Consider the following 114641-nt stretch of genomic DNA (forward strand, 5'->3'; position numbering starts at 1 on the left):
CCAGGTGCAGGGCCCGGGCCAGCACCACCTTGTCCAGGGCGGTGTCGGCGGCGGCGAGGGTGGCGATCAGCTGCTCGAGCCGTCGCAGATGTTCGGGCGCTTCGGGAATCGCCGCGGTGACGGTGATCGGGGGCAGCGGCGCACCGGTGGTGCGCAGTGGGCCGGCCGCCGTCGTCACCGTGCTGGGCGCCCACAGGGCGGCCGGGGCCGCCGGATCGAACGGCAGCGCGCCGACGATATGGGTGACGATGCCCGAGCGCAGGGTGGCGGCCGCCTGCTCGGCATTGCGGAAGGACGCGAGGAGTCCGTCGGCCTGCACGGTGGCGTGCGGGCGGGACAGGACGAATGGCGCCGCCGAGGGGGCGAGGGCCGTGGTGTCCTCGTCGCGTGCCGGGCTGAAGATGTTGATGGCGTTGCCTTTCCGTGCGCGGCCGGCCCCCCGAGGCGAATGACAGCCTATCCCGGCTCATGGCCATTGTGGTAGAAGTTAGTGTAGCCTAAACAAACGTTGGACGGGCTGGGCGAGTGCTCCAGCCGCACATCCGAGGAGTCGCATGAACGAGGCTTTGACCGCGCTCGACCGGCAGCAGGTGCGCGCCGATATCGCCGCCGCACTCGACCTGCGACCGGAGGAACTGGCCGAGGACACCGATCTGCTCGACGCGGGCCTGGATTCGGTGCGGCTGATGTCGCTGGTGGAGAAATGGCGGGCCGCGGGCGCCGCCGACATCGATTTCGTGACGCTGGCGGCCGAGCCGGTACTCGGCCGGTGGCTGGATGTGGTCACCCCCGGGGCCGCGTGATGCCGCGCTGCGACGACATCGTCGATATCGCCGGAATCGGCTTCGGCCCGTCGAATCTCGCGCTGGCCATCGCGCTCGCCGAATTCAACGAGAATCGCGGCGCGGGAACCGAATTGACCGCGCGCTTCGTCGAACGCAAGGAGCGGTTCGGCTGGCATCCCGGCATGCTGCTGCCCGGGGCGACGATGCAGATCTCCTTCCTGAAGGATTTGGCAACGCAGCGAAATGTGCACAGCCGCTTCACGTTTCTGAGTTATCTGGCCGAGCGCGGTCGGCTCAACGACTTCATCAACTATCAGACCTTCTTTCCGACCCGGCTGGAATTCCACGACTACCTGGTGTGGGCGGCCGACACCGTCGCCGCCGAGGTCGATTTCGGCACCGCGGCCGAAAACATCACCGACGCGGGCGACTGCTTCGAGATCCGGCTGAGCGGACGGGCGGCCGGGGTGCTGCGCGCACGCAATATCGTCGTGGCCGGTGGGCTCTCGGCGCAGGTGCCCGACGGCGTGACCGTCGGTCCGCGGGTGTTCCACAACCATCACCTGCTGCCCGGGCTGACCGCCCTGCCCGAACTCACGCACCGGCGCTTCGTCGTGCTGGGCGCGGGCCAGAGCGCGGCCGAGGTGGTGCAGTACCTGCACAGCACCTATCCGGAGGCCGCCGTGCACGCGGTCTTCGCCAAGTACGGGTTCAGTCCCTCCGACGACAGCCCGTACGCCAACCGCATCTTCGATCCCGCCGCCGTGGACGACTTCCATTCCGCCACACCGGAGTTCCGGCGCCGGCTGATGAATTACCACCGGGGCACCAACTATTCGGCGGTGGACCTGCCGTTGATCGAGGAGCTCTACGCGCGCGAATACGCCGAGCGGGTCAGCGGCGCCCGGCGGTTGTTCATGCACGGTGCCTCCCGGGCCCGCGCGCTCGCCGAGACAGCCGCCGGGGTCGCGGTGACCGTCGAGCACGAGCCGACCGGGCTGACCGAGGAACTGCACTGCGACGCGGTGATCTGCGCGACCGGGTTCCGGCCGATGCCGCTGCGCACGCTGCTCGGCGAACTCGCGGACGCGGTCGTCACCGATGCCGAGGGCCCCCGGGTCGCCCGCGACTACCGGCTGGTCACCGGGCGGGCACTGCCCGGCGGGATCTATCTCCAGGGCGGCACCGAGCACACCCACGGCATCTCGTCCTCGCTGCTGTCGAATGTGGCGGTGCGGTCCGGGGAGATCGTGCGGTCGGTGGCCCGGGATCCGGCGGTGCGACCGGTCGCCGTGACAGGCGCATAGTTCGGACGCATCATGGCGGGGTGCGGGTTTGGTATGCCGCCTACGGCTCGAATATGCACCGGCGCCGGCTGCGCTGCTATCTGCGTGGCGGCCGGCCCGACGGTGGCGCGCTGACGCTGCCCGGCTGTCGCGACCGCGCCGATCCCGAGCGGTCGATCCCGCTGTTGCTGCCGGGTGTGCTGTACTTCGCCACCGAATCGCTCACCTGGACCGGCGGCCGGGCCTTCTACGACCCGCGGGTACCGGGGGAGATCGCGGTCGCGGCGCACTTGATCGAGGACAGCCAGTTCAGCGATATCCACGCACAGGAGATGTACCGGCCGCCCGGCGTCGATCTGGATCTGCGCGAGGCGCTGGACACCGGCCGGTGTGCTCTGGGATCCGGCAGGTACGAGACCGTGGTGTGCGTGGGGCGCTACGAGGGTTGTCCGGTGCTCACCTTCACCGCTCCCTGGCGCTGTCGTGACCTGCCCGGCAACCCGCCCGCCGCGGCGTACCTGCGGCATCTGGCCGCCGGACTGTCCGCGACGCACGGGTGGAGCCTGGAGACCATTGCCGGATACCTGGGCTCGCGCCCGGGCGCCGATCGGCGCTGGACGCCGGAGTCCGTCGCGGCGCTATTGGTCGCTCGTCCCATCCACGATCTCGGATGTGCCGAATAACTGTCGAATCCGATAACGCCACAGTTCGTCCGGGCGCGGATCCGCACAGTAAAGCCAACTAAAGAGATAAGGAAGGTACGCGATGATTCCCAACCTCATCGGCAGCATCGTCGGCGCGGTTCACGGCTTCCTGTACACGCTCCTCATTCCCTAGGCGCCGCGGCCCGGAACGGTGCTCGCGCCGTTCCGGGCCATCGGAACTGTCATTCCCATTCGGATCGGCGCATAGGCATTGCCACCCTCGCGCTCATCGAATTAGGTTTACCTAAGTTTGGTGACCGCTCGACGGTGGGAGACATGATGAGCTCGGAAGTGGATCTGAACGGCGTTCCGCTGACCATGCTGTGGACGCTGCACAATCGCGCGTCCGAATCCAAACGGGCCGACGCGATCCTGCGCGATCCCGACTGCGAACGGATCTACGACAGCATCGCCTTCGACTACCATCGCCATTTCGGCGCACCCGACGGTACCCATGCCGTGCGATCCAAGAGGTTCGACGACGTCATCCGGCCATGGCTCGCCGCGCACCCGGGCGGTACCGTCATCGAACTCGCCGCCGGGTTGGAAACCCAATTCCAGCGCTGCGACGATGGACTCGTGCACTGGTTGTGCGTCGACGTGCCGGAATCGATCGCCGTCCGTGCCCGGTTCCTGCCGGCTTCTCCGCGATGCCGCTATCTGCCGATCAGCGCGCTGGACCTGACCTGGCTCGACGAGGTCGACCCGGCCCGTGGCGTATTCGTCACCGCCCAGGGACTGTTCATGTACTTTCGGCCCGAGCAGGTTCAGCAGCTGTGTACCGCGATCATCGAGCGCATGCCCGGTGTGGAGCTGATGTTCGACACCATCCCGCCGTGGTTCTCCCGCAAAACGATGCGCGGATACCGAAAGACGCCCCATTACCAGGCACCCGGGATGCCCTGGGGCATCCGGGCCAGCGAGCTTCCCGAGCTGGTACGTGGATGGAGCCCACGCGTCAGCGAGGTCCGGATCACCGGATTCGCGCCGGCGCACGGGATTCTCGCGACCACCGCCCCGCTCTTCGCGGCGCTGCCGGTACTGCGCGATATCCCGCCCGCCATCGCGCATGTGCGCACCGCCCCGGATGCGCGGACCTAGCTGCCCGAGGGATTGTCGATCACGTAGCGCCACTGGCCGTCGGAACCGCGCCGCACCACATCGGTGGCGGTGCCGGACAGATCGACCGGAGTCCCATCGGCGGCGGTGCCGCGCATTGCCCAATCGACAAGCAGCAGGGCGACATTCACCACGGTGTAGCACTGGCGGATCCGGGCCGTCATGGGGATACCGAAACCCACCATGTGCGCGAGCGCGGCGGAGCGGCCGGCTTCGCCGACCGCGTGACCGGGCGTCGGCACCACCACCGCGTCGGGCTCGTACAGCAGGTCCAGGGCGGCCAGGTCGCCCGCGTTGAACAACTCCACCCACTCCGCGATGAGCTGGGTGATGGCCTCGGGAACGGGCGTGGTGGAACCGGGCAGGTCGTGATCGAGCGTCATGATTCAGTCATCGTAATTCGTTGCCGGACAGGATGATCGCCGGACGGTCAGGAAACCTGCGGCGGCGGCGCGAGCCGCCGCCGGCTCACACCTTGCGGATGACCGTGACGACCTTGCCGAGAATCCGGGCGTCGTTACCCGGAATCGGCTCGAACAGGGGATTGTGCGGCAGCAGCCACACATCGTTGCCGGTGCGCTTGAACGTTTTCACCGTGGCCTCGCCGTCGATCATGGCGGCCACGATCTCGCCGTTGTCGGCCACGTTCTGCTGGCGCACCACCACCCAGTCGCCGTCGCAGATGGCCGCGTCGATCATCGACTGGCCGACGACCTTCAGCAGGAACAGCGAACCGTCGCCGACCAATTCGCGCGGCAGCGGGAAGACATCCTCGACCGCCTGCTCGGCCAGGATCGGGCCACCGGCGGCGATCCGGCCCAGGACGGGCACGAAAGTCGGCGTGGGACGGCCGGAATCGGCGGTGTCGGCATCGTGGTCGGCGCCGTGCAGGCTCGTCACCGAGCGCACCGTGTCGTCGAGGCCGCGAACGTCCACGGCGCGTGGACGATTCGGGTCGCGGCGTAAATAGCCCTTACGCTCCAGGGCCCGTAACTGGTGGGCAACCGAGGACGTGGAGGTGAGCCCGACCGCGTCGCCGATCTCGCGGATGCTCGGTGGATAGCCGCGCTCGTTCACCGAGGTACGGATGACCTCTAGGACCTTGCGCTGACGCACGGTGAGATCCGCCCCGGTCAGGGGCTGGTCGGTGCCGACTCCGCTCTCGTGCTCCGTGTCGTCTGTGTGGCTCACCGGAACCCGCCTTCCTCTGTGTTGAATTTTGCGGCGCTCACGGCCCTCCATGGTCACGCAAGCTTCCGCCTCCGGGCCTGAGTTCACGCCGCGCTGTTGATGTCGCTCCTCGAATTTAGTCGGGTCGCGCCGATGTTTCAAACACCTGTTCGACCTGAGTCGTGTTATCTGCTGACTTTGTCGGTGGCGCGTGGTAGAAATCGAACACAAGTTCTTCGAACGCATGATCGAATAGCCGCTCTCCTCAGCACCCACCCGGAGGTCCGTCCGATGAGCACAGCGATCCGCGAAACCGTCACCAACCTGCATGAGATCGGCCTGGCGCCGGTCGATCCCGCCGTCTCCGGGCCGGCCGCCGCCCTCGTGCGCCGTCCCCGTCTGCGCACCCTCGAGGCTTCTCCGCGCCGGCTGCCCGAGCGTCGCCCGCGCGACAGCCGTCCGGCCGGGCCGGTGCCCACGCACCGTCGCCGGGTCCGGTCCGTGATCTCGCGTCCGCCGCGCGGCGGCCACCCCATGGACGTGCGGGTCGCCGAGGCGCAGGTCGGTTTCGCGGTACTTGCGGTGGCCGCTCTGCTGAGCGCGCTGGTGGTGACGTCGCTGATCCTGTTGGCGCAGTGGCGGGCCGGGAGTTTCGGAGTCCAGCCCGCCACCACGCCGGTGGTCGTGGAACAGATTCCGGTGCGCGAGCCGGGCGCCGTGCGCTAGCGGATCGGCTGTACCAGAAGGTCATCGGACCACGGTGGCCGGAAATCTCGATCGATAATCAGAACGCGTTGCTACGGTGCTGACCAATGTGTCTGAGGCAGTTACTGCCGCGATCGATCTCGGGGATTCCAGCGATGACGCACCACACCGCCCTACGCTCGATCCGGGTCCTGGCCCGGCTCGCCGTCCTGTTCACCTGTCTGCTGCTCGGGCTGGCGACGCTGCCCGCCGCCCAGGCCGACCCCGCCTATCTTCCCTATCTGGATCTCCCCGCGGTCAACAGTGACGGCGCGCGTGGCGGCGGGCTGCATCCCGAACTGCCACTGGAGGAATCGGTCCTGCGCGACGCACTCGATCAGGCCCGCGCCGACCGCGTCGCCCCGGGTCGCTACGGCACGCTGCTGCACCAGTACTGGCTCGTCGTCGCCACCCGCAACGCCCGAATCGACCTCGCCACTTGGGATCCCACCCGCGGTGTGCCCGCCAACGAGCACACCTTCAACCAGGTGTACGTCAACTATCTGCGCTTGACCACCGAGCATCCACGGCTGTGGTGGGCGGGCCTGGCCGGGATCGCGGGCGGCTCCTTCGCCTCCGGCTTCTTCGACCTGCGCGACGTGGGCGTCATCCTGGATGTGCCGGGCATCCACCGGCTCGGCGATGCCGTCGCCGATCTGCTGCGCGCCACCCCGCCGGAACTGGTCGAGGAACTGCCCGCCGACATCAAGCTGCTCGCGGCCGAGGCCCCACGGCTGAGCGCGGCCGACATCGGCTGGTACCAGACGCGGCTGATGATCATGCAGAAGCACATCTTCACCGACCTGGTCCCGATGCACGAGGCCTACATCGCCGCGGGCATGGCCGGGATCGACGAGATGCTGACCGCGGGGGTGATCGACGACAACATCCACACCGCCTGGCGATCCATCGACGGCGGCACCCGCGAGGGCTATGTCGACGCCCTGGTCCGGATGACCGACCGCGAACAGAACTACATCGTCGCCGACCAGTGGGACGCCACCGCCGCCGGTCGCGGTGTCATGGGACGGGTACTGACCTACCTCAGCACCGTCGCCGGCAAACCGGCCATCCCGGGTGTGCTCGCGCCCGGCAACTTCCGCCCGGCCGTGGTCAGCGCCGAGGTCGCCGGTCGGCGGTTGAGCCTGCGTACCCCGCTGCCCGCCTTCAACTGGGCCGACCGCGCTGATCGCTGGACCTACATCATGGGCGACCTGAACCCGCGTCACATCGACCTGGAATCCAATCCCGTGCTCGCCGCTTCGGTACTCGGCGAACCGTTCTGGAACAAGCTCGCGCGCGGCCGCGCCATCGCCCGCATCCCCGAGTTGATCTCCGATATGACTCAGCAGTGGGCCGTGGTGCAGTAGCCACCGAACGAAATCGGTGGTAGCCGCCGAGTATCCTCGAAGAACTATGGCATCGACGAAGGATCTCTCGGATGCATTGCCCGTACTGCCGGCACCCTGACTCGCGGGTGGTCGACTCGCGCGAGGCCGAGGAAGGCGCGGCCATCCGCCGTCGGCGCTCGTGCCCGAACTGTGGCCGACGGTTCACCACGGTGGAGACAGCGATCCTATCCGTGGTCAAACGCAGCGGCGTCACCGAACCGTTCAGCCGCGAGAAGGTGATTCGCGGCGTGCGGCGGGCCTGCCAAGGGCTCGAGGTCGACGACGACGCGCTGAACCTGCTGGCCCAGCAGGTCGAGGACGCGGTCCGGGCCAAAGGGTCGCCGGAGGTGCCCAGCCACGAGGTCGGTCTTGCGATCCTCGGCCCGCTGCGCGACCTCGACGAGGTCGCCTATCTACGCTTCGCGTCGGTGTACCGCTCCTTCACCTCCGCCGACGATTTCGAACGCGAGATCCACGACATGCGTGCCGCCCGGGCCGAAGCGGCGCGCGCCGACTGATTTCCGGAATACCGACCGCCGAGCGCGCCCGCGCTCGGCGGTGTGTGGTCGGCTCAGCGGCGGATGGCGGCGATCGCCTTCTCGATCCGCTTGACCGAGATCGGATACGGCGTGCCGAGCTTCTGCGCGAACAGGCTGACCCGGAGTTCCTCGATCATCCACCAGATCTCGGCGACGTCGGGGGCGTGCTTGCGCTGCTCGGGCAGGACGGCGAGCAGGCGGTCGTAGGCGGTCAGGGCGCGGTCGATCTCCGTCATGCCCTGACGATCGCGAGTGGCCGACCCGGGCAGCGCGGCCAGGCGGGCGGTGGCGGCCTGAAGGTAGCGGGGGAGTTCGCGCAGGCGCGCGCCGCCGAATTCGGAGACGAAGCCCTCGAAGACCAGTTCGTCGAGTTGCTGGCGAACATCCTCCGCGATATCGGTTTCCCGCGTCGCGGCGAGCGCCGACGTAACCTGGTGTGCGGCAGCGAGAACCGGCACGGCCAGCCGGACCAGACGCGCGACCGCGGTGGACAGCTGCGGGCGGATGGCGGCGACCAGCGCCTCGAAACGCTCGGGGTCGTTGACCGGCCCGCCCGCGGCGGCGATCAGTTCGTCGGCGGCGGCCGCGCGGCAATCCGCGACCAGGCCGTCCAGCGAACCATAGGGATTCTGGCTCAGCGCCAGCCGGTCCCGCGGCGGCAAACCCGCCGTAACGGTCCGGGGTGAGGTCGGAAGAGCATGCAGGACAAGGCTTCTGGTGCCGACCCGCATCGCGGCCGCCTGTTCGGCGGGTGAGCTGAGTACCCGCACCGCCACGCCGTCGCCCTCCGGGACCAGCGCCGGATATCCGGTGACGGTCTGCCCGGCCACCTCGCGGCGCACGGTCGATGCGACCGTACCCAGCGATTCCGAGGTCCACACGGTCGCCGCCGAACGCTCCGCGCCCGCCGTCGCCCGCGCGACGGAGGCGGAGACCTGTTCGGCCAGTTGCGCTTTCAGCCGGGTCAGGCTCTTGCCCTTGGCCAGTACCTTGCCGGAGCGATCGACCGCTGCGAAGGTCATGCGCAGGTGGTCCGGTAGCGCGGCCGGATCGAGATCGGCCGGTGCGATGGTGACCGACCCGAGCCGCGACAGCTCCCGCGCCAACCCGGTGCGCAGCGGTTCGGCGCGGGCGGTGAGCGCGGCCAGGGCGGCCGTGGCGAAATCGGGAGCCGGAACCACCAGGCGGCGCAGGGTTTTCGGGAGCGTCTTGATCAGCGCTGCGGCGAGTTCCTCGCGCATGCCCGGCACCAGCCAGTCGAAGCCGACCGGCCGCACGTGGGCGAGCTGCTCGACCGGGATGCGGACGGTGACACCGTCATCGTCCTGGCCGGGCTCGAACTGATAGGTGAGCGGGAAACTCAGCTCACCCTGGCGCCAGGCGTCGGGGAAGTCGGTGGGATCCAGCGCGGCCGCGCCGTCGTTGACCACCGTGGATTTCGAGAAGTCCAGCAGCGTCGGGTCTTTGCGCCCGGCAGTCTTCCACCAGCTGTCGAAATGGCGGACCGAGACGATATCGGCGGGGACCCGCTGATCGTAGAACTCGTAGAGCACCTCGTCGTCGACGAGGATGTCGCGGCGGCGGGCCCGATGCTCCAGATCGGCGACATCGTCGAGCAGTTCGCGATTGCGGTGGAAGAACTCGTGCTTGGTCTGCCACTCGCCCTGCACCAGCGCGTGGCGTAAGAAAAGCTCGCGCGACACTTCGGGGTCGATCCGGCCGTAGTCGACGGGCCGGCTGACGACCAGCGGGATCCCGTACAGCGTCACCCGCTCGTAGGCCCGCGCCGCGCCCCGCTTGGACGACCAGTGCGGTTCGGAGTAGGTGCGTTTGACCAGGTCTCCGGCCAGCTGCTCGGCCCATTCCGGCTCCACCCGCGCCGCCATGCGGCCCCATAGGCGCGAGGTCTCGACCAGTTCGGCGGCCATCACCCAGCGCGGCGGCTTCTTTGCCAGCGAGGAGCCCGGGAAGATCATGAACTTGGCGTTGCGCGCCCCGAGGAACTCGCGCGATTCGGCTTCGCGCACACCGATATGGGACAGCATGCCCGCCAGCAGCGACTGGTGGATCGCGGTGGAATCCCATGGCGTGCCGTCGACGGCACCGGCGGTGGGTGCGGCCGGGCCGCGCTGGGCGCGCCCGCCGCGGCCGCGTCCGCTCGAGCGACCGCGTCCGGCCGAATTTCCACCGCGCTCAGGGGTTTCCGTGGTGGCGGGCCGTCCCGCGGTGGCATCCTCGGCCGACCAGCCCAGCCCGCGCGTGATCGTGCGCAGCTGGCCGTGCAGATCCTGCCACTCCCGGATGCGCAGGTAGTGCAGGAACTCGTCGCGGCACATGCGCCGGAACTGGTTGGACGACAACGACTTGCGCTGCTCGGTCAGGTAGTCCCAGAGCCGCAGGAAGGCGAGGAAATCCGAGCCCTCCACCACGAACCGGGCGTGCTCGGTATCGGCGGCCTGCTGGTGCTCGGCCGGACGCTCACGCACATCCTGGATCGACAGCGCCGCCACGATGATCAACACCTCGGCCAGGCAGCCGTTGCCGTGCGCCTGTACGAGCATGCGCGCCATGCGCGGATCCACCGGCAGCTGTGCCATCTCGCGGCCGATCGCGGTGAGCGTCAGCGTGGTCTCGCCCGCATCCGAATCAGACGGTGAACCAGCCGATTTCGTGGTCGCCCGGCGTCCGAGCGCGCCCAGTTCCTCCAGCAGGGCGATACCGTCGCGGATCGCCCGCTTGTCCGGCGCCTCCACGAACGGGAAGTTCTCGATGTCGCCCAGGCCGAGCGCGGTCATCTGGAGGATGACTGCGGCCAGGTTGGTGCGCAGGATCTCCGGCTCGGTGAACGCGGGCCGCGCCTGGAAGTCCTGCTCCGAGTACAGCCGGATGGCGATACCGTCGGCGACCCGGCCGCAGCGACCGGACCGCTGCCGTGCCGAGGCCTGCGAGATCTCCTCGATCGGCAGCCGCTGCACCTTGGTGCGCATCGAATAGCGAGAGATGCGAGCGGTTCCCGGATCGACGACATACCTGATACCGGGCACCGTCAGCGAGGTCTCGGCCACATTGGTGGCCAGCACGACTCGTCTTCCGGTGTGCGGCTGGAAGACTCGATGCTGTTCGGCCGCCGACAGGCGCGCGTACAGCGGCACGATCTCGGTGCGGGCCAGCTTCAGATCGCGCAGCGCGTCCGCGGTATCCCGGATCTCGCGTTCACCGGAGAGGAAGACCAGCACGTCCCCGTCGCCCTCGGCGAACAGTTCCCGGACCGCGTCACCGATGGCATCGACCGGGTCGCGATCCACCACGCGGGTGTCCTCGTCATCGGCCGCGGTGGCGGCCGGAAGCTCGAGCGACAGTGGGCGATACCGGATCTCCACCGGGTAGGACCGCCCCGATACCTCGACAATCGGTGCGGGCGTGCCCTTCTCGTCGGCGAAGTGGCGCGCGAACAATTCCGGATCGATGGTCGCGGAGGTGATGATCAGCTTCAGGTCCGGGCGACGCGGCAGCAGCTGCTTCAGATACCCGAGCAGGAAGTCGATATTGAGGCTGCGTTCGTGCGCCTCGTCGATGATGATCGTGTCGTAGCGGCGCAGCAGCCGATCGCGCTGGATCTCGGCGAGCAGGATGCCGTCGGTCATCAGTTTGATCAGCGTGCGGTCGGAGGCATGATCGGTGAAGCGGACGGTATAGCCGACGACATCGCCGAGCTCGGTGTCCAGTTCCTCGGCGATCCGCTCGGCGACGGTGCGGGCGGCCAGCCGGCGCGGCTGGGTGTGTCCGATGGTGCCGCGCACGCCGCGGCCCAGCTCCAGGCAGATCTTCGGGATCTGCGTGGTCTTACCCGATCCGGTCTCGCCCGCCACGATGACCACCTGGTGCGCGGCGATGGCCGCGGCGATGTCGTCGCGGCGCTGGGTGACCGGCAACTGTTCGGGGTAGCGGATGGGCGGCACCGCCGCCCGGCGCGCCTGCACCCGTAGCTCGGCGGCGTCGATCTCGGCCGCCACACTCGCGAGTTCCTTGCCGCGGGCGCGATCGAGCTTGCGGCGCAGCCGGTATTCGTCACGGAGGGAGAGGTTCGCCAGTCGGGTGCGGAGCTCGCGTGCTGCGGGGTCGGCTGTCCTGGTCATGGCATCGTCAAGCGTAGCGAACCCCGCATACATCCCGGTCAGCGCCGTGCTCGGGACCGGTCGGCGGCGATTGCCGCACAGGTGCTGTGTGGTGGTTTCGGCTTCTCGCGCGGTGTCTGCTGTGCGATCATCGGAGCATGACCGCCAGCTCAGGCACGCCACTGTGGATTCGAGGTCTGCGAGTTGCCTTCGGTGTGCTCGGAGCCGTCGCCCTGCTCTGGCTCCCGCTGCGTGAGATCGGCAACGACGCCTTCTCGCTCGCGAACTACTTCAGCTACTTCACCATCGAGTCCAACATCCTCGCGGTGGCGGTGCTGCTGATCGGCGGTCTGCGCGATCCGGGTGGGCGGGCCTGGCAGCTGATTCGGGGCGCGGCCACCCTGTACATGGTGATCACCGGTCTGGTGTATGCGCTGCTGCTCGCCGATATCGACGTGATGCTCAACGACCGGTGGATCAATGTCGTCGAGCACCGGGTGATTCCGATCGTGCTGTTCGTGGACTGGCTGCTGGTCCCGGCGGCGCTGCGGGTCACCGTCGGCCTGATCGGCGCGTGGCTGATCTATCCCCTGCTCTACGGCGTCTACAGCCTGGTACGCGGGCCGATCGTGGACTGGTACCCCTATCCGTTCCTCGATCCGCGGGAGCAGGGCTACGGTCCGCTCGCGGTCGGACTGGTCGTGCTGCTGGCCGTCTTCGTCTTCCTTGCGGCTGCCGTGGCCGCGCTCAGCGTGGTGGCCGGGCATTGGCGCACCACCGCACGAGCCTGAGCAACCCCTGAGTGACTCGGGCGGGCGGCGGCCCGGCGCGGGTCGCCATGGGAGAATTCCCGGATGCACGCTGTGCTGGTGCCGCCCCGTCCCCGCAGCTTGCCACGCTGGCAGCGGGGGGCGCGGCTCGCCTTCGCCGGGCTGGGTCTGCTGGCGCTGATCGCCAACCCCCTCCAGCTGTCCGGCGCGCCCGGCTACACGCTGGGCAACCAGATCAGCTCGTTCACCGTCCAATCGAATCTGCTCGCGGTCGCCGTCCTGGCGATCGGCGGGCTGCGCGATCCGGCGGGCAGGCGCTGGCAGCTGTGGCGCGGCGCGGCAACGCTCTACCTGCTCGTCGCCGCGACCGTGTGCGCGGCGCTGCTGTCCCTGGACGCCGACCGCCCATGGAGTGCGGACGTACTGCACCGCGTGCTGCCGATCGTGCTGCTCGCCGACTGGGTGGCGGCGCCCTGCCCGCTGGGCGTCGGCGCGCACCTGCTGCGTACCTGGCTGGCGTACCCGGTGGCCTACACCGCGTATACGCTGGTGCGCGGGCCGATCGTGGACTGGTATCCGTACCCGTTCCTCGACCCGCGCGGGCAGGGATATGTCTCCATGACGATCGGCCTGGTGGTACTGGGTGTGGCCTTCGCGTTGCTCGCCGTCGCCGTCGTCGCCCTGGGCGAACTGGCCGGCCGGTGGTGCGGCACGGCCGAGTCCGACAAGAAGAGGTGGTTGGAATGACAGCGTTGTGGCACGGGTTCGCCGATATGGGCGCGGTCGAACGCGACGGCGCGTTCGTGGTGGCGCGCGGGGAGGGCGCCTACATCTACGACGAGGCGGGCAATCGCTATCTCGATGCCACCGCCGGACTGTGGTTCACCAATATCGGGCACGGACGCGGCGAGATCGCCGACGCCGTCGCCGACCAGCTGCGCACGATCGCGCACTACTCCAACTTCGGTGACTTCGCCGCGCCCGTGACCCAGCGGCTGGCCGAGAAGCTGGCCACCATCGCCCCGGTTCCGGGCAGCAAGATCTTCTTCACCTCCGGCGGCTCCGACTCGATCGACACGGCCGCCAAACTGGCCCGCCGCTACTGGCGGGAGCTGGGAAAGCCCGCCAAGAAGATCCTGGTCAGCCGCCAGAAGGCCTATCACGGCATGCATGTCGCGGGCACCGCGCTCGCGGGCATCCCGGTCAACGGCGAAGGGTACGGCGAGCTGATGGCCGACACCAGCGTGATCGCCTGGGACGACGCGAAGGCCCTGCTCGCCCTGATCGAGCAGATCGGCGCGGAGCAGATCGCCGCCTTCTTCTGCGAACCGATCATCGGCGCGGGCGGTGTCTACCTGCCGCCGGACGGTTACCTGGCCGAGGTCCGCCGGATCTGCCGCGACCACGACATCCTGTTCGTCGCCGACGAGGTCGTCACCGGGTTCGGCCGGATCGGCGGGTCCTGGTTCGCCTCTTCCCGATTCGACCTCCAGCCCGACCTGATGACCACCGCCAAGGGACTGACCTCCGGCTATCTGCCGATGGGCGCGGTGTTCGTCGCGCCGCGGATCGCGGAACCGTTCTTCGCCGGCGGTGTCTGGTGGCGGCACGGCTACACCTACGGCGGTCACGCCGCGGCCGCGGCCGCGGCCCTGGCCAACCTCGAGATCATCGAGCGCGAGCAGCTGCTGGACGAGTCGGCGCGGCTCGAGGCCACCCTGCACGCGAAACTCGCACCGCTGGCCGAACATCCGCGGGTCGCCGAGATCCGTAGCGGCCTGGGTGCGGTGGCCGCTGTGCAGCTCGCCGATCCCGCCGAGGGGCTGCCGCTGGTGAAAACGCTTCGCACGCACGGTATCTCGGGGCGTGCGGCCGGTCAGGGCGCGATGCAGATCTCGCCGTCGTTCGTCATGACCGATCTCCAGGTCGACGAACTGGTCGACGGATTCGGCAAAGCGCTCGGCTGAGCGGCGGCCGGATCAGAGCCGCAACGTGAGAAACACGCTGTGCGGGTCGCTGATGTAGCCGGCGAACGGCCCGCAGAAGTCGAAGCCGTGTCGCCGGTACAGACGCACCGCCGGGGCGAAGAACTCGGCGGTGCCGGTCTCCAGGCTGACCCGTTCGTAGCCGCGGGTCCGGGCCACGTCGAGCAGGTGGGTGAGCAGCGCGGCGGCGATTCCGCGCCCGGTGTATCCGGTGGCGGTACGCATGGATTTGATCTCCCCGTGCGTCGGATCGAGTTCCTTCAGGGCGACACAGCCGACCAGGCCCGCCCCGATGCGGCCGCTCCAGCAGGTGATCTCCGGCTTGCGGAGCTCGTCGAGGTCCAGGGCGTGCACGCTGTCCTCGGGGGAGTGGGCGTGCATCTCGGCGAGGTGTCCGGTGAGCAGGTCGGCGATTTCCGGGCCGTCGAGCGGGTCGACTGCGATGCGTAGCTCCATCGGTCCATCTTGGGGTCGGCCGGCGGTCGACGGATGGCCGGGGTACGCCCTACTCTGAGGGCAACTGCCCTCAGGTGGGTTCGAGTGGAGAAGAGGCCGGGTGATGAAGCTCGTCGACCCGATCGGTGTCGTGCGCCGGGTGGCGGACGAGGCGTACTACGCCGCGCTCGCGGTGCGCGCCGGGCTGATCACGCCGGAACGGCCCGACCGCCTGGCGCGAATGGGTGCGGCGGTGCTGCGCTGCGGGCTGCTGGGCGGACTGGCCACCGTCGCCGCGCAGCGATACCGCGACCGGACCGCGATCATCGACGAGCTGGGCAGCGTGAGCTTTCGTGAACTCGACGAGCGCACAACGGCTTTGGCGAATGCCTGGCGGGCCCGCGGCCTGCGCGACGGCGCCGGGGTCGCGATCCTGGCGCGCAACCATCGCGGCTTCCACTATGCGGTGTTCGCCGCCGCCAAGTGCGGCGCCCGGATCATCCTGCTCAACACCGACTTCGCGGGGCCGCAGCTACGCGAGGTCCTCGACCGCGAGGGCGCCGATCTGCTGGTCTACGACGACGAATACGCCGGCATCGTAGGCGATCTCGCGCCGCCGTGCGGCCGTTACCGCGCCTGGGCCGATCGGCCCGGCGTCGACACCCTGGACAATCTGATCGCGGGCGGCGCGCGCAGCGCCCCGCCCCGGGTGCGCGCGCAAGCCCGCGTCATCCTGCTGACCAGCGGCACCACCGGTACGCCGAAGGGCGCGCCGCGCAACGAGCCGAATTCCCTTGCGCCGCTGGGCGCGATCCTGGGCCGCGTCCCGTTCCGGGTGCGTGAGATCACCGAATGCCCGGCGCCGCTGTTCCATACGCTCGGCTTCGCGCATCTGATGTTGGCGGTCGGATTCGGCTCGACGCTGGTGATCCGGCGTCGCTTCGATCCGCAGGCGGTGATCGACAGCCTGCACGCCAACGGCGCGACGGCACTGGTGGCGGTTCCGGTCATGTTGCGGCGAATGGTCGATCTGCCCCCGGAATCTATTGCCGGGAAGGATCTTTCGCGCCTGCGCATCATCTTCGTCGCGGGCTCGCAGCTCGGCGCGGAGCTGTGTGTGCGGGTCACCGCGGCGTTCGGGCCGGTGGTCTACAACGTGTACGGATCGACCGAGGTCGCCTACGCGACCATCGCCACACCGGCAGATCTCGCGGCCGAACCCGGCTGTGTCGGCCCGCCCGCGCCGGGCACGACGGTGAAAATCTTGGACGACAACGGATTCGAGCTGCCGCCCGGGCGCACCGGACGGATCTTCGTCGGCAACACCTTCCAGTTCGAGGGCTACACCGGCGGCGGCGACAAGGAACGGGTCGGCTCGCTCATGTCCACCGGGGATGTCGGCCATTTCGACCGGGCCGGCCGGCTCTTCGTCGACGGCCGCGACGACGACATGATCGTCTCCGGCGGCGAGAACGTCTTCCCGGGCGAGATCGAGGAACTGCTCGCCGCGCACCCCGCGGTCGCGGAGGTGACCGCGTTCGGAGTCGAGGACGCCGAACACGGTCAACGGCTGCGCGCGGTGGTCGTACTGCGCGACGGCCACGCGCTCACCGCGGACGACGTGCGCGCGCACGTGAAGGGCAACCTGGCCCGGTTCAAGGTGCCGCGAGATGTGCTGTTCGTCGATGAACTACCCCGCAACCCGACCGGGAAGGTACTCAAACGCGTGCTGCGCGAACTGTGAAAGGTGCTGCGCTGGAAGCGCACTCCATTGTGCCGACCAGTGCGGTGGGACAGCGGGCGCGCCTCGTCGCGCGCTCGCCGGCACACCGTGCTCCCGCACCGTGCCGGGATCACACCATGCCCAGCATCCGGCGCATCGTGTGGCGCAGCTGCACCGGATCCGGGACCGCCGTGCGGAACCAGCCGTTGGGCGGTACCACCACCAGCCCCGCTCGCTGATGCTCCACGCAGTCGACGATGGCGTCGGCGACCGCCTCCGGATCGGGCGCGTATCCCGGGGCGATGGTGCTGACGATGACGCCCTCCTCGGCCAGGCCCCGGTGCAGGGCGGTGCCGAGCCCGATCACCGCGTGCTTGGTCGCCGAGTACACCGCCGCGCCCAGCGAGGCGGTGACCCCGATCGCGGAACCGACATTGACGATGTGCCCATGCCCCTGCTCGACGAATCGGATTCCCGCCAAACGAGATCCGGTGATCACCGCCCGCAGATTGCAGTCGATCTGCCGGTCGGACTCGGCCTGCGATTCGGTGAGGAAGGTGCCGCTCGGCCCGACGTCGGCGGCGTTGACCACCACATCCAGGCCGCCGAGCCGACGCTCGGTGTGCTCGAGGAACTCGGCGAACCGGCCACCGTCGGTGACATCGACCTGCAGCCCGACTACGTCGGCGCCGTGGATCCGGTTCAACTGGGACGTGATCGCGCGCACCTTGCCCGGGTCCGCGTCGCCGATCGAGACCTCGGCGCCCGCGGCCAGGAAGGCCAGCGCGGCCTCCTTGCCGATCCCGTAGGTCCCTCCGGTGATCGCGACTCGTGTTCCAGCAAGCGTCTTCTTCGGCATGGTGATTTCGCCTACCTCGGTCTGCTAGTCGATAGCTACAAAGGTAGGTCCGCGGGCGAGCTGTGGCCATGCGATATCAGGTCAGCTCCTTGCGCAAAGCGGTCACGATGGCGAGTCTGCGACGAAATCGCTTGGTGGTTACGGGTTTCAGTCCGGGTTGTGAAACACGCGCGACGCTTTCCGGCCATGCTTGCGAAGTTCGGCCATTCGAGGTTTTCCTGGCGGTCGCCGATCATCGAAAAGTTTGCTGGGGGATGGTCGGACTCTGGCGCTATGCGTCCGGACATCCCCGTCAGCGGACATTCAGGACACGGTCATGTCCTTGCGATGTCCGGCCAAAACCTTTCGCATGTCGGCCATCTCGGCGAAAGCATCGGGGTGATTCACCGTCCTTGACACGAATCCGATTGCGGCTTGCGAGGTTCGGCCAAAACCTTGCGGGAATCGGCCAGTGACGATAACTATGAACGGGTGACCTCCTGGGAGTGGCGACGGTCGGTGACGACCTCGGTGGTTCTGGTCGATGTCGCCGCGGCACGCGGCGTCGAACCGGCAGAGATATTGCGCGGCACCGGTATTCGCGCCGACGTGCTCGCCGACCCGGTCGGCGAGGTGACCGCGGCCCAGGAACTCGCGCTGGTGCGCAATCTGGTCACCCGATTCGACGACGCGCCCGGGCTCGGCGCCGATGCGGGAAACCGCAATCGCATCACCATGCACGGGGTGTACGGGCTGGCCGTCATGAGCAGTCCGACCATTCTGGCCGCCCTCGAGACGATGGTGCGGCACGTAGCGCTGGCCACCTCGTTCAGCCGGTGCTGGATGGAGCCGCACGGGCCCGAAGTGCTGCTGTGCGTCGATGATTCCGAACTTCCCGCCGACCTGCGGCCCTTCCTGTTCGAACGGGACCTGGCCGCCGCCGTGGCCAACTATGTGCTGATCATCGGCGCCAAACCCCCGCTGATCGGGGTCCGGGCGGCGGGCGGTATGGGCGACCGGATCGCGGCGGTACTCGAACACTTCGACATCCCGATCGCCGAGGGGGCCGAATACCACACGGTAGCGCTGGAGGCCACCGAGCTCGAGCAGCCGATGCCGATGGCCAGCCCGCACATCGCGGTCAAGTTCGACCGCGAATGCGGCGAGCTACTGGAACGGCGCGGTCTGCATCAGGGCGTGGCGGGCGCGGTGCGGGAAATGCTGATGCGTCAGATGACGGGCCGGGTCAGCCAGGAGGAGGTCGCCGCGGGCCTGAATCTGAGTTTGCGCACCATGCGGCGTCGCCTGGCCGAGGAGGGCACCTCGTATCGGCAGCTCTGCTCGGAGACCTACGGCAGTCTCGCCGAGGATCTGCTGTCCACCGGGCTCACCGTCGAGGACGTCGCTTTCCGCATGGGTTACTCGGGGGCCCCGAGCTTTTCGAACGCGTTCAAACAGTGGCGGGGTGTCTCGCCCGGGCGCTTCGCCCGGACCATCGCCCACGGGCAGCACGCACCGCGGTGACGCGGTTGGGCCACGGGGTGCGGAATTCGGCCAGGGCGGTCGGGATCCGCGCGGCCCTGCCGGATCTTCACGTGCGCTGATCGAGGCTCGCAGTGCCCGACCGGGGTGGAAACGGTTGGGCGGGGCCGGGTTACGGGGAAAGGGTGCCCGGAGCGGCGGCGGGGTGCGAGCATTGTGGACGGAACCTCGATCGTCGCGACGAGAGGTGGTGGGTGTGGCGCATTTCGTGCAGGAATATGTCGTCCTGCGGTGGCTGGTGGTCGGGGCGTTCCTGGTGGCGGCGGGGATAGTGATCGGGCGGTTGGCGACACCGGTGCGCGGCGGGCCGGCCGGGATCGCACCGGCGGGCCGGCCGGCGCTCGGTGCGGGCGCGGTGGCCCGCGGTGGGCTGCATGTGGTGCGGCCGGATCAGGTCGACGAGGAATCGCGACGGCAGGGCGCCGGGCCGAGCGCGGCGACGCAACAGGAATCCGATGCCGCGCACCTGCTGATGTGCTTGGTCATGCTGGCGATGCTGGTGTTCCCGGCGGAGGCGAACCCGGACGCGGTACGCGGGGTGCTGGTCGCCATGACCGTGGTGTTCGCCGCGCTGCTGGTGAGCCGAATCGTGGAGGGCCGCAGCGGGTCTCGGGAACAACCGGTGGCGCTCGGATATCACGTGCTGGCAGCGGCGGCCATGCTCTACGCGATGTCCGGCCATACCGCCGCCGGGCACGGCGGCCCCGCACCGCTGGTCGCGTACGCGCTGGCGGCGCTGTTCTGCGCCGACGCGTTGGCCGTGCTCGCCACCGGCGGGCGCCACCGGCTCGGTCATCCGGCCGGATCGGTGCTGTCCACGGCCCTGGTGCCGCATCTCGTGATGGACCTGGGCACCGCCTACATGCTGGTCGGGGCCGTCGCCGGGTGACATCCCGGTCGCGCTCAGAGGTCGAGCACGGACTCCGCGACGACGCGGCCACCGAGGCGGACCCAGCCGTCGGAGTCCCATTCGGTGAAGATCTGGGAGCCCTGGCCCTGGGTGATGGTCAGGCTCTTGCGCAGTCGGGCCGTGATCGCCACAGCGGCGGCGCCGGTGGCCTCGTCCTCGGCAATCCCCATGGCGGGGGCGAACATTCGGGAGCGGAGATTACCGCGGGCCTCATCGGTCCAGGCCCAGAAGTAGTGCTGACCGGCGGCGAACTCGTCGGGGCGCAGCGCGGCCAGTTCCTCGACGTCCTCGACCTGGTGGAACGCGAAATCGGGCGCCCATTCGGCGCGCGCGGTCACCCAGGTGAGCGCGTCGGCGTACTCGACCGCGACTTTCCCGGCGGGCACGTCCAGCAGCTGGACGGGCGTACCCTGCTGTCCGAACCACCACGCGGTGCCCACCGTCGGATGCCCGGCGAACGGCAGCTCCACCGCGGGCGTGTGGATCCGCACCAGCGCCATACCGTCGGCCACCTCCCCGAGGAACACGGTCTCGCTGAATCCGGCCTTCGCCGCGAGCGCCTGCCGATCGCCCTCCGCCACCGCCGCCGCCGAGACCACGCCCAGCTCGTTGCCGAACCGTCCCGTCGAATCGGTGAACACCCGTACGACCTCGACCCGTACGCCCATGGCCTCCGCTCCTCCCTGTGAACGTCTCGCTTCGGAGCCTACCGGCCGCCGCGGCGCCTGCTCCCGGATGCGAAGCTGTCGCGTGTCACACCTCTGCGCGTCGCGGCGGCCGGTCGGTGCGCTCGGGCCGGATCAGGGCAGGGTGGTCAGCCAGGTGAGGTCACGCACCAGTTCGGAGCCGGTGACGGGGGATCGGACCGGGGCACGCAGGGTGGTCGACTCGATGGTGCGGATCGGCGGATCGGCGGGGCAGGCGGCGTGCATGATCGGCGTCACGGTGAGGACGAAACTGCCATCGTGCGGGAGTGGTTTGGTGAAGTGGAAGTAGTTGCCGCCGTCCTCGGTTTCGGGGCGCAGCCAGCCGCGGCGGGGCAGCCCGAGGATACGGGCGCTCTCCACCGCGCGGCCCCCGAACGCGGTGACCGCCGCCTCGTCGGCATCGGGGAACACCGCGCGGGCCAGTTGCTCGAACGGCTGGAGCAGTTCGTAGTCGGCGAAGACGGACGCCCAGGGTTGGACAGCGGCACCGAGATCGATCGGGTGGGCGACGCCGATCGACGCGTCGGCGGGCAGGTGGAGACCGTCGTCCGCGAGGTCGGCGAAGGAGCCGTCCTCGGCGACGCGGAACGACCGCACCAGGGCGGTCCCCTCGTAGACGCCCCACACGATGCGGCGGGTGATCGTGCCGCGCAGCGGGTGCGCGACGAACAGGCTGGTGAGCTCGTCGAGGGCGAAGCGGCGACCGGCCACCATGGCGCGCTCCAACCGGACGATCTGGTCGGCGCCGAGCGCGGTCGCGTTCTTCTTCAGCTTGCGGAAGGTGGCCACCGCGGCGGGCGCGAGTTCCGGGTCGTCGGTGAGGCCCGGCTTCGGTAGCGCCGCGCGGCGCGTGCCGGTGGAATCGTGGATCGTCGGCCGCAGCTGTTCGTCGAAGCCCACCACGAACTGCCGGGGACCGAAATCGAGCTGGACGGTGCCGTCGGCGCGCAGCCCGAGATCGGGGACCAGCCGGTCGGCGAGCTGGTCGGCTGACAGCCCGAGCCGGTCGGCGATCGTCGACAAGCGGGCGCGCGCACCCTCCCGGACCCGTTTGGTCTTCACCTTCTCGCTCACCGTCTTCAGTGCGAGCAGCGCGGCGTCGGAACCGATCGCCACCAAGGCGTCCAGGGCGCTGACGGCCCGCTGATCGGCGGAATCGGCGCGAACCAGGTCCAGTAGCCGGTTGACGGTGTCCTCGTCACCCAGGCCGCCGACGGCCTCCCACACCCACGCGTCCCTGGTGTGCGCACCCGATCGACGCCACTGCTCGTACACCTCCCAGGCGGCCGCGGCCAGGGCAGCGGGGTCGCAGGCCGACTTCACCTGGGCCAGCGCGGGATACGGTGCGCCCGGTTGCGACAGCATCGTCATGGTGAACACGGTGCCGACCGCGGGCAGCGGCAGCGTGTGCGCGCCGTCGGCGACGGTGAGGGGTGGCAGCGCGGTCAGCGACAGCCACTCCGGCAGCTTCGGGATTCGGGTGGGCACGAGCGTCGCGGGATCGGCATCGAGTACCTCCTGGGTGACCGCATACGCGTCCGCGCCGTAAGTTCGTGCGGTAGCCAGGATTTCGTCCCGGAATCCCAGGTCGACCAGGATACGCAGCGCGCTGCCCGCGTCCGTGCGTTCGCGGCCGGTCGGACCGACGGCCGCCGGGATCAGCAGCGGCACGGCGAGTCCGTGGTGCAGGCGGAACCACTCGACGGCGGTGGCGCGCAAGGTTCTCCGGTCCAGCGCGCGAATCGCCAACCGCAGCATCAGCGGGCTGGCCAGGCGTACCAGATCGGGATCGAGTGTCTTGTAGCTGTACCACTCGCACAGTAGCTCGGCCGGTGGCTCGAGCCCGGTGACGACCCGGGGTTTCGCGCGTGGCCGCAGCCACGGCGGGGTGCGCAGGATCTCGGGAACCAGGATCTCGGGCGCCACGTCGGCACGGTCGATATCGGACAGCTCCTGGGACAGGATCTCGCTCAACTCCCGGGGCAGGACACATTTCGCCGCCGCGCGCCCCGCATCGGGATGACGGCGGATGTGCTCACGCACCTGCTCGGCGTCGGCGGCGCTCCCGAAGACCCACAGCGCCCGGCGCGGCGCGTGCGCGGCCACCTCGAGGATCGCGGGCTGAACATAAGGGCCGCCGCGCAATTCGAGCAGCGCCGTGAGCGCTTCGACGGTGTCGAGTTGCCGCAACATGGCCACCACCCGCCGGCGCGGCTTCGCCTCCGCGATCCGGCGATACAACCGCACCAGCACCTCCGGGCAGTCCAGCCCGAGCTGTACCCCGAGGCTGTGCGTGAGCTCCGGCCACCAGCTGATCATGCTGGGGCGCACCATCTCGATCAGGCTGCGCGCCTGCTCCGCCGTACGCACGCACGCCAGTAACCGAGTCACCGCCAGCTCGTTCGCGGCACCGCGCGCCGAGCCCGTCAACGCCGCGATATCCGCTGCCACCCAGTCCTGTTCGGTCGGCAACAGGAAGGTTGCCACGAGATCTCGCGACCCACCTCCACCTCGAATATCGGTGCACCCGGTGCCGTCGGCATCAGTATCGTCGTCGGGGCCGGGCGGAGCGAGCCGCGCGGCACGGTGGTCGGCCCCGTGCCTCACGTCGTTCGGCTCCAGCGCAAGCCCAGGGTGTTGCGAATCGGGGTAGCACCCCGGCCTGTCCTCGAGTCGGTTCGTGGTTGCGACCTGCTCGGTGTCCACCCTTGCGCCGGTGCGCATCGCGGCGAGCCGGGCCCGGGTCGCCGTGTAGTCGGCGGCCGGAGCGGCGGCGAGCAGGGCGCGCAGGCGGCGCAGGGCGGACTGGGCCAGGCGGCTGGAGCCGTAACTCGGTGCGCGCCAGACGCTGAGCGGGCCGACCCAGGAGGACCAGACCATGCCCGGGCGGCGCGGATCACCGATGGACAGGTCCGACATCGCGGTGAGAGTGGCCGCGGCGTACGAGAAGCCGTGCGTAGCCACCAGGTAGTCGGCCAGTTCGGAGCCGAAACCATAGGTGGTGGACCACAACAGGGTGAGGCCGATGACCGCCGCGTCCTGCGGGGACGCATCGGCCGGGGCGGACAGATAGGCGCGACCGCGAGCGGCCGTTTCGGCGTCGGTATTCGGATGCGCCAGGATCGCCTCGATCTGCGCGCGCGAATCCCGCAGGCGCGCGGCCATTGCCGCCACCGCGGCGGCATCCACCGTGGCTACGTGATCCACCCCCAGCCCGCGGAACGGCTCCGCCTTGGCCCACCAGCGGCGCGGCACCTCGGCGGCTTCGGACTCCAATTCGAATTCCTGCGGTGTCATCGATAATCCCTCCCCGGTTCGACTGTCCACACGTTAGCGGAGTTCACCGACACGGCTCGCTCACCCGCGCGGGGCACCCAGCCACGCGAGATCACGCAGGATCTCGGACCGGGTGACCTGGCCGAGATCGCGGAAGGTCACCTGAGCCGGCCCCAACAGGTGATTCCAGCGCAGTGTGTGCAGCGGCGGCGGTGTCGCGTACGGCTCGAATCCGGGGTCGACGCTGAGGCTGAACGACCGACCATCGCCCAGCGGTTTGTCGAAGTTGTCGATGGTGCCGCCGCTGCCCCGTTCCATCGGCCCCCAGCCACGGCCGGCCAAGCCGAACAGGCGGCCGATCGGGATCTCGAGGCCGATCGCCTGCTCCAGGCGAGACTCGTCGAGCAGCGCCTCATCGATCTCGTAGACATCCCGGCCGACTTGCGGAAATGGTTGCAGCAGTTCGTAATCGGCGAGCACCTCGGACCATGCGGCGGTCAGCTCCGGCCCCAGGCGCACCGGGTGCGCGATCGCGAGAACGGCGTCTTCGGCAATGGTGAGCACGTCGTCCTGCGCATCGGCGAAGGTATCGTCTTCCGCGATCCGGAACGAGACATCCACCTCCCTATCGCGTACGACGGCCCAGACCAGGCGGCGGGTGAGATGTCTGCGCAGCGGATGCTCGATGTAGTCCGCGCGCAGCTCGGCAGGGGAGTAGGTCCGCTCGGTGACCATCGCGCGCTCCAGGCGCCGAATCTGGTCCGCGGCAAACCGTTTGACGTCCTTGCGCAGCTGACGATAGGTGCCGGTGGCCGCTGCGGCTTTGTGCGCGTCGTCCCGCTTTCCCGCCCGCGGGAGCGCTTTCACCGGACTGCCGTCCTCGCGGGTCAGGACCGGTCGCAGCTGCTCGTCGAAGTCGACCAGGAATTGCCGGGGACCGAAATCGAGCAGCGCCGTACCGTCGGGCCGCAGCCCGAGATCGGGTACCAGCCGATCGGCGAGTTGGTCGGCGGTCAGACCCAATCCCTCGGCCACCTCGGTGATCCGGGCTCGCGCGGACTCGCGGACGCTGGTCTTCTCGGCCCGCTCGCTCAGATCCCGCAGCCCGAGCAGCGCGTTGGGCGTGCCGATCGCGACCAGGGTGTTCAACGCGCGATCACGGCCCTCGTTGGCGTACACGCGCTGGGCGAGCATGTCGATACAGGTGTCGCCGCCGCAGCACGCCACCAGCTCCCAGATCCAGTTGTCGCGAGCGGGTCCGCCCGCGTGCCGCCATTCCTCGTGGACGGCAAGCACGAAACGACCGAGACTCTCCGGTTCGCAGGCCGCGCGCACCAGCAGCAAACTCGCGTGCGGTGCGCCCGGATCCGAGAGCATCGCCAGCGTGAGCAGGTTCGTGACCGCCGGGTCCGGCAGTGCACCGCCGGCTCGCAGCCGGAGCGACGGCAGTGCCGAGAGCGACAGCCAGCGCGGGAAGGCCGGGATCCGCGCGGGGACCACCATCGCCGGATCGGCGCCGAGGAGTTCGGCCACGGCCGCTGTCACACCGTATTCTGCTGCGGCGGTGGTGATCTCGTCGGTATGGCCGAGTGCGGCCAGGGCGCGCAGCGCGGCGGTGTGCGTCCGCCGGATCTTGCGGTCGGAACCGAGCGCACCCGGGAGGAACGCGCGCGCGGCGTAGCCGGGATGACGACCCAGCCACTCCAGGGCGACTTTACGGCGGGTCACCAGCGACAGCCAGGCGGCGGCGAGCTCGGCCGCCTCGGGACTTTCGAACGGTGCGATCGAATTCGCGTGATCACCGGCGTCGGTGCGCATTCGATCGACGACCAGATCATGTGTGACGACCCCGTGTGCCGCCATCAGCGGGAACAGCGAATCGTCAGACCACATCCAGGTCACGCGGCATTCCCGCAGCACGGGTTCGACGACCTCGGTGGCGGCCGCGGCGAGAACGACCAGCTGGTAGCCGGAGATGGTCTGTTTCTCGGCGATCGTCTCCAAGACGAACTGGAGGGGGTGCGCGGTCGCCCGCCGCACGTCGAGCTGCTTACGCAGTACCTCCAGCCATCGCTCGCGCTCACCGGCACGCCACGAAATATCAACACCCGCGGGTGGTCTCAGCCCGGCAATCACAGTTTCCTTGCTGCGCGGCCGGTTCCAGGGCGGATCGAGCAGGATCGCCGGGATGTCGGCCTCGGCCGCGGGATCGGATCGGGTGGCGGCGAGGATCTCGGCGACGACGAGCCGCGCGGGCTCCGGCAGCGTCTCGGCGAGTTCGGCCGTCAGGTCCGGATGTCGCCGGACATGCGCCTCGAACTCGTCTCGATGCTGGAGCCGTTGCTCGCCGCTGCCGAGGATGCGCAGTGCGCGCCGCGGAAACCGGTCGGCCGCGGCGAGGAGCGCGGCCGTCGAGCCCTTGTTCCAGCAGTTGTTCAGTATCGTCTCGAAAGCCAGGTCGTCGGGGAGGTGCGCCAGGATTCGGGCGAGGAAATCATCCGTTATCCGATCGGCCCCGGCGAACCACACCCGCGTCAATCGGGTGAGCGCGGGCACTGCCTCGGGACCGAGGTGCGCGGCCAGGGAATACAGCAGTTCGCGGTTCTTGTTCAGCACGTCCCCGTTGTTGTGATCGAGCAGATCGAGGACCCGTGCGGCGTGGTCCGGCCGGGTGACCGAGGCGAGCAACCAGACCGCGCGACGCGAGCCCTTGGCGAGCGCGTCATCGGTGAGATCGGCGGCGACCCAATCTTGTTGGGTAGGAAGCAGGAACGAGGTGAGCAATCGGATCGGCAGACCGCCGCGCACGCGCAGCCGGGCCGCGGCGGCGACCGCCTCCGCGTAGTCGGCGTCGCCGGCCGAGGCCAGCAGCGCCCGGAGCCGGCGCATGAGCGGTGGATCGGGATAGGCACGCGGTGACGGTTTGACGTAGAAGTGCTCCGACTTGTCCCGCCAGTCGTCGCTGTGCCGGGCGTTGTCGGGCACGGCCGGATCGTTGTGCTGACAGACGATGCCGGTGAGCGCCGCCACCACGGTTACCGCGAAGCCGTAGCCGTGGGTGTGGACCAGGTAGTCGGCGAGATCCTGCGGCTCGCCGAGCACACCGGTATGTTCCCACTCGCGGGTTTCGGAGGGCACGCGGGGATAGGACCCGATGGCCAGGCAGACCGCCGCCCCGAGCGGATCGGTGCTCGCCGCGGGCGCGCCCAGATACTCGGCGCCACGCCCGGCCAGCGCGGCGTGCGACAGCGGATGCGGCAGCGCCGCGCCGAGCAGCATCGGCGAATCCGTCAGAACTGCCTGAACGGCTTGGGCCGCTTGTGGTTTCAGCTTCGCCGACGCGCCGGACCGGCCACGGAACGGCTCGACCTTCGACCGCCAGGTGGCGGGCACGGTCCAGGACTGATCGGATGCGGACAGCGTCTCGGCGGACATGGGGACAGGCTAGCCAGCCGGTCCGACAAGTGCCGACCCCGAAAACGACTCCGGCCCCGTCCCTTTCGGAACGGGGCCGGAGTCGCGAGCGCTTACACGGTGGCGGGTGCCAGCACCGCGGTGGACTCCACCGCCTGGCCGACGCCGGCCACGATCGCGGCCGCCCGCAGTGCCTCGAAGATCACCTCACGGGACACGCCCGCCTCACGCAGCGTCTTCTCGTGCGCCTCCAGGCAGTGCGCGCAACCGTTGATCGAGGACACCGCGAAGGACCACAGCTCGAAATCGGCCTTGTCGACGCCCGGGTTGCCGATGATGTTCATCCGCAGACCGGCGCGCAGATCGTCGTAGCGGCCCTCCAGAAACGCCTTGCCCCGGTAGAACACATTGTTCATGCCCATGATCGAGGCGGCGCCGAGTGCGGCGTTGTACGCCTCCGCCGACAGGTTGTCGGCGGCTTCCTCGGCGATTTCACGCAGGGTGCTCGCCGACCGGGTCGCGGCCGCCGACGCGAGCAGGGTGCCCCACAGCTGCTGCTCGTTCAGCACGGTGGTGCGGCTGAGCGAGGACAGGTTGAGCTTGAGGTCCTTGGCGTACTCGGGGAGGGAGTTCTTCAGGTTCTCAATGCTCATCGTGAAATTCGTTCCTTCGGTGCGTGGGAGACAGGGATCGGGGGTGGGCTCAGACGCCGGCGGACATGAGTTCGCCCGCGTCGATCGTCGGGTCGCCCTTCTTCCAGTTGCAGGCGCACAGCTCGTCGGACTGCAGGGCGTCCAGCACGCGCAACACCTCGTCGACATTGCGGCCGACCGAACCGGCGGTGACCGAGACGAACTGGATCTCGTTGTTCGGGTCGACGATGAAGGTGGCGCGGTCGGCGACACCGTCGTTGTTGAGCACGCCGCAGGCGGCGGCGAGCTCGCGCTTGAGGTCCGAGAGCATCGGGAAGGGCAGGGTTTTCAGGTCCTCGTGCTGTGCGCGCCACTGGAAGTGCACGAACTCGTTGTCCACCGAGGCGCCCAGAACCTGCGCGTCGCGGTCCTCGAACTCCTCGTTCAGTTTGCCGAACGCGGCGATCTCGGTGGGGCAGACGAAGGTGAAGTCCTTCGGCCAGAAGAAGACGATGCGCCACTTGCCGGCGTGGTCGTCGGAGGTGATGCGGGTGAAGTAGTCGTCAGGCTGCTGAGCGTCGACCTTCGACAGGTCACCGCCGATGACAGCGGTGAGGTTGTACGCCGGGAACTGGTCGCCGATGGTCAGCAGGGCCATGCTTGTCTCCTCGTCCTTGTGGGGTGGCTTCAGCGATCTTGCCTAGGGGCCTACGAAAGGTAAAGGTGATCAGTCGCACTAGACTGATAGGCGTGACTGATCAGACTTATCAGCCCACACTGTCACAGCTGCGTGCGTTCGTAGCAGTCGCGGAGTATCGCCATTTCGGTACCGCGGCCGCACGGCTCGGTGTGAGCCAACCCACGTTATCGCAGGCATTGGCCGCCCTCGAAAACGGACTGGGGCTGCAGCTGATCGAGCGCAGCACCCGGCGCGTGCTGGTGACCGCGGAGGGCACGCGCCTGCTGCCGCAGGCGATGGCAACCCTGGAGGCGGCGGACCGATTCGTCGCCTCCGCCACCGGCGACGGCCTCGGCGGAACCTTGCGGATGGGCATCATTCCGACCGTCGCGCCCTACGTCCTGCCCGCGCTGCTGCCCGAGTTGCGGCGACGGGTGCCCGGGCTGGCGCCACAGGTGATCGAGGATCAAACCGCCCGGCTGCTCGACGGTTTGCGCACCGGCGTCCTCGACATCGCCCTGCTGGCATTGCCCACCGAGGCGCCCGGTCTCACCGAAATTCCGCTCTACACCGAGGAATTCGTCTTGGTGACGCCGCGCGGTCACGAGCTGGCCGGGCAGACCGGCATCGCCGCCGCGACCCTGGACACCCTGCCGCTGCTGCTGCTCGACGAAGGCCACTGCCTGCGCGATCAGACCCTGGAGTTCTGCCGGTCCGCCGATGCTCAGCCGAGTTCGGTCGGGGATACCCGCGCCGCCTCGCTGACCACCGTGGTCCAGTGTGTCGCAGGCGGATTGGGCGTCACCCTGATTCCGGAGATGGCCGTCGCCGCCGAGACCGCCCGCGGCACCCTCGATACCGCTCGCTTCGCCGCGCCCGCGCCGGGGCGCACGCTGGGACTGGCCTTCCGCGCGTCGACCGCGCGTCGCGACGATTACGAACAGCTGGCCGAGATCGTTCGAGAACAGCGCCCGCGGTCGATGCCGTAGGTGGCCCCTGGTTTCGCCGTATTGACCGGGTGGTCACCGTCTGGGACGCTCGGGCCGTGCGGATTCATCATCTCAACTGCGGCACCATGGCCCAGGGTGTGGTCGACCACTGCCTGCTGATCGAAACCGATCGGGGGCTGGTGCTCGTCGATACCGGATACGGGCTCGGGTGCGTACGCGAACCCGGGCGCATGGTCGGGCCGGCCCGCTTCGCGTTCGGCGCCGCGTTGCGCGAGCGGGAGACCGCGATCCGGCAGATCGAAGCACTCGGCCACGACCCCGCCGACGTGCGCGACATCATCGTCACCCATCTGGACCTCGACCACGCCGGTGGGCTCGCCGACTTTCCCGGCGCGACCGTGCATGTGCACGGGCCGGAACTGCGGGCGGTGACCAATCCCGAGACGCTGGCGGAGCGGGTGCGTTACCGCGGGCAGCAGTGGGCCCACGAGCCGAAGTGGCTGGCCCACGAGATCGGCGGCGGCGCCGACTGGTTCGGTTTCCGGGCGGTGCGCGATCTGCCCGGACTGCCGTCGGAGATCCTGGTGGTGCCGCTGCCCGGGCACACTCGCGGACATGTCGGCGTCGCCGTCGACACCGGTGCCGGTTGGCTGCTGCACGCGGGCGACGCCTTCTATCTCGGCAGCGAGATCGACCCGGTGCGGCCGCACACGCCGCTGATCTGGCGGCTGTACGAGACCGGGGCGATCGTGCCCGGCGCGTATCACGACAATCGGCGGCGACTGGTCGAGCTCAATCGAGCACACGGTGACCAGATCACCATCTTCTGTTCGCATGACCCGGGCGCGTTCCGTCGATTGTCGGCCTGACCGGCACGGTTGAGTTTCAAGACGACCGGTCGTATATTGATGGCATGGCTCGACCCCGGCGCAGTGACGACACCCGGCAACTCCTCGTGGAAGAGGGTGCGGCCGGGTTTCTCGTGAACGGGTATCACGGCACCGGCATCAAACAGGTACTCGACGCGGTCGGTGTGCCGAAAGGGTCGTTCTACAACTACTTCGACAGCAAAGAGGCGTTCGGCCAGGCGGTGATCGAATGTCACTCGCAGTGCATTCAGCGAAACCTGGCCGCGGCCTTCGGATCCGACGCCGACCCGATCGCCGGACTGCGCGTGTTCTTCGAACGGTTGACCGCCGAGTTCGCCGAAAACGATTACACCGGTGGATGTTTGATCGTCAACCTCGGTGCCGAGCTCGAAGGCAGCACGGTGCTGCGGGAGTCGCTGTCCGCCGCGTTCCGCGCGTGGCGGGATCGGGTGGCCGAAGCCCTGCGCGCGGCCCAGGAACTCGGGACCATTCGCGCCGACATCCCGGCCACCGAACTCGCCGATCTGCTGATCGAAGCGTGGGAGGGGGCCGTGGTGCGGATGAAGATCGATCGCACGCTCGAGCCGCTGCACAAGTGTCTGGCCCGGTTGCTCGACGACTATTTCCGACCCTGAACACCGGGTTCGTCGAGCCGGGGCGGCGGGTAGCCGTTCCAAGACGACCGGTCGTATCGAATGATGAAGGAGAAGCACATGTCCACCAAGACAGTCATCGTCACCGGATCCTCCAGCGGCATCGGGCGCGACATCGCCCGCGCGTTCCTCACCCGCGGCGACACTGTGGTGCTGCACGGACGCGACGCGGACAAACTCGACGCGGTCGCCGCCGAACTCGGCGCACCCGAACGTCTCGCGCAGGTCGTCGGCGATATCGGCTCCACGGCAACGGGATCCGAACTGGTGCGGACCGCCGTCGAACGATTCGGGCGCGTCGACGTCCTGATCAACAATGCCGGAATCTTCGGCGCGAAGCCTTTCGTCGACGTGACCGAGGCCGACCTCGACACCTATCTCGACGGGAATCTGAAGGGCACCTTCCGTGTCACGCAGGCGGTCGTGCGCCAATTGCTGCGCCAAGGTGGCGGCGGCAGCATCGTCAACGTCGGCACTGTCCTGATCGACCACGCGCTCGCCGGCCTGCCAGCATCGGCCGCCCTGGTCAGCAAGGGCGGCGTACACGCCCTGACCACCAGCCTCGCCGCCGAACTCGCCGCCGACGGGATCCGGGTCAACGCCATAGCACCCGGCATCATCCGCACCCCGCTCTTCGGCGACGGTGACGAAACCAGCGCCGGGCGGCTGGCCCTGCTCAACCGAGTCGGCGAGGTCGCCGAAACCACCGCGGCCGCCCTGTATCTCGCCGACGCGACCTTCACGACCGGGCACATCCTGCCGATCGACGGTGGATTCATCACCGGGCGCGCGGCGTAATCGCCGATACCTCGCGGCCACCGGCGGTTTGGTTTCCGCGCGTGCGACCGGGGTTCGGGTGGTGACTTCGTCACTTGGCGTGTGGCGTTGTTGTCGGTTCTTCGCGGCCACCGGCGGTTTGGTTTCCGCGCGTGCGACTGGGGTTCGGGTGGTGACTTCGTCACTTGACGTGTGGCGTTGTTGTCGGTTCTTCGCGGCCGTGGGCGGTTTGGTTTCCGCGCGTGCAACCGAGGTTCGGGTGTCGAATTTGTACGTGGCCGCGACAACCGAGGTCTTCTAGCCGCTCGACGTCTGTCTCACTGTCTCGGCCGCGCCCGTCGGCGATGCCGTCGCGGCCGAACTATGCGGACTGTCCGGTTGATCAGAGTTGTTCGGTGGTCACGAGTAGTCGGATGTGCGTGTCGGCCCAGCGGGTGAGCGCATGGTGTGGCGGGGTGTCTGGGGTGAGATCGCGGAGGGCATCGACAGCCGTTGCGGCGGTATGGAATCCGGCGCGGCGGAGGGCGCCCGCGACCTCGGCTGTGCGGGATGGCCAGGTGGGTGGGAGGTGGCGGGTACCGCGGTGTAGCAGTTCCGCCGTGCACGACAGGGCTGCGGTGAGGGCGGAGGGGGGCGGATCTGCGTGCAGCGGCGCGCAATTCGGTGCCGACGACAATGTCGCCTCGGCGATAGCCGCGGTGATGCCGCGCCTGCCCGCGGCGACAGCGGTCGGGGGGATGGGGGGTGGATCTGCGTGCGGTGGAGCGGTATTCGGTGTCTGTGGCGATGTCGGGTCGGCGAAAGCCGGGACGATGACGCGCTCGCCCGCGACGACGGCGGTCGGGGTGATGGTGAGGTGGCCCGCGTGCCGGTGCAGCGGGCCGGCGACGAAGCGGACCGGGCCGAACACGCCCGAGAAGGCCTGGATGAGCGCATCGATGGCACCCGCGGTGGCCGTGGCGTGGGTGCAGGTGGCCAGCGCGGAGCCGGTCGGACCGTGCAGCCAGGTGCGCAGGCGCTGTTCGCCCGGGTCGTAGCGGGGTTCGTCGACGCGATCGATGATCAACGCGCGCACGGACGCACCGCGCACGCGGGGCTGGATCAGCGTCGGCGCCGAGGTGGCCAGACGGGCCGATTCGGCGGCGAAGTCGCCGAGCAACAGTTCCGGCGGCAGGTTGTCCCAGCTGCCCGCCGACGGCATGACCGTGCTGCGCGCGACCCGGTTGCTCGACAACCGCACGATCCGATTCGCCGACCGGACCGCGGTCTCGGTGACGACATTGCCCGCCGCGTAATCGGCCAGCCGGGCGGGGCCGCTGCGGCGCGCGCCGAGCGCGGCCGCGTCCGGGAGCTCCGCGCCGTCGCGGGCGGTGATCGTGCGGGCCAGAGTGAGCACCGTGCGCGCCTCGGCATGCGCGAGATACACCTCTACCCTGCGGGATTCGGCGTCGCCGTGCACCAGCGCGCCCAACCCGGTCATCCGCAGATGCCGCAGCGGCGTACTCGCCGACTCCTCGGTGCCCAGCACCGGAACCCAGTCGCGACGGCCGGCCCGCTGCCGCGCCACGAGCTCGGCGACCAATGCGGCGGTACGCCGCGGATCGTGCCGCGCACTGCGCTCGGAATAGGCGTCCAGCTGATCCAGCAGGTCCGCCAGCGCGTCGAACGACCAGCGCGCGCCTGCCCGATCCAGATCCCGTTGTGCCGCGGCGAAAATCGCGGGCAGCTGCGACCCCGCGTGCGCGACGCCGTCGGCGAGCAGATCCGCGAGCGGCCCCAGCACCGACCCCGCCGCCGCCACCGCCGCGGCCCCATCGGCCATCTCACCGACGGTCACCTCGACCGACTCGACCTCCGGACTCCGGGCATCCGCCACCTGAAAAGCCCACACCGCCAACACGATCGCATCCGCGCGCGCCCCGCTCGCCGCATCCGCCCGCGCGTACCCCAGATCCCCCGGCACCAGAAACCGCACCGTCACCGAAGCCAATTCCACCGACGGCACCGGATCCGCCGCCGTCGCCCGCCGCACCCGCGCCCGATACCCGCTCCGCCGCGCCCGCACCGCCACCCCGAAAGCCCGCACCCCCACCACCTTCCGCAACTCATCGTCGCCGAACTCACCGGGCGACCACACGGTGCGGCCCGGTACATCCGCGGGCGCGCTCGTCCCCGCGCCACCCGGCGTATAGAGCGCAGCAGTTTCACACGCCGCCCCCACCTGGGAGTCGGCCGCGTCGGAGTCGTACCCCCGCGTCCGGGGGATATCGACGGTGGCGGGCGGGAGAGTCGTCGTGGGGGTGGTGTCGATGATCGAGTGGGGATCCGTTGCGGGGATGGGTGATTCGGTGTGGGCGATCGTGTGGGCGCGGTAGGCGAGGACCGTCATGATCAGGTGGCGGCAGAGGGTGGTCGCGGAGCAGGAGCAGGTGGCGGCGTCGATCGGGGTGGCGGGTGGGAGAGCGGTGCGGATGTCGTCGAGGAAGACGGCGGTGACGGTGCCGTCGGGGGATTCGGTGAGTTGTGGTGGGGTGGCAGCGTTTTCCTTGACGGCGCGTTTGAGGATGCCGCGATTGGCGAGGGCGACGAGGGAATCGTCGGTGAGGGCGAGCAGGTCGGGGCGCACGGTCATCCGATCGTTTCGGCGAGGAAGGTGGCGAGTTCGCCGGGCGTCATCGCGCCGACGTGGACGCCGGCGTCGGCCAGGCGCTGGCCCATGACCCGATCGAAGGCGGGGTCGGCCTGTTCGTCCAGGGCAGCCAGGCCGAGGACGGTGACGCCCGCGCCGACCAGGTCGGTGGCGGTGCGGACCAGCCAGGCCGGATCGCCGCCCTCGTAGAAGTCGCTGATGACGGCTATGACGGTCCGGCGCGGCACCTGTACGAGCTGCGCGGCGTAGGCGAGGGCGCGCGCGATATCGGTGCCGCCGCCGAGCTGGACGCGCAGCAGCAACTCCACCGGATCGTCGATCTCGCAGGTGAGATCGACAACGGAGGTGTCGAAGGCGATCAGGTGGGTATCGATGCCGGGCAGGCCCCACAGGCAGGCGGCGGTCACCGCGGAATGGATCACCGAGGACAGCATGGAACCGGACTGGTCGACGAGCAGGATCACCTGCCAGCGATCCAGGTGACGGCGGGAGCGGGAACGGAAATGCGCGGTCTCGACATACAGCCTGCGTTCCTCGGGCCGATAGTGAGCCAGGTTGGCGCGCACCGTCTTCGGGAAATCGAAGTCGGCCGCGCGGGGAATCCGGCTCGGCCGTCGCGAACGCGCACCGTGGAAACTGGTGCGGATCTCGGTGGCGAGCTTGTCCATCAGCTCACGCACCACCTGCTCCACGATGCGCCGCGCCAGCCGCAGCACCTCGGGATTCATCAGGTGTTTGGTGCGCAGGACCGCGCCGAGCAGATGCGCGTTCGGCTCCAGCCGCTCCAGCACACCCGGGTCGGTGATCACCTCGTGTAACCCATAGCGCTGCACGGCATCTCGTTCCAGCCGTTCGATCGTCTGTTTCGGGAACAGCTGGTGGATCTCGTCGAGCCAATCCACGGCGGTGACCACCGACGGGTCACTGCCTGCCGAACGCCGCACATCTCGACGATCCAGGTCGGCATCGCGTGCGTACAACCAGTCCAGTGCCGCGTCCTGGCGCTGCGCGTCGGCGCCGAGCGCGCCGCCGTTCAACGCGGCCCCGGGATCACCGAGGACCAGTCGCCACCGCTGGAGGACCGGATCGATTCCGGGTTCAGTCATCGCCACTTCCGAGCAGACCGTGCGCCTCGAGCAGTTCGCTCACGCGCGATTCGACGGCCTGCGCGTGCGCCAGCGCCTCGGGATCGGCGCGGATCCGGATCAGCGCCGCGCCGGAACCGGTCAGGCCACGCAGCGCGAGCAACCGGGTTGCGATGGCAGCGCGCTCACGCGGCGGGAACCAGGCGAAAGCCTGGCGCAGCGCGGGCAGCGCGGCGAGAAAATCGTCGTGGTGCAAAGAGCCGAGCAGGGTATCCAGCACCGACAGCAGGCTCGAGCCACCGGCGGCATGATCGGTGTGCACCTGCTCACGGGCGAGCGCGAACAGCCCGGCCAGGAAATCGCCGAACACCGCCGGTGCTGCCGCCGACCGAATCGCGCGCGCCAGATCCGCGGTCTGCTCGGGCGCGAGGACCGAGACCAGGCCCAGCGCGGCGCCTCGCAGCGCCGGGGGACGGTCGGCGGCCGAGCACCGATGGAACACACCGACCACATCGGCGCGGGCCACGGTGAGAATTCGCTCCGCGTGCAATACCGCGTCGCGGACCGCGATCAGCGCGTGCAGCAGACCGGGGTCGGCGGGAGCGGGGCCACCACGGATCCCTTCGATCAGCCACAGCGCGCGCAGCACGGCGGCATCGAGCACCGCGGCCAGCGCGGGCGCGCCGCTGGCGCCGAACACGCGGTCGTGCCGCCACAATCCGAGCGTCACCGCGAGCAGCCGGCCGAGACCGTTTGTGTCACTGACTGTTTCGATGGTGTCGCGCAGTGTGCCGACGATCTGCTCGGCCAGCCCGCTCGACCCGCACAGGACCGCGTCGAACAATGCGTCGGCCAGTTGCCCGGGATCGGTGTCGCGTGCGACCCGATCACCGATCCGGGCGGCCGCGGCCTCGGCGCACGTCGCGCCGAAAGCGCCGGCCTCGATCAAGGCGGGCAAGCGGTTCGGGGAGTCGGTGATCTCCCAGCGTTCACCGAGAACGGGCGCGTCCCCCGCGGTAGGGCCCATCCACCGGGCGAATCCGGGGATTTCCAGGATGCGCAGCCGGTGCAGCACCCGGCTCGTATCCAGCCCGGCCGCGGTGGTCAGATCGAGGGTCGCGCGGCCGGGATCGGGGACCGCGCAGCGCGCCAATTCCCGTGCGGCATCGCCGACCAGCGGCGGGTGCGGGGTATCGGCGTGCAATCGGCCGACCGCGTCGCCGGACAGCGCGGCCACCATCTCGACCACCACCGGATCGGTGCCCGCCCGCAACCGGCCGGACCCCGTCCACGGCAGTGGCCGATCGAGCGCATCGCTGATCAGACCACCGGCCAGCCCGTCCAGCACATCGGTGCGCGTGGGTACGTCATGCCCGCGCAATCGGCTCAACCCGAGCGTGAGCGCCCGCGCCCCGATCAGATCCGCGGTCGACACCACCTGCCCCCGCATCCGCAATCGCGATACCACCGCTTCGGTGATCGCTTCGGCGGCACGCTCGGCTCCCTCCGCCCAGAGTCGCTGATAGTAAGCGGGCGAAGGCATTCCGGACTGATACCCCGCGAACGCGTCCAGCCTGCGAAAACTGAACGGCACGAGATAGCTGCCGCCAACCGCGCCATCGGGGAACGCGGGCACCTCCGGCCATCGGGTACCGATGTCGACTCGCCCGGGCGAGGTATCGGCTGAGCCGAGTGATGTGGCGGGGCGGCCGGGCGGGAAATCCGGTCGATGGTGTGCTGCGTTGTCCGCCGGTCGGGTTGCCGGGGTGGCGGACTCGGGACAATCGGCGCGAGGGCCCGGGAGACCGGAGGGCGCTCCGAAGTGCGCGACCGGAAAGCCCGTTGCGGTGCAGCGGGCGATCAGGGCGGGGCGGTGGAATCCACCGGTGACGACGAGGACAGGGTCGGTGGGGGTGTCGGTGGCGGCGGCGGTGATCCAGCTGGCCATGTATTCCTCGCGGATCAGGTCGCTGCGGGAGGCGAGGTCCGTGCCGCGCACGAGATCGAAGTAGGCGGCGAGTTCGGTCGCGAGATCGGTTGTGCCGGTTTCGAAGAGGTGGTCCCACAGGGTGTCGATATTGTCGACGGCGAAGTCCCGGCACAGGCGGTCGAGTACCTGCTCGTAGCGGCGTTCGGGGTCGGCGTAGCGGTTCTCCAGGTCGGCGAAGGCCGGATGCCAGGCCGGGAGATCGATGAAGCGGACCTCGGCCCCGGCGGCGCGGCCTTCGGTGAGTGCCACCCACTCGGGGGAGTGCTCGCACAGCGGGGCCCAGGAGACGTGGCGGGTGTCCTCGTCGCGGTAGCTGGTGAACACCGCGACCGGCAGCTCATGGCCGAGCAGTAGCTCGTCCAAGCGGTCGTTCATATCGGCGGGACCCTCGACCAGCACGTGCGCGGGCCGCAGGGTGCGGATGGTGTCGCGGACCAGGCGGGCGCACGCCGGGCTGTGATGCCGTACGCCGAGAAAGGTGACGGGCATGACCGATCAGCCGGGCAGGTCGAATCTGGCGTCGTGCAACGCTTTCCACACCGGACCGGACTTACGCGGCACCTGCTGCTCCAGATAGCGCCGCACGCGGGCGAGGTCGTCGGGGTTGTCCTTGGCCGCGGTACCGGCCAGGCAGGCGACGATATCCCCGGCGGCGCCGGGTTCCCCGCGCAGATACCAGCCGCGCAGACCCACCGCGTGCGCCACCGATACCGCCTCCGCGGTACTCATCACCGCCGACATCCGATCCAGCGAGTCGCCGGATTCGGTAGCACCGGAACGCAATTCGCGAAAAGTGGTGACCAGGACCTCCAGCACATCCCGGGCCGGCGCTTGCGGCACACCCGAACGCCGCAGCAGCGCGGTCGCCTCGGCTTCGACCAGCGCCAGTTCGGTCCGCAGATCCGGAATGGGGAACACGGTCTCGAAATTGAAGCGACGTTTGAGGGCGGCGCTCATCTCGTTCACGCCCCGATCACGGGTATTGGCGGTGGCGATCACATTGAAACCCTCGACGGCATAGACCATCTCGCCCAGTTCCGGCACCGCCAGCACCCGATCCGACAGCAGCGACAGGATCGAATCCTGCACCTCCAGCGGACATCGGGTGAGCTCCTCGAACCGTACGATCTTGCCCTCGCGCATCCCGCGCAGCATCGGCGCGGGCACCAGCGACCGCTGCGAGGGCCCCTCGGAGACCAGCAGCGCGTAGTTCCAGCCGTAGCGGATCTGATCCTCGGTGGTGGCGGCGCCACCCTGGATCGTCAAGGTCGAATCACCGGCGATCGCGGCCGAAAGCAGCTCCGACAGCAGCGATTTCGCGGTGCCCGGCGCACCTGTGAGCAGTAGGCCACGGGTGGTTGCCAAGCTGACCAGCGCGCGATCGATCAGCGACGCGTCACCGACGAACTTGCGCGTGATACCCAGCGCCGGATCACCGGCGATGAACGCCCTGGCCGCCGCCACCGACAACTGCCATCCGGGTGGGCGCGGAGCGGTATCGCGATCGCGCAGCAACGCCAGCTCCGCGGCCCAACGCTGTTCGGCGGGCGGTCGCTGCCGGGTTTCGATGGCGGTCATGGTGCGAACCTAGCGCCAGACACCGACACATCGCGACCGGAAAACCGCAAGGCCCGCACGGAACACCGTGCGGGCCTTGCGGATCTGCCTTATTTGCGCAGCGCGAACGGTTCGATCGACCCGCGCAGCAGCGCCCGCGCGTCCAGCGTCTGCGGCCGGTACGGCAGCGTCGCCAGCCGCTCGGTCATCTGCGCCACCGGATCCGCGATCGGCTTGGCCACACCGAACAGGAACGTCCATTCGTGCTCGTCGCTGGCGTAGGGCACCACCGTGTCGAACAGCGTGTGGAAACGATCCCAGGAGCGCTTCAGTGTCTCGTTGCGCCACATCGTCTGGCACCCGGCCTGCACGGCGAGCACGCCGCCCTCGGCCAGCAGCGACTTACATCGCTGCAAGAACTCGTCCTCGTAGAGGCGATTGTGCTGGGCGTCCTCGACCCGCTCGTCCGGCAGATCGATGACGATCATGTCGTAGCGGGTACCGGCCGCCGCCGCATCGGCCAGGAAGTCCCAGCCGTCGGCGTAGTGCAGCTTGATCGGGCCGTCGTGGGCGACGGCGGCGGCCAGTTCGGTCTCGCTGTAGCCGTAGGGCAGATGCTTCGCGCACAGCTCGACCTCGAGCTGATCGATGTCGACGTGATCGACCAGCGACGCGCCCGCCGCCGCCGACATCTGCGAGGCGACACCCTCACCGGATCCGACGATCAGCACCCGCTCCAGCTTCTCGGCCAGCGCGTACCCCGGCACCAGCATCGCCTCGTGGTAGGTGAGCTGGGAGAACTCGGTGGACTGGCGGTCCTCGTCGGAGAACAGGCTCACGCCCTGATCGGTCTCGGCGATCACCATGTGCTGGAACGGCGTATGGGTATCGACGATGATCTTCCTCAGATCCCAGACCCGGGTCAGACCGGCGCCGACGGGTTCGTTGATCTTCTCGGCACCGTGCCCGCGCTGGATCACCTGCATGCGGACAGCTGTGGGTTCGAGCTTGTCACGTAGTAGTTCGACGGCCTTCGTCGCACCCGCGCCGATGCTGCCGCAGGTGAAGACGTCGACGAAGATGTCGCCGGACTCCGGATAAGTGTGAATCGAGGCGTGGGACTCCGACAACAGCGCGAGGACGGTCACCCCCTGCGGATCGAACTTCTTGTGTACGACATCGCAGATGGTGACGCCCGCCGCGATCAGAGACTCACGCAACGCCGATTCGAGTCGTTCGAGGTCGTCGCACAGGGTCGCGTCGACACCACCGAACTCGGCCAGCACATGCCAGCCGGTGAAATCCGCCGTCATTATTGGCAAACTCACTCTCGCTCAGCGCCCGAGACATGGACGGTCAAGGGCGGAAAACCATTGAAGGACACCGACGAGTAACTCGCGGTATAGGCGCCGGTATGCAGGATCCGGATGGGATCACCGGCTCGCAACGTGGTCGGTAACAGGACCTTCGTGCGTTGATACAGTACATCGTCGCCATCGCAGGTCGGTCCGGCGACTACCGCCTCATCGAGGGGATCTCCGTCACGTTCGGTGACGAATCGGTAGGCGATGTACTCGTTCTCGGTCTCGGCCATGCCGTTGTAGCGGCCGATGTCGAGATACACCCAGCGCCGTCCGTCCGGCGCGATGCGAATGCCGATCACCTCGGCGTGGATGGTGCCGGCGTCGCCGACCAGGGCGCGGCCCGGTTCGACCACCAGGCCGGCGCCGGCGGGCAGGAACTCGGCGACCGCGGAGTTCACCACCGCCGCGATCTCGTCGAGAGCCGGGGCGGTGGTGGCGTACGAGATCGGCAGCCCGCCACCGATATTCACCGATCGGGTTTCGATGTCCTTGTCGGCCAGCGCCTTCGAGATAGTTGCGGCCTGCTCGATGCCGATCCGCCACGCGGACGGGTCGGTCTGCTGCGAGCCGACATGGAAATACGGACCGGCCACGATCAGCCCGAGATCGCGGGCCCGCACCAGCAGGCGCACCGCCTCGGCGGGCGCGCATCCGAACTTGGTGCCGAACGGGGTGGTGGAGGCGGGCGTCGCGGCCAGGAACCGGCACTCGACCTCGGCACCGGGCGCGTGCGCGGCGATCCGCAGCAGATCGTCCTCGGTGTCGAAGGCGTAGCGACGCACCCCGAGCGCGTAGGCGCGGGCGATATCGGCGGCCTTCTTGATCGGATTGCCGTAGCACATGACCGCCGGATCGACGCCCTGCGCGCGAGCGAGCTCGATCTCACCGATGCTGGCGACGTCGAACTCGGCGCCCTCGCCGTTCAGGAGCCGGATGATCTCCGGCACCGGACTCGCCTTGACGGCGAAGCGAATTCGCGCCGTGGACGTCGCCGGTGCGAATGCGGCTCGCAGGGCGCGATAGTTCGCGCGGACCCGGTTCGGCTCGATGACCAGATACGGTGATTCGAGCAGGTTTCGATCGGTCAATCTAAGGGAACTCTTTTCGATCGTCAGCAGGGGTGGGGTGCAGGCAACAGTCCGCGACAATACACGCGGTTGGCCTGGAAAAACGAACCGGAGCCGGGTCGTGGGCGTCACTGTCGCGGCGGTCAGCCCGCCGTGACGGCGACCTCGTCGAACACCACTTCGCCCGCCGCGTCCGACTCGGCCAGATCCACCGTCGCGGTCAGTGCCCAGCCGTGATCGCCCGCCGGATCGTCCAGGGTCTGGCGGACGTGCCAGAAACCGGGGCGCTGCTCGACCTGGAACAGTTGCGGACCGCGGGCATCGGGGCCGGTACCGATCCGCTCGTACTCCTCGAAATAGGGCGTGAGCTCGTCCTCCCAGTCCGGTCCGGTGCCCATGGCGGCCAGGTCGTCCCAGCGGCGCAGCGCGGCCAGCTCGACCCGGCGGAACATGGCATTGCGGACCATGACCCGGAAGGCGCGGGTGTTGGCACTGATCGGGCGGATCGACTCCGCGCCGAAGGCGACCTGATCGCTGTCGGACTCCGCTCCGGGACCGGTCAGCTGCTCCCATTCGTCGAGCAGGCTGGAATCGACCTGGCGGATCAGCTCACCGAGCCACTCGGTGATGTCGTCGAGCTCCTCGGTGCGGGCTGCGTCGGGCACGGTGCGGCGCAGCGCGCGATAGGCGTCGGCGAGATAGCGCAGCACCACGCCCTCCGAACGGGCCAGCTCGTAGTGCGAGATCAGTTCGGCGAAGGTCATCGAACGCTCGATCATGTCGCGCACCACCGACTTCGGCGACGGCGCGAACTCCGACACCCACGGATGCCCGGCGCGATAGGTCTCGTAGGCGGGATCGATCAGCTCGGCCAGCGGCTTGGGCCAGGTCACCTCCTCGAGCAGTTCCATGCGCTCGTCGTACTCGATGCCGTCGGCCTTCATCTCCGCGATCGCCTCGCCGCGCGCCTTGTGTTGCTGTGCCATCAGCAGCTGCCGCGGATCCTCCAGCGTCGACTCGATGAGCGAGATCACCTCCAGGGTGTAGCCGGGTGACTGCTTGTCCAGCAGGTCCAGCGCGGCCAGCGCGAACGGCGACAGCGGCTGATCCAGCGCGAAATCACGTTGCAGATCGACCATGAGACGAGCCCGGCGGCCCTGGTCGTCGGGCTCCGGAAGCTGTTGCACCACACCGGCATCGCGCAGCGCCCGATAGAGCCGGACCGCGCGCAGGATGTGCTTGCGCTGGGCGGGGCGCGGCTCGTGATTGTCCTCCAGGAGATGACGCATGGCGTCGAAACAATTGCCGGGGCGGGCGATCACGTTGAGCAGCATCGAATTGGTGACGGTGAAGCGGGACACCATCGGCTCGGGCTGTGCGGCGACCAGCCGGTCGAAGGTCTCCTCACTCCAGGAGACGAAACCGGCCGGAGGCTTCTGGCGCTGCACGCGTTTCTGCTTCACCGGATCGTTGCCGGCCTTGGCCAGCCGCTTGGTGTTCTCCACCTCGTGCTCGGGCGCCTGCACCACCACCGTGCCCATGGTGTCGAATCCGGCGCGGCCCGCACGCCCGGCGATCTGATGGAACTCACGGGCCTTGAGCCGCCGAGTGCGTACCCCGTCGTATTTGGTCAGACCGGTCAGCAGCACGGTGCGGATCGGGACATTGATGCCGACACCGAGCGTGTCCGTGCCGCAGACCACCTTGAGCAGCCCCTCCTGGGCCAGCCGCTCCACCAGCCGCCGGTATTTGGGCAGCATGCCCGCGTGATGCACACCGATGCCGTGGCGGATCAACCGCGAGAGGGTCTTGCCGAAACCGGACGCGAACCGGAAATCGCCGAGCGCCGTCGCGATCGCGTCCTTCTCCGCGCGCGAGGCGAAATTCACGCTGGTCAGCGCCTGCGCCCGCTCCAGCGCCGCCGCCTGGGTGAAATGCACGACGTAGACCGGGGATTGGTTGGTGGTGACCAGATCCTCGAGCGTCTCGGTGATCGGGGTCCGTGCGTAGGAGAAACTCAGCGGCACCGGACGTTCGGTACCGGCCACGATCGCGGTCGGATTGCCGGTGCGGCGGCGCAGATCCTCGGCGAAGAAATCGACCTCGCCCAAAGTGGCCGACATGAGCAGGAATTGGGCATTCGGCAGCTCGATCAACGGCACCTGCCAGGCCCAGCCGCGATCCGGATCGGCGTAGAAATGGAACTCGTCCATCACGACCTGACCCACCTCGGCCGCCGCGCCCTCACGCAACGCCAGATTGGCCAGGATCTCCGCGGTCGCGCAGATGATGGGCGCGTCGGCGTTGACCGCCGCATCGCCGGTCACCATGCCGACCTTGTCCGCGCCGAACACCTCGCACAGCGCGAAGAACTTCTCACTGACCAGGGCTTTGATCGGGGCGGTGTAGTAGGTGCGCAGACCCCGGGTCAGCGCGAACAGGTGCGCGCCGACCGCCACCAGGGATTTGCCGGAGCCCGTCGGCGTCGCAAGGATGACATTGGATCCCGAGGCCAGCTCCATGATCGCCTCGTCCTGCGCCGGATACAGCGGGGTGCCCTGCGCCTCGGCCCACAGGGCGAAACTCTCGTAGAGCGCGTCGGCGTCGGTCCCCGGTATCTCGAGCAGTTCGGTCAGATCCACTCGTTCCACCCTACGGGCCACCCACCGGATGGCCCGTACAGGGAACTACTTCGAGCCCTCGCCGTCGTAGCCGCCCTGCTCGGCGAGGAAACGCTCGAACTCCGCGCCCAGCTCGTCACCGCTGGGCAGCTCCTCGTCACTGGCCAGCAGGGAAGTTTGCTGCTCCTGTGCGGAGACGAAACTGTCGTACTGGCGTTCCAGGGCGTTGACCACCGTCTCCACCTCGGTATTGCCCGAGACGTGCTCGTTGACCTGCTCACGGACCCGGGCCGCCGCCTCACCGAGCGCGGCCAGCGGAATGGACAGGCCCGCGTTGTCGGCGACGTTCTCCAGCAGGGTCTGCGCGGCCTCGGGATAGGCCGTCTGTGCCAGATAGTGCGGCACATGCACCGAGAACCCGACCGACTCGTGGCCGTGCTGTGCCATCCGGAACTCGAGCAGCGAGGAGGCGCTGCCTGGCACCTGCAACTCGCCGGGCCAACGCTGATGATCGGAGATCAGCGACCGATCCGAGGAATGCGCGGTGATACCCAGCGGACGGGTGTGCGGGATCGCCATCGGAATGGCGGACAGGCCGATGCTGCGGCGCACGCCGAGCTGCTCGGCCAGCAGCCGCACCGCGGCCGTGAACTTCTCCCAGCGCAGATCCGGTTCGATACCGGCCAGCAGCAGGAACGGGGTCCCGTCGGTGTCCTTGACGGCCCACAGGTTCAGCTCGGGCTCGGCGTACTCACTGAAATGATCGGTCTTGAACGTCATCAGGGGGCGACGCGACCGGTAGTCGAGCAACTCGTCGACGTCGAAGGAGGCGACCAGTTCGCTCTCCAGGCTTTCGCGCAGATGCGTGGTGGCCAGCCGGACCGCGTGCCCGGCGTCGGTGAAACCCTCCAGCCCGTGCACCAGGACCGGGCCCGAGCCGTCATCGGACGACAGCTGCGGAGCCGGGAACTCCAGCTCATACATTCGCGACTCGTGCTCCATCGCGTACTCCTTCCTGCGCGGTCCGCTTTCCGGCTTTTCGAGTAGCTCGGACCTCGGTGTCCTCGCGTTACCCGGTGTTGCACTGCGCGGTGCGTCGACCATGTCCATTGTCCCCCATGACGGTGACTCGCACCGCGCACGGTCGTGGACACCGCTCTCTGTCCACGCAACAGCCGATCGGCCCGCGGCATTCCCGCGGGGGGAGTCGGTCTGGATCGGGGTTCCCGATCCGAGGTCGTTCAAGCATGCCCTGCCGGCCCGTGTGTGCCCGCATGGGAGTCGGCGTGGCATCACGGGCGGGCGTGGCGGATTTGGCACAGTGGGCCGCGTGAATGTGCCGGGGTCCGCACGCGCGCGGTGGCTGGGAGCCGCCGCGCTGAGCGCTTCGCTGGTGCTCACCGGGTGCGGCGCCACCCTCGCAGGTCATCCCGTGGCAGGTGAGGCGGCGACGGTGCAGGCGTATGTGGCCACGGGACTGAACGAGTTGCTCCCCGCGCAGGCCCAGTTCCCGGAGGGGTATTCGGTGGTGGTGCTGCCGCCCGAGGCTGCCGCCCAGGCGGCGGGGGACCTGAACGGGATCACCCGCGGCGCCCTCGTGCACCCGGGCGACTGCGCGCCGCCGGAGCAGCGGTTCGGGCCCGACCAGACCGCGATCGCCGTCGGCACCGAGGATCGATCGCGCACGACGATCACCGTCGAGCTGGCCCGGACCGGTCAGCCGCTGTCCGCCCTGCGCGAACAGCTGGCGCGGTGCGCCGAGATCCATGTCGGCCAGGCCGGTGCGATCACCACGGTCGTGACCCGGCTGGAGGCCGCGCCGCCGGTCGGTGACGACTCGATCGGCCTGCGCCGCACCGTGATTCCCGATCTGGGCGGTGCCCGGCTGAACCAGTCGATGCAGACGCTGCTCGGCCAGGTGGGCGATGTGCGGATCACGGTGACCTACATGACGTTCGGAGTGCCGGACCCGGACCGGGCGGCGCTGGAGCGGTTGTTCACCGCGACGGTGGAGCGGGTGCGCGCCCGCTGATGGGCACACGGTGGCCCCGCCGCGGTTATAGCAGGGGGCACCGACGGATTCCGGACCGCGCCCGGCCGCGACTACGAGTTATCCACTGATTTCCGGTTGTCCCCAGTGCGCTCGAACGCCCAGGTCGTCGCGACGCCCGCGACAGCGGCAGCGCGCATGCTCGGCCCATGACCACCTCTGCCGAACGCCCCGCCGACCTCGGGCACAGCGCCCCGAACCCCTACTGCGCCACCGGGCTTCCACTCCGGACCCGGCCCGCACCGGCCAACTGCGCCGCTCCCACCCCGTTCTATCGCGGCGGGTCCTGGACTCGCTCGCCCCTGCGCATCGACGAACCCGGCGCGCTGATCGCCGCGCTGCCGTCGATGCTCGGATTCGTCCCGCAGCGCTCGCTCGTGGTGGCCGTGCTGCGGGCCGGGCAGCCGCCCGACACGGGCCCGCTGATCGACGCCATGGCCCGCTTCGATCTGGAACCGCCGAGCGGGCGCGGCGGGATGGCCGTCCGGATCGCGGACTGCCTCGCCCGGATCTGCGCGGCCGAACAGTCGCGGGATGTGCTGGCCGTCCTCGTCGACGACCGCGCCGCGCCCGGGCCTCAGGCGCCGCGCCGCGCCGATCGGCACACGGCGCTGATCGCCGCGCTGGGCACCCTGCTGACCACGCACGAGATTCGCCTGGCCGGAGCCTGGGCGGTGCCCGCCATCGGCGCGGGCGAACACTGGTGGCCGCTGCTCGGCGCGCCCGGCGGCGGTGTGCTGCCCGATCCGGCGCACTCGTCGATGGCGCTGGCCAGCGTGCTCGACGGTCGCCCGATCCACGGTTCCCGTGCCGAGCTGACCGCGCTGCTGGCTCCGGACCCCGACCTGTGCGCCCGCGTCGCCGCGCACCTGGCGGACACCGGCGAACACGGCCGCGATCGATACATCCGCGCCGTGCGCCACGACGATCTCGACGGCTATCACCGCGGGCTGCTGGAGATGGTGCTGTGGCAGATCGCGCACACTGCCTCCGGCGCGCTGCCCGAACCGCGGGCCATCGCGGAACTCGTTGGCGCACTGCGGGAACCGCCGGTGCGCGGGTCGCTGTACGCGCTGGCCTACACCGATCACGCCGCCGCGGCCGAACGCCTGTGGCTGCGCATGGTGCGAGCACTGCCCGGCCCGGAACGCGCCGACGCGGCGACACTGCTCGGCTACGGCGCCTATGTGCGTGGCGACGGGCCGTTCGCCGGAATGGCGTTGGACGCGGCGCTGGCGGCCGACCCGGACCACACGATGGCCGAACTGTTGGAAACCGGTCTGCGATCGGGGATGCGACCGGGGCCGCTGCGCCGGGTGGGGCGCAGCGGTCACACGATCGCCGCCGATCTCGGCATCGACCTCGGACCGCTGGTCCGATGAGGCCGCTACTTCGCGCTGTGCGCCCGCGCGCCCAGCGACTGGGTGAACTTCCAGGCGTCACCGACGATTTCGTCGAGCGCGGTGTGCTTCGGCCGCCAGCCGAGCTCGGCGACCGCCCGCGCGCTGGAGGCGATGAGTACCGCCGGATCACCGGCGCGGCGGGGCGCGTCTACCGCGGCGATCGGCAGGCCCGTGACCCGCTCGCACGACGAGATCACCTCGCGCACCGAGAAACCGGTGCCACTGCCGAGGTTGTAGATGCGATGGGTGCCCGGCTCGGCGGAGCCCAGCGCGAGCAGATGGGCCTGGGCCAGATCGCGGATGTGGATGTAATCGCGTACCGCGGTGCCGTCCTGGGTCGGCCAGTCGGTGCCGAACACCGCGATCGACTCGCGGTGACCGAGCGCCACCTGCAACACCAGGGGGATGAGATGGGTTTCCACCACTCGGTTCTCGCCGAGCCCGCCGTAGGCGCCGGCGACATTGAAATAGCGCAGGCTGGTCGCGGCCAGGCCGTGCGCGATGGCGTAGGAGGTGATGGCGTGATCGATCGCGAGTTTGGAGGCGCCGTACGGGTTGGTCGGCCGCGTCGGCGCGTCCTCGGTGATCGGCACCTGCTCGGGCTCGCCGTACACCGCGGCGGTGGAGGAGAAGACCAGTTTGGCCGTTCCGGTCTCGCGCATGGCCTCCAGCAGCCGCAACGTCTTCACGACATTGCCCTGCCAGTATTTCTCCGGGCGCTGAACCGACTCGCCGACCAGCGACTGCGCCGCGAAATGCAGGACGCCGTCGAAGGATTCGGCCGCCAGCAGCCCCGGCGCGGCCTCGGCGATATCGCCCTCGACGAAGCGCGCGCCCGAGGGCACGCCATCGGCGTTGCCGGTACTCAGATCGTCGAGAACGACGACCTCGTGCCCCTCCTCGAGCAGCACCTGCGCGCACACGCCACCGACATATCCGGCTCCGCCGGTCACCAGGAATTTCGGCACGGGTCAGACCAGCTTGACCTGGACGGCGTGGGCCATCTCGTCCGACAGCTCGAAACCGGAGTGACCGGGCACCGCGATGACCACCGAACCCGGCTTGGTCTCGACGGTGACGCGGGCATCCGGCACCACGCCGGCCTCCCGCAGACGCCCGATGACCTCGGGATCGGTCTGGATGTGCTCGGCGAGGCGGCGGATCACCACCGCGTGGCTCTGGCCGTGCGGCAGATCCGACAGGCGCACCAGCGTCTCCTCCGAGGCCGGCGCCGCGCTGATACCCAGTTCGTCCAGACCGGGGATCGGGTTGCCGTACGGCGAGGTGGTGGGATGGTTGAGCACCTCCACCAGCCGGCGCTCCACGTCCTCGCTCATCACGTGTTCCCAGCGGCAGGCCTCGGCGTGCACGTTCTGCCAATCCAGGCCGATGATGTCGACGAGCAAGCGCTCGGCGAGGCGATGCTTGCGCATCACCGCGATCGCCATGCTGCGGCCCTTGTCGGTCAGCTCGAGGTGACGGTCACCGGCGACCAGCAGCAAACCGTCGCGCTCCATCCGCGCGACAGTCTGGCTCACCGTCGGACCGCTCTGCTCGAGGCGTTCGGCGATGCGGGCGCGCAGGGGCACCACGCCCTCCTCCTCGAGGTCGTAAATGGTACGGAGGTACATCTCCGTGGTGTCGACCAGATCCTTCACCTGTTACCCCTTCGTCGGCACGAATTCTACCCACGCGCGGCACCCGCATCGTGGCCGCGTCACAACGTATGCCGCGGGCCCGACACGAGGCCGGATCGGTGGGAATCGGCTTCGGCGCACGGCGTCTGGCCGTGTTCGCACTTGCTCTCTTTCTACTGCATAGGAACCTCGCACGGGTGCCCCAGCTTCCCGCGTACCGTGGCGATCATGGCCACACCCGTCACCCGGGCGTCGGGAACCGTCGTCTGGACCGAGAAGTTCCTGGACTACGCCTGGACGCCGGAGCACCCCATGAAACCGGCGCGCCTGAAGTTCACCATGGCGCTGGCCGAAAGTCTGGGATTGCTCGAAGGTGTCGAGCCGGTGCGGCCCGGTCCCGCCGCTCCCGGCGACCTGCTACGCGTGCACACCGCGGCCTACATCGAGGCGGTCGAGCACGCGGTGCAGCCACCCGGCGCGCCGCTCGCGCCGCCGCACGGGCTCGGCTCGCCGGACAATCCGGTCTTCCCGCACATGCACGAGGCCGCATCGGTCATCGTCGGCGGCACCCTGGCCGCCGCGCAGGCGATCGCCGCGGGCCACACCCGGCGCGCGGTGAGCATCGGCGGCGGCATGCATCACGCCATGCCGGACGCGGCCTCGGGATTCTGCGTCTACAACGACGCGGCCATCGCCATCTCGTGGCTGCTCGACCACGGTTTCGACCGCATCGCCTACCTCGATGTGGATGTGCACCACGGTGACGGCGTGCAGCGCGCCTTCTACGGCGACCCGCGCGTGCTGACCTTCTCCATCCACCAGCATCCGGCCACCCTGTGGCCCAACACCGGCTGGCCGGAGGAGACGGGCATGGGCGCGGCCGAGGGCACCGCGATCAACCTCGCCATGCTGCCCGGCACCCGGGATGCCCAGTGGCTGCGCGGATTCCACGCCGTGGCCCCCGGCGCCCTGGCGGCGTTCCGGCCGCAGATCGTGGTCAGCCAATGCGGTGTCGACACCCACCGTGAGGACCCGCTCGCCGATCTCGAGCTCACCGTCGACGGGCAGCGGGCGGCGTTCCTGGCCATGCGCGAGCTGGCCGACCGCTACGCCGAGGGCCGCTGGCTGGCGGTCGGCGGCGGGGGATACGGCCTGGTCCGGGTGGTGCCGCGGGCCTGGACACATCTGCTGGCCGCCGCACTCGACCGGGAGATCGCGCCCGACACCGCCATCCCACAGGACTGGATCGATCAGGTCCGGCTGGCGGCGCCCACCGCCGAACCGCCGCGCACCATGGGCGATGGGGGCGATGTCACATATCGCGCGTGGGACGGGCCGGGCGGGACGGGGGAGACTGGAGACGCGCACCTCGACCGCGCCCAGCGAGCCGTCGACACGGCCGTATTGGCTACGCGCCGCGCCACTTTCGGGTTGCTCGGCCTGGATCCGGAGGACCCTCGTGACTGAGCCGACCCCGCTACCGGACACGCCCGGCACACCGGCGGTGCCGCCGCCGCCACCGCAGCACTGGTTCGCCGACGTGCTCGCCGCCGACGGCGGGGTGGTCCGATTGCGTCCCGTGGTCCCCGACGACGCCGACCGGATGCAGCAATTCCACGCGGCACTGTCCGATCGCACCCGCTATCTCCGCTATTTCGGTCCCTATCCACGTATTTCGCCCAAGGACCTGTATCGGACCACCCATGTCGACTATCACGACCGGGTCGGGCTGGTGGTCGAACTGGGCGAGGCGATCATCGGGGTCGGCCGCTACGAACTGCTCGACCGGTCCGGCCCGCGCTCGGCCGAGGTCGCGTTCGTGGTGGCCGACGAGCATCAGGGGCGTGGGCTGGGCTCGATCCTGCTCGAGCATCTGGCCGGCGCGGCCGCCGAGAACAAGATCGACACCTTCGTGGCGGAGGTGCTGGCCGAGAACTCGGCGATGGTCACCGTGTTCCGCGACGCCGGATACCAGGTCGAGCGCAGCCGCGACGGGTCGGTGCTGCACCTGGAATTCGCCATCGACCCGACCGAAGCGCTGGTCTCGGTGCGGGATTCACGCGAACGCGCCTCCGAGGCGCGCAGCGTGGGCAATCTGCTCGCGCCGCGCTCGGTGGCCGTCATCGGGGCGACCCCGGCGGCGGGGCGGGTCGGCGGCGTCGCGCTGGCCAACCTGCTCAACGGGGTGTTCCAGGGGCCGGTCTATCCGGTGAACCCGACCCGGACCGCGGTGCGCGGTGTTCGCGCCTACCCGACGGTGCGCGATATCCCCGACGAGGTCGATCTGGCGGTCGTCGCGGTGCCCGCCGCGGCGATCGGCTCGGTGCTGCGTGACTGCATGGCCAAGGGCGTCAAGGGATTGGTGGTGCTCACGGCCGGGTTCTCCGAAGCCGGGCCCGACGGCATCGCCGCCGAGCGTGAACTGATCATCGCCGCGCGCGGGCACGGCATGCGCGTGGTGGGGCCCAGCGCCCTCGGCATCGCCAATACCGACCCGGGCGTCTCGCTCAACGCGACCCTGGCCTCGGTGCTGCCCGCCCGCGGGCGGATCGGATTCTTCTGCCAGTCCGGGCCGTTGGGTGCGGCGATCCTCGGAGAGGCGGCGGCGCGCAACCTCGGGTTGTCCACCTTCGTCTCGGCGGGCAACCGCGCCGACGTCTCGGGCAACGATCTGCTCCAGTACTGGGACACCGCCCCCGACACCGACGTGATCCTGCTGTACCTGGAGAGTTTCGGTAATCCACGCAAGTTCTCCCGGATCGCTCGCCGGGTGGCGCGCAGCAAGCCGATCGTCGCGGTCAGCAGCGGGCGGCTGGCGGCCCGCGCGCAGCCCACCGGTGATATGGACCGGTCCATCGTGCGCGACCTGTTCGCGCAAGCGGGAATCGTTCAGGTGGACTCGATTTCGGAGCTGTTCGACTGCGCGGCACTACTCGGCTATCAGCCGCTGCCCGCGGGTGAGCGGGTGGCGGTCATCGGAAACAGCGCCGCGCTCAATTGGCTGGCCGTCGACGCGGCCCACGGCGAGGGTTTGCAGGTGCGCCGGCCGCAGCAGGTACCCCATCGCGCGCGCGGACCGCGCCCCACCGAACGCGGCGTCGACGAGCACGCGCTCGGCGACCCGGTCGACCTGGGCCCGGAGGCGACCCCAGGCGACTATCTGGACGCGGTCGCCGCCGCGCTGAGCTGCGACGACATCGATTCCGTCATAGTGGTTTTCGCGCCACCGGTGCCGCTGCCGATGGCGGGGTTCGCGGAGGCGATCCGGGCCGCCGCCGCGGCCGTGCCCACGGTCGCCAAACCAGTTCTCACGACTTTCGTCGCCGAGCAGGGGATTCCGAATCTGCTCGCCGAGCGCGGTGAGCGAGGCATGGCCGTGCGCGGGTCGATCCCGTCCTATCCCGATCCTGAGCGGGCCGCCCGCGCATTGGCCCGGGTGCGACGCTACGCCGCGTGGCGGGACAAGCCGATATCGACCGTGGTGCGGCCCGAGGGGATCGATACCGAGCGGGCCCGCACGCTGGTCGCGGGCTGGATGGCGGCATCCGGCGGCCGCTGGCTGACCGACCTCGAGGCCGTGGATCTGCTCGACTGCTACGGAATCCGGGTGGTCGAGTTCCGCGAGGTGCGCAGTGCCGAGGAAGCGGTGGCCGCCGCCGAGGAACTGGGTTATCCGGTCGCTGCCAAGGCCACCGGTGAATTGTGGCGGCGCAGACCGGATCTCAGCGGTGTGCGCTTGGATCTGTGGCGACCGGAAGCCGTCGCCAAGGCCTACCGCGACCTGATCGAGGTGTGCGGTGATCCGGTACTGCACATCCAGAAGATGGCGCCGACCGGTGTCGGCTGCGTGCTTCGCGTGCAGGATGATCCGTCGTTCGGTTCGGTGATCGAATTCGGCCTCTCCGGCATGATCATCGAACTGCTCGGCGACCGCGCCTACCGCGCCCTGCCGCTGACCACCGCCGAAGCCGGCGCGCTCATCGATGCTCCCCGCGCCGCCACCCTGCTCTCCGGCACGCCGGCCAGCCCCCGCGTCGACAAAGCCGCCCTGGTCGAACTGGCCCAGCGCATCTCGGCCATGGTCGACGACCTCCCAGAACTCCGCGAACTCACCTGCGACCCCGTCCTCGCTTCCCCCACCTCCGCCAGCATCCTCTACGCCCGCGCCCGCATCGGCCCGGAACCCAGCCGTTTCGACGTCGGCCCCCGCCGCCTGGCCTGACCCCGCCGACGCCACTCGGCGTTCGCGGTCCAGTCTGTTCGTGTGCCGTACTTGCTCCTTGCCGTTCGGCCTGGTACAGGTCGTGTCTTTCGGCCTCGCTCCGAGTGGCTTGGTACGCATAGGATCACGCCGGAACGGGAGGCAGAGCGCAGTGACGTGGGCGTTGTACGGGGATGACGAGGACGAGTTCTGGGGCAGTGCGACGGCGGGGCGGGGCTTGTTCACGGAATGGCCATGGAGCGACCTGTCGGGCGCTGCCTTGCTGTTGACAGACTCGGATCGGTTGGTCGACCTGATCGGGATGGCACCGCGAGGTGCGTTCGCGGAGAGCGTGACGCGGATCGGGACGCGGCGCGCGGTCGCCGGTAACGCGTGGCTGCGGCTGATGGATGCGGCGGGCGATAGTGTGCTCGGCTCGTACTACGTCACAGGTCTCACGCCGGTGCGGGTGTCGCCGTCGGAGGCCGGGCCGGGTCTGGTGGATCTGACCGTGCGGCTGTGCACCGACGCACGGGTCGACGCCGAGCCGGTCTGGGAATTGGTGGCCGCTGGGCTGGAGAGCACCGGGATGTGGCGGCGATTCGACCATGGGGCCTGGCTGTCGGTGGCGCTCAACCACAGGTGTCATCGGCCGGATGTGCCCCCGGACGATCCACCCGGTGCGACGTATGTGGTCGACATGTCCGGCGTCAACGACGAGGACAGCTTCTATTGCGCGTTGGGGGAGGCAGTGAACGGGCCCGGCGGATACTTCGGCTGGAATCTCGACGCGGTGGTCGACTGCCTCCGTGGAAACTGGGGCGCCACCGCACCGTTCACGCTGGAATTGCGGGACGCGGATCCGATCCTGTGGCAGCGCCGGAAGTTCGGGATCCTGCTGGAGATCTTCGCCGAGCACGGCGTCGATATCCGATCGATCCCCTGACGAACACAAGCCGCACGATCGTCGGATGGCTCCGCGGATGCCTCGACAAGAGAGCGACGTCGCACACCCGCCCGAGTGTGAGCGGTGGTGAAAGAGCCTGTGCCGGGTGTTGCCGTGGCGAACCCTTCAGGGCAGGGCAGGGCGGTGGAAATGTAGGCCGACCGGGTCGCGCGAACCCGGAGGGGGCGGGACGCGCGGTCACCGGTCGGTGTACTGCGGGTGCCCCGCGAGAGGGGCGGGACACCCGGATCGACTGCCCGTAGGCAGGTGGATCAGCTGGCGTAGGCGCGGAGCCGGTCGGCCCGCTCACCCTTGCGCAGCTTGGACATCACTTCGCGTTCGATCTGGCGGACGCGCTCACGAGACAGGCCGAACAGCTTGCCGATCTGGTCGAGCGTGCGCGGCTGACCGTCGTCCAGGCCGAAGCGCAGCCGGATGACCTGCTGTTCCCGCTCGTCCAGGGTGGCGAGCACGCTGCGCACATCATGGTGCAACAGACCGGCGATCACCGCGGACTCGGCCGAGGTGGCCTCGGAATCCTCGATGAAATCGCCCAGCGGAGCCTCTTCGTCATTGCCGACCGGCATGTCCAGGCTGACCGGGTCACGGGAGTGGTCGAGCAGGTCGGAGATCTTCTCGACCGGGATGCCGGACTCGTTGGCGAGCTCGTCGTCGGTGGCCTCGCGACCCAGCTGCTGATGCAGTTCTCGTTTGATCCGGGCCAGCTTGTTGACCTGCTCCACCAGATGCACGGGCAGGCGGATGGTGCGGCTCTGATCGGCCATGCCACGGGTGATGGCCTGGCGAATCCACCAGGTGGCGTAGGTGGAGAACTTGAAACCCTTGGCGTAGTCGAACTTCTCCATCGCGCGGATGAGCCCGAGGTTGCCTTCTTGGATCAGATCCAGCAGCGGCATGCCGCGGCCGGTGTAGCGCTTGGCGAGCGAGACCACGAGGCGGAGATTGGCTTCGAGCAGATGCGAGCGGGCGGCCTGGCCTTCGCGAACGATAATGGCCAGGTCGCGCTTACGGGTGGCCGACAGTCGCTTGCCGGTCTCCAGTAGATGCTGCGCATAGAGGCCCGCCTCGATGCGCTTGGCCAGCTCGACCTCATCGGCTGCCGTGAGCAGAGCGGTCCGGCCGATTCCGTTCAGGTACACACGTACCAGGTCGGCGGCGGGGCTCTGGGCGTCGAGGTCGGAATCGCTGGGGCGCACGCGAGTGGTGGCGGGGCTGGTCATGACTTGCCTCCTGTCGGTGGTGTCTCATCCCGATCAACGGACCCGACAGAAGGAAAGTTCCCGTTTCAGCAGCCGGTAAACCGTCCTGAGCTGCGGCTTTACCGATCTGCTTCTGAGAAGTTCCTGAGAAGCATCCGCGTTCGGAACACCCGAGTTCTGATCCGCCGCCGACACCCACCCGTGGCCGAATAGCTATACGGGCCGCACCAATCCATGCCGCACCAATCCGGAGACCACCGAGAGCGCATCTGCCGCGAACTCCGGCGTCACGTCCTCGGAACCGTGGGCGAGTGCCAGCAGTTCGATCAGCTCGTACAACGGCAAACCATCGGCCCGCATTCCCGCGACCAGGGCGATCGCCGACTCGTCCACCTCGTGCTGCCAGCGCGGACCATCACCGCGATGCAGTCGGGCGACCCGCTGCTCCCACCCCTGCTCGCCGGGCAGGTAGACCCGTTCCAGAGCGGTGGCCGGATCGACGGCGAACCGCGCGTTCCAGGCCAGATCGACATCGCCCGCCACGGCGCGCAACCAGGCCGAGCGTTCGAAGTAGCGGGTGGCCTCCGCGCCGAGCGGATCCTCGAAGCCGTGAGTGAGGTCTTCGGCGAGCAGTTCAGTGGGGCCATCGATGGCTCGCAGATAGACGAAGCCGAAACCGATGCCTGCCACATCGGCGGCGGTGAACGCGTCGAGCCACTGCTCGGCGCGGGCCTGCGCGGCCCGATCGCGGGGATCCAGACCGGCGTCCCGCAGCCAGGTGCCGACATAGAGGGCGGGATCGGCGACATCGCGCTGCACCACCCAGGCGTCCACGCCGTGTGCCGGCAGCCAGGAGGAGACGCGCTGGCGCCAGTCGCCGTCGGCGGTGTGCACCCACGCGGCCAGCATGGACGCGGTGCCACCGGGTGCGAGCAGTTCCGGGGTCCGCGAAATCACCAGTTCGCTCGCGCCGTCCAGAGCGAGGCCGGAATCGCGGTAGGTGTGTTCGATGCGGGCGGGGCCGACCACGAACGGTGGATTCGCCACCACCTGATCGAAGCGCCGACCGGCGACCGGTTCGAACCAGGAACCCTCGAGGAGTTCGATATCGAGATCGTTCAGAGCCGCGGTGGCCTCGGCCAGCCACAGGGCACGGGCGTTCACGTCGGTCGCGGTGACGGTCCGCCCGTAGGACGCGGCGTGGACGGCCTGCACGCCGCAGCCGGTGCCGAGATCGAGAACCGAACCGACCGGACTGGTCGGGGTGGCGCGCAGCAGGGACAGCGACGCGTGCCCGACACCGAGCACGTGATCCTCGGCGAGCGTGCGCCGCCGCATGGAATCGTCGAGATCGGACAGGATCCAGCGGTTGCCCGCGCCCGCGTCCAGCGGCCGCAGATCCAGCGCGGCGCGCACCTGATCGCCGTCGCGCTCCAGCAGGCCCGCCGCGACCGCCCGGTCGATCGACACCGGCGCCAGCGCCGCGGCCACCTCGCGTTCGTTCAGCGCGTCGCCGAGCAGCAGCAGGCGAACCAAGGTGCCCAGCTCGCCGAGTGCGCGGGCGGCTCGCCGCACCGGCACCGGTTCCGAACGGCCCAGCGCCGCATGCACATCCACGCCCAGCGCCTCGACTAGCGTGTCGGCGTCGTAGCCGACCCTGGTGAGTGCGGTCCGCAGCTCCGGGCACAGGGCGGTCAGCTGCGATTGCGTCGTCGTCGGGTTCTCAGGCACCCGCACACTCTGCCACCGCCGCGCCGCGCCACCAGCACCCACTCCACCGTGTCGTTCGCTGGTCCGGGATCGCTGCGTGGAGGTGGGGCGTGAGATGTGGGGTCAGTGGTTGTCCGGGGCGCGGGAGGTGAGGCAGTACAGGGTGTCGGAGGGGTCGGCCATGACAATCCAGCGGGGGTGGCGCTCGATGACGGTGGCGCCGAGGGACCGGTGCCAAGTGGCGGCGGCTTCGGGGTTGCTACAGGCCAGGTCGATGTGGGCGGTGGTGGGGCGATCTTCGCCGAGGCGCTGGAGCAGGAATTGGACGGGCTGAGTTTCCTTGGGGCGCAGCCGTGAGAACTCGGGCAGCGTGGCTTCGGTGTGGTCCCAGCCGGTCACCGAGGTCCAGAAACGGGATTCGGCGGCGTAGTCGGACGGGCCGATATCCAGGCACACCTGATCCAGGCGCGACCGAGTGCCGTCGGGGGCCGTGTGCGCGGGCGGCGGCGTGCTCTTGGCGGGACCGGCGGGGGTGAAACAGAACAGCTGACCGGCGGGCGAACGCAGGACCGCGTACCCGGGATGGTTGGCGACGAGTTCGGCCCCCAGATCCAGCGCGTAGCGCACGGCCGACGGAATGTCCTCGACGTCGAAATCCAGGTGAACGCCACCGCGCCCGGTGACGGACTGCATCTTGATGCCCGCCGCCGCGAACAGCGCCGGATCCGGTAGGAGGGTGAGGAATTCGCCGTCCGCGCCGCGCCGCTCGGAGGGTGTGGTGCCGGTGATGGCGGACCAGAAGCTCACACACTCGTCGAATCGTGCCGCGGGACGGTCGAGGAACGCCCACACCCACCTGATCATGATCTCTCCTGACTTGCGCGGGCAGCGGGCCCGCATCCCGTCGCGTCGCTCGAGTCGGGTGTCCGTCCCCGGCCGCGCTGGTCGGCTCCCGCCACACAGTAGGTCGCGCCCGCGAACCTGTCGAGCAGATTCACCGACTCGATGCGCGCCCGTCGTCCGGGCCCATATCGCTTGCGCGGTCCCACGATTCAGGCGACCGCGCGCTGCCGATCGGCGGTAGGCAGGTGATCGGAATAGTGGCGCGCGGTGCACGGCGCGTGCCGCCGGTCCGCGGTAGAAGGTGGGCTGCCGATCTGCGTACTCATCGTGATCGGACGGTCGCACCGGACGGGCGGCGGCCGCCGCTCGGCTCTACTGGGTGATCGGAGCGGTGGCTCGAGGATGGAAGGTGCGGCCCTCGGCTCTACTGGGTGATCGGAGCGGTGGCTCGAGGATGGAAGGTGCGGCCCTCGGCGCTACTGGGTGATCGGAGCGGTGGCTCGAGGATGGAAGGTGCGGCCCTCGGCGCTACTGGGTGACCGGAACAGTGGCTCGAAGGTGGGAGGTGCGGCCCTCGGGGCTACTGGGTGACCGGAACGGTGGCTCGGGGGCGGAAGGTGCGGCGATAGGCGATGGGGGACAGGCCTAGTTCGCCGCGCATGTGGTGGCGTAGGGAGTGGGCGGTGCCCAGGCCCGCGGCGTGGGCGACGGCGTCGACCGGGAGATCGGTGGTTTCCAGGAGGTGGCGGGCGTGGCGCAGGCGCTGCTGGAGGATCCAATTGCCCGGTGCGAGACCGGTTTCGGCTTTGAATCGGCGGGTGAAGGTGCGCACGCTCATGCTGGCGTGCGCGGCCAGGGTGCTCAGGTCGAGATCGTGGTCGAGGTGACGCAGTGCCCAGGCGCGGGTGGGTGCGGTGCCCTCGGAACCGGGGTCGGGTACCTGCCGGTCGATGAACTGGGACTGCCCGCCTTCACGCCACGGCGGCACCACGCAGTAGCGGGCGGCGCGATTGGCGATCTCGCTGCCGTGGTCGGTGCGCAGGATGTGCAGGCACAGGTCGAGTCCGGCCGCGAGTCCGGCCGCGGTGCAGATCTTTTCGTCGTCGGCGACGAACAGCAGATTGTCGTCGAGCCGCACCCGGGGATAGAGGGCGCGGAAGTCCTCGGCGAAGGACCAGTGGGTGGTGGCGCGGCGGCCATCGAGCAGGCCGGCGGCGGCCAGCACGAACGCGCCGGTGCAGATCGAGATGATCCGGGTGTCCGGGCGGATGGTGGCCAGTGCGGCCCCGAGGTCGGCGGGCAGAGTGCCCTCGCGGCGCGGCCCGGGGATCTGGGTGCCGGGGATGATCACCGTGTCGGCGGTGGCGAGCAGTTCGGGGCCGTGCTGCGGTGTGATCGCGAAACCGCCGGTGGAGGTGATCGGTTCGGTGGACAGGCCGCAGATCCGCACGTCGTAGAGCTTGGTGCCGTCGGTGGTCTCGGCGGCGCCGAGCACCATGGCCGGGATCGTCATGTCGAATCCGACGACGGGCGCGAGGGCGAGAACGGCGACCCGGTGCGGTATGACCACATCAACCTCCTGGCTAGATATTTACGTATTGTGGCATTCAGGCCACTCGTTCGGAAACCTCGGATCCCGCACGCTGTTCCGGTGACCGAATTGCGTACCGACTCCCGAGAACCCGTGGTCCCCGACGAGACCTCCGCGCGCCGCCTGCATCCCGCCTGGCTGGTCGCCGCGGTGACGTTCGCGACGCTGATCGGCGCGGCCGCGTTCCGTTCCGTGCCGAGCGTGCTGATGAACCCGCTGCACGAGGAGTTCGGCTGGTCGCACGGCACGATCGGCACCGCCGTCTCACTGAATCTGCTGCTGTTCGGCCTGATCTCGCCGTTCGCGGCCGCGCTGATGGAGCGGCTGGGCATCCGCAGGGTGGTCGCGGGGGCGCTGGTGCTGGTCGCGGCGGGCAGCGGGTCGACGGTGTTCATGACCCAGTCCTGGCAGTTGGTGGCGACCTGGGGGCTGCTGGTCGGCGTCGGCACCGGGTCGATGTCGATGGCGCTGGTGGCGACGGTGACCGGGCGCTGGTTCGTGCGCCATCGCGGCCTGGTGACCGGCGTGCTGACCGCGGCCGGTGCGACCGGTCAGCTGATCTTCCTGCCGCTGGTCGCCGCCCTCGCCCACGATCACGGTTGGCGGCTGCCGTCGCTGCTGGTGGCGGGGACGGCGCTGGCGGTGGTGCCGCTGGTGCTGCTGTGGCTGCGGGACTTCCCCAGCGATGTCGGCGTGCGGGCCTACGGCGCGGAGCCGACGAGCACGGTGGGTGTGCGGACCGCGCCGATCGGCGGGGCGCTGCGGGCGCTGACCGTACTGGGGCAGATCGTGCGCAGGCCGGGATTCTGGCTGCTGGCAGGCGGTTTCGCGGTCTGCGGCATGTCCACCAACGGTCTGGTCGGCACGCATTTCGTCAGCGCCGCCCACGATCACGGCATGCCGCAGACGATGGCGGCGGGTCTGCTCGCGCTGATCGGCATCTTCGACGTGGCGGGCACCATCTTCTCCGGCTGGCTCACCGACCGGGTCGATCCGCGGTATCTGCTGCTGGGTTACTACTCGCTGCGCGGTCTGTCGCTGCTGATCCTGCCGTCGCTGTTCGCGCCCGACACCGAACCCAGCATGTGGGTGTTCATCATCTTCTACGGCCTGGACTGGATCGCGACCGTGCCGCCGACGGTGCTGCTGTGCCGCGAACTGTTCGGCGACGACGGTCCGATCGCGTTCGGCTGGGTGTTCGCCTCGCATCAGGTCGGCGCGGCGATCGCGGCCACCGGCGCGGGTGTCATCCGCGATCTACAGGGTTCCTACGATCTGGCCTGGTATCTCGCGGGTGGGCTGTGCGGGCTCGCGGCGCTCATGTCGTTCGTCATCCGCAGGCCCGAACCCGCGACGGCCTAACCGTCGATCGACCGATGCGCCCGGGCTTCCAGCGCCTTCTGTGCCCGGCGACCGTCCCATCGGCTGGGTTCGTCCTTGCTGCGCGGCGGGCGGTCGTTGGCGATGAGTACCGCGATCCAGGGCAGCGGGATGGATACACCGATGATCAGCAGGGAGATCACCCAGTTCTCCCACATGCTGTAGGCCACAGCGGCCAGCACCAGGCACGGGATGCGGAAGGCCATGATGATCGTGTACCGGCGGACCCGGGCGCGGTGCTGGTCTTCCAGCGAGACCGCGGCCTCGGTGATCAGGGCCGGATGTTTGTCGTCGCTGCCGCGGAAGAATCCGCGGGAGGCGGGCCGGGGGTTCGAGACGTCTGGGCCAACACCGCTGGAGATGTCGTCGGCGTCCGATGTGTCGCCGTACTGCTGCATATCTTCGAGTCTTCCACAATCGGCGGCCGCGCTCGGCCGGGCCCGGGGCAATGCGGCATCATGGAAGCGTGAGTACCGACACCATGGTCCGTCCGGATTCGACGACCGATGAGACGACGGACGACGACACCCCGAAGTTCTTCCACTACGTCAAGAAGAACAAGATCGCGGAGAGCGCTGTGATGGGCACCCACGTGGTGGCCCTGTGCGGCGAGGTCTTCCCGGTGACGCGCTCGCCCAAGGCCAACGCGCCGGTCTGCCCGGCGTGTGAGGAGATCTACAAGGGCCTGCGCTCGGGCGACTGAGCCGCCGCTTGTTCCGGTGCCGAGCACGGCCCGCCTTCGGCGTGGCCGTGCTCGGTGCTGTGTACGGTCCGTGATTGCGTCTCGCTCACCCGGCCGCCCGCCTCGGTCTCGTCCTCACCCCGGACCTGATTGGCCAGCCATTCCCGCATCTGTTCGATCCGGGTCGCGCGGGCGGGCCAGAATTCCTGCACGGCGGCGTTGAATTCGGCGCCGAGGATTACCGCGAAGCCGAGGAAATAGGTGAAGAGCAAGAATGCGATCGGTGTCGCGAGCGCGCCGTAGGTGACGCCGGTCTGATTGATCCAGGACAGATACCGGCGTAGACCCTCGCTGGCGGCCATGAAGAACACGCCCGCCACCACCGCGCCCCAGAACAGGCGGTGCCACGGCAGCGTCCGGTGCAGCGCGAGTTTGTACAGGGTGGCCAGCACCACGATGAGCAGCAGGCCCACGCCGGGGTAGTAGAAGGTGTCCAGTAGTCGCATTCCGGGTTCGTGCCAGGCGTCCGGTAGCGCCCGCCCGGCCAGGCGCGGGCCCAGCGCGACCAGCGGCAGGATGAACACCGAGGCGATCAGGAAGCCCACGTACAGCAGCAGCGCGAAGATGCGCTGCCACACAGGATGTCGGGCATCCTGCTGGCCGTGCGCCTCCACGATCGCGTCGACGAAGGTCGCCATGGCCGAGGACCCGGCCCACAGCGAGAGCACGAAACCGAACGACACCACCGCGCCGCGCCCGCGTCCGAGCACATCGTTCACCGTCGGCTCGATCAGATCGCCGACCACGGCCGGGCTGAACAGTTCCCGGCTGAAGGTGATGATCTTGCCCTCGACGATGTCGACGGTGTCCGGCCCGAACAGGCCGCCCACATAGCCCAGACTGCCGAGCACGCCCAGCAGCAGCGGCGCCAGCGACAGGGTCTGCCAGAAGGCGGCGGCCGCGGATTTCGCGAAGATCGAGTCGTCCCAGGCCTTGCGGGCCACCCGGACCACGAGCCGGCGACCGCGCCGGGCCGAGCGCCGCAGCCGCCGGGTGAGCCGGGCCGGGCGGGCTCGGCGTGCGCCACGACCACCGCTGTGGATCGGCAGCGGGTCACTCTCGGCGGGGCGTGCGTCGTTCATGGTGCCTACAGCATCTCCCATACCGCGCCGCGACACCGCCTCGTCGTCGGCGCGACGCGACGCGCAGTGACCGGACACGCCGTGTCGACCGGCGGAACCGGTGCGTTGTGGCAGGTCGGCATGTGATGCCGATCGCGCCGGTCGCGTCGGTTTGGCAACACGCCGACCGCGCCCGCTAGGGTCTTCTGCGTGAATGGGTCGGGTGGCGCTGCGGCGGGAGATGATGCTTCGCCGGGCGATTCGGGAAGCTCGGGTAGAGGTGGCCAACTACGCGCCTGGCAGCGCCGCGCGCTGACCAAATATCTCGCAAGCAAACCGCGGGACTTCCTCGCCGTCGCGACCCCCGGCGCCGGAAAGACGACCTTCGCGCTTCGCGTGGCGGCCGAGCTCCTGGCCGACCGCACCGTCGATCAGATCACCGTGGTCGCGCCCACCGAGCACCTCAAACACCAGTGGGCGCAATCCGCGGCCCGCTCCGGCATCCAGCTGGACTCGCGGTTCTCCAACGCCACCGGCGGCACCTCCGGTGACTACCACGGCGTGGTCGTCACCTACGCGCAGGTCGCCTCGCACCCCACCCGGCATCGGGTGCGCACCGAAAACCGCCGCACCCTGGTGATTCTCGACGAGATCCACCACGCGGGCGACGCCAAGAGCTGGGGTGAGGCGACCGCCGAGGCATTCGGTGACGCGACCCGCCGCCTCGCGCTCACCGGAACCCCGTTCCGCTCCGACGACAGCCAGATCCCGTTCGTCACCTACGAACCCGGCGAGGGCGGCCTGCCGCAGTCGCGGGCCGACCACACCTACGGCTACTCCGAGGCGCTCGCCGACGGCGTCGTCCGGCCGGTGGTGTTCCTGGCCTACTCCGGTGAGGCGCACTGGCGCGACAGCGCGGGCGAGGAGTACACCGCCCGGCTCGGTGAACCGCTGAGCGCCGAGCACACCGCCCGCGCCTGGCGCACCGCGCTCGACCCGGCCGGCGACTGGATCTCCGCGGTGCTGCGCGCCGCCGACACGCGTCTGCGTCAGCTACGCAGCACCGGCATGTCGGATGCGGGCGGCCTGGTCATCGCCACCGATCAGGAACGCGCCCGCGACTACGCCGAACTGCTGGAACACATTTCGGGGGAGCGGCCCGCGCTGGTGCTGTCCGACGATCCCGCCTCCTCGGACCGGATCGGGGAGTTCGCCTCCGGCACCCAGGCCTGGATGGTGGCGGTGCGCATGGTGTCCGAGGGCGTCGACGTGCCACGCCTGGCGGTCGGCGTCTACGCGACCAGCGCCTCGACTCCGCTGTATTTCGCACAGGCCATCGGCCGTTTCGTGCGTGCGCGCCGGCCCGGTGAGACCGCGAGCGTCTTCCTGCCGTCGGTGCCGGTGCTGCTGGATCTGGCCGCGCAGCTGGAAGTGCAGCGCGACCACATCATCGGTAAACCGCACCGCGAGAAGAACGCGCTCGACGACGAACTGCTCATCGACGCCAACAAGCAGAAGGACGAACCCGGCGAGGAGGAGCGCAAGTTCGTCGCCCTGCACGCCGACGCCGAACTCGATCAGCTGATCTACGACGGCAATTCCTTCGGCACCGCCACCATCGCCGGTAGTGCCGAGGAAGCCGACTATCTCGGCATCCCCGGCCTGCTCGACGCCGATCAGATGCGCGCGCTGCTACGCGAACGTCAGACCAAACAGGTCGCCGAGCGCAGCGCGGCCGCCGCCGACCCCTCGGCGCATGTCGCGACCGCCACCGAACGTGTCGCCACCGCCGACAAACTGGGTGAGCTACGCCGGGAACTGAACAGTCTGGTGGCCATGCACCACCACCGCACCGGCAAAGCGCACGGCGTCATCCACGGTGAGCTACGCCGCGAATGCGGCGGCCCGCCCACGGCGTTGGCCACCGCCGACCAACTCGCCGAGCGCATCACCGCCCTGCGCCGCCGTTAGCTCGGCTCGCCCGGCCGGTGTGCTGGGCGACGAGTTCGGCCAGGTGCTTGGCGGTGCCTTCGAGAGGGGCGGCGGAACGCTGGGCCATCGACAGGACGACGGCGCCCTCGATGGCGGCCACGATGGTGGTGGCCAGCGAATGGGCGGTCTCGGGCTCGACCTGTTCGGCGCGCAGGCGCGCGGCCAGGATGTTCTCCCAGTCGGCGAAGGTCTGCCCGGCCGCGTCCGCGGCGGCGGGGGCTTCGGCCCGGCCGAGCGCCGCGGCGACGATCGGGCATCCGGCGCGGAAGTCGCTGGCGAGCAGGGTTTCTCGCCACAGGGTGGGGTAGGTGGCCAGAGCCGAGGCGATATCCGAACCGGCGGTGACGGTCCGCATCATCTCGCTGTAGGCCGCGCCCGCGACCCGGGTGGCCTCGGTGACGAGTTCGGCTTTGCCGCCCGGGAAGTTGAGATAGACCGACCGGCGGGAGATGCCGCTGCGTTCCAGCAGCTGCGCGATGCCGGTGCCCGCGATGCTGTTGCAGCGCATGAGGTCGATCGCGGCGGCCACCAGTTTGTCTCTGGCTCCCATGGCGTGTGCCCTTCTCCGGTGTCGGCTGCTTGTGCTCGGTGCAAGTCTACAGTTGAGGTAAACCGATTGGTGTACTACCGTCAGGCTATACCGAACGGTTTACCGAAGCCGAACTAGACGAACGGGGCCCTCCGATGCCGACCCTGCACGACCCACTACCGCTCGCCTGCGGCCAGGTCCTTCCGAACCGGATCATGAAGTCCGCACTCAGTGAAGGGCTGGGCACCGTGACCCTCGCGCCCGACGAGCGCCTGGAACGGCTCTACCGGCGCTGGGGCACCGGCGGCTACGGGCTCATCGTCACCGGCAACGTGATGGTGGACGGCAGTCAGCTCGGGGAACCGGGCAATGTCGCCATCGAGGACGAACGCCACCTCGAAGCCCTCACCCGCTGGGCCAAAGCCGGGAAGGACGGCGGCACCCCGGTCTGGGTGCAGCTGAATCACCCGGGCCGCCAAGCCAATCCGCTGATCACCCGGAACCGGCCCGTCGCCCCCTCGGCCGTCGCCCTGACCATTCCCGGGCTGCCCACGCCGCGCGCGCTCACCGAGGATGAGATCTCCGACATCATCGGCCGTTTCGGTACCGCGGCGCGGGTCGCCGAGGCGGCCGGATTCGACGGGGTGCAGATCCACGGCGCCCACGGATACCTGGTGTCGCAGTTCCTGTCGCCGATCTCGAATCAGCGCACCGACGCCTGGGGCGGGGATTCGCGGCGGCGGGCCCGATTCGTGCTGGAGCTGGTGGCATCGATCCGGGCGCAGGTGAGTCCGGGATTCGCGCTCGGTATCAAGCTGAATTCGGCCGATTTCCAGCGCGGCGGGTTCAGCGAGGCGGAATCGCAGGAGGTCGTGGCGCTGCTGGCCGCCGAAGCGGTGGATCTGATCGAGATCAGTGGCGGCAGTTACGAATCGCCCGCCATGATGGGGCGGCCGCAGCTCGCGGCGAGCACCCGGGCGCGCGAAGCCTATTTCCTCGGATACGCCGAGACCGTGCGCCGCGTCGCCGGGGCCACGCCGCTGGCGGTGACCGGTGGATTCCGCAGCGCGGCGGCCATGTCCGATGCGATCGGCTCCGGCGACTGCGACGTCGTGGGTCTCGGCCGCCCGGCCACCGTATTCCCTTCGGCCGCAAGCGAGCTGCTCACCGGCGACACGGAAGTGCTGCGCTCGCCGCGGATCACGCTCGGTCTGCCGCCGCGGCTGGCCGCCAACAGCAACCTGAAGGCGTTCGACGGTGCGCTGGATCTGCAGTGGCATACCGACCAGCTGCACCTGCTCGGCGCGGGCGGCGACCCCGACCCGGCGCGTTCGCCGTGGCGCACGGCCGCGCACCTGGTCCGCCACCACGGCGTGGACGCCTTCCGCGCCAAGCGGTCCGCGGGCCCGGACCGGGCGGCCCGCAAGTTCCGGCGCGAGCGCACCCTCGGCCGGTACGTCATGAATCCCATGGTGCGCCTGCTGGACCGGGTGGGCGTGCGCACCACCTTCGCGACCGAGATCGAGACCATCGGCCGCAAGTCCGGCCGGCCGCGCCGGGTGCCGGTATCGGTGCTGTTCGATGCCGACGGTGCGTGGATGATCTGCCAGCACGGTATGCGCTCCGGGTGGGGGCGCAATCTCGCGGCCGATCCGAGGATCAGTGTGCGGCAAGGGGATCGGTGGCGCAGCGGCATCGCGGAGTTCCTGCCCGAGGACGATGTGGTCGCCCGCGCCGGTACGTTCGCGCCGCATCCCGCGCTCGCGCCGCTGGCCAGGTCCATGTTCGCCACCCTGGAAACCGCTCCGGTCACCGTTCGAGTGACTTTCAGCGATGCCGACTGACCCGGCATGCGTGAACGCAGCCGCCGCCGGTCGCGATCGGTGGCAACGGCGGATCGACCGGGATCCCGGCGGCCGGCTTGCCGACCGAGGCGGGGCTGCGCGCGGCGCGGAGCACCGCTCGAATTTCGTGGGCTCACGCCTCGAAGTAGGTCGCCGGGTCCAGGGTGTTGAGCGGCGTCCATCGCGGTGACTCGGTCGGTGTCGCCGGATCTTGGTGCGCCGCTTCGAAATAGCCCTGTAGTTCCAGGGCGAGGCGCGGTCGTTCGTCGACGCGGCGGGTGAGGTCGTAGAGGGCGGCCAGCAGGTGAACGCACCGGGGGGTGCGGGCCGAGCAGGAGCAGTCCGTGGCGGCCAATATCGGGGTGGGGGTCAGCCCAGCGGCTGCAAGTGCGCGGTGCATCTCGTCGGTGATGACCGTGGCATCGGGTATGACCTGGGCGATCGCCGTGACCGCGGTTCGGGTGAGCGGGGCGATCTCGACATGGGTCACCGAGGCCTGGCCGCCCCGGTGGATGGCCGCGCGCACCGAGCGGCCCTCGATCGTGGCGTCGACGCCGTTGTTGCGGGCGATGCTGCGGGCTCGGGGAAGCAGCGAGTCCGGTCGGGTCTGGCGCAGCGGTTCGGCCAGTCGGAGCCAGTCCTTACCCCACGGCGTGTAACCGAATTCGTTGTCGGGCATCAGTTTCCTCGCTTCCGGCGCAGGATCTCCACCAGCTGGTCGTCGTCCAGGCGGGCCAGGGCGGCAATGCCCGTGGAGTCGGAGAGATCGGTGAGGGCGGACTTGCGGTCGTGCATGCCCGCGATGTGCTCCTCCACGGTGGTGCCCGAGGTGAGTGTGGTGACGGTGACGGTGCGGGTCTGGCCGATCCGATGCACGCGGTCGGAGGCCTGCGCCTCGACGGCGGGGTTCCACCAGCGATCGAAATGGATGACGTCGGCGGCGCGGGTGAGGGTGAGGCCGGTGCCCGCGGCGCGCAGGCTCAGCACCAGCACCGGTGGGCCGTCGGCGGATTGGAATCCGGTGACGATAGCGGCGCGCTCGTCCTGGTTCAGGCCGCCGTGGAAGAACGGGGCCTCGACGCCGAACTGTTCGGCCAGATGCCGGACCAGGAGCTCACCGGTCTGGCGATACTGGGTGAAGATCAGGGTCGGCGACTCGGTGTCGAGGTTGGTGGCCACGATATCGGTGCACAGATCGAGTTTCCCGGAGCGACCGGCCAGTTCACCGAGGTCGCCGGTGATCAGGCCCGGATGGTTGCAGACCTGTTTGAGCGCGGTGAGCGCGGCCAGCACCCGCGTCTGGCGCTGCGCGCCCGCACCGAACCCGTCATCGATGGCGCGGTCGAGCAGTTGATCGTAGAGCTTCTCCTGTTCGGCGGTCAGATCGCAGAGCAGATCGGTGTGGATCTTGGCCGGCAGCGTGGCCGCGACCTGGATCTTCTTGCGGGACAGCAGCACGGGTTCGATGGCATCGCGCAGCCGGGCCGCGACGGTGGCCGAACCCGCCTCGATCGGGCGCACGAACCTGCGCCGGAACTGGGTGCGATGCGCGAACAACTGCGGTGCGACCAGATGCAGCAGCGCGAACAGCTCCTCGAGATGGTTCTCCACCGGGGTGCCGGTGAGCGCGACCTTGGCGGCGGCGGTGAGCCCGCGCGCGGCCTTGGACACCTGGGTGCGCGGGTTCTTCAACGCCTGCGCCTCGTCGAATACCGCCGTCGTCCAGGAGGTCTCGGTCAACTGGTGCCCATGCAGCCGCAAGGTCGGATATCCGGCGATCACCACCGTCCCCGCTTCCGGGGCGATCTCGCCGCCACGCCACACCACCGGCCGCAGCCCGGGCGCGAACCGGGCGATCTCGTGCGCCCAGTTGCCGACCAGCGAGGTCGGGCAGACCACCACCTGTGGCCCAGCGGCGGCGCGGCCGATCAGGAACCCGATGGTCTGCACGGTCTTGCCCAGCCCCATCTCGTCGGCCAGCACGGCGCCGCCGAATGCGTCGACCGTCTCCCGCAGCCAGCCGATGCCCCGCGCCTGATACGGCCGCAACTCCGCCGTCAGCGTCGCCGCCAATTCGGCCGTCACCGCCTGTGTTTCGCCGAACACCCGCACGGCCCGCTCGGCCGACACCACCGATGTGCCCGCGGCATCGGGCACCGCGTGCGCGGCGATCGGCAGCGTCAGCTCCGTGGCAGCCGAGGCATGGCCGGTCGGCGCGTCGATCTCGGGCACGTTCGCTGCGGATCCGGCTGCCGAGGCGGTCGGCTCGCCGGTCGTGCGTACGGTCGTAGGCGGGGCTGCTGGTCCGGCGGCCGAGATGCCCGAGGCACCTGCGGCAGTGCGGTCGGTGGCGGTGGGCGACGTGTCGGCGGCCTGGATCATGTGCACCGCTCGTTGCCAGATGCGCAGCGCGGCGGCGGGGGTGGGGAATTCGGCCGCGTCGCGCGCGGTCGATACTTGTTCGCTATCACCGAGATCGAGGGCGGCGAGTTCGGCCGGGGTGACCAGCGCGCAGTCGACCTCGGCGATCTCGAGCGCGTCCAGTCCGCCGGCCGGGACGGCGAGGGAAAGGGTCTCGCGCGCACCGACTCCGGTGGGTGGGCGGCCGGTGGTGCGGCCGCTCCAGGTCCAGAGGGCGAACATGTGACGGTCGGGCAGATAGGTGGCCTGGGTGGAAGACAGGTCGTTCCCCTTGTTCGCAATGTGTTGTGCGGCACACGAAGTGTTCCGGGACGCCGACAGCGGGCGACCGGTGGGTCGCCCGCTGTCGGAAAAGACGGTGTTCTGTTGTTCGATGCGGTTGTGTCGGGACGCGAAGGTCGGAACGGCGCTTACAAGGCGGGAGCGGACTCCGTGTCGATCACGGCTTCCAACTCACGCAAGCGATCCATGTGCTCGTTCGCGTGGTGCTGGCAGAAGAGCAACTCTCCACCTGCGGGAAGGGTGGCGCGCACGCGCGCTGCCGCCCCGCAGCGGTCGCAACGATCGACCGCGGTCAGTGGGGTGCTTGTCAGGGTTCCTGGCATGACTCCTCCGTCCTGGCTCCCGGCACTGCAGTCCGTTCACCTGGTGTGGGGCCCGTGGTCACTCCGCGGGCTCGCTACCGCTACTTCCCAGCAGTGGTATGACTACTCTGTCAGACGTTCGGGACGGGGGCTTTGTTCCCGTAAACGAATCGGTGTGTTTTCCCTAACATGACCTGGGATTTCGCTACAGGCGAACAGGTCGGCTCAGGTGCCGCGCACGGAATCGCTCACTCCACGAACTCGCCTATCCAGTTGTCTACCGGGAGATTACCCGTGATCTATGACACTCACACACTCGTTCACATTTGTGACCTGAACGACTGGTCGAACGCCCGGCAAATCGGAGAGTACCGCCCGGATTCGCTCGACGAGGCCGGATTCATCCACCTGTCCGCGCCGCGGCAGGCGCACCTTCCGGCCAACCGGCTCTACCGCGGCGAGCGGAATCTGGTGCTGCTGCGCATCGATCCGGACCTGGTCGCAGCGGAGATCAAATGGGAGCCCGGTGTGCCTGGCGACCCGGAATCGATGCTGTTTCCGCACCTGTACGGTCCACTGCCGGTGGCCGCGGTCGTCGCCGTCGAGGAGTTCCGGCCCGGCCCGGACGGCAGCTTCGCGCCGCTGCCGGCCTGATCAGGGCTCGCGGGCTTCGCGGGCCACGATCGCGGCCTGCACCCGCGAACGCACCCCCAGTTTCGTAAGCACCCGCGAGACATGGGTTTTCACCGTCGTCTCGCCGATGAACAGCCGCGCGGCGATCTGCGCGTTGGACAGGCCGTCCCCGAGGCAATCCAGCACCTCGCGCTCGCGTTCGGTGAGATCGGCCAGCCCGTGCGGCGCCGGTGCGGGCGGCTCGGCGGCCGAGGACGCGAACGCCGCGATCACCGCCCGGGTCACCTCGGGGGCGAGCACACCGTCCCCGGCGGCGACGGCGCGCACCGAATCCACCAGTGCCGCACCGGAGGTGGACTTCAGCACGAAACCGGAGGCGCCGGCCCGCAGGGTCCGGAAGACGTACTCGTCCAGGTCGAAGGTGGTGAGTACGAGTACGCGGGCCAGGCCGTCGGCGGTGATCCGCTCGGTCGCGGTGATGCCGTCGACTCCGGGCATGCGCACATCCATCAGCACCACGTCCGGGCGCAGCGCCTTCGCCTGTGCGACCGCCACGTCACCGTCGGCCGCCTCACCGACGACCTCGATGTCCGCGGCGCTGTCGAGGATCATGCGTAACCCGGCGCGGATGGCGCCGTGGTCGTCGGCGATGAGCACGCGAATCGTCACCGGATCATGAGATCACAGCGGGCCCGCTGTCCGGGTCCGCCGAACTGATGACGGTGTGGCTACGGGCTGACCGCGAGGAACACGAAGGCCGCGAACAAGACCAGGTGCACACCGCCCTGCAGGAGGGTGGCCCGGCCCGGCACCACGGTCAGCGCGCCGACCACCACCGTCAGCGCCAGCAGCACCATCTGGGTGGCGCCGAGCCCCAGGGTCAGCGGTCCGGAGATCCAGATGCTGGCCAGCGCGATGGCCGGAATGGTCAGGCCGATGCTGGCCATGGCCGAACCGAGCGCCAGGTTCAGGCTGATCTGGACCTTGTCGCGGCGCGCCACCCGCACCGCGGCCAAGGTCTCGGGCAGCAGCACCAGCAGCGCGATGACCACACCGACCGCGGACCGGGGCAGACCCGCCGCGTGCACGCCGGTCTCGATCGCGGGCGAGACCAGCTTGGCCAGTCCGACCACGCCGATCAGGGCGATCAGCAGCAGGGCCAGGCTCCGCAGGGCCGCCCGGCCGGTCGGGGGTTCGTGCGGTTCGTCGTCGTCGGCGTTCTCGACGGGCAGGAAATCCTCACGGTGCCGGATCGTCTGCACCGCGACGAACAGCCCGTACAGCAGCAGGGAGGCGACCGCGGCGAAGGCCAGCTGCGAACCGGAGAACTCGGGGCCGGGCTTGCTGGTGGTGAAGGTCGGCAGCACCAGGCTCAGCGTGGCCAGGGTCGCGACCGTGGCCAGCGCCGCGCCGGTGCCCTCGGCGTTGAACACCGCTACCCGGCGGCGAATCGCACCGACCAGCAGCGACAGGCCGACGATGCCGTTGCAGGTGATCATCACCGCCGCGAACACGGTGTCGCGGGCCAACGACGAGGCATCCGGCCCGCCGGAGGCCATCAGCGTCAGGATCAGACCGACCTCGATCACGGTCACCGCGACCGCCAGCACCAGCGACCCGAACGGCTCACCCACCCGATGCGCGACCACCTCGGCATGCTGCACCGCCGACAGCACCGCCCCGGCCAGCGCGAGCACCAGTACCAGCACCACCGGTCCCGAAGGATGGCTGAACCACGCGATCGCCAAGATCAGGGCGGCCAGTAGCGGTACATAGGTCGTCCAGTGCCGGGTCAGTGCGCGCATCATGCATCCCATGATTCCAGCGAACTCGCAGCGCCACGGGCAGAGAGACCGGGATCGCCATCGATTCCATTCGGAATCATTCGATCGGAGCCCGGGTGGTCGCGATCGGCAGCAGCGCACGCACCTCCCAGCGGCCGTCGACCGGTTCCGCGGTGAAACTGCCGCCGAGGGCGATCGCACGCTCACGCATGTTCATCAGACCGCGCCGCGCGGAGGTGTCCAGCGGCTCGCCGGGCCGCGGGCCGGTGGTCGGATTGCCCACGGTCAGCTCGACATTCCCGGCGTGCGCCCGCACCTCGATGTCCACCGGCCGGCCGGGCGCGTGCTTCATCGCATTGGTCAGGGCCTCCTGCACGATGCGGTAGGCGGCCTGGTCCACGGCGCTGGGCAGCGGCCGGTCGTGCAGCGAATCCCGCACGCGCACACTGATTCCGGCGGCGCGGGCGGCGTCGACCAGGATGGCGAGCTGGGCCAGGGTACGGGGCGCGGCGATGTCCTCGTCGGCGCCGTCGTCGCGCAGCAGGCCGATCATGGTGCGCATTTCCTGGAGCGCGCTGACGCTGTTGGTGCGGATCGAGGCCAGGATGCCGGTGACCTTCGGGTCCGGCTCCGCCGCGGCCGTCAGGCCCAGCGCGGCCTCCGATTGCAGCGCGATGGCCGACAGATGACCCGCGATGACATCGTGCAGATCCCGCGCCATCGTCTTGCGCTCGTCGGCGATGGCGGCGCGCCGGTCCAATTCGGCGACCAGGGTCATCGCCTCCGCGCGCGTGTGCTCGGCGGCGGCGATCTCCTTGTGCTGGCGCACCTGCAACGCCCACCACACCGGGGTTCCGATGAAAGCGAACGCGGCGGCCATGGCGATCGCGAACGCGCGCCAGTCGCCGGTGCCGATCCAGACCGCCACCGCGATCAGCAGCGACAGCACCGTGCTCGTCGCGGCACTCACCCGGGACAGCCGGTGCGAGCCGTAGAGGACGGCGGCATAGACGAGGTCGGAATACAGCAGCCAGACCGGGATGGTCGACCCGAGCAGCGTATCGGCGACCAGTGGGAACGCGCCGATCGCCAGCGCGATCCCGGGCCGCCGGCGTCGGATCAGCGACGCCGCGCACAGCACGGTCAAGATCGCGAACCGGATCGGCAGCGGCGGTTGCGGCGCCACAGTGCCCAGCGGATAGATCCCGGACAGATACATCACGGCGCCCAGGACGAACATGAGCAGCGCGATCAACACGTCCTGCGTCGTCGCCGACAACGCGTGCCACTGCTTCACCGATCCATCACAGCACACCCAGTTCGGCATCCGGGTCCGCCGAAGTGATGACGCGCGATCGATCCGATGGCCGACGCTCGGCGTGCCCCGTCCGCGCGACGCTCGTCCCGTGATTCTCATACCAGCCCTGATCGGCCTGGCCCTGGTGGACTCCACCAGCATCGGCACCCTGGTGCTGCCCATCTGGTTGCTGCTCGCCCCGGACCGGCCGCCGGCTCGTCGCCTGCTCGGCTATCTCGGTGCCATCACGGTCTTCTACTTCGTCATCGGGGTGGCCCTGCTGACCGTCGCCGGCACCGCGCTCGACCGGTTCGGTGACCTGGCGCGCAGCCCGATCGTGCTGGTACCGCAACTGGTGCTCGGCATCGTCGTGTTCGCGGTGTCCTGGCGCTTCGACTCCAAGAAGCGCCGCGCCCGCGGCGAACCCGATCGCACCGCCGCCTGGCGGACCCGCGCGCTGAACTCGCAGTCCTCCGGGACGGGGCTGGCCGTGCTCGCGGTGAGCGCGGGGACGCTGGAGCTGTTCACGATGCTGCCCTATCTGGCCGCCATCGGGCTGCTGGTCTCCAGCGAGCTGCCCACGCTCGCCGCCATCGGCCTGCTCGCCGCCTACTGCGTGGTCATGGTCGTCCCGGCGCTGTTGCTGATGGGCGCGCGAGAACTGTTCCACACCAGGGTCGTACCGCTGCTCGCCCGGCTGGACGCATTCCTGTCCCGGCACGCCGACAGCGCGACCGGCTGGGCGCTGGCGATCGCGGGCATCCTGCTGATCCGCGGCGCGGTGCCCGGGCTGTTCGGCTCCTAGATTTCCCCGGCTTCGACAACCGTGGCGGCGGGCCGGGCAAGCGTTAGGGTGAGGAGGTGAACATCGACGTCACCGCCCTGCCAGGTATCGGGGTACGCAAGGACTTCCAGGCCCGCTCCGGCCGCCGCATCGGTGTGGTCGACCACCGCGATGGCGGCATCGACCTGATCGTCTCCAAACTCTCCGACCCGGACGCCTGCGCGGCCCAGGTCCCGCTGAGCACCGACGAGGCGGCCGTGCTCGCGAACCTGCTCGGGGCGCCGCAGCTGGTCGCGCAGCTCGAAGAAGATCATCGCGACCTGCCCGGAATCACCACCCGGCAGCTGCCGATCGAGGAAGATTCGCCCTACTCGGGCCGCACCCTCGGCGAAACCGGTATGCGCACCCGCACCAAGGCGTCCATCGTCGCGGTGATGCGCGCGGGACAGCTCAATCCCTCACCCGGACCGGACTTCACCTTCACCGCCGACGATGTGCTCGTGGTAGTCGGCACCCCCGACGGCCTGGACGCGGCCGCGAAGATCCTCAGTCACGGCTGAGCCGTGAACGCTACCGCGCTCGCGCTGGTAGAACTCGGAGCGGTGCTGTTCGCCCTGGGGACGCTGGGGCGAGTCGCGGTGCATTTCGGTATGTCGCCGATCCCGCTGTATCTGCTGGGCGGGCTGGTGTTCGGGCACGGCGGGTTCGTCGAGCTCGACGCCGCGGCCGAATTCGGTCATCTGGCCGGTGAAATCGGTGTGGTACTGCTGTTGTTGCTGCTCGGACTGGAGTACACGGCAGCCGAACTGGTGACCGGTATGCGCCGCTCCTGGGCGGCGGGGCTGCTCGACCTGGTCGCCAACGCGACACCGGGCGTGGCGGTCGCGCTGCTGCTCGGCTGGGGCGCGATGGGCGCGGTGACGCTCGGCGGGGTCACCTATATCTCGTCCTCGGGGATCATTGCCAAGGTGCTCGACGATCTGGGCCGGCTCGGTAACCGGGAGACGCCGGTGGTGTTGTCGATCCTGGTGTTCGAGGATCTCGCGATGGCGGTGTATCTACCGATCCTGACCACCCTGCTGGCCGGGCTGAGCCTGTTCGCCGGGCTGAAGGCGCTGGCCGTCGCGCTGGTGACGGTGACCGTGGTGCTCGTGGTGGCGCTGCGTTTCGGCCGCTATGTCTCGGCGCTGGTGGACAGTCCCGACAACGAGGTGTTCCTGCTCAAACTCCTCGGCTCGGCCCTGCTGGTGGCGGGTGCGGCCTCGACGCTGAACGTGTCGGCCGCAGTGGGCGCGTTCCTGCTCGGGATCGCGATCTCCGGGTCCACGGCGCATCAGGCCGCGAAACTGTTGGAGCCGCTGCGGGATCTGTTCGCGGCCATGTTCTTCGTCGCCTTCGGGCTCAACACCGATCCCGCCGCGATACCACCGGTGCTGGGCTGGGCGGTCGCCCTCGCCGCGGTGACGGTGGCGACCAAGGTGGCGACCGGCTGGTGGGCGGCCGGACGTCAGGGCATCGCCCGGATGGGCCGGGCCCGGGCGGGTGCCGCGCTGGTCGCGCGGGGCGAATTCTCCATCGTGATCGCGGGATTGGCGGTCGGGATGGGCGCGGTGGACGGCGAGCTGGCCGCGCTCGCCTCCACCTACGTGCTGCTGATGGCGGTACTCGGACCGGTGGCGGCGCGGGTGGTCGAACCGGCCGCGGAGTGGGTGCTGCGGCGGGCCCGGCCCGCGCCGGGTTAGCCGCGCCGCTGGTGGATTCGGGTCCAGAACACGGTGGCGGTGGTCCCGGCGAGCAGGCCGATCAATCCCGCGCACAGGTGGCCGTAGTCGGTGTAGGTGCGCTGTGTGACACAGGCCGCGACGAGCGTCGTCAGCAGCAGCCCCGCCCAGGCCCCGCGCACCCCACCGCGGAACCGGAACGCGAAGGCCGCCGCCACGGCGGTGAATCCGTAGCTGGTGCCGACATCGGGGGCGAAGGCGACCCGCAACGGGATCACGCCGTCGTCGATCGCGCGGGCGATACCGAACACGGTCAGCAGCGTCGCGCCGATGTGACCGGTGGCGAACAGCAGGATCCAGCGCCCGGTGCCGAGCCAGCGCTCGGCCAGCGCCATGAGTGACAGGAAGCCCGCGATGGGGAGCCACGGAAATCCGCCTTCGGTCCAGAACGCCGACGCGATCAGCACCTGCACCGGATTGTGGCGCATATTGTGCAGATTGGTCGACGCCGACAGGATCAGGTGGCGGTCGGCCGCCGGCGAGAGCCCCCGCAGCGTCCACCAGGTGACGAACAGTGTGAACGCGTACGCCGTGCTGGCGGGCGCCTGCCCCAGATGCGACCGCAATGCCGGGACGATACGGAGCAGCAGGCGCGGCGCGCGCAGCCAGGCCCACGCTTCCCGCACTACCTCGCGCAGCGCGATGGTGCGCGTCCATGGCGGGGTGTAGCACCGGTCGTCGACGGAGGAGGCCACACGGGAAGTGTGCCGTGCGACCGCGAATCGGCGGCGGGCGACGCGCCCGACCGTTGGCCGGGACGGTGGCGTCAGTCCTGCCGCGGGCCGGGACCGCGGCGTCAGTCCAGCTGTGAGCCGGGACGGCAGCGTCAGTCCAGCTGTGGGCCAGGGATGGTGGCGTCAGTCCTGCTGCGGTTCTTCGTTGGCGCGGGCTTCCCGGGTGAGCAAGCGGCGGCGGTCGGCGCGGGCCAGCGCTTGGCGGGCGTGCGAACCGGTGAGGGGGAGCAAGGGGGAACGGGGGCGGGCACCGGGCTCGGGGGGCGTCCAGCCGGTCTCCGTCGGCGGACGATGCGCCCCGGTGGTGGTGGCCGCGGATTCGTGCGGTGTAGGTGCGGCCCAGCGTGCCGAGTTGCCGGCGTCCGCGGATTCGTGCGGTGCGGGGACAGCCCAGCGTGCCGAGGTGCCGGTGGCCGCGGATTCGGGTGGTGTCGGCGCAGCGCGGCGGGAGCCGAGGTCCGTGGACGCCAGTGGCGAGCGGAGCCGCGAGTCGTCGGCCCGCGTGGACCAGCGCGCTCCCAGACTCGACGAGTCGGGTTGGGGCCGTTCGGGATTCGACTCCGCCGCCGCTTCGGTGCCGCGGCGCAGGCCGCGCAGACGCGGCAGGTCGACGATCTTGTCCTCGACGGCGGTCAGGGTGACGCCGATCAGCAGCAGCATGGTGGCGACGCTGATCCCCAGGAGCAACGGCGCCAGCAGCTGTGCCGGGTCGGTGCCCGAGGGGGTGGCGGCGTGACCGGTGTGGTGGGCACGCAGCGCGGACATGCCGGTGTAGTGCATGCCGGAGATCGCCACGCCCATGATCGCCGCCGCCGCGATGGTCGCGCCGATCCCGTTGACGCGCAACGCGAACCAGAGCGCCACCGTCGCCGCCACCACGGCGATCAGCACCGACAGCGCGACGAGCGGCAGGTCGTAGCTGAGTTGCGCGTCCGATTTCATGGCGTACATGCCGGTGTAGTGCATGGCCGCCACACCGAGACCGGTGATGGCGCCGCCGGCGAGCAGCGCGGGCAGGGTCGGCTGCGGCCGGATCACCGTGAACAGCCCGATCCCGACCACCGCGATCGCTGTTACCGCGCTGAGCAGGGTCAGGCCCACGTTGTAGCGGATCTGCGCGCCGTCGATGGAAAAGCCCAGCATCGCGATGAAATGCATGACCCAGATGCCCGCGCCGCCGATCGACACAGCGGCCGCGACCAGCCACTTCGGCCGGATCTGGCCTTCCTGCCGGGCCCGGACCGCGCATTGCAGACCGAGCAGCGAGCCGAGGATGGACATGAGGTACGCCATCAGCGGGGTGATCCAGCCGTAGCTGAAATGAGAGATGTCGAGCACGAGACCCCCGGCGTTCGAGGCGATTTCGCCCCTGGAGTGAAACAAGTAGCTGTCAGACGATACGACAGCGCGGGAGTTTTTATACGGTGAAAGAACACCCGATCGCCGTGTTGTGAGTCACTCTCTGTCCAGCCCACCTGACAGCACGCCGAAGGGCCCGCCGAGCGAAAGCTCGACGGGCCCTTCGGGAATCGGGTCAGTCCAGGTAGTCGCGCAGGACCTGAGAGCGGCTGGGATGGCGCAGCTTGCTCATGGTCTTGGACTCGATCTGGCGGATACGCTCACGGGTGACGCCGTAGACCTGGCCGATCTCGTCGAGCGTGCGGGGCTGGCCGTCGGTGAGGCCGAACCGCAGCCGCACCACGCCCGCCTCGCGCTCGGACAGCGTCTCCAACACCGACTGCAGTTGATCCTGCAGCAGGGTGAAGCTCACCGCGTCCACCGCGACGACCGCCTCGGAATCCTCGATGAAATCGCCGAGCTGGCTGTCGCCCTCGTCGCCGATGGTCTGATCCAGCGAGATCGGCTCGCGGGCGTACTGCTGGATCTCGAGGACCTTCTCCGGGGTGATGTCCATTTCCTTGGCCAGCTCCTCCGGCGTGGGCTCACGGCCCAGATCCTGGAGCAGCTCGCGCTGGATGCGGCCGAGCTTGTTGATGACCTCGACCATGTGCACCGGGATACGGATGGTGCGGGCCTGGTCGGCCATGGCGCGGGTGATCGCCTGCCGAATCCACCAGGTGGCGTACGTGGAGAACTTGTAGCCCTTGGTGTAATCGAACTTCTCGACCGCGCGGATCAGACCGAGGTTGCCCTCCTGGATCAGATCCAGGAACGCCATGCCGCGGCCGGTGTAGCGCTTGGCCAGCGAGACGACCAAGCGCAGGTTGGCCTCGAGCAGATGGTTCTTGGCGCGGTTGCCGTCGCGGATGATCCAGTTGAAATCGCGGCGGGTGGCGACGGGCAGCTTCTCTCCGGCCTCGGCCCACTCGCGCATCTTCTCCGCCGCGTAGAGGCCGGCCTCGATCCGCTTGGCGAGCTCGACCTCCTCCTCGGCGTTGAGCAGCGCGACCTTGCCGATCTGCTTGAGGTACGCGCGCACCGAATCCGCGGAGGCGGTGAGCTCGGCATCCTTGCGCGCCTGGCGCAGCGCCTCGGATTCCTCTTCGTCCCAGACGAAATCGCCGGAGGCCTTGTCCGCCGCGGTCGGCTCCTCGGCTTCCTCGGTGGTTTCCTCGGCCGTCTCGGTGACCAGTTCCTCGGCGTCCTCGGTGAGGTCGTCCTCGGACACCTCGAGGTCGTCGAGATCCTCCAGATCGAGCGACTCGTCCTCGACGGCCTCGTCGGCGCCGGGCTCGCCCGCGGGCGAGGTGGCCTTCTTGGCTGCCTTCTTGGCGGGGGCCTTCTTCGCGGCGGCCTTCTTGGCAGGGGCCTTCTTCGCGGCGGCCTTCTTGGCCGGAGCCTTCTTGGCGGCAGCCTTCTTGACCGGCCGGGCTTCGGTTACATCTGCGGAGTCGGCTTCGGCCGAGTCGGCGGTCTGACGGGTCGTGGCTACCACGTACGCCCTTTCGTGACGGTCTCGTGCGGCGTCACGCCAGAGTGGTGATCCGGCGGAGCGGTCTGTCGGGTTTCACCGGCGAAAGCCGGTCGGGGTGTCTCGGCTTACCGCCGGGCACGTTCCATTGTAACGATCCTGCCAGGGTACTCATGCTCACCTCGGCTTGGACGCGCGACGCGCAGATCTGTTACGGCACCAGCCCCGCGTCGGCCGCCATGGCGGCCCCGACGATGCCGGCGGTGTTTCTCAGATGTGCCGGAACGACCCGAGTTCGGTTGGTGAGCAACGGAATCCACTGATCGGCGTCGCGGCTGATCCCGCCGCCGGCCACGATCACATTCGGCCAGAACAGATTCTCCAGGCCGATCAGCACCGTGGACACCTCCGCGGCCCACTGCTCGTAGCTCAGGCCCCTGCGGTCCTTCACCGAGGCGGCGGCGCGATGCTCGGTCTCCATCCCGCCGACCTCGAGGTGCCCGAGTTCGGTATTGGGCACCAGGGTGCCCTGATAGATCAGCGCCGAGCCGATACCGGTGCCGAAGGTCAGCAGCAGCACCAGGCCGGCGTAATCCTTTGCCGCGCCGTAGGAGTCCTCGGCCATCCCGGCGGCGTCGGCGTCGTTGAGCACGGTCACCTCCCGCCCGCCGAGCGCGTCGGAGAACAGTGCGCGCGCGTCGGTGCCGATCCAGGCCCGGTCGATATTGGCGGCGGTGCGGGTGACGCCGTCGAGCACCACCGCGGGCAGCGTGACACCGACCGGACCGTCCCAGTTCGCCTCGGCGACGACCTTGGCGGCGGTCTCGGCGACCGCCTGCGGCGTGGAGGGCTGCGGTGTCGCGATCTTGATGCGTTCATGCACCAGTTCGCCGGTGGCCAAGTCCACCGCGGCGCCCTTGACGCCGCTGCCACCGATATCGATACCGAACGCGTGCCCCCGAGCGGACATGACAACCCCTCGTTCCGTGTGCTGGTCAGATGACGACAGTGCCCGACAAGAGTAAAGGCAGCCCGTCCGGCGCACCGGAGCGTATCTGTGATGCGATGGACGACGTGCCCGAAACCACGAGTTCCCCCACCCCGTCACCCGAGGAAATCGCCGAATTGCGCCGGACAGCGGTCGATCTCGCCGAGACCGCCGCCGCCCACGTCCGGGCCCGCCGCCCCGAGGTCTTCGGCCCGGCCGCCGCGGCCGACGACGCCGTGCGCACCAAGGGACACCCCACCGATCCGGTCACCGTCGTCGACACCGAGACCGAGGAGCTGATCCGCAAGCTGCTGGCACAACAGCGGCCCGGCGACGCGATCCTCGGCGAAGAGGGCGGCGGCCATCTCGACGTCGACTCCGACACCATCACCTGGGTCGTCGACCCGATCGACGGCACCGTCAACTTCCTCTACGGCCTGCCCGGCTACGCGGTGTCGGTGGCCGCCATGCGCGGCGGTCGCTCGCTCGCGGGCGCGGTCGTCGATGTCGCGCGCTCCGCGACCTACAGCGCGGGGCTCGGGCTCGGCGCCCTGCGGGTCGACGGCGACGGCGGCGTCGAACATCTGCGCTGCGCGCCCGTCACGGAACTGTCGCTGTCGCTGGTGGCCACCGGCTTCGCCTACGGCACCGATCGCCGCGCCCGGCAGGCCGCGATGGTCGCGGACCTGCTGCCCCGGGTCCGCGACATCCGCCGCCTCGGCGCGGCGGCGCTGGATCTGTGCCATGTCGCGGCCGGCCGGGTCGACGCGTACTACGAGCACGGTCTGAACGCCTGGGATTTCGCGGCGGGCGCGCTGATCGCCGCCGAAGCCGGCGCACACCTTGTGCTTCCGGCCGCCACCGCACCGGGAGCGGCGGGCGAACTGGTGATCGCCGCCGCGCCCGGGATCGCCGCGGAACTGGGGAAATTGCTCACCGAGATCGGCGCGACGGAGTCGCTGCCCGACCGCTAGCTAGCAGCGGGCCGTCCGCGCGGCGCCGAGCAGTTCGTCGTCGATGGAGCTGCCCGGCACCGGGTTCTTCAGCGACCGCAGCACCTCCTCGGCGTCGTTGCCGGGCTGCAGGTCGCTGCCGAACAGTGAGCCGAGCACCAGGTCGACGGTGTCGTCGGTGCGCTGGTCCTCGATCAGCTCGGCGCACGGCGCGACCAGCTGGACCGAGGCCGCGGCCGGGCGGCCGTTGACGCCGAAACGGATCTGCCCGGTGCACTCCAGATCGCCGTTGACGTAGACCGGATCGTTGCCGTATTGCGTTCCCGGCGCACTGGCGAACCCGAGGTCACCGAGCTGAGAGGCGATGTGACCTGCCTGCCCGCGCTGGTTGTTCGCGTTCAGTACGCGCACCTTGCTGGCCGACAGTGCCGCCGGTTCCACGTCCTGCAACCGTCCGGCCCCGACCCGCTGCCCGAGCGGCGCGGCGGCCACCGTGCTGTTGCCGGTGGCGGGGCTGGGCGAGTTGCACGCCATCGCGGCGCCGCTGTTGTCGGCCGTGGTCAACGCCTTGATCCACACGATCGCGCAGATCAGCGTCATCACGCCGAGTAGGATGAGCCAGGGCCGCGGGCGCCGACGGATCCAGGGACGACCCTGGGAATCGGTGGGGCTGCCTTCGGTGATCAGTGAAACCACGTGGACACTCTACGAAAAGGTTTCGACTCCGGTGCGCAAGGTCTCGGCGAGTTCGTAGCGAGGTGTCGATTGGCCCTCGATTTCGAATCGTCTGTGTTTTGATTGCGCTTTTTGCCCTGGGGTCCGCTATTGTCTGGCGGCCCAGATCGAATCGCCACGGCGGAATTCGGTGGTCGGTCGCGGGAACAAGTAGGGCATGTCCTGCGTTTACCGAGCGCTGTCCCTGGTGGATCTACCACGATCCGCCCTGATAGAGCACCGGTGCACGTGTGATGTGCACCACCGGCGGGGCGGCGCACGCCACCTCGGTTCCGGCGAGGAATCGGTGTAGCGCGAGCCGGTCCGGGATATACGGAGTAAGGACGAGGGGAAGACGACATGGCAACCGACTATGACGCACCGAGGCGCACCGAGACCGACGACGTGTCGGAGGATTCGCTGGAGGAGCTGAAGGCTCGTCGTAACGAGGCACAGTCCGCCGTCGTGGATATCGACGAATCCGATACCGCGGAGTCGTTCGAGCTTCCCGGCGCGGACCTGTCCGAGGAAGTGCTGACCGTTCGGGTGATCCCGAAGCAGGCCGACGAGTTCACCTGCTCCAGCTGTTTCCTGGTACACCACCGAAGCAGACTGGCCAGCGAGGCCGGCGGGCAATTGATCTGCATGGATTGCGCCGCCTGAACGACTCACTGCGGCGGCCGGGCGAACACGTGCCCGGCCGAGGCGACTTCTGTCAGCCCGCGCTCGGCAGGCGGTGCATATCGGCCTGATTCACTACGGCCTGCGTGGTCACGCTGCGCTACCGCCTCCGGCCGCTGAGCTCATCAGGCGGTGCATATCGGCCTGATTCACTACGGCCTGCGTGGTCACGCTGCGCTACCGCCTCCGGCCGCTGAGCTCATCAGGCCGAGCGCGGCTAGGACCTTCTCTGGACGACGAGTACTGACCAGCCAGTAGGGCGTGGGGTCATCCGGGTCGTCCAGCACCAGCAGCACCAGCGGACCGACCCAGGCCCGGTGCTGCACATACGCGGCGGGATCGAGCTGACGCCCGAGCGCCGCGCTCTTGGCGGTCTTGGGCACGATCGCCGCCCGGGCCACGAAGTTCACCGGCAGATGCGCGCGATCGGCGCGCAGTTCCGGCGTGCCCGACGCGTCCCGGGTCACCTCGACGCGATGGCGACTCAGCCACAGCAGCACCCACACCGGGATCGGCAGCATCAGCAGATACGGCAGCCAGGCCCGCAGACCCGGTGCGCCCATGTGGATCTCGGCCGCCAGCAGGCCCGCGATACCGAGCGCGACCGGCCACCACCACAGCGGCACCCACAGGCGCTCGGTGTAGGCGTGGGCGGTCTGGTTTTCGTGGTCCGTCACGGGGCTGGGCTGGTCCGACACGACTCAACACTAAGTCACGGCGCTTTCGCGGCTGCGCGTAGGCTCTGGACCGTGAGCGCACTTTCACCTATTCCCTTGCTGCGGCTGGATCCCGGCATTCCCGTGCCCGCGCGCGTCCATCACGGCGACGCGGGCGTGGACCTGTGCACCACCCAGGACGTCATTCTGGAACCGGGGGAGCGAGCGCTGGTCGGCACCGGCGTCGCCGTCGCGCTACCGGTCGGCACCGTCGGCCTGATCCATCCGCGGTCGGGATTGGCTGCCAAGGCCGGACTTTCGGTGGTCAACACCCCCGGCACCGTCGACGCGGGCTACCGGGGCGAGATCAAGGTGTGCCTGATCAATCACGATCCGCGGACCGCGATCGAGCTGCGCCGGGGCGACCGGATCGCGCAACTGCTGGTGCAGCGGGTGGAACTGGTCGATTTCGTCGAGGTGGACGCGCTGGACGAGACGGCACGTGGCGCGGGTGGGTACGGGTCGAGTGGCGGTCACGCGATGCTGGCCGACGCCACCGAGGAGGCGTGAGATGGCAATGTTCGGCAGAAAGAAGAACTCGGACCGCTACGAGTCCGACGAGTACGACGACGTCGACTACGACGCCGGATACGACGAGCTCGACTACGACGACACGGGCGCGGAGTACGCCGGCGGCCCGGCGGAGAGCGGCCCCTACGACTACGACGCCGTCGCGGATCTGCTCGACGGCGTGGTCGATCAGCGGCTGGATCTGGGCTCGGTCATCCTGCCGGTGCCGCCGGGCGGTCAGCTTCAGGTCGAGATGACCCCCGAGGGGACGCCGCAGGCGGTGCACCTGGCCACCGAGCACGGGCGGCTCACCGTGGCCGCGTACGCCGCGCCCAAGTCCAAGGGGCAGTGGCGCGAGGTGGCCGCCGACCTGTCGGACTCGCTGCGCAAGGACGGCGCGCAGGTCTCGGTCGAGCAGGGCCCGTGGGGGCGTGAGGTCGTGGCCGTCACCGAGGGCGCGGATCTGCGCTTCATCGGGGTGGACGGCCCGCGCTGGATGGTGCGGCTGGTCGCGGCGGGTCCGCGTGGCGCGGCCGGTGAGCGGTCCCCGCTGGTGGCGGCGGCCCGCGCGATCATGAGCGAGACGGTGGTCCGGCGCGGCACGGATCCGCTGCCGGTGCGCGATCCGCTGCCGGTGGTACTGCCGCAGGAGCTGGCCGATCAGCTGGCGGCCGCTCATCAGGCGCAGATCGAGGCGCAACAGCAGCAGCAGTTGGCCGCGCAGCAGGCTCAGGCCAACGCCGCGCAGGGTATCCATCCGGGGGTGATCCCGCCGCGGATGCCGGACGGGCCGCGGCATGGTTCCGAAGGGTCGGCGATGCAGCAGCTCGGGCTGAACTGAGCCCGATCGGGCACCGGGCTCAGTCGAACGCCGACAGCCCGGTGTGCCCGAGGATCGACGGGTCGGCGCCGAGTTCGTCGAGCGTGATGCGCGCCAGGGCGGAGTGCGGCAGCAGTGCCGCCCATTCCTCGGCGACGGGCAGCGGATGCACCGGGTCGTCGACCGCGGTGATGATCACCGTGGGGACCTCGGTGGTGGCCAGCCGTTCGGTGCCGGGCCACTTGTAGTCGGCGGCCTCCTGCAACGCCCGGGGCAGGTCCGGCCATTGCGCTCGCCACGACTGGGTGAGCGCGGCCGCGAGCCAGGCCGGGCTGCCGTCGCGCATCTGAGCGATGACCGCGTCCAGCCCGTGCGCGCGCAATTGCGCGGCCGTGTAGGCGGCGCTGCGTGCGGCCGGGCAGTCGGCGGTGTCCGCGCCCGTCCAGGCCGGGAGCGCGGCGATCACGCCGGTCACCCGGTCGGGATGCGCGGCCGCCCAGTCGAGCGCGACGGCCGCGCCCAGTGAGATCCCCGCCGCGAGAACCGGCCCGCGTTCGGCGGCCGCGTCCAGCGCGGCACGATAACCGGCAACCACACCTCGGGGGTCCGGTTCCACCGCGATGAGGTCGAGTTCACGTTCCCGGCAAGCGGGTTCGAAACTCCGCCGGGCGAAATCGGCGTCCGAACCGGTGCCCGGCAACGCCACGGCAATCTCGGGCCGGCGGGGAGGTTTCAACGCCGTCGGTTCTGGGGACTTCCAGGTGAGGGGTCGGCGAACTGGCACCAACGGGTGTGGGGAGTCGAACACCGGGCCGAGCGTAGCGGGGCCCGGTCCGTGCGCCTACAGTGGCGGTGTGCGGCCATCAGCCGGTCGTTCGTTGGAAAACACGCTGGCGTGTGACCCACGCCGCGTGCTGTAGCAGGAGAGCGTGCAATGCCATCCGCAGCCTCAGGATATTTTCGCCGTCTGGGCCGCAGACTGACCGAGGATCTCGATCAGCTGGACGCCGAGGAGCTGGCCGAGACCGCCGAGGCATCGGGAGCCTGTCGAGCCTCGGAGTGTCGCCGCGGCGACGAAGCCACCATGCTCGGCCGTCTACGTAGTGTCGAAGCGTGCCCGAAGTCCTCGGGCGCTAGTGTGCAGGCAGAATTCTTCGACGGCACCGACGCCATCACCCTGGTGTGGATCGGCCGCCGCCGGATTCCCGGTATCGAACCGGGTCGCCGCATACTGGTACGCGGTCGCGTCGGCGACCGGGACGGTCGCAAGGTGATCTTCAACCCCTACTACGAACTGCGTGGGAACAGCTGACTTGATGCCGAGCAATGACAACGGCGCCGAATTGGGCAAGCCGACCGAGATCGGGCGCCGTGAGCCGCTCGACGTTCCCACCGAATCCGACCTGCACGGCGTATTCGATGCCGAGCTGCGCGAGATCCAGGACGATCTGCGCGCGCCGCATCCGGGCGTGGGTCCCGCCACCGACGAAGAGCCCCGCGAGCAGACCATGCTCGAGCAGATGGGCGGATTCAGCGGACTGATCTACTCCACCCTGCCGGTACTGGTCTTCGTGCCGATCAACAGCATCTGGGGGCTCACCGCCGCCATCTGGTCGGCCCTCGGCGTCGCGGGCGCCATCCTGGCTTGGCGGCTCTACCGCCGCAGCCCCGTGCAACCCGCCATCTCCGGTTTCCTCGGCGTCGGCATCTGCGCCTTCATCGCCTACCGGATGGGAGAAGCCAAGGGCTTCTTCCTCTTCGGCATCTACACCAGCCTGGTGTACGCGGGCGCGTTCCTGGTCTCGATCCTGGCGCGCTGGCCGCTGGTCGGCATCATCTGGGGCTTCCTCAACGGGCACGGCACCGAGTGGCGCTCCGATCGCCGGCTGATCCGGCTCTACGACATCGCGACCGCGACCTGGGTGCTGGTCTTCGGGGCGCGCTATCTGGTGCAGTCCTCGCTCTACGACACCGACCACACCGGCTGGCTGGCCTTCGCGCGGATCGCGATGGGCTGGCCGCTGACCGCGGTCGCGTTCGCCGTCACCGTCTGGGCCGTGCGACGCGCGGGTCATCTGCCCGCCGCCAAATCCGGGACAGAGGTGGGGTAGCACCCACCCCTGGGGTATCTGGTCGCTGACCTCGTTTGGGCCGACGATCGTTGCAGAAGGAAAAAGCAACGACCGAAAGGCCCGAAGTTGCCTACCGAGCACAAGATTTCGGCGACGAAGTCGCACGCACGCGCAAACCCTGTGGGGGACACCCCCACACCCCCGAGACTGCGGGGCTTCGCCCCTGGGACCTCCGGTCGGGGGCCCGTGTTGTCGGAGAGCAAGCGCGTCGCCGCCGAACTCGACGCGCTGATCGGGGCCGCCGCGGCAGGTGACAAGGGCGCCATGTCCGAGATCGTGCGCCTGGTGCATCCGCTGGTCCGCCGGTATTGCGGTGCGCGACTGGGCAATACGTCACACCTGCACGTCACCGTGGACGACGTGGTGCAGGAGGTGCTGATCGCGACCGTGAAATCCGTTCCGCGCTACCGGGATCAGGGCAAGTCGTTCCTGGCGTTCGTGTACGGCATCTCGGCCAACAAGGTCGCCGACGCATTCCGCCGCTCCCAGCTGCATCCGACGTATCCGACCGCGGAGATGCCCGAGGAGGCCAGCCCCGACGCCGGTCCCGAGGAGTGGGCGCTGGCTTCCGAGCGCCGCGCCGCCACCCGGGAACTGATGAAGATCCTGGCGCCCGCGCACCGCGAGGTCCTGGTGATGCGGATCGTGCTCGGCTGGAGCGCCGCTCAGACCGCCGAGGCCATCGGCACCAGCCCGGGCGTGGTGCGCGTCATGCAGCACCGCGCGCTGAACAAGTTGCGCGCGGAACTCGCCGTCGTCAAGGCCTGATGCCGTGCTGCGCCAGCGCGATCCGCAGATCCTCCTCGGCCTCGAGCGAGGTGACGAACAGCAGTTCGTCATCGCCCTCGAACGGGTCGTCGCCCTGCGGCACGATGACGCGCCCACCGCGCAGAATGGTCACCAGCGCGGCATCACGCGGCAGCGTGAGCGCGCGCACCGGCTTGCCCGCCAGCGCGGTATCCCCGGGCAGCGTGATCTCGACCAGATTGGCCTGCCCCTGCCGCAGCGTCATCAGGCGCACCAGGTCACCGACCGACACCGCCTCCTCGACGAGGGAGGCCAGCAGCCGCGGCGTGGAGACCGCCACGTCCACACCCCACGACTCGTCGAACAGCCACTCGTTGCGCGGATCGTTGACCCGCGCCACCACCCGGCGCACCCCGAACTCGGTCTTGGCGAGCAGACTGTGCACCAGGTTGGCCTTGTCGTCGCCGGTGGCGGCGATGACGACCTCATAGGTCTCGAGATCCGCGTCCTCGAGCAGCGCCAGCTCGCAGGCGTCCGCATGCACCCACACCGCGTCCGGGATGGCGGCGGGGTCGATGTGGTCGAGCTTGCGTTCCAGCAGCATCACCCGGTGACCGCTGCGCAGCAGCTCCCGGGCGATGGATCGGCCGACGGCGCCGGCACCGGCGATGGCCACCTTCATGATCAGTCCTCGCTCGCGGGGGGCTTGCCGGCCAGCGCGACGGCCTCGCCGACGCTGCCGGAGGTCGCGGCCACATAGACCACGTCGTCGGCCTGGATGATGGTCTTGCTGTCGGGCAGCACACCGTTGCCGAAGCGCAGGATGAACGCGACCCGCACGCGAACGGCGTGCTCCAGATCGCGCACGGTGCGGCCGTACCAGTCCTCGTGCAGGGTCAGTTGGGTGATCGCCACCGCGCCCGTGGGATCGCGCCAGCTGGTGCTGCTGGGATCGCCGATCAGCGTGCGCAGGAACCGGTCGGTGGTCCACGGCACGGTCGCGATGGTCGGGATGCCCAGGCGCTCGTAGACGGCAGCGCGTTTGGCGTCGTAGATGCGGGCCACCACGCGTTCGATGCCGAAGGTCTCGCGGGCGACGCGCGCGGAGATGATGTTGGAGTTGTCGCCGGAGGAGACCGCGGCGAAGGCGTCGGCGCGCTCGATTCCCGCGCGGGTCAGTACATCCCGGTCGAAGCCGACGCCGACCACCCGCTCACCGGGGAAATCCTCACCCAGCCGCAGGAAAGCGGCGGGATCGCGGTCGATCACCGTGACCTCGTGCCCCACCCGCACCAGGGCGTGCGCCAGCGACGAGCCGACGCGGCCACACCCCATGATCACTACGTACACCGTGCAACCCCGTTCCTGGAACCCTGGCTTTCGGTTTGCTTCCGGCAAACCGTACCGCCGATTCGCCTCGGCTCCTCGCCGAGGGGACGCCCCACGCCCCACGTTCCCGCTTCGGTTCGGCGTCAAACCTCGAGCATCGCGTGTCGCGTTCGCGCACCCGGCGGGTGATCGGGCCTGCGGGGATCTATGCTCGCTCCAGTGTCCAAGTTGACGACGGCAGCCAAACGCGTGCTGCTGGGCAGGCCCTTCCGAAGCGATTCGCTGGGCCATACCCTGCTGCCGAAGCGAATCGCACTCCCGGTCTTCGCCTCCGACGCGATGTCGTCGGTCGCCTACGCGCCGGAGGAGATCTTCCTGACGCTGTCGGTGGCGGGCATCTCGGCCTACATGTACGCGCCGTGGGTGGGTGTGGCCGTCGCCCTGGTGATGGCCGTGGTGGTGGCCAGCTATCGCCAGAACGTGCACGCCTACCCGTCCGGCGGCGGCGACTACGAGGTCGCCACGGTCAACCTGGGGCCGACTGCGGGCCTGACCGTCGGGTCGGCGCTGCTGGTCGACTATGTGCTGACGGTGGCGGTGTCGATCTCCTCGGCCGCGTCCAATATCGGTTCGGCGATTCCCTTCGTCGCCACCCACAAGGTGCTGTTCGCCGTGGTGGCCATCGCGATCCTGACCGCGATCAACCTGCGCGGTGTGCGCGAATCCGGTAAGGCGTTCGCGATTCCGACCTACGCGTTCATCTTCGGCATGTTCGCGATGCTGGGCTGGGGCCTGTTCCAGGTGTACGTGCTGGGGGAGACGCTGCACGTCGAATCCGCGGGCTTCGACATCGACGCCGAGGACGAGAGCCTCTACGGGCTGGCGTTCGCGTTCCTGCTGGCCCGCACCTTCTCCTCCGGTTGCGCCGCGCTCACCGGTGTGGAGGCGATCAGCAACGGTGTGCCCGCCTTCCGGAAACCCAAGTCCCGCAACGCCGCCACCACCCTGCTCATGCTCGGTGCCATCGCGATCGTGTTGCTCATGGGCATCATCATCCTGGCCCAGAAGCTCGGCATCGTCTACGCCCACGACACCGACGACCTGATCGGCGCGCCCGCCGACTACCAGCAGAAGACCCTGATCGCCCAGCTGGCCGAATCGGTGTTCCACGGCTTCCCGATCGGGTTCTTCTTCATCACCGCCGTCACGGCGCTGATCCTGGTGCTGGCGGCGAACACGGCGTTCAACGGTTTCCCGGTGCTGGGTTCGATTCTGGCGCAGGACCGCTACCTGCCCCGGCAGTTGCACACCCGCGGCGACCGGCTCGCGTTCAGCAACGGCATCCTGTTCCTGTCGGGCGCGGCGATCGCGTTCGTGGTGGTGTTCGGCGCCGAGGTGACCAAGCTCATCCAGCTCTACATCGTGGGTGTGTTCGTCTCGTTCGTGCTCAGCCAGACCGGCATGCTGCGGCACTGGACCCGGCTGCTGCGCACCGAGACCGATCCGGCGCACCGGGCGCGGATGAAACGCTCGCGGGTGATCAATGCGATCGGCCTGACCATGACCGCGACGGTGCTGGTCATCGTGCTGATCACCAAGTTCTTCGCGGGCGCCTGGATCGCCATCCTGACCATGGTGTCGATCTTCGCGGTGATGAAGATGATTCGCCGCCACTACGATTCGGTGTCGCGCGAGCTGGAAGCTCACGAATGGGATGGTGTGCTGCCGAGCCGTTCGCATTCCATCGTGCTGGTGTCCAAACTGCATCTGCCCACACGGCGCGCGCTGTCCTACGCGCGCGCCACCCGCCCCGACACGCTCGAGGCGATCACGGTGAACGTCGACGACGCCGACACTCGCGCGCTGGTGCGCGAATGGGAACGCAGCGAGATCACGGTGCCGCTCAAGGTGATCGAATCGCCGTACCGCGAAATCACCAAGCCCGTCCTGGATTACGTGAAACGGGTGCGCAAGGACGCGCCCCGCGACGTGGTGACCGTGTTCATCCCGGAATACGTGGTGGGTCACTGGTGGGAGCAGGTGCTGCACAACCAGAGCGCGCTGCGGCTCAAGGGACGGCTGTTGTTCGAGCCCGGCGTGATGGTGACCAGTGTGCCCTGGCAGCTCAGCTCCTCGACGCGGGCGCGTCAGCCCGGCGACATCAGTGCGCCGGGCGCGGTGCGCCGCGGATACGTGGATCGTACGACCAGCGTGCCGAGTGCCCGAGATGAGTGACTGGCGGGGAAGCGAATTCGAGATCCGGCTCGGGCCGCCCGGGCACGGCGGATTCTGTGTCGGACGGCACGAGGGGCGGGTGGTGTTCGTGCGGCACGGGCTGCCCGGCGAACTCGTGCGCGCGGTGGTCACCGAGGATCGCGGCGGATCGTTCTGCCGCGCCGACGCGGTCGAGATCCTGGAGGCGTCACCGGATCGAGTGCCCGCTGTGTGCCCGGTGTCCGGGCCCGGTGGCGCCGGCTGCTGCGACTTCTCCTACGCCACCCCCGCCACCCAGCGCGCCCTGAAGGCGACGGTGGTCGCCGAGCAGTTGCGACGGCTCGCCGACCTGGATCTCGAGATCGTGGTCGAACCCATCACCGGATATCCCGCCGACGCGACCGGCGGCTGGCGCACCCGGGTCCGCTTGGCGGTCGACGCGCACGGACGCGCGGGTGTCCATCGCTACCGCAGCACCGGGGTGATCACGGATCTGCGCTGCCCCCAACCGGTTCCGGGCGCGATGGACGGGATCGCCGAGCGGGCGTGGACCCCGGGCTCGGAACTGGTGGTCGCCGTCGACGGCGACGGTGTCCGGCACATCGTGGAACTCGCCCCGGCGGAGGTGGATCCGCGCGCCGGTCAGCGCCGCGGCCGGGGCCGCACCGACACCGACGGACGCTCGCGCGGGCGCGGTGGTCGCCCGGGATACGGCCCGCGCGGCACGAACTCCAATGCACGCGGTGCGGAGAATTCGGATCACGGTCAGAAATGGCCTGGTGCTGATAATCCGGGTGGTGGAGCGAGCGGCGCGAGTTCTGCCGACTGGTCCAGGGCTGAGAAGTCGGGCCGTGGACCACATGGGCCGGATTCGGATCGGTCCGGAGCGGACTGGCCGGGCGCTACGGATTCGGGGCGTGCGCAGCAGGGTGCGGGCCGTGAACGTCGTCATGCCGCCGCGCGGCGGGCCGCGACGCATGCTCCGCGTGAGGAGTGGGTGCTGGCGGGCAGCGGGCGGGCGGTCGAATATGTGGCCGGGCGGCGCTGGGAGGTGTCGGCGACCGGGTTCTGGCAGGCGCATCGGGATGCGGCGCAATGCTATTCGGATCTGATCGCGCAGTGGTCCGGGGTGAAATCGGGCGATCTGGCCTGGGATCTGTACAGCGGCGCGGGCGTGTTCGCGGCACGGCTCGCCGAACAGGTGGGTGCCGACGGTGCGGTGCGTGCGGTGGAATTCGCCCGCACCGCCGTCGCCGACGGCAACGCCGCTTTGCACGATCTGCCCTGGGTGGATCTGCGCGCCGACCGCACCGAACGCTGGATCGCCGAGCACGCCTCCGGCGCGTCCCCGGCCGCCGTCGTCCTCGATCCGCCCCGCGCGGGCGCGGGCAAGACCGTCATCGCCGCCCTGGCCGACGCGGATCCGGCCCGCATCATCCACATCGGCTGTGACCCCGCCTCCTTCGCCCGCGACCTCGGCCTCTACCAGGCCGCCGGCTACACCCTCACCGAGCTCCGCGCCTTCGACGCGTTCCCGGGCACCCACCACGTCGAATGCCTGGCCCTGCTGCAACGCTGAGGCGCGGCATGGTCCGCCGACTACGAGCACCTGGACCGTGCTCGGGTGCCCTGGCGAACCCATCGCCCGCTAAACCAGTTGCCAGGTGACGCGGATACTCGCCGCGACCTCGCTGGCCCCGAGTTCGACCGGGACCGAAGCGGATTCGGCGATCATGGCGGCGCGCGCCCGGGCGACCGGGCGGGGCGGGCGCGGGCCCGAGTCCTCGGTGATCTCGAGCACCGGGCCGAGGGTGGTTCCGGCGCGGGCCGCGTACTGCTCGGCTTTGGCCAGGGCGTCGTCCCAGGCGGCGTCGCGGGCCTGGCGCAGGAGCGCGGCCTCGTCGGCGAAACCGAGGGTGAGTCCGTTGAGCCGGACTTCGTCGCCGCCCGCTTCGACGCAGTGGGCGATGATGTCGGCGGGGCTCGGGTCGGCGGACTCGCCGATCGACCGCAATGCCACCGTGAGGTCGGTTGCCGCGACATAGCCGGTGATCCGCTGACCGCGCTGCTCGGTCCATTCGGTCTCGGTGCGCACCGACAGGCCGGTGGTCGCGATGTCGCTACCCGGCACGCCGTCCGCCCGCAGCGACTCGGTGATGGCCGTCACGCGTTCACCTGCGGTGCCGTAGGCGAGCACGACCGTATCGGCGCGGGCCTCGACCGAAACGGTGACCCGCATCAGGTCCGGCGCGGCGCTCGCGGCGCCGGTACCGGCGGTGGTCACCGTCCCGGCGACCGTCTCCGTTTCGGCGAATCCGCAGCATCCGGGGCCACAGTCGGCCAGCTCGATCTCGCGGCGCTTGTCCTTCTTCTTTCCTTTGCTCACGGCTCTCCTCGGGTCGCGGGATCACGGGTCCTGTGCAAGCAACGGACGAGCGCCCGAGATCGTCCCCCGGAACCGGACGGGTACCGTATGGCCCCGGGCCCGAGCGCGTACATTCGTGTGGAGACTCACATTTCGCGGCCGTGACCCCTGGTGACAGGCTGATGTGGAGCAGGGGTACCCCCGCGGCTCCGTAGACTGATCGGATCAGATTGCGCTATCCGGAGGGAGCGAGTTCAGGTGGGAGTGCTTTCCCGGGTCGAGACGCCCGAAGATCTGCGTGAGCTGACCGCGCCGCAGCTGCGTGAGCTGTCGGCGGAGATTCGTGATTTCCTGGTCGAGAAGGTCGCGGCCACCGGAGGCCATCTCGGGCCCAATCTCGGTGTGGTGGAACTGACCATCGCGCTGCACCGGATCTTCGACTCCCCGGCCGACCCCCTGATCTTCGACACCGGCCACCAGGCCTACGTGCACAAGATACTGACCGGCCGCAAGGACCGGTTCGATTCGCTGCGCAAACAGGACGGGCTCTCCGGATACCCGAGCCGCGCCGAGAGCCCGCACGACTGGGTGGAGTCCTCGCACGCCTCGGCGGCGCTGTCCTACGCCGACGGCCTGGCCAAGGCGTTCGCGCTGACCGGGCAGGATCGGCATGTGGTCGCGGTGGTCGGTGACGGCGCCCTGACCGGCGGCATGTGCTGGGAGGCGCTGAACAATATCGCCGGCGCGCACGACCGCCCGGTGGTGATCGTGGTCAACGACAACGGCCGCTCCTACGCGCCCACCATCGGCGGCCTGGCCGACCGGCTGACCGCCCTGCGCACCCAGCCCGCCTACGAGCACGCCCTGGACGCGGGCAAGCGCATCATCAAGAGCATCCCGCGGGTGGGCGAATCGGCGTATTCGATGGTGCACGCGGTCAAAGCCGGGATCAAGGACGCGGTGAGCCCGCAGGAACTGTTCAGCGATCTCGGGCTGAAGTACGTCGGCCCGGTCGACGGGCACGACATCCTCGCCCTGGAGGCCGCGCTGCGCCGGGCCAAGGATTTCGGTGGCCCAGTGGTGGTGCACGCGGTCACCCGGAAGGGCCACGGCTACGAGCACGCCGAGAACCACGTCGCCGACCAGATGCACGCCTGCGACCCGATCGACCCGCTGACCGGCCGTCCGCTGGCGGGCAAGAAGGCCCCGGGCTGGACCTCGGTGTTCTCCGAGGAGTTGATCGCACACGCCGAAGGTCGCGAGGACATCGTGGCGATTACCGCCGCCATGCCCGGCCCGACCGGTCTGGCCGCGTTCGGCGAGCGCTTTCCCGAGCGCATGTTCGATGTCGGCATCGCCGAGCAGCACGCCATGACCTCGGCCGCCGGTCTGGCCCTGGGTGGCATGCACCCGGTGGTCGCGATCTACTCGACCTTCCTCAACCGCGCCTTCGATCAGCTGCTGATGGATGTCGCCCTGCTCCAACAGCCGGTCACCGTGGTGCTGGATCGCGCCGGCGTCACCGGCCCGGACGGCGCGAGCCACAACGGCATGTGGGACTTCTCGCTGCTCGGCATCATCCCGGGGATCCGGGTGGCCGCGCCGCGCGATGCCGCGACCCTGCGCGAGGAGCTGGGCGAGGCGCTGGCCGTCACCGACGGGCCCACCGTCATCCGGTTCCCGAAGGGCAGTGTCGGCGAGGACATCACCGCGGTCGAGCGGCTGGAGGGCGTCGACGTGCTGCGCCTGGCCGCCACCGACGCGAGTTCGGCCCAGGCCGGTCGGGGTGATGTGCTGCTGATCGCGGTCGGCCCGTTCGCCGCGACCGCCATGCGGGTTGCCGAACAGCTGGAGCCCGAGGGTATTTCGGTCACGGTGATCGATCCGCGCTGGGTGCTGCCGGTATCGGACACCATCGTCAAACTCGCCGAGAACTACCGCCTGGTGGTCACCCTGGAGGACGGCGGTCTGCACGGCGGCATCGGGTCGACGGTGTCGGCGCGGATCCGCGCGGCCGGGGTGGATGTGCCGACCCGCGATCTCGGTGTGCCGCAGCAGTTCCTGGAGCACGCGTCCCGCGATGCGCTGCACGCGGAGCTGGGGCTCACCGCACCCGATATCGCCCGCCGGATCAGCGGCTGGCTGGACGCGAACTAGTCGTTCGCGGGCAGCAGGGCGGCGGTCAGGGCGGGCACCGCGAGTTCGCGCTGCCACGGCCGGGCGCCGCCGGAAGCGAGGAATTCGTCGATGGCGGCGGATAGGTCGGCGCTGGTGCCGACCTCGGTGTAGGACGGCAACCCGTCCCAGCACAGCCGTCGGACCAGGTCGGGGGAGAGCAGGTTCTCCACGGGGATCGCGTGTTTGACCGACAGCTCGCCCATGGCCGTGCGCGCGCGGGTCAGCCGGGCGGCGGCGACCGGGTCGCGCCGTTCCCACCGGTTCACCGGCGGCGGACCGTCGTAGGACTGGGTGAGCGTGGGGAGGCCGTCGTCGGGCAGGGCGCGGGCGCGGTCGACGGCGGCCAGCCATTCCCGGGAGTAGCGGCGCTGACGCGGCCCGCCGAAGACGGGCAGGGCGCGGAGCTGGGCGATGGTGCGCGGGTCCGCGGTGGCGGCGGAGACGATGGCCGCGTCCGGCAGGATCCGGGCGGGGGCGACATCGCGGGAGCGGGCGAGGGTGTCGCGGGCGGTCCATAGCTCCCGGACCACGGCGAGCTGGCGGGTCTTGCGCAGGGTGTGGATACCGGAGGTGCGCCGCCACCGGTCGGCTTTCGGCGTGGGCGGTTCGCTGGCCCGGACGTGCTCGAATTCCTGTGCGGCCCAGTCGCTCTTGCCCTGTGCCTCCAGCGCGGCGGCGACTTCCTGGCGTAGCTCGAGCAGCAGTTCGACGTCCAGGGCCGCGTAGTTGAGCCAGTCGTCGGGTAGCGGGCGGGTGGACCAGTCGGCGGCGCCGTGCCCCTTGCGTAGCGCGCGGCCGAGCAGTTTCTCCACCATCGCCGCCAGCCCGACCCGTTCGAATCCGGCCAGCCGGCCGCCCAATTCGGTGTCGTAGAGCCGGGCGGGGCGCAATCCGAGTTCGGCCAGTCCGGGCAGATCCTGGTCGGCGGAGTGCAGCACCCACTCGAGTTCGTTGACGACGGCGGCGAGGGGCGCCAGCGCGTCGGCGACCGGGATGGGATCGATCAGGAAGCTGCCGGAACCGGCGCGGCGCAGCTGGATCAGGTACGCGCGGGCCGAATACCGGAAGCCGGACGCGCGTTCGGCGTCGACGGCCAGTGGTCCGGTGCCCGCGGCCAGCCGCGCGGCGGCCTCGGCTACCTCCTCGGCGGTGATCAGCACCGGCGGCACACCATCGTGCGGGGCGAGCAGTGGTTCGACTGTGTTCTCTTCTTCCACACTGCACCCTTCGATGGGCTCGTCAGCAACCGGCATAGGGGTGAACTTTACGTTGCTGTCGGCGGTATCAGCTCCAGACCCGGAAGCCTAACCAGGGAAAGTCCGTGAATACTTCAGTTCGGATCATCGATGGGATGCGGGTCCGGCCGCAGATGGGTGATCCCGGCGGGCGGCAGACCGGCCGAATAGGCGAGTACTTCACAGAAGGCTTCGACGTGCGGCGCCATCTCGGTGCTGGTCGCGGTCCAGGAGGCGCGCAGCTCCAGTTGGTGAGCGCGTGGCGGACCCGCGATATCGCCGTAGCGCACCGAACTCGTCGAGGTGACGGTGCCGCCCAGCGCCGTGTACGGCTCCGGCCGTGACTCCAGCGCGTCGACCAGCCAGCTCCACGCCACTTCGGGCAGCAGCGGGTCTCCGGCCAGCGCGGCGTCGATATCGGCCTGGATGTAGGCCACCAGCCGGAAGGTGCCGTGCCAGGCCTCGTCGCCGTCCGGGTCGTGTAGCAGGATCAGGCGGCCGAACGCGTCGCCTTCGGAATCCTCCGGCACGGCGGGCGTTTCGGCGTGTTTGACTTCGGCACCGAGCGCGTAGGAGTACGGCGCCAGCCGCTGGGGCGGGCGGATCGGCGCGAGCTCGATGCGGGGGTGCACGGATGCGGCGCCCATCGCAGCGACGGCGGCTCGAAATCCTGGCGGTTCGGCGGGGGAGCCCTCGGTCGATGCGGCGCCGTCGCGGAAGTCGAGCGGTGTCACGGAAGCGACCGTAGACCGTGTCGCGGTCGTGCGGGCGGAGGCGCGCCGCACACAACGCTGTTCGCGATTTGGCGTTCGCGTGGTGAGGGTGTCGGTTCGCGCGTTCACGGATGGATAGGATCGCCGTGATGACTACCTACACCCGTCGCCAGCTGACCGATGCCCCGTTCCTGGCCGCCGCCACCGGCGCGGCCCCCAGCCGGCGGCCGGTGTGGTTCATGCGCCAAGCCGGCCGCTCCCTGCCCGAGTACCGCGAACTGCGCAAGGGCATCGGGATGCTGCAATCCTGTTTCGATCCGGAGCTGGTCTGCGAGATCACCATGCAGCCGATCCGCCGCCACGGCGTGGACGCGGCGATCCTGTTCTCCGATATCGTCGTTCCGCTCAAGGCGGCCGGGATCGATCTGGACATCGTGCCCGGCGTGGGCCCGGTCGTCGCGTCACCGGTGCGCACGACGGCCGACGTGCGGGCGCTGCCGCGGCTGCGCCCCGAGGACGTGGGCGCGGTCACCGAAGGCGTCCGGCTGCTCACCACCGCGCTCGGCGACACCCCGCTGATCGGTTTCGCGGGCGCCCCCTTCACCCTCGCCTCCTATCTGGTCGAGGGCGGCCCGAGCAAGCAGCACGAGCGCACCAAGGCGATGATGCACGCCGACCCGGCGACCTGGCACGAACTGCTCGGTGCGCTCACCGACATCACCATCGCGTTCCTGCAAGCCCAGTTGACGGCCGGGGTCGACGCGGTGCAGCTGTTCGATTCGTGGGCGGGCGCGCTGTCGCAGGCCGACTACCGCCGGTTCGTGCTGCCGCATTCGGAGCGGGTGTTCGCCGAGCTGGCCGGCGCGGGCGTGCCGCGCATCCACTTCGGGGTGGGCACGGGTGAGCTGCTCGGCGCGATGGGTGCGGCGGGCGCGGATGTCGTCGGCGTCGACTGGCGGGTGCCGCTGCACGAGGCGGTGCGCCGGATCGGGCCCGGAAAGGCGTTGCAGGGCAATCTCGATCCCGCCGTGCTGTTCGCGGGGCCCGCGGCGATCGAGGCCGAGGTGCGCCGGATCTGCCGTGAGGCCGACGAGGCCGTCGTACTCGGCGCCAAGGGCCACATCTTCAACCTCGGGCATGGTGTCATGCCGGAGACCGACCCGGGCGTCATCACCGCGACCGTCGAACTGATCCACAGTCTGCCCGGACCTACCGCCTGAATCGGGCCGTAGCGGTGTGTGAGCCGGGTAACCGGGGCACGGGCCGGTCGGCGGCCGACGACGGTCCGGGGATACCGTCGCTGCTATGAGAATCGCGGTCGTCGGTGGCGGAATCAGCGGCCTGGTCGCGGCGTACCGGTTGCGGACGTTGCTCGGCCCGGCGGCCGACATCCTGGTGGCCGATCGGGCGGACCGGGTCGGCGGCATCCTGTACACGGGCGAAGTAGCCGGGGAGCCATTGGATCTGGGCGCGGAGGCATTCGTCGGCCGCCGCCCGGAGGTACCGGCGCTGCTGCGTGAGCTCGGCCTGGAAACCCAACTGGTGTTGCCCGCGGGCAAGCGCCCGCTGCTCTGGTCCGGTGGCAGCGCGCACGCACTGCCCGAGGGCACGCTCATGGGCATTCCGGCGCGGGCCGAGCAGATGCGCGGGCTCGTCGACGAGGACACCGTGGCCTGGATCGCCGCGGAACCCGAGCGGCCGTTCACCTGGTACCCGGATGCCGATCTCGACGTCTACAGCCTGATCGCCGATCGGTTCGGCGCGCAGGTCGCCGAACGCAGTGTCGATCCGCTGCTCGGCGGCGTCTACGCGGGGAGTTCGCGGTCGATCGGCGTGCGCGCGGCCGTGCCGACGCTGGCGGCCGCTCTGGACGCGGGCGCGCCGAGCCTGACCCACGCGGTGGCGGCCGCGCTGCCGCCGCCGTCGAATACGCCGGTGTTCGGCGGTATTCGCGACGGCTACGGCGTGCTGCTGGCCGCGCTGACCGAGAAGTCCGGCGCGCGCGTCGTCACCGATTCGCCCGTCACCCGGCTGGCGCGGTCGACCGGCGGCTGGGTGGTGGACCCGTTCGGCGCGGTCGACGCCGTCGTGCTCGCGACACCGGCCCCGGTGACCGCGCGGCTGCTGCGCACGGTGTCCCCGGTGGCCGCGGCCGCCGCGGCCGGGATCGAGCTGTCGTCCTCGGTGGTGGTCGCGCTGGCGCTGCCGCGCCACACCCCGCTCCCGGACAATTCCGGCATTCTGGTGGCCACCGGTGAAGCCTTGCGGGCCAAGGCCTTCACGCTCTCCAGCCGCAAGTGGCCGCATCTGGCCGCCCGCGACAGCGCTCTGGTCCGGGTCTCCTTCGGCAAGTTCGGCGACGATTCGGCCCTGTCCTGGTCCGACGCGGACCTCGTCACCGTGGCCGCCGAGGATCTCGCCCGGGTCACCGGAGTTCCGATCGATCCGCTCGGCGCGACCGTGCGGCGCTGGCCCGGCGGCCTGGCCCAGTACGCGCCCGGGCACACCGACCGGGTCGCCGAAATCGAGTCCGCCACAGCGGATCTGGCGAAGCTCGCAGTCGCGGGCGCGTACCTGCGCGGAGTCGGCGTGCCCGCCTGCGTCGCCTCCGGTGACGCCGCCGCGCGCCGCGTCGCCACCGCCCTGTCCTGACCGTCGCGGGCCCGGATCCGGGGCCGGGTATCGCAATGGCACGATGGGGGTATGGCACGACTCGATTACCAGGCCCTCAATTCCACCATCCGGTATCTGATGTTCTCGGTGTTCCAGGTGAAGCCCGGTGTCCTGGGGGAGGATCGGGCCAAGGCGGTCGCGGACGCGGAGGCGTTCTTCGCCGAACTCGAGGACAAGGGCATCGTGGTGCGCGGGATCTACGATGTCGCCGGGATGCGCGCCGACGCCGACTTCATGATCTGGACCCATGCCGAGCGTGTCGAGGATCTGCAGGCCGCCTACGCCGATTTCCGGCGCACCACCGAGCTCGGCCGGGCCAGCACCCCGGTCTGGAGCAATGTGGCGCTGCACCGGCCCGCCGAGTTCAACAAGAGCCACATTCCGGCGTTCCTCGCGGGCGAGGACCCGGGCAACTACATTTGCGTCTACCCGTTCGTGCGCTCCTACGAGTGGTACCTGCTGCCCGATGACGAACGCCGCAAGATGCTCGCCGATCACGGCAAAGCCGCCCGCGGCTACCCCGATGTCCGGGCGAATACGGTGAGCTCCTTCGCCCTCGGCGACTACGAGTGGATCCTGGCCTTCGAGGCTCCCGAACTGCACCGCATCGTCGATCTCATGCGCGATCTGCGCGCCACCGAGGCCCGCCTGCACGTCCGCGAGGAGATCCCCTTCTACACCGGTCCGCGCGTCGAACCGGCCGCGCTCATCGCGTCCCTGCCCTGACTCGTGCGCCCTGCGCCTACTCCGCCGGATGCAGGCGCAGGGAGATCGAGTTGATGCAGTAGCGCTGATCGGTGGGCGTGTTGTAGCCCTCGCCCTCGAAGACGTGGCCCAGGTGGCTGTGGCAGTTGGCGCACAGCACCTCGACCCGGGTCATGCCCAGGGAATTGTCGGGGCGCAGGATGACGGCGTCGGATTTCGCCGGGTCGAAGAAGGACGGCCATCCGCAGTGCGAGTCGAATTTCTCGCTGCTGCGGAACAATTCGGCGTCACAAGCGCGGCAGGTGTAGACGCCCTCGGTCTTCGTGTCGGTGTATTCGCCGACGAAAGGCCGTTCGGTCCCCGCTTCGCGCAGGACCGCGTACTCCTCGGGGTTCAGCTTCGCCTTCCACTCCTGGGGCGTCAGCGTGATGCGTGGCTCGGGAAGATCGGAACTCATGGCTCCACGCTAATACGTTTCGCCGCCGAGGGGGTCGAGCCATTGGCCGAAGGGGTTGCCACCGGCGGTTCCCCGGCTCGAGCGCGCGGATCGGGAGCGTCGAGCATCCAGGCCGGATCCAGGCTCTGCCCGGCGACGAGTCGCCCTTCGCGCCGCGCGTTCAGGTACCGGTCACCGAGCACACAGAACGCCACGAGCAGCATCAGCCCCCACCCGAAGGTGATGCGCAGGTACTCCAGGTCGCGTCCGATACTCGGCCATCGGTCCGAGAGCCATTTGTCGTAGGACAGGAACCCGAACGCGGCCAGCCAGGCCGGCCAGTTGCGCAGCACCGAATTGCGCAGCACCACCGACATCAGGAACGGGAACACCAGCATCGAGTAGTACATCTGCCCCAGCGAGGACAGCAGCCAGGACGCGATCAGCAGCACGCCGGAGGACGTGGTGATGAAGAACAGTTCGTCCTCGCGGTAGTAGCGGTACAGGATCCACAGGGTCAGCGCGACGACGGCGCCCATGCTCAGGCGCAGGGTCCAGGTCAGCCAGACGGGCAACCCGTAGTACTCGGCATTGCCCCCGATCGCGCTGTTGAAGTAGTCGCGGGTGAGCCCGATGTAGGGGAAGGTGCGCCGGATGAAGTCCATCGGATCTTTCACCAGCGGCCAGGCGATCGCGTTGAGCACCAGCGGCACGCCGATCGCGGTGAAGAACACCTTCCACTGCCCGCGCACCAGCGCGATCAGCAGTAGCGGCGCCAGGGTCGGTTTCACCGCGATGCTCAAACCCATGACCGCGCCCGCCCACAGATCACGGCGCTGGATCAGCCAGCGGATGAACAGCAGTTCGGCCAGCAGCAGGCAGCCGTTGACATTGGTGAAGACCAGCGTGTTGATCACGGTCTCGGACATGAACATCGCCAGCAGCACCACCGGCGCCGCCACGGATCTGATGCTGTATTTGAACAGGCGCAGCAGCAGATACCAGGCGATCAGAATGGCGACGGCGTTGAGCAGGATGAACAGCCAGCGCGCCTTCTCGTAGTCGATGACGGCGACGGGCGCGAACAGCAGCGTGCCGCTCGGCGGATACAGGTAGTGCGGATCGACAGAGTCGAAGTTCGCGGTGTAGACGGGCCGGCCGTTCAGGAAGGCGAACGACGCGTCGTAGACGGGCCGGAAATCATCGGTGATGAATCCGTTCACAGCCTTGATGAAGACCCGGTTCAGCACGGTCATGACCGCAATCGGCCACAATGCGAACTTGATCACCTCGGCGGTAGTACGAGCGGTGCGTGGCTCGAGTTGTCGAAGTAACACTGGCGCACCGTACACCGGATTCGGTTACGGGCGTTTGCCGGGCGGTGCTTCCGGGCGCGGCGAGCGGACCCGGAAGATCAAGCAGGGCAGGCGGTGCCGTCCGCGGGCAGCTCGGCGTCGGCCAGATATTCCAGCAGCGCGCGCTGTCCGCACCCGGAATGGGTGAATACCGGATGCCCCCAGCCCTGCCAGCTCACCGTGGCGTGGCGGGCGCCCGCGGCGCCGAGCGCGCCGGTCACCGAGGCGGTTCCGGCATTGCCCGTGACCGGGTCAGCGACCGAATTCAGCACCAGGACCGGCAGATTCAGTTTCTCCGGCAGCGGCGCGGGCGAGGGTACCGGCCAGGCCGAGCAGGCCAGCAGGCCCAGCGCCGCGCTGCGGCCGAACACCGGGTACTTCTGCGACCAGAGCGTGGCCAGCTCGGTGGCCTTGCCGGGGGTGGGCGGCTGCTGGGTGTCGGTGCACCGGTTGACGAACTGTCCGTCGCCCGCGGTCGCCGCGGATTCGCGCAGGATCAGCTTGCCGAGCGCGGCGCGGTCGCCGCGCTCGGCGGCCGCGAGCGCGTCGGCGAGTTCGGCGATCCGCCCCGACTGGTCGGCGCGCGGGCTGCCGAGGAACCCGGTGATCGTCGTGAGCAGCGCTTTGGCGGAGATCTCGCCGAGGCCGCCGGTGCTCGCGGTGGTGACCAGGTCGGCGACGGCGGCGCGCGGGTCGGCGCCCAGCGCGCAGTTCATGCCCTGGCAGCGCTGGGCGAAGGCGGTGAGCGCGGCCTCGGCGCCCTGTAAGCGCTGTTCTTCGCGGGTGACCGAGTCGGTGTTGACGGCTTCGGGGGAGTCGAGGATCAGCCGTGACAGATGGTCGCCGAACTTGCGCGCGTAGCTGAGCGCGACCCGGGCGCCGTTGCCGGTGCCGATCAGGTCGATGGTGTCGACCTGCCACTGCTTGCGCAGCTGTTCGATGTCGTCGGCGGCGTGCGGCGCGTCGAACATGCCCTCGTAGGGCTGGAGGAAGTCGCGGCAGGAGATGGTGGCCTCCTGGCTCAGCGCCGAGATGGCCTCGGCGGGATTGCCCGCGCCGGAACCGAATTGGCCGTTGTCGGCCAGACCGCTGCGGATCTCGGCGGGCAGGCAGTCGATCGGCTGCGAGGTGCCGATACCGCGCCGGTCCACCGCGACGATGGGCCGGGTGGCCAGCGGCCCGGCGCCGCCGCTGCCGACGGCGAGTCCGGCCAGGGTCGCGGTGGAGGAGCGGTCGGTGCCGGAGGTGAGCACCAGCGGCGGCGCGTCGGCGGGAGTCTGCGGCAGCCGGGCACGCATCGCGCCGGTGCGGAAACTGCCGAGCACGGTGCCCTGGCTGTCGATCGGTGTCGAGAATTCGGCGCATTCGAGGACCAGGCCGCCGGGAGCGGGACCGAGGCCGAGCAGGTTCAGCGTCGGCGTGGTGCAGTCGCGCCAGCTCAGGTCGGTCTTGGGGACGGCGGCCCGCTGCGGCGCAGGCGAGACCACCGAGGTGACCGGCGCGTTGCCGACGACCGGGCGTTCGACGGCGACACCGGGGCGGTCGGAGGGGCCCGCCCCACATCCCGCGAGAACGATCGACAGTGTCGAGGCCGCGACGGCGGCTCGAGTCCAGCGCATGCGCTACAGCCTGCCACAGGCGGGCTCAGCGCCGGACCCACCGGGTAAGGATGGTGCCGTCGTCGTCGAGCAGGACGTGCCGGCGGCGCATGGTGGTCTGGAATTCGTGGGCGGACAGGGTGATTCGCCGGGCGGTGCCCCCGATCAGGACCGGTGCGGTGGTCAGGCACAGCTCGTCGACCAGGTCGGCCTCGAGCAGCTCGCCGTGTAAGTGCGGTCCGCCCTCGCATAACACCCGGTACAGTCCGCGTTCGGCCAGCGCGGCCAGGATCGCCTTCTGGGTGCAGGCGACGCCGCCGACCTCGATCACCTCACCGCCCGCGTCGGCGATCGCCTGTTTGCGGTCGGCGGGCGCGGCGGCGGTGGTCAGGATCAGCGGCGGCACCGCGGTGTCGGTGAACAGGCGACTGCCGGGTTCCAGTGCCGCGCTCGCGGTGACCACGGCGAGCGGCGGCGGCGCGCCGTCGGGGTGCCCGCCGATGGCCCGCTCGTGCAGCCGGCGGCGGCGGGCGGCGTCGGTGCGCGCGCCGCCGTAGTTCTCGGCGCGCACGGTGCCCGCGCCGACCAGGATCACATCGGCCAGATCGCGCAGGAGCAGGAATACGGTCTTGTCCGCGGGTGTGCCCAGGCCCTGGGAGACATCGCCCGCGGTCGCGGCCCCGTCGATGCTGGAGACGAAGTTGGTGCGCACCCAGGGCGCGTCGAGCGCGGCGGGGTAGGCGTAGAGGTCGGCTAGGCGGTCCGCGGTCAGTTCTGTGAGCTGGATCGCATTGGGGATACGCTGCATGACTACCGATCACACCACGTCCGTACGCTTTGTCCATGCAAGAACGCCTCGTCGACCGGCACCCGGAGGTGCCCGCGGACCAACTCGTCGCCCAGATGGTGCCGCCTCCCATGTTCGACGAGGTCAGTTTCGCCTCCTACATCCCCGATCCGAACGAGCCCAGCCAGGCCGCCGCGGTGGCCAAGGCCGGCCGGTTCGCCGAGCAGGTGACCGCGATTCACAAGGCGGCCAACAAGAAGAGCCTGTTCGGCAAGAAGAAGCCGGTCAGCGGAGCGGGCCTGTACCTGGACGGCGGATTCGGCGTCGGCAAGACCCACCTGCTCGCCTCGATCTTCCACAGCGCGCCCGCGCCCAAGTCGTTCGGCACCTTCGGCGAGCTCACCAATCTGGTCGGCGCGCTCGGGTTCAACAACGCGGTCGAGCGACTGGCCGGCAACAGCGTGCTGTGCATCGACGAGTTCGAGCTCGACGACCCGGGCGACACCATGCTGGTGTCGCGGCTGCTGACCGAGCTGTCGGCGCGCGGTGTCTCGATCGCCGCGACCTCCAACACCCTGCCCGGTCAGCTGGGTGAGGGCCGTTTCGCGGCACAGGATTTCATGCGCGAGATCAAGAAGCTCGGCGCGATCTTCGAGGCCGTGCGGGTCGACGGGCCGGACTACCGGCACCGGGATCTGCCGCCCGCGCCGGAGCCCACCTCGCCGGAGTCGCTGGTCGAACGCGCCTCGGCCACACCGCATTCCACGCTCGACGACTTCGACGCGCTGCTGAAGCACCTGAGCACGCTGCATCCGTCGAAGTACGGCGCGCTGATCTCGGGGGTGTCGTCGGTGTACATCTCCGGCGTGCACCCGGTCACCGATCAGGCGGTCGCGCTGCGGATCGTCGTGCTCGCCGACCGGCTCTACGACGCCAGCATCCCGGTCACCGTCTCCGGCGCCAAGCTGGACGAGATCTTCTCGCCGGAGATGATCGAGGGTGGCTACCGTAAGAAATACCTGCGGGCGATCTCCCGGCTCCTGGCGCTGTCCCGGTTCGAAGCCGCGGCCGCCTAGCCCGCCACACCGACGAAGGGACTTTCCGTGTCTCGAGCTCGTGTACGGCGCGGCTGTGTCGCCGCGGCCACCGGCCTCACGGTCGTCTTCGGGCCGGTCGTGGCGACCGCGCCCGCCGTGCCGCCCGCGGTCGCCGACTTCGACCGCGCACTGCATCTGACCGGCGTGCAGAACGCCCGTGACGTGGGCGGCTATCGCACCGCCGACGGTCGTACGGTGCGCACCGGCCTGGTGTATCGCACCGGTCAGCTCAACAACGCCACCCCCGAGGATCTGACCGCGCTCGGCGGCGTCCGCGTCGTCGAGGATCTGCGCACCGTCTTCGAGCGGAGCATCGCACCGGACCGGGTACCCGCAGGCGCGACCGAACGCTGGGCCGACGTGATCGGCCAGGCGCCGCCGCAGACCTTGGTCACCACCCTCACCGGCGGCGACGACCTGTACCGCGCGTTCATCACCGCGCCGGGCGCGAACACCGCCTTCGCCACCGTGCTGCGCGACATCATCGACACCGACGGCACGGTGCTGTTCCACTGCACGGCGGGCAAGGACCGCACCGGCTGGGCCGCGGCCGTGCTGTTGACGATCCTCGGCGTCGACCGCGCCACCGTCACCCAGGATTACCTGCTGTCCAACGTCTTCCGCGGCGCCACGGAGGGCGACGGACTCAACGGGGTGCAGCAGGCGTGGCTGGACGGCGCCTTCGATCAGGTCGATCAGTCCTACGGCGGCTTCGAGAACTACGTGCGCGACGGATTGGGGCTGCACGCCGACGACGTCGCGACGCTGCGGGCGAAACTGCTGGCCTGAGTCAGGATTTCGCCTGCGCGTGCTCGGCATCCCAGCGGTCGATCAGCGCGGGCAGTTCCTTGGCGATCCAGATGAAGAAGTCGTGCATATCGCGGACCCGGGCGGCGTCCTGGCCGTCCGGGTCGTCGAAGAGCGCGAGGCCGCGTGAGGTCATGGCGGTGAGATCGGTGTACATGGCGCTCTGCTGCCGGGTGAGTTCCGGCAGGATTCCGCTGCGCAGCAGGTAGTAGTCCTTGCGGTCGCCGGGCTTGGAGACCTTGTCGACCCAGCGCATGGTGGTCAGGGCTTTGAGCGCGTTGGAGATCGAGCCCTTTGAGGCCTGTAGCGCCTCGGCGATCTGGGCGAAGGTCTGCTCGGGCGGATCGCACACCATGAGCCAGCCGGCCGCGCGGCCGGTCATCCGGACCAGGCCCATCCGTTCCAGGACGAGAGCGAAGTCCTCCACGAACGCGAGTTGTTCCGGGGTGGCGGCGGTCCGGTCGTCGTGCGTACCCATTGGTCGAGTATCCCTTCGGTCGTAGCGGACATGGACAACGGGGCGGGCTGTGTCGCCCGCACCGTCCGGATGCACGGTTACACCGCGAGGTCGCGGCGGTCGAACGCGGCGAGGGCGGCGGCCACGGCGGCGGCGATCAGGATCGCCAGGACCGCGAAGTGCCCGGCGTCGACACCGTTGACCAGCGGCGCGGAGCCGTTGGCGTAGTAGAACGGTGACAGCTTGCGCAGCCATTCGGTGCCGTCGGACATGCCGCCGAGGTTGTTGGCCAGGTAGCCGCCCACGATCACCAGGGCCGCCGAAGCCAGTGTGGCGGCGCGCTTTCCGGTGCAGGTCGCGATCAGCAGGGTGAGGGCGCCGACGGTCAGGGTGAGCAGGCCCAGGCCGGCGCCGGCGGCGACGATATTGCCGGTGGGGATGTCGAGCGCGCCCTGGCTCGCCCCGACGGTGACGCCCAGCGTCAGCATGGCGGTGACCACCGCGGTCTGTACCGCGAGTGCGCCGAATCGCTGTGCCAGGAAGCTGATTCGGCCGACCGGCTGGGCCAGCAGCAGGTCCAGGGTGCCGTTCTCCTCCTGGGTGACCGTGCGGGCGGCGCTGGTGACGGCGAAGATCAGCATGAGGATCAGGCCGAGCAGCGAGTACACGGTCGAGTTCAGATAGCCGGTGGCACTGGCGAAGTCGCTCAGCCCCATCGCGTCGTACATGGCGTTCTGCTCGATGTCGAGCGAGCCCTGCTCTTTCAGCGACTGGTAGGACGGCAGGTACAGCATCGGGACCAGGGCCAGGGCGACCGACCAGCCGATCAGGGCGCGGCGCTGTTCCTTCAGGGTCTGGGTGAAAACCGAGCGGGTCATGACGAATTCTCCTGTGGTGGTCGGTGGTTCAGCGGCCGTAGAGGCTGAAGAAGATGGCTTCGAGATCGGGTTCGGTGGAAAGCACGCTCACCAGTTGGTATTTGGCGGCGGTTTTGAACAGTTCGTCGACCTCGCCCTCGGTGGTGCAGCGCACGGTGGTGTCCTCGACGCGCAGGTCGCGCACGCCGGGCAGGCGGTCGAAATCGGCGGGGTGCACCGGTTCACCGAAGACCAGTTCGACCGAGCGCGGTGAACGGCGGCGCAGGTCCTCGACGTTCTCGGTGCCGAGCAGCTGACCGGCCCGCATGATGACCGCGCGGTCGGCGGTCTGCTGCACCTCGGTCAGGATGTGCGAGGACATGAAGACCGTCCGGCCGTCGGCCTTGGCGGTGCTCACCAGGTCCAGGAACCGTCGTTGCAGCAGCGGATCCAGGCCGGAGGTGGGTTCGTCGAGGATCAGCAGGTCGGGCTGGTGCATGAAGGCGGCGATGATGCCGACCTTCTGCTTGTTGCCCTTGCTCATGGCGCCGACCTTCTTGGACAGGTCCAGATCCAGCAGGTCGGCCAGGTCGCCGATGCGCCGGGCCGACACCGCGTGGCCGCGCTGGTCGGCCAGGAAGCGCAGCAGGTCCGCGGCGGTGTTGCGGCCTTCGATGGTCAGTTCCCCGGGCAGGTAGCCGATGCGGCGGCGCAGTTCGGCACCGCCCTTGCGCGGGTCGACGCCGAGGACTTCGACGGTGCCGGAGGTGGGCCGGATCAGGTCCAGCAGGATCCGGATGGTGGTGGATTTGCCCGCGCCGTTCGGCCCGAGGAAGCCGAACACCTCACCCTGCGCGACCTCCAGATCCAGGTCGGTCAATGCCACATGCTTGCCGTAGTGCTTGGTCAGCCCGGCGGTGCGAATCGCGGCGGTCATAGCTGCTCCTCGAAGGTCTATGAAGTTCTGTAAGTATCGGTATGTTCAGTAAAGACTGAACTTCATGAACTGTCAAGACCTGCGATCGGCGTCACTATGCTGCGGACATGACGAAGTTCGAGACCTGGGACGGCCTGGAGCTCGGCTACCGCGTGTGGCCCGGCACCGGCATCCCGGTCGTTCTGCAGCACGGCGTGGTCGCCGACACGGGCGCCAACTGGATCGGCATGGGCGTGGTGCGCGCCCTGCAAGCGGCCGGGCACACCGTGATCTCGCTGGACGCGCGTGGACACGGACGCTCCGCGAAGCCGCACGACCCCGCCCGCTACTCCTGGAACGCCATGGCCCGCGACGTGCGCGCCCTCTACGACGAACTCGGCCTGGACGAGGTCGCGCAGGTGGGATATTCGATGGGCGGGGTGATCTCGCTGCTGGTCGCCGATTCCGACCCGCGGGTGCGCAAGCTGGTCGTCGGCGGGATCGGATCGGGCGTGCTGGACTGCGGCGGCATCGACCGGCGCGTCATCGACATCGACGACCTGCAAGCGGCCATGACGGGGGACGGGTCGGCCGCGACACCGGTGGCCCGCATGTTCCGGGTACTCGCCGACGCGGTGCACGCCGACGTCGACGCGATCAAAGCGGTCGCCAAGGGGCTCGACGAAGCACCGATCGACTCGCTGGCCGGCATCACCGTGCCCGCGCTGGTCCTGGCCGGCGACGCCGACCCGTTCGCGGCCGAACCCGAACGGCTCGCGGCCGCGCTACCGGACGGGCGCGCGGTCGTCGTCCCCGGCGATCACCTGATGGCCGTGGCCGACCCGGATTTCGCGGCGGCGCTGGTGGAGTTCCTGAAGTAGCTCAGAACACCAGCCGCAGCACGTAATCGTGGTGCAGCTGCTTGCCGACCAGAAAAGTCTTGGTACCGACGCGGCGGAACCCGTGCTTGCCGTAGAAGCGCTGGGCGCGTTCGTTGCGCTGGTTCACCCCGAGCCAGACGCCGGCCGCGCCCTGTTCTCGGGCCAGCTCCAGCGCCGCGCGCATCAGCGCCGTGGAGATACCGCTGCCGTGGTGGCCGGGCAGCACGTACATCTTGCTGATCTCGACCACCGGGGCCAGATCGACCGCGGCGGCGACCTCGGGATCGGCGGGTTCGCCCGCGTGCAGCATGGCGTAGCCGACGATGTCGTCCGCCGCCACCGCCTTGAGGACGGTGTAGTCGGGGTCGTTCAGGTATTCGCCGAACCGCTCGCCGGAGAGCACCTCGGCGATGAAGAGGTCGATGTCCTCGGCGGTGGCGTCGGGCGGGCACGCCAGCGGGAAGGTCGCGGCCGCGACGTCGCTGAGTGCCTCGGCATCCCACAGTCCGGCCCGATCCACGGTGACCGGCGCGTCTCCCACGGATTCACTGCGCGATGCTGTCATTTGTCCAGTGAAACATGTCCGCCGCCACCGATCGTTTCGACGCCCGTCTGCGGACGGGTGTGGAACGTGGTCGCGAGCCCGAACAGCGCCGCCGCGAACAGCATCGGGACCACGAAGGCGATCCGATGACCCGCACCAGCCGCGAGCGCGCCCACCAGGCCGCCGCCGATGAGTGTGCCCGCGTAGTTGAACAGGTTCAGTCGCGCGATCAGCGAGTCCAGCGCGGGTCCGGCGGCGAGCCGCCCGGCCTCGCCGAAGCACAGCGGCGCGATCACCGGCAGCCCGAACCCCGCGATCAGGAATCCGGCGATGGCCACGCCCGGCACGGGCGCGGCGACCACCAGCGCCAGGCCCGCGACACCGATCGCCGCGGCGGCCCGCACCACCCGGCGCGGGCCGAAGCGGCGCACCCAGCGATCGCCGGTGAGGCGGGCGAGCAGCGAGGAACCCTGGTAGGCGGCAAGTCCCAGCGCCGCGGTCGCCGCCGTCGCGCCCAGGACGTCGCTTTCCAGGTACAGCGCGGAGAAACTGCCGACCGCGAGATCGATGCCGAAGACCAGGGCCATCGCGATACCGAAGGCGAGATAGGCGCGCAGGGCGACCTCGGGCAGTGCGTCGCGCGGGGGTTGTTCGGTGGTGCTCGCCTCGGCCGCGTCGGTACCGAGCAGCCACGGTCCCAGCGCGGCGCCCGCGATCAGCACCAGAATCGCCGCGGCCAGCAAGGTTTCGCGCAGGGGGACGTCCAGGCTCTCGGCTCCGGCGACGAAGAGCGCGCCCGTGATCGATCCCGCGCTCCAGGCCGCGTAGAACGAGGCCAGGATGAAGGTGCCGTACCCGTGCTGGATGAACACGGCCTGCATGTTCGTGCTCGCGTCCACCATGCCGAGCGCGACGCCGTAGCAGCACAGCGCTGCCAGCAGCGCGGGTGTGGTGGGCGCGAACGCGATCCCCGCGCCCGTGCCGCTGATCAGCACCAGTCCCAGACGCAAGGTGGCGCGACTGGACCAGCGCACCGCCAGCTGTTCGGCCAGCACGCTGCCGCCGCCCGCGAGCAGCGACACCACCACGATCGATCCGGCGATCAGGCCGTCCGAGAGCCCGAATTCGTCCTGCTGCTGCGGCAATTCGGTGAGCACCACGGCGAAGAAGAAACCTTGCAGGGCGAACGCCACCGAATCGGCGGCCCGGGCACGTCGCAGACCCGACGCGATCGAACTCATTCCCGGAGGGTAGTCGCCGTCCGCGCGCGGCACGGCCGAAATCGTGCTCCTTCGAATCCCCCTGTGGGAGGAGGCTTCGCACGCGATCCTGTGGGACATTGGGTGTGCCGCAACAGGGAGGTGCCGATGTCCCAGACCTATCCGCCCGGTCCGCCGCTGCCCGCTTTCGTGCAGACCGCCCTGTATCTGCGCAAGCGCTCGCTGTTCCTCGGCGTCCTGCGGCGGCGCTACGGCGATGTCTTCGCGGTGCGCGTGCCCCCGTTCAACGATCACGTCGTGGTGCTGTCGCGCCCCGAGCACATTCGTGAGGTCTTCGCCGGAGATCCGCGCACCATGCACGCGGGCGAAGCCAACAATATCCTCGGGCCGGTCATGGGCGAGCATTCCGTGCTGCTCACCGACGAGGCCGAGCACGCGCGGGCCCGCAAACTGCTCATGCCCGCGTTCAACGGGGCCGCGCTGCGCGGCTACCGGGAGCTGGTCGCCGAGCTCGCGGCCACCGAAGTCGCCCGGTGGCAGCCGAATTCGACGGTCGTCACGCTGGATCGGATGAACGCACTCACCCTCGAGGTCATTCTGCGGGTGGTCTTCGGCGTCACCGATCCGGGCGCCCGCGCCGAGCTCGCGCCACTGCTGCGCCGCATCGTCGAGGTCGGCGCCCTGCACTACACCGGCCTGCGGCTACCGGCGCTACGCCGCTTCCGGCCCTGGCGGGACTTCCACGCCAACCTGCGTGCCGTCGACACGCTGCTGTACCGCGAGATCGCCGCACGCCGTGCGGCGCCCGATCTGGCCGAGCGCGTCGATGTCCTGTCCCGGCTGCTACAGGTCGGTGCCGCGGGGGAGGAGCCGCCCCTCACCGACGCCGAATTGCGCGATCAGCTGATCACCCTGCTGCTGGCCGGGCACGAGACCACCGCCGCCGCCCTGTCGTGGGCGCTCTACGAGCTGTCCGCGCATCCCGCCGTGCAGCGCGCCGCGTACGAGGCGGCCCGCGACGAGGACGACAAAGCGCTGGAGGCGGTGCTCAAGGAGGCGATGCGGCTGCACCCGGTGATACCGGGCGCGGTCCGGCGGCTCACCACCGACACCACCGTGGCCGGCTGGACACTGCCCGCGGGCACCACGGTCAGCTGTTCGATCATCCTGGCGCATCGCAGCCCCGACAACTACGCCGACGCGTCCGAATTCCGTCCCGCCCGCTTCCTCGACGGTGAAGTGGAACCGAACACCTGGCTGCCGTTCGGCGGCGGCGTGCGCCGATGTCTCGGCGCCGGATTCTCGCTCATGGAAGGCGCCGTGGTGCTGCGCGAGATCCTGCTGCGCTACGCCCTCGAGGCAGCCGACGGTAGACCCGACGGCGGCCGGGTGCGCAACATCACCACGGTGCCCCGCGGCAAGGCCCGAATGGTTGTGACCGCTCGGTGAATACCGCTCTAACCTGTTGGTATCCGCCGAAATCGGGCGCGCGGGCATTGTGGGCGCGCGCATACGGGTAATCTCGGTGCCCATGACGAGCGGGAACCGCATCGCGATCGTTGGTGCGGGTATTGCAGGCCTGGCCAGCGCGAAGGTTTTGAGCAGGGAAGGGTTTCCGGTCGAGGTG

103 protein-coding genes (2 of these 103 cut by a window edge) are annotated in these 114641 nt (G+C 69.5%); 48 read left to right on the forward strand and 55 right to left on the reverse strand.

From position 1 onward, the window contains the following. Positions 1 to 403, reverse strand: partial view of an isochorismate synthase MenF gene (locus tag ACFVMC_RS21665; RefSeq protein ID WP_379213264.1) — the 5' end (the start) only. It extends 737 nt beyond the left edge of the window; the window shows 403 of its 1140 coding nt (coding positions 1-403); the start codon lies at positions 401 to 403; its stop codon lies off the left edge, out of view. 151 nt (positions 404 to 554) lie between these two features. Here ACFVMC_RS21665 and ACFVMC_RS21670 point away from each other — a divergent pair, with 151 nt between their 5' ends. The 4 genes from ACFVMC_RS21670 (at position 555) to ACFVMC_RS21685 (ending at position 3876) form a co-directional block, all read left to right on the forward strand. Then, positions 555 to 803, forward strand: a complete 249-nt coding sequence (locus ACFVMC_RS21670; protein WP_379212825.1) for a phosphopantetheine-binding protein — start codon at positions 555 to 557, stop codon at positions 801 to 803. Beyond that, complete coding sequence (locus ACFVMC_RS21675) at positions 803 to 2092, forward strand: lysine N(6)-hydroxylase/L-ornithine N(5)-oxygenase family protein (protein ID WP_379212827.1); 1290 nt, start codon at positions 803 to 805, stop codon at positions 2090 to 2092. Before ACFVMC_RS21670 ends, ACFVMC_RS21675 begins: the two co-directional genes overlap by 1 nt. Before the next feature lie 20 nt (positions 2093 to 2112). After that, complete coding sequence (locus ACFVMC_RS21680) at positions 2113 to 2754, forward strand: histone deacetylase (protein WP_379212829.1); 642 nt, start codon at positions 2113 to 2115, stop codon at positions 2752 to 2754. Positions 2755 to 3051: 297 nt separating this feature from the next. Further along, entirely contained in the window at positions 3052 to 3876 is an 825-nt protein-coding gene (locus ACFVMC_RS21685) for a class I SAM-dependent methyltransferase (RefSeq protein ID WP_379212830.1), read from the forward strand. On the opposite strand, the gene ACFVMC_RS21690 is transcribed toward ACFVMC_RS21685, so the two are convergent. Further along, positions 3873 to 4277: a YybH family protein gene (locus ACFVMC_RS21690; protein ID WP_379212832.1), complete on the reverse strand. Its 405-nt coding sequence runs from the start codon at positions 4275 to 4277 to the stop codon at positions 3873 to 3875. The genes ACFVMC_RS21685 and ACFVMC_RS21690 overlap by 4 nt on opposite strands. A gap of 85 nt (positions 4278 to 4362) precedes the next feature. Next, positions 4363 to 5031, reverse strand: coding sequence for a transcriptional repressor LexA (lexA, locus tag ACFVMC_RS21695; protein ID WP_379213266.1), 669 nt, complete (start codon positions 5029 to 5031; stop codon positions 4363 to 4365). A 324-nt stretch (positions 5032 to 5355) separates the two neighbouring features. Between lexA and ACFVMC_RS21700 the strand changes: the two genes are divergently transcribed. From ACFVMC_RS21700 to nrdR, 3 genes are all read left to right on the forward strand, one after another. Continuing rightward, a complete protein-coding gene (locus ACFVMC_RS21700) occupies positions 5356 to 5790 on the forward strand; it encodes a hypothetical protein (RefSeq protein WP_379212834.1) in 435 nt (144 codons plus the stop codon). Positions 5791 to 5924: 134 nt separating this feature from the next. Further along, positions 5925 to 7178: a hypothetical protein gene (locus ACFVMC_RS21705; RefSeq protein ID WP_379212836.1), complete on the forward strand. Its 1254-nt coding sequence runs from the start codon at positions 5925 to 5927 to the stop codon at positions 7176 to 7178. 71 nt (positions 7179 to 7249) lie between these two features. Continuing rightward, positions 7250 to 7717: a transcriptional regulator NrdR gene (gene nrdR, locus ACFVMC_RS21710; protein ID WP_379212838.1), complete on the forward strand. Its 468-nt coding sequence runs from the start codon at positions 7250 to 7252 to the stop codon at positions 7715 to 7717. Between the two features lie 53 nt (positions 7718 to 7770). On the opposite strand, the gene hrpA is transcribed toward nrdR, so the two are convergent. Further along, positions 7771 to 11874, reverse strand: coding sequence for an ATP-dependent RNA helicase HrpA (gene hrpA / locus ACFVMC_RS21715; RefSeq protein WP_379212840.1), 4104 nt, complete (start codon positions 11872 to 11874; stop codon positions 7771 to 7773). Positions 11875 to 12011: 137 nt separating this feature from the next. Between hrpA and ACFVMC_RS21720 the strand changes: the two genes are divergently transcribed. From ACFVMC_RS21720 to ACFVMC_RS21730, 3 genes are all read left to right on the forward strand, one after another. Then, positions 12012 to 12644 carry a Pr6Pr family membrane protein gene (locus ACFVMC_RS21720; protein ID WP_379212842.1) on the forward strand — a complete coding sequence of 211 codons (633 nt, stop codon included), beginning with the start codon at positions 12012 to 12014 and terminating at the stop codon, positions 12642 to 12644. Positions 12645 to 12707: 63 nt separating this feature from the next. After that, on the forward strand, positions 12708 to 13370 hold the full coding sequence (locus tag ACFVMC_RS21725; protein WP_379212844.1) for a Pr6Pr family membrane protein: 663 nt from the start codon (positions 12708 to 12710) through the stop codon (positions 13368 to 13370). Beyond that, complete coding sequence (locus ACFVMC_RS21730; protein WP_379212846.1) at positions 13367 to 14590, forward strand: aspartate aminotransferase family protein; 1224 nt, start codon at positions 13367 to 13369, stop codon at positions 14588 to 14590. Before ACFVMC_RS21725 ends, ACFVMC_RS21730 begins: the two co-directional genes overlap by 4 nt. Positions 14591 to 14602: 12 nt before the next feature. On the opposite strand, the gene ACFVMC_RS21735 is transcribed toward ACFVMC_RS21730, so the two are convergent. Further along, a complete protein-coding gene (locus ACFVMC_RS21735) occupies positions 14603 to 15064 on the reverse strand; it encodes a GNAT family N-acetyltransferase (RefSeq protein WP_379212848.1) in 462 nt (153 codons plus the stop codon). A gap of 103 nt (positions 15065 to 15167) precedes the next feature. On the opposite strand from ACFVMC_RS21735, the gene ACFVMC_RS21740 reads away from it, so the two are divergent. Further along, positions 15168 to 16787 carry an acyl-CoA synthetase gene (locus tag ACFVMC_RS21740; protein ID WP_379213268.1) on the forward strand — a complete coding sequence of 540 codons (1620 nt, stop codon included), beginning with the start codon at positions 15168 to 15170 and terminating at the stop codon, positions 16785 to 16787. Between the two features lie 109 nt (positions 16788 to 16896). Here the strand turns inward: ACFVMC_RS21740 and ACFVMC_RS21745 are convergent, their stop codons facing one another. Further along, positions 16897 to 17625 (reverse strand): SDR family NAD(P)-dependent oxidoreductase, encoded by a 729-nt coding sequence (locus tag ACFVMC_RS21745; RefSeq protein WP_379212850.1) that lies wholly within the window; start codon positions 17623 to 17625, stop codon positions 16897 to 16899. 471 nt (positions 17626 to 18096) lie between these two features. On the opposite strand from ACFVMC_RS21745, the gene ACFVMC_RS21750 reads away from it, so the two are divergent. Together ACFVMC_RS21750 and ACFVMC_RS21755 are read left to right on the forward strand one after the other, a co-directional pair. Then, on the forward strand, positions 18097 to 19128 hold the full coding sequence (locus ACFVMC_RS21750) for an AraC family transcriptional regulator ligand-binding domain-containing protein (RefSeq protein WP_379212852.1): 1032 nt from the start codon (positions 18097 to 18099) through the stop codon (positions 19126 to 19128). A 214-nt stretch (positions 19129 to 19342) separates the two neighbouring features. Then, positions 19343 to 20035 (forward strand): DUF5134 domain-containing protein, encoded by a 693-nt coding sequence (locus ACFVMC_RS21755; protein ID WP_379212854.1) that lies wholly within the window; start codon positions 19343 to 19345, stop codon positions 20033 to 20035. A 14-nt stretch (positions 20036 to 20049) separates the two neighbouring features. Here the strand turns inward: ACFVMC_RS21755 and ACFVMC_RS21760 are convergent, their stop codons facing one another. From ACFVMC_RS21760 to ACFVMC_RS21780, 5 genes are all read right to left on the reverse strand, one after another. Then, positions 20050 to 20724, reverse strand: a complete 675-nt coding sequence (locus ACFVMC_RS21760; RefSeq protein WP_379212856.1) for a PhzF family phenazine biosynthesis protein — start codon at positions 20722 to 20724, stop codon at positions 20050 to 20052. A gap of 132 nt (positions 20725 to 20856) precedes the next feature. After that, positions 20857 to 24060 carry a DUF4132 domain-containing protein gene (locus ACFVMC_RS21765; protein WP_379212858.1) on the reverse strand — a complete coding sequence of 1068 codons (3204 nt, stop codon included), beginning with the start codon at positions 24058 to 24060 and terminating at the stop codon, positions 20857 to 20859. A 60-nt stretch (positions 24061 to 24120) separates the two neighbouring features. Then, positions 24121 to 27474, reverse strand: coding sequence for a DUF4132 domain-containing protein (locus tag ACFVMC_RS21770; protein WP_379212860.1), 3354 nt, complete (start codon positions 27472 to 27474; stop codon positions 24121 to 24123). Between the two features lie 92 nt (positions 27475 to 27566). Beyond that, entirely contained in the window at positions 27567 to 28106 is a 540-nt protein-coding gene (locus ACFVMC_RS21775) for an alkyl hydroperoxide reductase (protein WP_379212862.1), read from the reverse strand. 49 nt (positions 28107 to 28155) lie between these two features. Then, a complete protein-coding gene (locus ACFVMC_RS21780; RefSeq protein ID WP_379212864.1) occupies positions 28156 to 28743 on the reverse strand; it encodes a peroxiredoxin in 588 nt (195 codons plus the stop codon). Positions 28744 to 28835: 92 nt separating this feature from the next. On the opposite strand from ACFVMC_RS21780, the gene ACFVMC_RS21785 reads away from it, so the two are divergent. From ACFVMC_RS21785 to ACFVMC_RS21800, 4 genes are all read left to right on the forward strand, one after another. Further along, entirely contained in the window at positions 28836 to 29753 is a 918-nt protein-coding gene (locus tag ACFVMC_RS21785; RefSeq protein ID WP_379212865.1) for a hydrogen peroxide-inducible genes activator, read from the forward strand. Between the two features lie 56 nt (positions 29754 to 29809). Then, positions 29810 to 30583 (forward strand): MBL fold metallo-hydrolase, encoded by a 774-nt coding sequence (locus ACFVMC_RS21790; protein ID WP_379212867.1) that lies wholly within the window; start codon positions 29810 to 29812, stop codon positions 30581 to 30583. Between the two features lie 44 nt (positions 30584 to 30627). Next, entirely contained in the window at positions 30628 to 31218 is a 591-nt protein-coding gene (locus ACFVMC_RS21795; RefSeq protein ID WP_379212869.1) for a TetR family transcriptional regulator C-terminal domain-containing protein, read from the forward strand. 78 nt (positions 31219 to 31296) lie between these two features. Next, entirely contained in the window at positions 31297 to 32034 is a 738-nt protein-coding gene (locus tag ACFVMC_RS21800) for an SDR family NAD(P)-dependent oxidoreductase (RefSeq protein WP_379212871.1), read from the forward strand. A 361-nt stretch (positions 32035 to 32395) separates the two neighbouring features. On the opposite strand, the gene ACFVMC_RS21805 is transcribed toward ACFVMC_RS21800, so the two are convergent. From ACFVMC_RS21805 to ACFVMC_RS21840, 8 genes are all read right to left on the reverse strand, one after another. Then, on the reverse strand, positions 32396 to 34645 hold the full coding sequence (locus tag ACFVMC_RS21805) for a hypothetical protein (RefSeq protein WP_379212873.1): 2250 nt from the start codon (positions 34643 to 34645) through the stop codon (positions 32396 to 32398). Next, positions 34642 to 35769 carry a VWA domain-containing protein gene (locus tag ACFVMC_RS21810; RefSeq protein WP_379212875.1) on the reverse strand — a complete coding sequence of 376 codons (1128 nt, stop codon included), beginning with the start codon at positions 35767 to 35769 and terminating at the stop codon, positions 34642 to 34644. The genes ACFVMC_RS21805 and ACFVMC_RS21810 overlap by 4 nt, the downstream gene beginning before the upstream one ends. Next, entirely contained in the window at positions 35762 to 38227 is a 2466-nt protein-coding gene (locus ACFVMC_RS21815) for a DUF5682 family protein (protein WP_379212876.1), read from the reverse strand. The genes ACFVMC_RS21810 and ACFVMC_RS21815 overlap by 8 nt, the downstream gene beginning before the upstream one ends. A 6-nt stretch (positions 38228 to 38233) precedes the next feature. Continuing rightward, positions 38234 to 39316, reverse strand: a complete 1083-nt coding sequence (locus tag ACFVMC_RS21820; protein WP_379212878.1) for an AAA family ATPase — start codon at positions 39314 to 39316, stop codon at positions 38234 to 38236. A gap of 89 nt (positions 39317 to 39405) precedes the next feature. After that, complete coding sequence (gene speD / locus ACFVMC_RS21825) at positions 39406 to 40608, reverse strand: adenosylmethionine decarboxylase (protein ID WP_379212880.1); 1203 nt, start codon at positions 40606 to 40608, stop codon at positions 39406 to 39408. Between the two features lie 11 nt (positions 40609 to 40619). After that, positions 40620 to 41732, reverse strand: coding sequence for a type III PLP-dependent enzyme (locus tag ACFVMC_RS21830; RefSeq protein ID WP_379213270.1), 1113 nt, complete (start codon positions 41730 to 41732; stop codon positions 40620 to 40622). 137 nt (positions 41733 to 41869) lie between these two features. Next, positions 41870 to 44368 (reverse strand): DEAD/DEAH box helicase, encoded by a 2499-nt coding sequence (locus tag ACFVMC_RS21835; protein WP_379212881.1) that lies wholly within the window; start codon positions 44366 to 44368, stop codon positions 41870 to 41872. Between the two features lie 45 nt (positions 44369 to 44413). Further along, positions 44414 to 45349, reverse strand: a complete 936-nt coding sequence (locus ACFVMC_RS21840; protein WP_379212883.1) for a PAC2 family protein — start codon at positions 45347 to 45349, stop codon at positions 44414 to 44416. 328 nt (positions 45350 to 45677) lie between these two features. Here ACFVMC_RS21840 and ACFVMC_RS21845 point away from each other — a divergent pair, with 328 nt between their 5' ends. Together ACFVMC_RS21845 and ACFVMC_RS21850 are read left to right on the forward strand one after the other, a co-directional pair. Next, positions 45678 to 46379 (forward strand): sensor domain-containing protein, encoded by a 702-nt coding sequence (locus ACFVMC_RS21845; RefSeq protein WP_379212885.1) that lies wholly within the window; start codon positions 45678 to 45680, stop codon positions 46377 to 46379. A 167-nt stretch (positions 46380 to 46546) separates the two neighbouring features. After that, a complete protein-coding gene (locus ACFVMC_RS21850) occupies positions 46547 to 47779 on the forward strand; it encodes a DUF4192 domain-containing protein (protein ID WP_379212887.1) in 1233 nt (410 codons plus the stop codon). Positions 47780 to 47784: 5 nt separating this feature from the next. On the opposite strand, the gene galE is transcribed toward ACFVMC_RS21850, so the two are convergent. After that, on the reverse strand, positions 47785 to 48768 hold the full coding sequence (gene galE, locus ACFVMC_RS21855; RefSeq protein ID WP_379212889.1) for a UDP-glucose 4-epimerase GalE: 984 nt from the start codon (positions 48766 to 48768) through the stop codon (positions 47785 to 47787). 3 nt (positions 48769 to 48771) lie between these two features. Then, on the reverse strand, positions 48772 to 49458 hold the full coding sequence (locus ACFVMC_RS21860; protein WP_379212891.1) for an iron dependent repressor, metal binding and dimerization domain protein: 687 nt from the start codon (positions 49456 to 49458) through the stop codon (positions 48772 to 48774). A gap of 207 nt (positions 49459 to 49665) precedes the next feature. Between ACFVMC_RS21860 and ACFVMC_RS21865 the strand changes: the two genes are divergently transcribed. The 3 genes from ACFVMC_RS21865 to ACFVMC_RS21875 all read left to right on the forward strand — a co-directional run bounded on the left by ACFVMC_RS21865 (position 49666) and on the right by ACFVMC_RS21875 (position 54584). Continuing rightward, positions 49666 to 50904: an acetoin utilization protein AcuC gene (locus ACFVMC_RS21865; RefSeq protein WP_379212893.1), complete on the forward strand. Its 1239-nt coding sequence runs from the start codon at positions 49666 to 49668 to the stop codon at positions 50902 to 50904. After that, positions 50897 to 53659 (forward strand): GNAT family N-acetyltransferase, encoded by a 2763-nt coding sequence (locus tag ACFVMC_RS21870; protein WP_379212895.1) that lies wholly within the window; start codon positions 50897 to 50899, stop codon positions 53657 to 53659. The genes ACFVMC_RS21865 and ACFVMC_RS21870 overlap by 8 nt, the downstream gene beginning before the upstream one ends. A gap of 151 nt (positions 53660 to 53810) precedes the next feature. Next, on the forward strand, positions 53811 to 54584 hold the full coding sequence (locus tag ACFVMC_RS21875; RefSeq protein ID WP_379212897.1) for a barstar family protein: 774 nt from the start codon (positions 53811 to 53813) through the stop codon (positions 54582 to 54584). 272 nt (positions 54585 to 54856) lie between these two features. Here the strand turns inward: ACFVMC_RS21875 and ACFVMC_RS21880 are convergent, their stop codons facing one another. From ACFVMC_RS21880 to ACFVMC_RS21895, 4 genes are all read right to left on the reverse strand, one after another. Beyond that, on the reverse strand, positions 54857 to 55825 hold the full coding sequence (locus ACFVMC_RS21880; protein WP_364993286.1) for a sigma-70 family RNA polymerase sigma factor: 969 nt from the start codon (positions 55823 to 55825) through the stop codon (positions 54857 to 54859). A gap of 192 nt (positions 55826 to 56017) precedes the next feature. Next, on the reverse strand, positions 56018 to 57535 hold the full coding sequence (locus tag ACFVMC_RS21885) for a methyltransferase (protein WP_379212899.1): 1518 nt from the start codon (positions 57533 to 57535) through the stop codon (positions 56018 to 56020). Between the two features lie 102 nt (positions 57536 to 57637). Further along, positions 57638 to 58378 (reverse strand): VOC family protein, encoded by a 741-nt coding sequence (locus ACFVMC_RS21890; RefSeq protein ID WP_379212901.1) that lies wholly within the window; start codon positions 58376 to 58378, stop codon positions 57638 to 57640. 559 nt (positions 58379 to 58937) lie between these two features. Beyond that, on the reverse strand, positions 58938 to 59927 hold the full coding sequence (locus tag ACFVMC_RS21895) for a GlxA family transcriptional regulator (protein ID WP_379212903.1): 990 nt from the start codon (positions 59925 to 59927) through the stop codon (positions 58938 to 58940). Positions 59928 to 60008: 81 nt separating this feature from the next. On the opposite strand from ACFVMC_RS21895, the gene ACFVMC_RS21900 reads away from it, so the two are divergent. After that, the gene (locus tag ACFVMC_RS21900) at positions 60009 to 61310 is read left to right on the forward strand and encodes an MFS transporter (RefSeq protein ID WP_379212905.1); all 1302 of its coding nucleotides are present in this window, start codon (positions 60009 to 60011) and stop codon (positions 61308 to 61310) included. Here the strand turns inward: ACFVMC_RS21900 and ACFVMC_RS21905 are convergent. Next, positions 61307 to 61726 carry a DUF3099 domain-containing protein gene (locus ACFVMC_RS21905; RefSeq protein ID WP_379212907.1) on the reverse strand — a complete coding sequence of 140 codons (420 nt, stop codon included), beginning with the start codon at positions 61724 to 61726 and terminating at the stop codon, positions 61307 to 61309. The genes ACFVMC_RS21900 and ACFVMC_RS21905 overlap by 4 nt on opposite strands. Positions 61727 to 61794: 68 nt before the next feature. Here ACFVMC_RS21905 and ACFVMC_RS21910 point away from each other — a divergent pair, with 68 nt between their 5' ends. Beyond that, a complete protein-coding gene (locus ACFVMC_RS21910; RefSeq protein ID WP_379212908.1) occupies positions 61795 to 62031 on the forward strand; it encodes a DUF3039 domain-containing protein in 237 nt (78 codons plus the stop codon). Here the strand turns inward: ACFVMC_RS21910 and ACFVMC_RS21915 are convergent. Continuing rightward, positions 62004 to 63152, reverse strand: coding sequence for a YihY/virulence factor BrkB family protein (locus ACFVMC_RS21915; protein ID WP_379212910.1), 1149 nt, complete (start codon positions 63150 to 63152; stop codon positions 62004 to 62006). The two genes, ACFVMC_RS21910 and ACFVMC_RS21915, sit on opposite strands and share 28 nt — an antisense overlap. Before the next feature lie 291 nt (positions 63153 to 63443). On the opposite strand from ACFVMC_RS21915, the gene ACFVMC_RS21920 reads away from it, so the two are divergent. Beyond that, a complete protein-coding gene (locus ACFVMC_RS21920; protein WP_379213272.1) occupies positions 63444 to 65102 on the forward strand; it encodes a DEAD/DEAH box helicase in 1659 nt (552 codons plus the stop codon). On the opposite strand, the gene ACFVMC_RS21925 is transcribed toward ACFVMC_RS21920, so the two are convergent. After that, positions 65080 to 65673 (reverse strand): TetR/AcrR family transcriptional regulator, encoded by a 594-nt coding sequence (locus ACFVMC_RS21925; RefSeq protein ID WP_379212912.1) that lies wholly within the window; start codon positions 65671 to 65673, stop codon positions 65080 to 65082. The two genes, ACFVMC_RS21920 and ACFVMC_RS21925, sit on opposite strands and share 23 nt — an antisense overlap. A 134-nt stretch (positions 65674 to 65807) precedes the next feature. On the opposite strand from ACFVMC_RS21925, the gene ACFVMC_RS21930 reads away from it, so the two are divergent. Further along, positions 65808 to 67496 carry a nitroreductase family deazaflavin-dependent oxidoreductase gene (locus ACFVMC_RS21930; RefSeq protein ID WP_379212914.1) on the forward strand — a complete coding sequence of 563 codons (1689 nt, stop codon included), beginning with the start codon at positions 65808 to 65810 and terminating at the stop codon, positions 67494 to 67496. Between the two features lie 133 nt (positions 67497 to 67629). On the opposite strand, the gene ACFVMC_RS21935 is transcribed toward ACFVMC_RS21930, so the two are convergent. The 3 genes from ACFVMC_RS21935 to ACFVMC_RS21945 all read right to left on the reverse strand — a co-directional run bounded on the left by ACFVMC_RS21935 (position 67630) and on the right by ACFVMC_RS21945 (position 70522). Continuing rightward, on the reverse strand, positions 67630 to 68175 hold the full coding sequence (locus ACFVMC_RS21935; RefSeq protein WP_379212916.1) for a hypothetical protein: 546 nt from the start codon (positions 68173 to 68175) through the stop codon (positions 67630 to 67632). Then, positions 68175 to 70139, reverse strand: a complete 1965-nt coding sequence (locus tag ACFVMC_RS21940; RefSeq protein WP_379212917.1) for a DEAD/DEAH box helicase — start codon at positions 70137 to 70139, stop codon at positions 68175 to 68177. The genes ACFVMC_RS21935 and ACFVMC_RS21940 overlap by 1 nt, the downstream gene beginning before the upstream one ends. Before the next feature lie 188 nt (positions 70140 to 70327). Further along, positions 70328 to 70522, reverse strand: coding sequence for a hypothetical protein (locus tag ACFVMC_RS21945; protein ID WP_033087939.1), 195 nt, complete (start codon positions 70520 to 70522; stop codon positions 70328 to 70330). A gap of 273 nt (positions 70523 to 70795) precedes the next feature. Here ACFVMC_RS21945 and ACFVMC_RS21950 point away from each other — a divergent pair, with 273 nt between their 5' ends. Then, on the forward strand, positions 70796 to 71155 hold the full coding sequence (locus tag ACFVMC_RS21950; protein WP_379212919.1) for a DUF952 domain-containing protein: 360 nt from the start codon (positions 70796 to 70798) through the stop codon (positions 71153 to 71155). On the opposite strand, the gene ACFVMC_RS21955 is transcribed toward ACFVMC_RS21950, so the two are convergent. The 3 genes from ACFVMC_RS21955 to ACFVMC_RS21965 form a co-directional block, all read right to left on the reverse strand. Then, on the reverse strand, positions 71156 to 71803 hold the full coding sequence (locus ACFVMC_RS21955) for a response regulator (RefSeq protein ID WP_379212921.1): 648 nt from the start codon (positions 71801 to 71803) through the stop codon (positions 71156 to 71158). 59 nt (positions 71804 to 71862) lie between these two features. Continuing rightward, complete coding sequence (locus ACFVMC_RS21960) at positions 71863 to 72951, reverse strand: calcium:proton antiporter (RefSeq protein WP_379212923.1); 1089 nt, start codon at positions 72949 to 72951, stop codon at positions 71863 to 71865. Between the two features lie 64 nt (positions 72952 to 73015). Next, entirely contained in the window at positions 73016 to 74215 is a 1200-nt protein-coding gene (locus tag ACFVMC_RS21965; RefSeq protein WP_379212925.1) for a sensor histidine kinase, read from the reverse strand. 109 nt (positions 74216 to 74324) lie between these two features. Here ACFVMC_RS21965 and ACFVMC_RS21970 point away from each other — a divergent pair, with 109 nt between their 5' ends. Genes ACFVMC_RS21970 through ACFVMC_RS21980 form a run of 3 tightly spaced genes read left to right on the forward strand, consistent with a single transcriptional unit; the run spans position 74325 to position 76741 of the window. After that, positions 74325 to 75020 (forward strand): GAP family protein, encoded by a 696-nt coding sequence (locus ACFVMC_RS21970; RefSeq protein ID WP_379212927.1) that lies wholly within the window; start codon positions 74325 to 74327, stop codon positions 75018 to 75020. Positions 75021 to 75076: 56 nt separating this feature from the next. Next, positions 75077 to 75559, forward strand: a complete 483-nt coding sequence (locus tag ACFVMC_RS21975; RefSeq protein ID WP_379212929.1) for a cation:proton antiporter regulatory subunit — start codon at positions 75077 to 75079, stop codon at positions 75557 to 75559. A gap of 3 nt (positions 75560 to 75562) precedes the next feature. Beyond that, positions 75563 to 76741 carry a cation:proton antiporter gene (locus ACFVMC_RS21980; RefSeq protein ID WP_379212930.1) on the forward strand — a complete coding sequence of 393 codons (1179 nt, stop codon included), beginning with the start codon at positions 75563 to 75565 and terminating at the stop codon, positions 76739 to 76741. Here ACFVMC_RS21980 and ACFVMC_RS21985 read toward each other — a convergent pair. The 4 genes from ACFVMC_RS21985 to ppgK all read right to left on the reverse strand — a co-directional run bounded on the left by ACFVMC_RS21985 (position 76738) and on the right by ppgK (position 81356). Further along, a complete protein-coding gene (locus ACFVMC_RS21985; protein ID WP_379212931.1) occupies positions 76738 to 77475 on the reverse strand; it encodes a rhomboid-like protein in 738 nt (245 codons plus the stop codon). The genes ACFVMC_RS21980 and ACFVMC_RS21985 overlap by 4 nt on opposite strands. A gap of 162 nt (positions 77476 to 77637) precedes the next feature. After that, positions 77638 to 78852 carry an MHYT domain-containing protein gene (locus ACFVMC_RS21990; protein WP_379212932.1) on the reverse strand — a complete coding sequence of 405 codons (1215 nt, stop codon included), beginning with the start codon at positions 78850 to 78852 and terminating at the stop codon, positions 77638 to 77640. Between the two features lie 196 nt (positions 78853 to 79048). Beyond that, positions 79049 to 80410, reverse strand: a complete 1362-nt coding sequence (locus ACFVMC_RS21995) for an RNA polymerase sigma factor (RefSeq protein ID WP_379212934.1) — start codon at positions 80408 to 80410, stop codon at positions 79049 to 79051. A 187-nt stretch (positions 80411 to 80597) separates the two neighbouring features. Continuing rightward, positions 80598 to 81356, reverse strand: coding sequence for a polyphosphate--glucose phosphotransferase (ppgK, locus tag ACFVMC_RS22000; protein WP_379212936.1), 759 nt, complete (start codon positions 81354 to 81356; stop codon positions 80598 to 80600). Positions 81357 to 81451: 95 nt separating this feature from the next. On the opposite strand from ppgK, the gene ACFVMC_RS22005 reads away from it, so the two are divergent. After that, a complete protein-coding gene (locus ACFVMC_RS22005) occupies positions 81452 to 82348 on the forward strand; it encodes an inositol monophosphatase family protein (protein ID WP_379213274.1) in 897 nt (298 codons plus the stop codon). Here the strand turns inward: ACFVMC_RS22005 and cei are convergent, their stop codons facing one another. Next, positions 82349 to 83023 carry an envelope integrity protein Cei gene (cei, locus tag ACFVMC_RS22010; RefSeq protein WP_379212937.1) on the reverse strand — a complete coding sequence of 225 codons (675 nt, stop codon included), beginning with the start codon at positions 83021 to 83023 and terminating at the stop codon, positions 82349 to 82351. It lies immediately after the preceding gene. A gap of 378 nt (positions 83024 to 83401) precedes the next feature. Here cei and ACFVMC_RS22015 point away from each other — a divergent pair, with 378 nt between their 5' ends. Continuing rightward, positions 83402 to 83704 (forward strand): DUF4193 domain-containing protein, encoded by a 303-nt coding sequence (locus tag ACFVMC_RS22015; protein WP_357298780.1) that lies wholly within the window; start codon positions 83402 to 83404, stop codon positions 83702 to 83704. A gap of 185 nt (positions 83705 to 83889) precedes the next feature. Here ACFVMC_RS22015 and ACFVMC_RS22020 read toward each other — a convergent pair whose 3' ends face one another. Then, positions 83890 to 84399, reverse strand: coding sequence for a DUF3093 domain-containing protein (locus ACFVMC_RS22020; protein WP_379212939.1), 510 nt, complete (start codon positions 84397 to 84399; stop codon positions 83890 to 83892). A 72-nt stretch (positions 84400 to 84471) separates the two neighbouring features. Here ACFVMC_RS22020 and dut point away from each other — a divergent pair, with 72 nt between their 5' ends. Beyond that, positions 84472 to 84948 carry a dUTP diphosphatase gene (dut, locus tag ACFVMC_RS22025; RefSeq protein ID WP_379212941.1) on the forward strand — a complete coding sequence of 159 codons (477 nt, stop codon included), beginning with the start codon at positions 84472 to 84474 and terminating at the stop codon, positions 84946 to 84948. Between the two features lie 7 nt (positions 84949 to 84955). Beyond that, the gene (locus tag ACFVMC_RS22030) at positions 84956 to 85789 is read left to right on the forward strand and encodes a DUF3710 domain-containing protein (RefSeq protein ID WP_379213276.1); all 834 of its coding nucleotides are present in this window, start codon (positions 84956 to 84958) and stop codon (positions 85787 to 85789) included. Positions 85790 to 85808: 19 nt separating this feature from the next. Here ACFVMC_RS22030 and ACFVMC_RS22035 read toward each other — a convergent pair whose 3' ends face one another. Then, positions 85809 to 86474: an alpha/beta fold hydrolase gene (locus ACFVMC_RS22035; protein ID WP_379212943.1), complete on the reverse strand. Its 666-nt coding sequence runs from the start codon at positions 86472 to 86474 to the stop codon at positions 85809 to 85811. Between the two features lie 228 nt (positions 86475 to 86702). Between ACFVMC_RS22035 and ACFVMC_RS22040 the strand changes: the two genes are divergently transcribed. From ACFVMC_RS22040 to shbA, 3 genes are all read left to right on the forward strand, one after another. Further along, positions 86703 to 87080 (forward strand): OB-fold nucleic acid binding domain-containing protein, encoded by a 378-nt coding sequence (locus ACFVMC_RS22040; RefSeq protein ID WP_194814291.1) that lies wholly within the window; start codon positions 86703 to 86705, stop codon positions 87078 to 87080. A gap of 196 nt (positions 87081 to 87276) precedes the next feature. Beyond that, a complete protein-coding gene (locus tag ACFVMC_RS22045) occupies positions 87277 to 87879 on the forward strand; it encodes a DUF3159 domain-containing protein (protein ID WP_379213278.1) in 603 nt (200 codons plus the stop codon). A 207-nt stretch (positions 87880 to 88086) separates the two neighbouring features. Next, positions 88087 to 88668 carry an RNA polymerase sigma factor ShbA gene (gene shbA, locus ACFVMC_RS22050; RefSeq protein ID WP_379212945.1) on the forward strand — a complete coding sequence of 194 codons (582 nt, stop codon included), beginning with the start codon at positions 88087 to 88089 and terminating at the stop codon, positions 88666 to 88668. Here the strand turns inward: shbA and ACFVMC_RS22055 are convergent. Together ACFVMC_RS22055 and ACFVMC_RS22060 are read right to left on the reverse strand one after the other, a co-directional pair. After that, a complete protein-coding gene (locus ACFVMC_RS22055) occupies positions 88658 to 89329 on the reverse strand; it encodes a potassium channel family protein (RefSeq protein ID WP_379212947.1) in 672 nt (223 codons plus the stop codon). The two genes, shbA and ACFVMC_RS22055, sit on opposite strands and share 11 nt — an antisense overlap. Positions 89330 to 89331: 2 nt before the next feature. Next, on the reverse strand, positions 89332 to 89997 hold the full coding sequence (locus tag ACFVMC_RS22060) for a potassium channel family protein (protein WP_379212948.1): 666 nt from the start codon (positions 89995 to 89997) through the stop codon (positions 89332 to 89334). A 198-nt stretch (positions 89998 to 90195) separates the two neighbouring features. Between ACFVMC_RS22060 and ACFVMC_RS22065 the strand changes: the two genes are divergently transcribed. Together ACFVMC_RS22065 and ACFVMC_RS22070 are read left to right on the forward strand one after the other, a co-directional pair. Beyond that, positions 90196 to 92211: an APC family permease gene (locus ACFVMC_RS22065; RefSeq protein ID WP_379212950.1), complete on the forward strand. Its 2016-nt coding sequence runs from the start codon at positions 90196 to 90198 to the stop codon at positions 92209 to 92211. After that, positions 92204 to 93769 (forward strand): class I SAM-dependent RNA methyltransferase, encoded by a 1566-nt coding sequence (locus ACFVMC_RS22070; RefSeq protein ID WP_379212952.1) that lies wholly within the window; start codon positions 92204 to 92206, stop codon positions 93767 to 93769. The genes ACFVMC_RS22065 and ACFVMC_RS22070 overlap by 8 nt, the downstream gene beginning before the upstream one ends. Before the next feature lie 69 nt (positions 93770 to 93838). On the opposite strand, the gene ACFVMC_RS22075 is transcribed toward ACFVMC_RS22070, so the two are convergent. Then, positions 93839 to 94576, reverse strand: coding sequence for an SIMPL domain-containing protein (locus ACFVMC_RS22075; protein ID WP_379212954.1), 738 nt, complete (start codon positions 94574 to 94576; stop codon positions 93839 to 93841). A 237-nt stretch (positions 94577 to 94813) separates the two neighbouring features. Between ACFVMC_RS22075 and dxs the strand changes: the two genes are divergently transcribed. After that, positions 94814 to 96712: a 1-deoxy-D-xylulose-5-phosphate synthase gene (gene dxs, locus ACFVMC_RS22080; protein ID WP_379212955.1), complete on the forward strand. Its 1899-nt coding sequence runs from the start codon at positions 94814 to 94816 to the stop codon at positions 96710 to 96712. Here the strand turns inward: dxs and ACFVMC_RS22085 are convergent. Together ACFVMC_RS22085 and ACFVMC_RS22090 are read right to left on the reverse strand one after the other, a co-directional pair. Next, positions 96709 to 97986: an HRDC domain-containing protein gene (locus tag ACFVMC_RS22085; protein WP_379212956.1), complete on the reverse strand. Its 1278-nt coding sequence runs from the start codon at positions 97984 to 97986 to the stop codon at positions 96709 to 96711. The two genes, dxs and ACFVMC_RS22085, sit on opposite strands and share 4 nt — an antisense overlap. 77 nt (positions 97987 to 98063) lie before the next feature. Beyond that, on the reverse strand, positions 98064 to 98702 hold the full coding sequence (locus tag ACFVMC_RS22090; RefSeq protein WP_379212958.1) for a DUF3000 domain-containing protein: 639 nt from the start codon (positions 98700 to 98702) through the stop codon (positions 98064 to 98066). 128 nt (positions 98703 to 98830) lie between these two features. Between ACFVMC_RS22090 and hemE the strand changes: the two genes are divergently transcribed. The 3 genes from hemE to hemQ all read left to right on the forward strand — a co-directional run bounded on the left by hemE (position 98831) and on the right by hemQ (position 102080). Beyond that, the gene (gene hemE / locus ACFVMC_RS22095) at positions 98831 to 99901 is read left to right on the forward strand and encodes a uroporphyrinogen decarboxylase (protein WP_379212960.1); all 1071 of its coding nucleotides are present in this window, start codon (positions 98831 to 98833) and stop codon (positions 99899 to 99901) included. An 85-nt stretch (positions 99902 to 99986) separates the two neighbouring features. Further along, a complete protein-coding gene (locus ACFVMC_RS22100; RefSeq protein ID WP_379212962.1) occupies positions 99987 to 101333 on the forward strand; it encodes a protoporphyrinogen oxidase in 1347 nt (448 codons plus the stop codon). Between the two features lie 51 nt (positions 101334 to 101384). Next, positions 101385 to 102080, forward strand: a complete 696-nt coding sequence (gene hemQ / locus ACFVMC_RS22105) for a hydrogen peroxide-dependent heme synthase (protein ID WP_379212964.1) — start codon at positions 101385 to 101387, stop codon at positions 102078 to 102080. A 16-nt stretch (positions 102081 to 102096) separates the two neighbouring features. Here hemQ and msrB read toward each other — a convergent pair whose 3' ends face one another. From msrB to ACFVMC_RS22125, 4 genes are all read right to left on the reverse strand, one after another. Beyond that, positions 102097 to 102516, reverse strand: a complete 420-nt coding sequence (msrB, locus tag ACFVMC_RS22110) for a peptide-methionine (R)-S-oxide reductase MsrB (protein WP_379212966.1) — start codon at positions 102514 to 102516, stop codon at positions 102097 to 102099. Then, positions 102513 to 103847, reverse strand: coding sequence for a glycosyltransferase family 87 protein (locus tag ACFVMC_RS22115; RefSeq protein WP_379212968.1), 1335 nt, complete (start codon positions 103845 to 103847; stop codon positions 102513 to 102515). The genes msrB and ACFVMC_RS22115 overlap by 4 nt, the downstream gene beginning before the upstream one ends. Before the next feature lie 62 nt (positions 103848 to 103909). After that, complete coding sequence (locus tag ACFVMC_RS22120) at positions 103910 to 105469, reverse strand: alpha/beta hydrolase (RefSeq protein WP_379212969.1); 1560 nt, start codon at positions 105467 to 105469, stop codon at positions 103910 to 103912. A 25-nt stretch (positions 105470 to 105494) separates the two neighbouring features. Beyond that, the gene (locus tag ACFVMC_RS22125) at positions 105495 to 106256 is read right to left on the reverse strand and encodes a pyrimidine reductase family protein (RefSeq protein ID WP_379212971.1); all 762 of its coding nucleotides are present in this window, start codon (positions 106254 to 106256) and stop codon (positions 105495 to 105497) included. Positions 106257 to 106291: 35 nt separating this feature from the next. Here ACFVMC_RS22125 and zapE point away from each other — a divergent pair, with 35 nt between their 5' ends. Both zapE and ACFVMC_RS22135 read left to right on the forward strand, forming a co-directional pair. Continuing rightward, entirely contained in the window at positions 106292 to 107311 is a 1020-nt protein-coding gene (zapE, locus tag ACFVMC_RS22130) for a cell division protein ZapE (protein WP_379212973.1), read from the forward strand. A 27-nt stretch (positions 107312 to 107338) separates the two neighbouring features. Continuing rightward, a complete protein-coding gene (locus ACFVMC_RS22135) occupies positions 107339 to 108121 on the forward strand; it encodes a tyrosine-protein phosphatase (protein ID WP_379212975.1) in 783 nt (260 codons plus the stop codon). Position 108122: 1 nt separating this feature from the next. Here ACFVMC_RS22135 and ACFVMC_RS22140 read toward each other — a convergent pair whose 3' ends face one another. The 3 genes from ACFVMC_RS22140 to ACFVMC_RS22150 all read right to left on the reverse strand — a co-directional run bounded on the left by ACFVMC_RS22140 (position 108123) and on the right by ACFVMC_RS22150 (position 110390). Next, a complete protein-coding gene (locus ACFVMC_RS22140; RefSeq protein ID WP_379212977.1) occupies positions 108123 to 108617 on the reverse strand; it encodes a GbsR/MarR family transcriptional regulator in 495 nt (164 codons plus the stop codon). 77 nt (positions 108618 to 108694) lie between these two features. Further along, entirely contained in the window at positions 108695 to 109474 is a 780-nt protein-coding gene (locus tag ACFVMC_RS22145) for an ABC transporter permease subunit (protein ID WP_379212979.1), read from the reverse strand. Between the two features lie 28 nt (positions 109475 to 109502). Beyond that, complete coding sequence (locus tag ACFVMC_RS22150; protein WP_379212981.1) at positions 109503 to 110390, reverse strand: ABC transporter ATP-binding protein; 888 nt, start codon at positions 110388 to 110390, stop codon at positions 109503 to 109505. A 107-nt stretch (positions 110391 to 110497) separates the two neighbouring features. Between ACFVMC_RS22150 and ACFVMC_RS22155 the strand changes: the two genes are divergently transcribed. Then, complete coding sequence (locus ACFVMC_RS22155) at positions 110498 to 111250, forward strand: alpha/beta fold hydrolase (RefSeq protein ID WP_379212982.1); 753 nt, start codon at positions 110498 to 110500, stop codon at positions 111248 to 111250. Between the two features lies 1 nt (position 111251). On the opposite strand, the gene ACFVMC_RS22160 is transcribed toward ACFVMC_RS22155, so the two are convergent. Further along, positions 111252 to 111815 carry a GNAT family N-acetyltransferase gene (locus tag ACFVMC_RS22160; RefSeq protein ID WP_379212984.1) on the reverse strand — a complete coding sequence of 188 codons (564 nt, stop codon included), beginning with the start codon at positions 111813 to 111815 and terminating at the stop codon, positions 111252 to 111254. After that, positions 111812 to 113035 (reverse strand): MFS transporter, encoded by a 1224-nt coding sequence (locus tag ACFVMC_RS22165; protein WP_379212986.1) that lies wholly within the window; start codon positions 113033 to 113035, stop codon positions 111812 to 111814. Before ACFVMC_RS22165 ends, ACFVMC_RS22160 begins: the two co-directional genes overlap by 4 nt. Before the next feature lie 126 nt (positions 113036 to 113161). On the opposite strand from ACFVMC_RS22165, the gene ACFVMC_RS22170 reads away from it, so the two are divergent. Together ACFVMC_RS22170 and ACFVMC_RS22175 are read left to right on the forward strand one after the other, a co-directional pair. Next, on the forward strand, positions 113162 to 114463 hold the full coding sequence (locus tag ACFVMC_RS22170) for a cytochrome P450 (protein ID WP_379212988.1): 1302 nt from the start codon (positions 113162 to 113164) through the stop codon (positions 114461 to 114463). Between the two features lie 82 nt (positions 114464 to 114545). Further along, positions 114546 to 114641 carry the start of a flavin-containing monooxygenase gene (locus ACFVMC_RS22175; protein WP_379212990.1) on the forward strand. The gene runs 1440 nt beyond the window's last position, so 96 of the gene's 1536 nt are visible here — the first part of the coding sequence; the start codon lies at positions 114546 to 114548; its stop codon lies off the right edge, out of view.

The sequence above is a fragment of the Nocardia sp. NPDC127579 genome, assembly GCF_042672005.1.
Classification (GTDB): Bacteria; Actinomycetota; Actinomycetes; order Mycobacteriales; family Mycobacteriaceae; genus Nocardia.

What these genes read in the sequence shown, in the direction of transcription:
- ACFVMC_RS21775 (WP_379212862.1), bottom strand. Translation starts at nt 28,106, where the DNA reads ATGAGCATTGAGAACCTGAAGAACTCCCTCCCCGAGTACGCCAAGGAC.
- ACFVMC_RS21735 (WP_379212848.1), bottom strand. Translation starts at nt 15,064, where the DNA reads ATGGAGCTACGCATCGCAGTCGACCCGCTCGACGGCCCGGAAATCGCC.
- msrB (WP_379212966.1), bottom strand. Translation starts at nt 102,516, where the DNA reads ATGAGTTCCGATCTTCCCGAGCCACGCATCACGCTGACGCCCCAGGAG.
- ACFVMC_RS22070 (WP_379212952.1), top strand. Translation starts at nt 92,204, where the DNA reads ATGAGTGACTGGCGGGGAAGCGAATTCGAGATCCGGCTCGGGCCGCCC.
- ACFVMC_RS22045 (WP_379213278.1), top strand. Translation starts at nt 87,277, where the DNA reads ATGCTCGAGCAGATGGGCGGATTCAGCGGACTGATCTACTCCACCCTG.
- ACFVMC_RS21925 (WP_379212912.1), bottom strand. Translation starts at nt 65,673, where the DNA reads ATGGGAGCCAGAGACAAACTGGTGGCCGCCGCGATCGACCTCATGCGC.
- ACFVMC_RS22125 (WP_379212971.1), bottom strand. Translation starts at nt 106,256, where the DNA reads ATGCAGCGTATCCCCAATGCGATCCAGCTCACAGAACTGACCGCGGAC.
- ACFVMC_RS21850 (WP_379212887.1), top strand. Translation starts at nt 46,547, where the DNA reads ATGACCACCTCTGCCGAACGCCCCGCCGACCTCGGGCACAGCGCCCCG.
- ACFVMC_RS21945 (WP_033087939.1), bottom strand. Translation starts at nt 70,522, where the DNA reads ATGCCAGGAACCCTGACAAGCACCCCACTGACCGCGGTCGATCGTTGC.
- ACFVMC_RS22030 (WP_379213276.1), top strand. Translation starts at nt 84,956, where the DNA reads ATGTTCGGCAGAAAGAAGAACTCGGACCGCTACGAGTCCGACGAGTAC.
- ACFVMC_RS21915 (WP_379212910.1), bottom strand. Translation starts at nt 63,152, where the DNA reads ATGAACGACGCACGCCCCGCCGAGAGTGACCCGCTGCCGATCCACAGC.
- ACFVMC_RS21705 (WP_379212836.1), top strand. Translation starts at nt 5,925, where the DNA reads ATGACGCACCACACCGCCCTACGCTCGATCCGGGTCCTGGCCCGGCTC.
- ACFVMC_RS21685 (WP_379212830.1), top strand. Translation starts at nt 3,052, where the DNA reads ATGATGAGCTCGGAAGTGGATCTGAACGGCGTTCCGCTGACCATGCTG.
- ACFVMC_RS21700 (WP_379212834.1), top strand. Translation starts at nt 5,356, where the DNA reads ATGAGCACAGCGATCCGCGAAACCGTCACCAACCTGCATGAGATCGGC.
- ACFVMC_RS21770 (WP_379212860.1), bottom strand. Translation starts at nt 27,474, where the DNA reads ATGTCCGCCGAGACGCTGTCCGCATCCGATCAGTCCTGGACCGTGCCC.
- ACFVMC_RS22015 (WP_357298780.1), top strand. Translation starts at nt 83,402, where the DNA reads ATGGCAACCGACTATGACGCACCGAGGCGCACCGAGACCGACGACGTG.
- ACFVMC_RS22085 (WP_379212956.1), bottom strand. Translation starts at nt 97,986, where the DNA reads ATGCCGGTTGCTGACGAGCCCATCGAAGGGTGCAGTGTGGAAGAAGAG.
- ACFVMC_RS21905 (WP_379212907.1), bottom strand. Translation starts at nt 61,726, where the DNA reads ATGCAGCAGTACGGCGACACATCGGACGCCGACGACATCTCCAGCGGT.
- ACFVMC_RS21765 (WP_379212858.1), bottom strand. Translation starts at nt 24,060, where the DNA reads ATGACACCGCAGGAATTCGAATTGGAGTCCGAAGCCGCCGAGGTGCCG.
- ACFVMC_RS21780 (WP_379212864.1), bottom strand. Translation starts at nt 28,743, where the DNA reads ATGGCCCTGCTGACCATCGGCGACCAGTTCCCGGCGTACAACCTCACC.
- zapE (WP_379212973.1), top strand. Translation starts at nt 106,292, where the DNA reads ATGCAAGAACGCCTCGTCGACCGGCACCCGGAGGTGCCCGCGGACCAA.
- ACFVMC_RS21720 (WP_379212842.1), top strand. Translation starts at nt 12,012, where the DNA reads ATGACCGCCAGCTCAGGCACGCCACTGTGGATTCGAGGTCTGCGAGTT.
- ACFVMC_RS22040 (WP_194814291.1), top strand. Translation starts at nt 86,703, where the DNA reads ATGCCATCCGCAGCCTCAGGATATTTTCGCCGTCTGGGCCGCAGACTG.
- ACFVMC_RS21840 (WP_379212883.1), bottom strand. Translation starts at nt 45,349, where the DNA reads ATGGAGCACGAGTCGCGAATGTATGAGCTGGAGTTCCCGGCTCCGCAG.
- ACFVMC_RS22055 (WP_379212947.1), bottom strand. Translation starts at nt 89,329, where the DNA reads ATGAAGGTGGCCATCGCCGGTGCCGGCGCCGTCGGCCGATCCATCGCC.
- ACFVMC_RS21725 (WP_379212844.1), top strand. Translation starts at nt 12,708, where the DNA reads ATGCACGCTGTGCTGGTGCCGCCCCGTCCCCGCAGCTTGCCACGCTGG.
- ACFVMC_RS21815 (WP_379212876.1), bottom strand. Translation starts at nt 38,227, where the DNA reads ATGCCCGTCACCTTTCTCGGCGTACGGCATCACAGCCCGGCGTGCGCC.
- ACFVMC_RS21805 (WP_379212873.1), bottom strand. Translation starts at nt 34,645, where the DNA reads ATGACCGTGCGCCCCGACCTGCTCGCCCTCACCGACGATTCCCTCGTC.
- ACFVMC_RS21675 (WP_379212827.1), top strand. Translation starts at nt 803, where the DNA reads ATGCCGCGCTGCGACGACATCGTCGATATCGCCGGAATCGGCTTCGGC.
- ACFVMC_RS21795 (WP_379212869.1), top strand. Translation starts at nt 30,628, where the DNA reads ATGGCTCGACCCCGGCGCAGTGACGACACCCGGCAACTCCTCGTGGAA.
- nrdR (WP_379212838.1), top strand. Translation starts at nt 7,250, where the DNA reads ATGCATTGCCCGTACTGCCGGCACCCTGACTCGCGGGTGGTCGACTCG.
- ACFVMC_RS21730 (WP_379212846.1), top strand. Translation starts at nt 13,367, where the DNA reads ATGACAGCGTTGTGGCACGGGTTCGCCGATATGGGCGCGGTCGAACGC.
- hrpA (WP_379212840.1), bottom strand. Translation starts at nt 11,874, where the DNA reads ATGACCAGGACAGCCGACCCCGCAGCACGCGAGCTCCGCACCCGACTG.
- ACFVMC_RS21865 (WP_379212893.1), top strand. Translation starts at nt 49,666, where the DNA reads ATGGCCACACCCGTCACCCGGGCGTCGGGAACCGTCGTCTGGACCGAG.
- ACFVMC_RS21740 (WP_379213268.1), top strand. Translation starts at nt 15,168, where the DNA reads ATGAAGCTCGTCGACCCGATCGGTGTCGTGCGCCGGGTGGCGGACGAG.
- ACFVMC_RS22145 (WP_379212979.1), bottom strand. Translation starts at nt 109,474, where the DNA reads ATGACCCGCTCGGTTTTCACCCAGACCCTGAAGGAACAGCGCCGCGCC.
- ACFVMC_RS21880 (WP_364993286.1), bottom strand. Translation starts at nt 55,825, where the DNA reads ATGACCAGCCCCGCCACCACTCGCGTGCGCCCCAGCGATTCCGACCTC.
- ACFVMC_RS22160 (WP_379212984.1), bottom strand. Translation starts at nt 111,815, where the DNA reads ATGACAGCATCGCGCAGTGAATCCGTGGGAGACGCGCCGGTCACCGTG.
- ACFVMC_RS22150 (WP_379212981.1), bottom strand. Translation starts at nt 110,390, where the DNA reads ATGACCGCCGCGATTCGCACCGCCGGGCTGACCAAGCACTACGGCAAG.
- ACFVMC_RS21760 (WP_379212856.1), bottom strand. Translation starts at nt 20,724, where the DNA reads ATGGGCGTACGGGTCGAGGTCGTACGGGTGTTCACCGATTCGACGGGA.
- ACFVMC_RS21745 (WP_379212850.1), bottom strand. Translation starts at nt 17,625, where the DNA reads ATGCCGAAGAAGACGCTTGCTGGAACACGAGTCGCGATCACCGGAGGG.
- ACFVMC_RS22155 (WP_379212982.1), top strand. Translation starts at nt 110,498, where the DNA reads ATGACGAAGTTCGAGACCTGGGACGGCCTGGAGCTCGGCTACCGCGTG.
- speD (WP_379212880.1), bottom strand. Translation starts at nt 40,608, where the DNA reads ATGACGGCGGATTTCACCGGCTGGCATGTGCTGGCCGAGTTCGGTGGT.
- ACFVMC_RS21935 (WP_379212916.1), bottom strand. Translation starts at nt 68,175, where the DNA reads ATGCCCGACAACGAATTCGGTTACACGCCGTGGGGTAAGGACTGGCTC.
- ACFVMC_RS21940 (WP_379212917.1), bottom strand. Translation starts at nt 70,139, where the DNA reads ATGTTCGCCCTCTGGACCTGGAGCGGCCGCACCACCGGCCGCCCACCC.
- ppgK (WP_379212936.1), bottom strand. Translation starts at nt 81,356, where the DNA reads ATGTCCGCTCGGGGGCACGCGTTCGGTATCGATATCGGTGGCAGCGGC.
- ACFVMC_RS22100 (WP_379212962.1), top strand. Translation starts at nt 99,987, where the DNA reads ATGAGAATCGCGGTCGTCGGTGGCGGAATCAGCGGCCTGGTCGCGGCG.
- ACFVMC_RS22120 (WP_379212969.1), bottom strand. Translation starts at nt 105,469, where the DNA reads ATGCGCTGGACTCGAGCCGCCGTCGCGGCCTCGACACTGTCGATCGTT.
- ACFVMC_RS21670 (WP_379212825.1), top strand. Translation starts at nt 555, where the DNA reads ATGAACGAGGCTTTGACCGCGCTCGACCGGCAGCAGGTGCGCGCCGAT.
- ACFVMC_RS22165 (WP_379212986.1), bottom strand. Translation starts at nt 113,035, where the DNA reads ATGAGTTCGATCGCGTCGGGTCTGCGACGTGCCCGGGCCGCCGATTCG.
- ACFVMC_RS21810 (WP_379212875.1), bottom strand. Translation starts at nt 35,769, where the DNA reads ATGACTGAACCCGGAATCGATCCGGTCCTCCAGCGGTGGCGACTGGTC.
- ACFVMC_RS21820 (WP_379212878.1), bottom strand. Translation starts at nt 39,316, where the DNA reads ATGACCGCCATCGAAACCCGGCAGCGACCGCCCGCCGAACAGCGTTGG.
- ACFVMC_RS21930 (WP_379212914.1), top strand. Translation starts at nt 65,808, where the DNA reads ATGCCGACCCTGCACGACCCACTACCGCTCGCCTGCGGCCAGGTCCTT.
- ACFVMC_RS21690 (WP_379212832.1), bottom strand. Translation starts at nt 4,277, where the DNA reads ATGACGCTCGATCACGACCTGCCCGGTTCCACCACGCCCGTTCCCGAG.
- hemQ (WP_379212964.1), top strand. Translation starts at nt 101,385, where the DNA reads ATGGCACGACTCGATTACCAGGCCCTCAATTCCACCATCCGGTATCTG.
- ACFVMC_RS22170 (WP_379212988.1), top strand. Translation starts at nt 113,162, where the DNA reads ATGTCCCAGACCTATCCGCCCGGTCCGCCGCTGCCCGCTTTCGTGCAG.
- hemE (WP_379212960.1), top strand. Translation starts at nt 98,831, where the DNA reads ATGACTACCTACACCCGTCGCCAGCTGACCGATGCCCCGTTCCTGGCC.
- ACFVMC_RS21890 (WP_379212901.1), bottom strand. Translation starts at nt 58,378, where the DNA reads ATGATCAGGTGGGTGTGGGCGTTCCTCGACCGTCCCGCGGCACGATTC.
- ACFVMC_RS22005 (WP_379213274.1), top strand. Translation starts at nt 81,452, where the DNA reads ATGGACGACGTGCCCGAAACCACGAGTTCCCCCACCCCGTCACCCGAG.
- ACFVMC_RS21960 (WP_379212923.1), bottom strand. Translation starts at nt 72,951, where the DNA reads ATGGGATGCATGATGCGCGCACTGACCCGGCACTGGACGACCTATGTA.
- ACFVMC_RS21800 (WP_379212871.1), top strand. Translation starts at nt 31,297, where the DNA reads ATGTCCACCAAGACAGTCATCGTCACCGGATCCTCCAGCGGCATCGGG.
- ACFVMC_RS22140 (WP_379212977.1), bottom strand. Translation starts at nt 108,617, where the DNA reads ATGGGTACGCACGACGACCGGACCGCCGCCACCCCGGAACAACTCGCG.